Origin of the sequence: Sphingomonas sp. Leaf22, assembly GCF_001421715.1 — a bacterium.
In the GTDB taxonomy this organism is placed as follows: Bacteria; Pseudomonadota; Alphaproteobacteria; order Sphingomonadales; family Sphingomonadaceae; genus Sphingomonas.
On record NZ_LMKP01000006.1, the window covers coordinates 1 to 115343 of the forward strand.

Genomic DNA, 115343 nt, shown 5'->3' on the forward strand with positions numbered 1-115343 from the left:
CGCTTCAACCGCCGAACCAAACGCGCCTCCAAGACCCAACAGATGCTCGAGATCACCCTCGACATCTTCCTCGCCAGAAAACGTCTACAGAGTCCGAAGTGAACATTCCCGCCTTCGCGGGGGTACGGCGAATTCAGGGTTGAGCGGACGGCTCTTGCAGGCATGATCTCGAAAGGAACGGCGGAGCAGTTTCGCCAACGTCCCGACGAACCAACACACGATCCTCCGAACCCACGGGAACCCCCCATGCGCAAACATCTGTTCCTGCCGCTGATCCTCCTCACCAGCGTCGCCGCCGCCCCGGCCGGCAATCCGCAGTTTCAGGGTGCCGATCCGCACGCGATGTTCATCGGCAACGAACTGTGGGTCTTCCCCACCGGCGGCCCCGGCGGAAGCTGGGCCGCCGACCGGTTCGGTGCCTTCTCGACCCACGACCTGAAGAACTGGCGACCGCGCGGCGAACTGATCCGCCGCGACCAGATCGGCTGGATCACGGATGACGGCGCGCCCGAACATTTCCTCTGGGCACCCGGCGTCGCGACGCGAAACGGCAAATATTATCTCTATTTCTCGGTTGGGCCGCAAAACCCCACCCCCAGCCGGATCGGCGTCGCCGTCGCCGACCGGCCGGAGGGACCCTATCGCGACAGCGGCCGCCCGCTGGTGACCGGCGGCAAAGGCTTCGAAGCGATCGACCCGATGGTCTTCAACGATCGGCGGTCGGGAAAGAGCTATCTCTATGCCGGCGGCAGCGCCGGCGCGAAGCTGCGGGTGTGGGAACTGAAACCCGACATGGTGACCATCGCCCGCGAAGTGCCGGTCGCCAACCCGCCGCAATTTACCGAGGGCGCGTTCCTCCACGAACGCGGCGGCACCTATTATCTGTCGTACAGCCATGGCCGGTTCAACGGACCCGACTATTCGGTGCATTACGCGACCGCGCCGTCCCCGGTCGGCCCATGGAAATATCGTGGGCCGATCCTGACCAGCGACGCGACGCACAAGGGGCCGGGCCATCACAGCTTCGTGACCGCCCCGAACGGCCAGTCGCTGATCGTATATCACCGCTGGGAAAACCCGCAGGGCGGCGCGCCCTATCGCGGCGAGCGGCAGGTAGCGGTCGACCGGGTCCAATATGCCCGCGACGGCCGCATCCTGCCGATCAGGATGACCGACGGCGCGGCTGCGCCGACGCTGGCGGGCAAGTAGGGCCGATCGACATTCAGTGATAACCAGGGGACTTCGCCATTCCCGCGCAGGCGGGAATCCATAAACGCCGACGTTTTGGCTGGATTCGCGACATTGGCGCATATGGACTCCCGCCTGCGCGGGAGTGACGACAAGCAGTGGAACGGTATTCCTGCGCCCGTTCAATTGAAGGTCGATTGGTCTTGGGAAGACTGATCCGACCGGCCCAAAGCCGCGGCTTGGGTCCCGCAGAACCTTTACCAAAATCCGGACACCTTGCCCCCGACGGTACCCCCGCCTGCGCGGGGGCCCAAGGGTTCCAAGCGCAAGCCGTTGTTCTGCTTGGCTCTGGACCCCCGCCCGCGCCGGGGTACGGCGAGTCATTGCCGCGTTCGGTTCAAACCCGGCGCACCGCGCCTCCAGCCCCGTCAGTCACGGCTTCGCGGCAGGGGCCGGCTCCGCCGCAACCGGGTTGTTCATCGCCTGAACTTCGGCCGCGGTCTTGAAATCGAGCAGCTCGACCTGAAACACCAGATCGGAATTGGCCGGGATCGGCCCCGATTCCCGCACGCCGTAGCCGAGCGTGGCGGGAATACAGAAACGCACGACCGACGTCCTGGTCATCGTCTGCAACGCTTCCGAAAAGCCCGGAATGACCTGATCGATCGGCAGCGGCGATTGCATGCCCTGATCGAACATCCTGCCGCTGGCCGCCAGATAGCCGATATAGTTGACCAGCGCGATGTCGTTCGCGGTCGGCCGGGTGCCGGTACCGGGCCGCAGGACGGTATAGCCGAGGCCCGACGCCGTTCTGGTCGAACACAGCCGTTGTCCGGCCGGGATGGTCGGGTTGAGCGGTAGCGGGATGATCGCATTGTCGGGCTTCACCACCGCGACGGGCTTTTGCGCGACGGCCGGTACGGTCGATAGCAGCGCCAGCAGGGGCAGGGCGGACAGGCGGGCGGCGCGGAACAATTGGCTCATGCGGCGCGCGTATAGGCCGGACCGCCCCGCCGCGCCATGCGTTTCCGCTGGACATATGCCGCCGCCTGCCTAGCGTCGGTCGACCTGACAAGGCCGGTCGCGACGTCATCGCTATCCGTGCGTCCCATCCAAAGGCCGATTGTGTCCGACCGTCTGAAGATCCTGATTCAACATCTCTTGCCCAAACGGCACCTCACCGGCCTCGCCGGCCGGGTCGCGCGTGCGGAATCCGCGCTGCTCACGCCGCGACTGATCCGGTGGTTCGCGCGGCATTATGGTGTCGACATGCGCGAAGCCGCGAATTCGGACCTTGGCAGCTACAAATCGTTCAACGACTTCTTCACGCGCCCGCTGCGCGACGGCGTCCGGCCGCTCGCCGGTGTCAACTTCGTCTGCCCGGTCGATGGCGCGATCAGCCAGTTCGGCGCGATCGACGACGGCCGGATCTTCCAGGCCAAGGGGCATCGATTCACCGCTACCGAACTGGTCGGCGGCGACGCGACCCTCGCGGAACCGTTCCTGCGTGGCACCTTCGCCAACTTGTATTTGTCGCCCAAGGACTATCATCGCCTGCACATGCCGTGCGACGGCGTATTGTCGCGCATGATCTATGTGCCGGGCGCGCTCTATTCGGTGAACCCGGTTACCGCGCGCGGCGTGCCGAATCTGTTCGCCCGCAACGAACGCGTCGTCTGCGTCTTCGATTCACCGGAACATGGCCGCTTCGTGATGATATTGGTCGGCGCGACGATCGTCGGCAGCATGGCGACCGTCTGGCACGGTGTCGTCAACCCGAAACGGACCGGACAGATCGTCGAATGGTCATACGGCCCAGGCGACGTCGCTCTGAAACAGGGCGAGGAAATGGGACGGTTTCTGCTGGGATCGACCATCGTCATGCTGTTCGAACCCGGCCGGATCGCGTTCAATCCGGACTGGGCACCGGAACGACCGGTCCGGCTGGGCGAGGCGATGGGCGTCGTGCCGGCCTAACGACGGTTCAACGCCGCAGTCTCCGGCACCGGCGTCCGTGCCGGATCGCCATCGAACCACGCGATCAGATTGTCGACGACCAGCTGCCCCATCGCCGCCCGTGTCGCGACCGACGCCGATCCGATATGCGGCAGCAACACTACATTCTCCATGGCCAGCAGGGCATCGGGCACGTTCGGCTCATCCTCGAACACGTCCAGCCCCGCGCCCCCGATCGTGCCGGCCCGCAACGCCTGCACCAGCGCCTGTTCGTCGACCACGCTGCCGCGCGCGACATTGATCAGCACGCCGTCGGGGCCGAGCGCCGCAAGCACCTCCGCATCGATCAGGTGCCGGGTTCCGCTATTGCCGGGGACGATCACGATGACGACGTCCGATGCCGCCGCTAGTGCCGCCGGTGTGTCGAAATAGCGATAGGAAATGCCATCCTGCCGGGACCGCCCGTGATAGGCGATCGGCACGCCGAACGCCTCGATCCGTTTCGCAATCGCCTTGCCGATCGCTCCCAGCCCGACGATGCCGACCCGGCGTCCGCGCAGCGTCGGCGAAAGCGGGAACGTCCCGGACGACCAGCGCCCATCGCGCACGAACCGATCGGCTTGTGGAATGCGCCGCAGCGTCGCCAGCAGCAGCCCGACGGCGAGGTCGGCGACTTCATCGTCAAGGACGCCGGGCGTGTTGGTGACCATCACGCCCCGCGCTGCGGCGGCATCGGCATCGATATTGTCGTAACCGACGCCGAAGCTGGCGATGATCTCCAGCGCGGGCAACCGGTCGAGCCAGCTTGCATCGATCCTTCCGGCAAGCGTGGTCACCGCCATGCCGACGACGTCGGGTCCGACCTCCGCGAGAAAGGCGTCACGGTCGTCCTGTTCCCACAGCCGGTGCAGCGTGAAACGTTCTTCGAGCGCGGCGATGACATCGGGCGTCAGCGCAGCGGGCATCAGGATCTGGGGATGGGTCATCATGCGATGATAACACGCGAACGGCGGTGCCGGTTCGAAAACTGGTGGACGCACTTGGGCTCGAACCAAGGACCCGCTGATTAAGAGTCAGCTGCTCTACCAACTGAGCTATGCGTCCATTCGGACAGGTGGTGGACGCACTTGGGCTCGAACCAAGGACCCGCTGATTAAGAGTCAGCTGCTCTACCAACTGAGCTATGCGTCCGTCGCCTGCGCGATGGGGCGGATCGGTTTGGGGCCGTTCCGCCGTTGGAGCGGGGCCTTTAGCGAACCTTGCCGGCGATGCAAACCCTATTTCTCGCCAGCCTGAAAATTAGCGTCAGAAGCGGACGCGTTCGCGGTTCTCGCGGTCGATCGCCATCAGGATGCCGATACAGCCGAGCACCGTCATCTGCGCCGATCCGCCATAGCTGACCAGTGGCAGGGGGATGCCGACCACGGGTGCCAGCCCCATCACCATCATCAGGTTGATGGCGACATAGAAGAAGATCGTCGTCGCCAGCCCGCCCGCGACCAGCTTCGAAAACCGCCCCTCCGCCCGCACGCCGACGCCGACACCCCATCGGACCAGCAGGATGAACGCCGTGATCAGAAACACACCGCCGACCAGCCCCCATTCCTCCGCCATCGTCGCGAACACGAAATCGGTATGCCCTTCGGGCAGATAGTCGAGATGGCTTTGCGTGCCGTTCAGGAACCCCTTGCCGAAGATGCCGCCCGATCCGATCGCGATCTTCGACTGGCTGATATGATAGCCGGTGCCCAGCGGGTCGCTTTCGGGGTCGAGGAAGATCAGCACGCGATTGCGCTGATATTCATGCAGCAGGAAATGGAAGGCGAGCGGGGCCGCGATCGCCAGCCCCAGCGCACCGCCGACGAACAACCGGATCGGCAGCCCGGCGAGGAACATGACGGTGAGGCCGCCGGCAGTAATCATCAGCGCGGTGCCCAGATCGGGTTGCAGCATCACCAGCACCACCGGGATGCCCAGCATCGCCGCCGCCGGCCACACCGCGCTGAACCGCCGTATCTCGCCCGCCGGCAGCAATTCGTAGAAACGCGCCAGCGCCAGCACGATCGCCGGCTTCATGAATTCGGACGGCTGAACCCGGATGAAGCCGAGATCGAGCCAGCGCTGCGATCCGCCACGCACCGCCCCGGCCAGTTCCACCAGGATCAACATGACCGTGATGACGGCATAGGCCGGCAGCGCGAGGTCGCGCCAGAAGGTCAGGCGGATGCGCGAGATACCGATCGCGAGCAGCAGGAAGATGGCGAAGGCGATCCCCTGTCGCGACGCCCAAGGCTGGACGCTGCCGCCGGCCGCCGAGAACAGCACGACCAGTCCGAAGCCGCCGATCGCCAACAGCAGGAACAGCACCCGCCACGGCAATTGCGCGAGCGGGGCGGGGACGAAGCCCAGCCCGTGCGAAGTCGTTTGGTTGAGGCGTTTCATTCTGTACGTCGGGTTTCGTTCGATTGGGCGACGGCGGGGTCGGGTTCGATCTGGTTGGCGACAGCGGAATCAACGACGTTGGTCGTCGCCCCCTCGACATCCGCCGGCGTCGCAGGGACGCTCAGCACCGGCACGCGTTGTGCGGCTTCGAAACTCCGCCACTGGGTCGCCATGCGGGCGTTGATGTCGCCACCCCATTCGCGTTCGAGCGGTTCGAGGCGGGCCATCGCCTTGTCCCGGTCGAACAGCCACGACAGGATGTCGCTGGCGATCGGCGCGGCGGTATAGACGTGGCCGGAATGTTCGAGCACGACCGACACCGCATAGCGCGGCGCGTTGGCGGGAGCGTAGCCGATAAACAGCGAGTGGTCGCGCATCTTGAACGGCAGGGCACCATCCCCCAGCACGCCGGTGCGCCGTTCGGCCATGGTGATGCGGCGAACCTGCGCCGTGCCGGTCTTTCCCGCCAGTTCGATGCCGGGCAATCCCTGAAACCGCGAACGCCCGCCGGTACCACCGCCGTTGATGACCGCCCATGTCGCCTTGTGCACCGTCTCCAGCATGGCCGGATCGATGTTCATCGACGGTGCGGGCCGGTGCGGGGTGTCGAGCAGCAGGCGGGGCACGACCTGTCGCCCCTGCGCGATGCGGGCGGCCATCACCGCCAGTTGCAGCGGATTGGTCAGCACATAGCCCTGCCCGATCGACGCGTTGACCGAGTCCGCCACGGTCCATTTCTGCTTGTATTTGCGCAACTTCCACGCACTATCCGGCACGGTGCCATAGCGTTGCGACTGAAAGGGCAGATCATATTCCTGCCCCAACCCCATCGCGCGCACGGTCGGCGCGAAATTGTCGTACCCCAGCTCGCGCGCCATCGTGTAGAAATAGATGTCGCAGCTCTGCGCGACCGCGCCGACCATGTCGAGCGGGCCGTGGCCGCCGCGCTTGTGGCAGTGGAATCGACCGGTGCCGACCTGCAACACGCCCGAGCAGTTCACCCGGCGATGCGGATCGATCCCCGCGCGCAGGATCGCCAGCGCGTGCATCGGCTTCACCGTCGACCCCGGCGGATACAGGCCCTGCAACGTCTTGTTCATCAACGGAATATGGTCGTCGCTCGACAGCATCTTCCATTCCAGCCGCCCGATGCCGTCGGAAAAGCTGTTGGGGTCATAGGCCGGCATCGATACCATCGCCAGCACGTCGCCGGTCACCGCGTCCATCACCACCGCCGATCCGGAGTTGGGACCCAGCCGCCGCGCCGCATATTCCTGCAGCCCCAGATCGATGGTCAGCCGGACGTTCTTGCCCTGCTTGTCGGGGCGGGTTTCGAGTTCGCGGACGATCTGGCCGCGCGCCGTGACCTCGACCCGCTTGGCTCCGGCGGCACCGCGCAGGTCGGGTTCGAGCGTCTTTTCAAGGCCATCCTTGCCGAGCTTGAACCCCGGCGTCACCATCAGCGGATCGCGCGTCTGCTTGAATTGTTCGGCGGTCGCGGCACCGACATAGCCGGTCAGATGCGCCACCGCCGCCCCCGGCGGATAGCTGCGCGAAAACCCCCGCGTCGGCTGCACGCCCGGCAGTTCGGGCAGGCGGACGCTGACCGCCGCGAACCGTTCCCAGTCGAGATTCTCGGCGACCTGCACCGGCGTGAAATTGCCGGCGCGCTTCAGGTCGGTCTGGATGCGCGCCATATCCTCGACGGTCAGCGCCAGCAATTGCTGCAACTCGCCGAGCACGCGGTCGCCATCCTCCATCCGGTCGGGGATCAGGTCGACGCGGAAATCGGTGCGGTTGTTGGCGATCGGCGCACCATGTCGGTCGATGATCCAGCCGCGGCGCGGCGGGATCATGGTCAGGTTGACGCGGTTGCTTTCGGCGAGGAGGTTATACCGCTCGTTCTCGGCGACCGACAGCCATGCCATCCGCCCGGCCAGCACGACGCCGACCGCCGCCTGCGCGCCGCCCAGCACCATCGCCCGCCGGGAGAAGCTGAACGCCTGTGCGGCTTCGGTGACGATCCTGCTCATTCATCCTCACGGCCCGCAAGTGCCGTACATAGCCGCGTGGCCAGCGGAAACAACGCCACCGACACCACGATCTGAAATACCAACGCCATATCGACCTGCGCCGAAAGCCGGCTGGCGAAGATCCGCCCCGCCATCAGGCACAGCGCGATCGATCCGCCCGCCAGCAGCCAGTCCTGCCAGAAATCCCGCGTCACCAGCCGTGTATCGACCAGATCGAGCATCAGCGAACATATCTGCCACATCAGCGCGGCGCTGCCCAGCGGCTGTCCGCTGACCAGATCGTCGAACAGGCCAAGCGGTGCCGCTGCCCAGACCGGCAGAGCACCGGGCCGGAACAGTCGCCAGCCAAGGAACATCAACAGCCCGAACGGCGGCAGGAACGGCACCGATGCCACCACCGGGATCAGCGTCATCAACGATCCGGCGAGAATGCTGATGACCGCCTTGCGCGTCAGGACGCGATCGTTGCGATCGTCGTCGGGCCCCAGCAGCTTCATTCGGCGGCGGGCTCGGGACTGGGCGTGGGCGTCGGGGTCGGGCGCGGCACCGGCGGTTGCAGGAACGCCCGCTCGACCAGCGCGAAGTCGAGCGCGTCCGGTTCGGCGAACACCCGCGCCGGGGCGACGTCGCGCTGGCTGCGCGAAATCCGGGCGACGGGAATGCCGGGCGGATAGAGGCCGCCGGTCCCCGAGGTGACGAAGACATCGCCCGCCAGCAACGGCGCATTGACCACGCCGGCGGTGCGAACCTCGACCTGACCATTACCCAGACCGGCGACGATTGCCGACAGCCCGTCGCGGGTCCGGCGGACCGGCACGATGCTTTCGGGGTCGAGGATCAACAGGACGCTGGCGGTGTTCGGGCTGGTTTCGACGATTCGACCGATCAGTCCGTCGGGCCCGCGCACCGGCTGCCCACGCAATACGCCCTGCGACGATCCGGCGTTCAGCGTCGCATAGCGCCGGGTGCTGCCGGCCGAACTGTTGACCAGCCGCGCCGCGATTACCGGCGATGCCGACCGGTCGCGCAGCGCCAGCAACGTCCGCAACCGCGCATTTTCGCGGTTCAGCGACCGTGCCTGCATCAGATAGCGTCGCGTCGCCGCCTCGCGGGCGCGCAACTGCCGGTTTTCATCGACCGCACCGAAATAATCGCCGATCCCGCGCGGCACCGACGACACCCCGTCCCAGACCCAGTCGAGCCCGGCCGAGACCGGCGTCGTCGCTTCGCGTACCGCCCCGCGGAACACGGCAAAGGCGCGCGGATCGATGATCGAAATCAGGAGCAGAATGGCACCGACCAATGCGCCGCTCGCCGCCAGCACATAGCCCGCGAACACGGTATACTGCGCCCGCCGCGAGAACCCCGGACGGTGGTTGCGTGGCGGTGCCATGCTCCCCGACCCCTATATCAAACGGCGAGCAGGACGCCCTTGTAGATCGGATCCTCAAGCGCACGCCCGGTGCCGAGCGCGACGCAGGTCAGCGGGTCCTCGGCGACCGTCACCGGCAGGCCGGTCTCGTCGCGCAGCACCTCGTCGATCCCCTGCAACAACGCGCCACCGCCGGTCAGCACGATGCCCTGATCGACGATATCGGCGGCCAGTTCGGGCGCGGTGTTTTCCAGCGCGATCCGCACGCCTTCGACGATTGCGGCGACCGGTTCGGACAGCGCCTCGGCGATCTGGCCCTGATTGATCTGGATTTCCTTGGGGACCCCGTTCACCAGGTCGCGGCCCTTGATGTAGATCAGCGTACCGATGCCGTCCGCCGGCGGCTTGGCGGTGCCGACTTCCTGCTTGATCCGTTCGGCGGTGGCTTCACCGATCAGCAGATTGTGGTTGCGGCGGACATAGCTGACGATCGCTTCGTCCATCTTGTCGCCGCCGACGCGAACCGACGTGGAATAAGCGAGCCCGCGCAGCGACAGAACGGCGACTTCGGTGGTGCCGCCGCCGATGTCGACGACCATCGACCCGATCGGCTCGGTCACCGGCATGTCGGCACCGATCGCGGCGGCCATCGGCTCCTCGATCAGCCATACCTGCGAAGCGCCTGCGTTCGACGCGGCATCGCGGATCGCGCGGCGTTCGACGCTGGTCGATCCCGACGGCACGCAGATCACGATCTGCGGCCAGCGGATGAAGCGGCGCTGGCCATGCACCTTCTGGATGAAATGCTTGATCATCTGTTCGGCGACGTCGATGTCGGCGATCACGCCGTCGCGCAGCGGACGAATCGCCTCGATCGATCCCGGCGTCTTGCCCATCATCAGCTTGGCGTCGTCGCCGACCGCCTTCACCCGCTTGACGCCGTTCAGCGTTTCGACCGCCACCACCGACGGTTCGTTCAGCACGACCCCGCGACCGCGCAGATATACCACCGTATTGGCGGTACCCAGGTCGATCGCCATGTCGTGCGACATGAACTTGAAGAAACGCGAGAAGAAGGCCATCGATACTTCCGTCTTTGCCCGCGTGTCCCGACGCGGCGGTTCGCAGCTTGTACCTCGACCCGTCCGATCGGCTATCCGATCGGTTGCACGATGGCAGTTCCAGGTCGCGGGATGAGGCCGCTTGGGCTAGAGCGATCTCCATGTCAATACGCCGTCTCCCCGAGCATCTCGTCAACCGCATCGCCGCCGGGGAAGTGGTGGAACGCCCTGCTTCCGCGCTGAAAGAACTGGTCGAGAACGCGATCGACGCGGGAGCGACCCGGATATCGGTTCGCCTGGCCAGTGGCGGCATCGACCTGATCGAGGTTGCCGACGACGGCTGTGGCATGGGACCGGCCGATATGGCGCTGGCGCTCGAACGCCATGCCACCTCGAAACTGCCCGACGACCGGATCGAAGCGGTCACGACCCTCGGGTTTAGGGGGGAGGCGTTGCCGTCGATCGCCAGCGTAGCCCGCCTGTCGATCGAGAGCAGACCGGCGGGGGCGGAGGGCTGGCTGCGCACCGTCGACAATGGCGAGGTGGTCGACGATCGCCCCGCCGCCGTGCCGCCGGGCACCCGCATCCGGGTGGAAGGGCTGTTCGCCCGCGTGCCGGCGCGGCGCAAGTTTCTGCGCTCGGCCCGGTCGGAATTCGCCGCATGCGTCGATCAGGTGCGGCGACTGGCGATGGCACGCCCCGACATCGCCTTCACCCTCGAACATGACGGCCGGCGGGTGCTGGGCGTGCAGGCCGGCGAGTCGCGGCCCGAGCGCGTCGCGGCGCTGACCGACCGGGCGCTCGCCGCCAATTCGGTCGGGCTGGACTGGGCGCGTGAGGGGATGCGGCTGGGCGGCGTCGCCGGGCTGCCGACCTTCCACCGCGGCGTGGCCGATCATCAATATCTGTTCGTCAACGGCCGCCCGGTAAAGGATCGGCTGCTGTCGGGGGCGGTGCGCGGTGCCTATGCCGAGATGCTGGCGCGCGATCGGCATGCGGTGGTGGCGTTGTTCCTCGACGTCGATCCCGATCTGATCGACGTGAACGTCCATCCTGCCAAGACCGAGGTGCGCTTTCGCGACCCGGCGGCCGCGCGCGGCCTGATCGTCGGCGGCCTGCGCCGGGCGCTCGACGAGGCCGGCTTTCGCGCGGCGCAGCGCCCTGCCGAGGAAGCGATGGCGGCATGGACGTCGGAACCGGTCGCACCGGCCATCCCGTCCGCGCTGCCGCTGCCTCCGTTGGCGGAGGCGACCATAAAGTCGGGGTTTGCCTTCAACGAACGTCGCCCGACCTTCTTCGCCCCGCCGCCGCAGGCACGCGCCGAAGTCGCCAGCGAACCGCCGCCCGCCGTTACGCAATTCCCGCTGGGTGCCGCCCGCGGACAGGTTGCGCGGACCTATATCGTTGCCGAGGCCGAGGACGGGCTGGTGCTGGTCGATCAGCATGCCGCGCATGAACGGCTGGTGCTGGAACGGATGCGCGCGGCGTTGGCGACGGGCGGGGTCGCGCGACAGGCGCTGCTGATCCCCGAAGTGGTCGAACTGGACGAAGTCGCCTGCGACGCGCTGGAGGACAAGGCCGACGAGCTGGCGGAATTCGGCTTGGAGCTCGAACGGTTCGGGCCGCGCGCGATGCTGGTGCGTGCCGTCCCGGCGGTGCTGGGGCAGGGCGATGTCATCGGCCTCGTCACCGATCTGGCCGACGAGATCCGCGCGCATGACGCGGCGCTGTCGCTCAAGGAACGCATCGACCATGTCGCGGCGACCATGGCCTGCCATGGATCGGTGCGGGCCGGGCGGGTGTTGTCGGTCGTCGAGATGAACGCGCTGTTGCGCGAAATGGAAGTCACGCCACATTCGGGCCAGTGCAACCATGGTCGCCCGACCTGGATCAAGCTGGCGCATGGCGATATCGAAAAGCTGTTCGGCCGGAAATAGGAAGCAAGCCATGAAGTTCACCCAAGCCGCCGGACCGAACCCGACCGATACCATGCGGGTTCTGGGCCGCCCGACCGACCGGATCGAAGGGCCGCTGAAGGTCACTGGCCGTGCGACTTATGCCGCCGAATTCGCGCCTACCGACATGGCCTATGGCATGATCGTCACGACGACGATCGCCAGCGGACGGATCGTGGCGATCGACGCCGCCGCTGCGCTGTCCGCGCCCGGCGTGCTGGCGGTGGTGACGCACGAGAATGCCGGGCCGCTGGCGCGCGGCGACGATCACAAGGTGCCGATGCTCGCCGGTCCGCAGGTCGATCAGTTCGGGCAGGCGGCGGCGCTGGTCGTGGCCGACAGCTTCGAAACGGCGCGCGCCGCCGCCCGGCTGGTCCGGATCGACTATGCTGCCGACGACGGGGTGTTCGACCTTGCCGGGGCAAAGGACGCCGCCACGCGGCATTCGTCGCACGATCATGGCGATTTCGACCGCGCCTTCGCCGATGCCGCGGTGCAGGTCGATGCGACCTACACCACCCCCGATCACGCCCATGCGATGATGGAGCCGCATGCGACGATCGCGGCGTGGGACGGCGACGAACTGACGCTGTGGACCGCGAACCAGATGGTCGACTGGGCGGCGCGCGACATGGCCAAGGTGCTCGCCATGCCGAAGGAGAAGGTGCGGATCGTCGCCCACCATATCGGCGGCGGGTTCGGCGGCAAGCTGTGGGTCCGCGCCGATGCGGTGCTGGCCGCGGTTGCGGCGCGGCGGGTGGGGCGGCCGGTGAAGGTGGTGCTGACCCGGCCGCAGATGTTCAACAATACCCCGCACCGGTCGGCGACGATCCAGCGTTTGCGGCTGGGTGCGACGCGGGAGGGGCGGCTGACCGCGATCGGGCACGAAAGCTGGTCGGGCGACGTCGCTGGCGGCAGTCCCGAAGGGGCGGGGGCGCAGACCCGGCAGCTCTATGCCGCGCCGAACCGCCGCGTCGACGAATGGCTGGCGACGCTCAACCTGCCCGAATCCAACGCGATGCGCGCGCCCGGCGAAGCGGTGGGCATGATGGCGATCGAAGCGGCGATGGACGAACTGGCGGAAAAGCTCGGCATCGATCCCGTCGAATTGCGCATCCTGAACGATACGCAGGTCGATCCCGAAAATCCCGAACGCCGCTTCTCGCACCGCGACCTGGTCGGGTGTCTGCGCGGAGGGGCCGATCGTTTCGGCTGGAGCGCGCGGGTGGCAACGCCGGGCGCGCGGCGCGATGGCCGCTGGCAAATCGGCATGGGCATGGCGGCGGCCTATCGCGGCAATATCGTGCTGAAATCGGCCGCCCGCGTGGGTATGAATGTTTCCGGACACGTGACCGTCACCACCGACATGACCGACATCGGCACCGGCAGCTACACCATCCTCGCCCAGACCGCCGCCGAGATGCTGGGCGTCGACCTCGAACAGGTGACCGTCCGGCTGGGAGAATCGAGCTTTCCGATCTCCGCCGGATCGGGCGGACAGTTCGGCGCGAACAGCTCGACCGCCGGCGTCTATGCTGCCTGTGTCGGCCTGCGCGACCGGATCGCCGGAGCGGCCGGTTTCGAAGCCGCCACCGCGCGCTTTGCCGATGGCCGGGTGTGGTCGGGCAACAAGTCGGTGGCGCTGGGCGAGGCCGCGGGCGGGCAGGGGATCGAGGTCGAGGACCGGATTGAATTCGGCAGCCTGACCAGGAAGTACGTCCAGGCGACGTTCGGCGCGCATTTCGTCGAAGTCGCGGTCGACGCCGATACCGCCGAGATCCGGGTGCGGCGGATGCTGGGCGTGTTCGGCGCCGGACGCATCCTCAACCCCAAATCGGCGCGCAGCCAGATACTGGGCGCAATGACGATGGGCGTCGGCGCGGCTTTGACCGAGGAACTGGTGGTCGACGCCCGGCTCGGTGGGTTCATCAATCACGATATGGCGGAATATCATTTGCCGACCCATGCCGATATCCCGCATCAGGAAATCATCTTCCTCAACGAAGAGGACCCGCTGTCGTCGCCGATGAAGGCGAAGGGGGTAGGCGAGCTCGGCATCTGCGGCGTCGGCGCGGCGGTGGCAAATGCTGTCTACAATGCGTGCGGCGTCCGGGTGCGCGACTATCCGATCACCATCGACAAGCTGTTGGCCGGAATGTAGATTTTCAGCGACCGGCACTCGGATTTCACGGGCTGCGCCAAAGGTAGTGCGCCGCCGAATGGGGGCCGCCGCTGTTGTCCGTCATCATCTGTCGGCTTGTACGTCGGACCGATCAAGTCGTCGGTATGGCAAAGCGGGCCATTGGTCTGGCGATTTTCCCCGGAACGGTTGCGACGACCACGCTTTGTCGCGGTCTGACCGGGTCGCCCCGAATTTCAAAGACAGGTTTTGCCGATGACCAGACCGCCCAAGCTGTTGATGACCTATCTCGCTATCGCCACGACCGTGGCGATATCGTTGCTGGCATTATTCTTCCAGATCGGACCCCATTGACCGGATAGCCTCGACTGGAAACCGCAGGAAAAAGAATGCTGTCCATCAGCGAAATAGTTAAGAAGATCAACCCCGACGACGTTTACAATGCGATATCGACAACGGTTAATATTTCGCTAACACCCCAGCATATTGTAAAAATATTGTTTTCCTGGAACCGCTTGGCACGAACCGGGTTGTCGGTTTCGCGCATCGTCGCAGCCGGATCGTCGCGTTGACGGACCCGGTCTTCCGCCAGCCGTTCGGGAACCGCGGGGGCATGGCCGGGAGGATTTTTCAAGAGGGGGCATCATGCCAAGCAACAATTCGCTCATCACTACCGCTGCGTCGACCGTTCTGGTCGCGAACGGCACCAATGACGTCGTCTTCGGCCACGAAATCGCGACCGCCTATATCGTGAGCAACGGCGATGTCGGCGACGACACGATCCTGACCTTCCGCAAGAACGACTCGCTCATCAACTATCGGTCGATCGGCGATACGGTCGACGCTGGCGAGAATGGCGTGATTGCGGTCGATGGTGCCGGTGGCGCCGACCAACTGACGCTGGTCGCCGCCGATGGCGGCGCAGTGAACCTGCGCTATCTGGGATCGAAGGACGGCGGCCATGCCTATGCCGACGCCTCGGTCCGGCTGGCGGGGTTCACCGAAGGCAAGGTCACCAACGACAATTTCGACGCGTCGTCGGGCAGCTACAAATTCTTCTACGACAACGCGCTGGGTCTGAACCTCGGTTTCGACACGATCAACGGCTTCGGTGGCGACGATCAGATCGTCACCACCCGGCAGATTTTCGACAATGACGATAACGCCACCATCGGCTTCGGCGGCAACGACGTCCTCGACCTGTCGGGCGAAGGCGGTCCCAAGTCCAGCGACGGCTTCAAGCATCCGGGCGGGCAGATCGACCTGAATGGCGTCGGCCATAATCTGGTCTCGATCGATTTCCTGTATCAGGAGACGATCAACGGCGTGACCTATTTCCACTACGGTATCGACGGCTGATCGAAGGGGCCGGGCAGGGTTCGCCCCGCCCGGCACCGTTCCCGCGCTGATCGGCATTCGGCGGTGAGGTCGGCAACTGCTGGGGGTGGGTCGGCTCGCGAGGGTAATGTCACGCTCGCCAACGGACCAACCCACCCCCGACCCCTCCCTTCCAGGGAGGGGAGAAGTCTGCCTGGTCTTTGAATGGCGATCGGCGCTGAACCGACCCGGCGCCGTGCGTGATGCTCTACGCCTCAGCCCGCTCTACCCGGTCGATCGGCAGGACGATCTCGAACCGGGCACCGGCGATCGCCGTCCCCAAGGTCAGCGTCCCACCATAAGCCTCGACCAGCGACCGCGCGATCGGCAGGCCGAGGCCGGTGCCCCCCGCCTCGCGCTTGGTCGTGAAGAACGCCTCGAAGATGCGGTCGCGATCGGCAGGCGCGATCCCCCGACCATCGTCGGCGACGGCGATCAGGGCGGTGCCGTCCTCAACCGCCGCGGTAACCACCACGACCGATGCCGCCGCCTGTCGGGCATTATCGACCAGCGTGGTCAACACCGCCTCCAGCGTCCGCGCATCGATCGCCAGCCGGGGCAGTTGCTCGGGCAGCATGATCGACACGGTGAACCCGGCGGTCGCCAATCCGTCGGCAACGATCGCCAGTACCGGTGGCAACGCCGCACCGGGTTTCCCGCCCGGCCGGTGCAGATCGGCCTTGGCCAGCTCCATCAATCGCCGCACCAGTCGCGACAGGCGTTCGGCATCGATCGCCATGTTGTGGAGGAATTGCCGCCGATCGGCGGGCGTCATGTCCGCCTCATGATCCTGCAACAGCTCGATCGCGCCGCTGATGCCCGCCAGCGGCGTCTTGAATTCGTGACTGACCGACGATGCGAAGTCGCGGAGATAGCGCGACCGTTTGTCGATGCTGTCGGCCATCACCGCGAAGTCGCGAAACAGGTCGCGGATCTCGACGACCTGTAGCGAGGGCAGGTCGGTCGCCGCCGGCTGGCCCGATGCCAGCGTCCGCGTCGATCGGCTGAGCCGCTCGATCGGCCGCACGATCGCGCGCGACAGGATCGCGGTCAGCACGATCAGCGCACCGAAGATCAGCACGATGCCGAGCACGATCTTGCCGCGATCCTCGTACATCCCCTTGAACAACGGGCGGGGCGAGCGCGATACCAGCAACACGCCACGAACCCGGCCATCGACCATGATCGGCCGCGTATGGTGCAGCCGGAGATTCGACGCGCGACTGAGCCATTCGAACGGATAGCGGGAGACATAGTCGCCATTCTCGCGCAGCACGGTCGCCGGTCGCCCGGCCAACGCCGACCGGATTTCCGGCAATTGCCGCAGCGAACGTCCCGCCTCGCCCCCGTTCAGCAGGATGCCCCTGCCGTCGAGCATCAGGATCGACGACAGCGTGGTGCGGCTGGTCTCCTCGATCGCGGGCAGCAGCCGCCGCGCGGTCGCCAGCGCATCGGGTTGCGGTGCATCGGCTGTCGCGCGCGCAGCGGGGCGGGGCGGCAGGATCGGCGAGGCGCGCAGATCGACTTCGCTCTGCGGATCATAGGGGTTGCGCGATGCGGGGCGGGGCCGCGCCACCGCCGGCCGCGGTCCGGCCCACAGGATCGCCGCGCTCGCCGCCAGCGCCGCACTTTGCGCGATCAGTTCGCCCTCGGTCCGGCGCACCAGGGTGTTCTCATACACTCGCAGGAACAGCGCGCCGAAGCCGGGCAGGGCCGCGACCAGCAACAGCGTGCTGAACAGGATCGTGCGCAGCCGCAGCACCGGCCAATGCCGTGCAACGGCCGCCTTTGCCCACGCGATCATGGCGTCGCGACCGGTTCCTTGCAGTTGCCCAGCCGATAGCCGACCCCGGCCCGCGTCTCGATCAGGTCGGCACAGCCCGCATCGGCGAATTTGCGGCGCAGGTTGCGGACATGGCTGTCGATCGTCCGGTCGGTGATCGCAAAGCCCGGTCCGTGCAGCCGGTCGATGATCTGGTCGCGCGAAAAGATGCGCGACGGCATCGATGCCAGCGTCCGCAGGATCGTGAACTCGGTCACCGTCAGCGCGACCTCTTGCCCCATCCAGTGCGCGGCCCACCCCTCGCCATCGATACTCAGCCCGCCATAGCGAAAGCCCGCAACCGTTTCGGCCCGCGGCGGATGCGCGGCGGTCCGGCGCAGGATCGCCATCGACCGGGCAACCACCTCTCGTGGGGAAAAGGGTTTCACGACATAGTCGTCACCGCCCAGTTCGATGCCGAGCACCCGGTCGATCTCGTCGTCGCGCGACGACAGGAACAGGATCGGGATATCGCCGGCGGCCCGCAGCCGGCGACATACCTCCAGCCCGTCCATGCGCGGCATGTTGATGTCGAGGACGATCAGGTCCGGCGGGTCGCGCGTCGCGCTGGCCAATGCGTCCTCGCCATCGCCGGCCTCGCGGGTGTTCAGCCCCGCCTTGCCAAAGGCGAAGACCAGCAACTGGCGGATGTGCGGATCGTCATCGACGATCAGGATCGAACGCGGCATGGGGCACAGGATCATGGCCGCGCCTCGACTGTCAATGTGGAGATGACCGTGGCGGGCGGGGCAGGGGGCGGCTTGATGCGTCCGTCGCACTGGCGGGTCGCGTCGGGCATCGGCAGCTTTCCGGCAAGTCCGGGCAGGCGCGCCCGTGCCGCTGCCAACCGCCGTTCGTCCTGCCACGTCCAGCCGCCATTGCCGATCCGCCGGTCCATGGCGAACATCACCGCGCTGCGGACGTAGCGGACCCGGTCGCGCAGGGCCGGAGCGAGGTCCGGTCGCGTCTCCAGTTCGATCAGGGCCGGCAGCGCCGATCCGCCGAGCCCGTGGAGGTAACAGAGATCGAGCGCCGCGCCGCGTCCCCCCGTATCCCCGGCATGGCGCGCGTTCCACGATGCGACGATCGCGGCGGTATCGTTCAGCGCGAAACTGCTCAGCACCAGCCCGGCGACGGCAAGATTGGCGTTGATGAGCCAGCCGGCGCTGCGTCCGGTCAGCAACCGCCAGACGATGAACACCAGCCCGCATCCGACCAGCAGCATCCACGCCAGTGCCGCCAGTCGCAGCCCGGTCAGCGAATAGGCTTCGACATAATCGACCGTGCGGACGATCGACGACGCGACCAGGATCAGGTTCTGGACGATCCACAGCACGACCAGCCGGCGGATCGTCGGTACCGCCGCGCTCTGCGATCCCGGCCGCAACGTCACCAGCACGAACAGCGCGGCGAGCAACGCGGTCGCGATCAATGGATAGGCACCGCGATGGGCATAGTCGGCCAGCGTGATCCCGGCCGGCATCGGCGCAAGTCCGCCCAGATAGGCGACATCCATCGCATTCTGGACGAGGAACAGCAGGTTGAATGCGATCAGCGACCGGCGCACCGATGCGATCGTCACGCCGGGCAGCGGCAGGTCGCCGCTACCGTCGAAGGTGCCGAGGAACGGCCGGATCGCGCGGGGGTGCAGCAGGCTCCATGCCCCGATCAGCAGCACGATCCACAGCAGCATGCGCCCGACGTCCGGTTCCCACCGTGCCGGGCCGGTCAGCGCGTCGATCCACTGCATCAGCACCGGATTGGCGCTGGCGAACAGCGACACGATGATCGCGCTGCCGATCGCGGGCAAGGCGATGCTGCGCAGGCCGTCGGCCATCCCGAACCTGCGGTGCGACCGGGCGCGGCACACCCTGCGCCACCGGACGACATCGATTGCCGGAGCGACGATCGATCCCGCCGCATGGGCCGATAGTCGCTGGAACCAGCGCCAGCCATCGTCGAACCGGCCGGTCGTCGGCAGCAGCACCATCATGCCCGCCGCGATCCAGAACAGGCTCCACGCCAGCGGGCCTGGACCTCGCACCATCTGTGCGGCGAACACCGCCGCGGCCCCGCCCGCGACCCAAGCCCGCCGGTCGCGCCAGATCGCCGGACGGCAGGCAATCGCCAGCAGCAGCAGCGCCGCCAGGGCGAACCCGATCTGTCCGCCATAGGCGCCTTGCTGGTAGAACAATATGTCGCCGGCCGTGACCATGATCAGAGCGGCGACGATGCACCAGACGACGCGGCGGCGTTTGCAGGCGGTGGCGATATCCATAGGTGTCTCCGGTTGGTCCGGGACATCGATGCATCTGCCCGCTGCATATTGTGCGGTCGCTGCGGTCCGGAACCCGGCTGGAAACGGTGCAGATTTCGTGCAGGCCGGCGGTTGCCTTTTGGGGCGAGCCTCGGCAACCGGGGCGGATGGACGATGCCGCCGATCTGGAAACGAACCTGCTCGGCCCGGTGCTGTCGCATCGGTCATGTGGCGACTGCACCGCCTGCTGCACGGTGTTGCCGGTCAATTCGCCCGACTTCGCCAAGCCGGCGGGCATCCCCTGTACCCATCTGATCGCGAACGGCTGCGGCATTCATGCGGTGCGGCCGCATATCTGCCGGACGTGGTTCTGTGTCTGGCGGCGCGAGGAGGACCTGCCCGACGCCGCGCGACCCGACCGCTCCGGGCTGCTGATTTCGGTCAATTTCGTCGCCGAACCGCAAAATTGTTTCGAAGGGGTGGCGATCAACGTCCGCCTGCTCCCCGGCAGCGACGCGATCGCAAACGGCATGGCCGCGCGGGTTCTGGACGTTTTGTGCGACCGGCTGATCCCCGTCTGGTTCAGTGACGGCGACAAGAAGATGCTGATGCACCCCGAACCCGACATCGCCGGCCTCGTCCTGTCGGGCGCGCTGGCCCCCGCGGCGCTCCGTGACGAAGTGGCGGCATGGCGCGAGCAATATGGGATGTTCGCGTCGGACGGATGAAAAGGGTTCGGAACCGCGGGCAGCGCATCGGATCGACGCTGCCCATGGTCGCAGAGGTTACCGGCCTGCCAATCCCTCCAGCACTGCCTGTGCTCTGGCGCGCTCCGGTGAGTCATAGCCCCCTTTTGCCACCGGCATCAGCGTGCTGCGCGCCACTGGCAGCACACCGCGCGAGGCCAGTTCGCTGCCGAGCGCCAGCCGGGTTCCCGGCGCATTCGGGACTGCGGTCAGCGCCTTGGTAAGCCCGTCGACGGCGATGGCCGGTGCCGGATCGCCAGCATCCGCGAAACTGCGGTAATAGGCGATCAGCGGGCCGGGCGCTTCGGTATCGGCGCGGTTTGCCTTTCCGATCGTCGCGCGCGCCTGACGCAGCATCTCGGTGCGGGCAGTTCCCGTCAGCGCCGTTGCGGCCTGCGCCATCGCCACGCCGCGCCACGTCAGCGCGGCGCTGCCGGTCGGCGACAAGGCGAGCGCGCGATCGGCCGCCGCCCGGCACTCCGACGCATGGCCGCTGCGGCACTCCGCCTCGGCGAGCAGGACCTGTGCGCCTTCGTCGCCCGGAAACATCGCCGCCTGGTCGCGCAGCCGTCGCAGCCACGCATCGCGTTGCGGTCCCCCGACCTCGACCCGCGACCCCAGTTCCAGCCGCCCTTTCACGAAAGCGGCTTCCCCCAGCGACAACCGGCGGACGATCGGCCCGTCCGCGCGGTCCGCCGGATAGGTCATCCGCTCGAACGGTTTCTTGGCGAAGAAATAGCTGCGCAATTCCCTGGCAAGGACGTCGGGGTCGCCGAACACCGCCGCAGCGTCCGACGCGGGCGTCCCGTTGGCGATCGCTTTGAGATAGCTGCGGAACTGGCCGCTACGGGTCGGCGAAAAGAACAGGAAGTGGGTCAGCATCCACGCATGGACGGGCGTCCAGCGGGTCTTGTCCGGCGATTGGGTCAGATAGGCACCGCTCAACACGTCGGCGAGGCGGAAATTGCCGAACCGGTGCAGCACCGCGGTCGTGCCGGCCGGCGCACGGCCATATTCCATCATCGTGTCGCCGCGGACCACCAGCGTCGAGAATAGCTGGCCGAAGCCGTCGAGATACCAGCGCGGATAGGCGGCGGGGAAGAAGGTCGTCAGGTAATGCTGCGCAAAGCCCGCATAGATCATGCCTTCCGCGGTGAGCGGGACCGATTCCTCGTTGACCGGTCGGATCAGGTCGGCGCTGCTCTGAAGACCGAACAGCCCCGCCTGACCGCCGATCGCACCGGTGCCGGCCGTGCCGGGCGGAGCTCCGGGATCGCCACGCCCGCCAAGCTGGACGCCCTGCAAGGCATCGACGACCGCCACGCCGCGCTGCAGGACGACGCGCTGGTCGATCCGCGTCGTCGCCAATACCGCGCCGTCCTGCCGTGGGTCGTAGTAGCGGCGGATGTCGAACGCGCTGTTGAACGGCCCTTGCTGCCAGCGCAGGTTCCGCAAATCCATCGCCTGGAATTCGGCGGCATCCCCGATCAGCGTCACGCGCAGCTTGACCGTATCATCGGTCTGTGCGGTGCGGTTGAGCAAGACCGACAGCAGGAAGTACAGCCGTTCCAGATTGTGCGCGATCTGCGTCACCTCCTGTTCGCGACCATTGCTCAGCACGATGACGTGCTGCGTCTCCGCCTCGCGCCAATTGCTTGGTCGGGCGCGCTGACCCTGCACTACGATATCATTGTTCGGTGGCGGGGCCGGGGCGGTTTGCGCGGTCGCAATCGCGCTGTTCGCTCCGAGCGCGATCAAGAGCAGTCCACTCACCCAATTCATCCGAACCATCGCGCCGCTCTCCCCTTATGCGGTGCAAAGAACCACGGAAGCGTCGCCGATCAAAGCGGGAAACGCACTGGCCGTCGGTGGTCCAGACCGACGATTGGCGAAAATCGGGAAGCAGAAGAACGCTTCAGGCGGGACACCACAGGATCCTTATCGAAGCGGCATTCCGTAATAATCCGGTGCTCCGTCGAGGCGAACCTCGATCCGATCGAGCAGCAGTCCCGGGGAGGCGGCGAACAGTTCGACCGTGTGGCGACCGGCGGCAAGTTGTGCGAAGGAGAGCGACCGGACCGCCGTGTTGCTGAGCATGTTACGTTTCCATTCGTCGCTGCGTCCGAACGTTGCATAGTCGAGCGTCTGAGGCGCACCGCCATCGATGCGAACGTTCAGGCGCAGGTCGTCGGTGGCGGTCAGGGGATGGGTCGGCAACGATAGGATGCGGATCTCGGCAGCCCCCATGGTGCCGGTGTCGAAGCGATAGGTGAGCGGCGTCGCCGCCGTCTTCCCGGGCGAGAATGTCAGGCGGCTGCGCAGCGCGCCGACGAATCCCGGCACGCTTTCCCAATCGGGGCTGGTCGCACTGGCGGGCCGCAGCGTGATGATCTGGTTGATGACCGGCGGTGCGCCCTTTGCCGGTGTTGCAATGCGTATCGGCAGGGTCAGCGTCCTGCCGCCGCAGGTCAGCTTCACGGCATTCGAACCGCTGCCGTCATGGGTCAGCGCGATCCGGGTGCGATAGCCGTTGCCGGCGTGTAGCCGGCCACTCGTGGCCGACGCCGCGAAGCCCGGCGGCGGCGCGAGCGACCAATCGGCATCGGCTCCGCCCGAATAGAGCGTGAAGCCGCGCGTTACCGCCGCGCCCTCAACATAGGCCAGATCGCTGCCCTCGATCCCGCACGCATCCTGCCGCGGCAAGGCGACCTGCGGGAAGGTCGGGGCAAGGAAGACCGGCAGGGTACGCGGTGCCGCGTTCATCATCCCCCGCCATTTGCCGCCGTTCAGCGCGTTGTACGCCCCGGTATCGTCGACGATGCGTTGCTGTCCGGCGCGCGCCTGTTCGGACAATACGTTCATGTCGGCGCGCACGACGTTGCCGGCGCGATTGATCGCCTCTGACGTGCTGCCCGGAACGACCGGTGCCCGCAGCGCCTTGGCATGTTCCTGCGCGAGATCGAGTTTCAGGACGCGTTCGTTCAGGCTCGCCGCGCCGCGCACCGGATAGAGGACGAGCTGGAAGAACGCGTCGCGCCGGTCGGTGGGCAGCAGTGCGCCGATCGCTTCGGCCTCCGCCACCAGCGCCGCATAGCGATCGAGCCGCCGCTCGGCTTCGTCGCCGCCGGTGCGCAGATAGTCGCTGGTGCGGACCGGGGTGACCGGTTCGACCTGACCGAACCCCATGAATTCGGGGCGTCGTTCGAAGGCGAGGTCGTAATAAGTAAGCATCACCGCGGTGACCCGATCGGCGACGGCCGCGCCGAACTGCCGGGCGGACCAGTCGCGCAGATGGGTGCGCGGCGCGTGTGCAAAGATGCGATGGTCGAAGGCGAGATCGAGGAAATACTGGGTCAGATACTCGCCCGGCTTGATGTCGCCGACATTGACGACCCACAGCTTGCGGGCCTCTAACTGCCATGCGCGGTCCATCTGTTCGCGGATCAGCGCCGGGTGCGTCGTCGCCAGCCACAGATAGTCGTGCGGCCGGCCCCAGTAGGAGAGGTGGTAGTAGATCCCCGACCCGCCGCGGCGCACCTGTTCGGCCGGCGTCGGAAGCTGCGCGATATAGCTGTAATTGTCGTCGGGCCAGACGAGCGTCACATCGTCCGGGACCGGCAATCCGGCGGTATAGGTGTCGAGCACTTCCTTGTAGAGCGTCAGTGCCTGCGGAACCTGCGCGGCGGGCTTGCCCTGCGCCTTCGCCAGCAGGTCGCGTTGTACCGCAATGGCCTGCATCGTCGCGTCGCGCGCCTGTTCGGGGGTGTCCGCGCCTTCCATCGCCGAGTCATGCTTGCCGCGCAGGCCGATCGAATAGACGTGCTCACCATCCTTCACGGCCTCGACGCGTTCGCGCCAATACTCGACCATCGCCCGACGGTTGGTGAAGAAGTTGAAGGGGCCACGCGCCCGCTCATCCCATTCGCGGACATTGTTGCGCAGCATCGGTTCGGCATGCGACGTGCCGACGACGATGTCATGGGCGCGCGCTGCCGCCGCATTGCCCTGCATCTGGTAGAAAGGCGTGGTGCTGTCGTGCATCGCCGGCCAGATCAGATTGGCCTTCAGCCGCCACATCAGTTCGAAGATGCGGGCATAGGTCCTGGGGCCGATATCACCGGCTTCGGGCTCGTAGGTCCTGGCCGCCCACGGCTGTAGCCCCCAATCCTCGTCGTTCAGGAAGATGCCGCGATACTGGACCGATGGCGCTTCCGACAGCCGCCGCGCGCCATCGACCCGCAGCCGATCGACGCGACGCGGGGTCACGTCGGCCCACCACTCCCATGCCGATACGCCCAGTTCGCGCGTCAGGTCGATCACGCCCCAGACGCTTCCCCGGCGGTCCGATCCGGCGATCAGCAGATAGCGCCGCGACGGATCGCGCGTCGAGCGGACCAGAATCCGGCCATAACGCTCCCATGTCCCCCGGATCGCGGAGAAATCGACGCCGGTATCCGCCGCGACCGCGCGAACCAGTGCCGAATCCAGCGTACCGATCACCACGCATAGTCGGGCACAGCCGGACACGTCATCGACCACCACCGCCGCGCGACCGGTCAGTTGCTGAAGGTCGCGGGCGAGTAACCCGCCGGCAAGTTGGGCGGAAGACGAACCGTCATGGACGACCCCCGCCACCTCTCGCCCGTCGAACAGCACCGCGTCCTCGGCAGCGGCAGCCGCCGGCATCGCCAGCGCGGCAGCCGCACTCAGCCAGCGCCACATGCCGTTACCGCGGCCCATGGAAATCGGCCTCGACGATCGCCAGACGCCACCCGGCGGGTACCGCGTCGGCACCGGTGTCGCCCGCCTGCCGTGCGGTCGCGAGTTCGACGATCTTGCCGAACGCGTCGCGATCCTCGGTCGGCGCGACCTGCGTGATCCGCACCACCTGCCCGGTGGTGACGGGCAAGGGGATCGAGGCATAACCCAGCTGCCGCTCGCTTTCGCCGCGCCACACCTCGCGCCCGTCGATGCGGATGGTCAGCGGATAGGCGCGCGATCGCCATCCGACCAGCTTCAGTTCGACCTCGTTCAGCGTCACCGGCCGTGCGAAGCGATATTCGATCCACGCATTTGCCGGCGTCCCGTCGCTCACCCAGCGGGACAGTTCGTTGTCGTCGAAGGTTCTGGCCGCATCACTCTGGTCCGATCCGGCAGTGACGGTGATCGGTGTCTGCGTCGAGCGCGTGATCCTGATCGAATCCCCGGCCGGGGTCGGGCCGCGCGTCAACCGGCCGGGCTGTGCCGCCTCGGCAAAGTCGCGCGAAAGTCCCCCCGAAGCCCCGCTGGCGGCGACGGTCGGGATCGACAGCGTCACTGTCCGCAACCCCGGCGCGGTCGCCGTCAGCCGAACGGTGCCACGCGCCTTGCCAGCCCGCAACAGCACGCGGTTCACGCCGGCTTCGACCGGCAGCGCGCGCGACAGGATATGATTGTCCTCGCCACGCGCGGTGCCGGCGGTGGGGGTGGTGCCGGGCACGACCTCGCCCGGCACGGCCTGCGCGGGGCGCAATTTGCCCGAACTGTCGCCCTGCGCGATGGCGCCGCGCCATTCGGCCGGACCGGTCAGGGCAAAGGCGACCTTGTCGTTCGCGGTCGGTACGCGGCGGCCCTGCGCATCGACGACTTCGACATCGACCAGCGCGATGTCCGCACCGTCCATCACGAACCCGCGCGGTCCGGTCCGCGGGGTGAGCCGAAGCGCGACCGGCGCACCGACCGTCTCGACGACATGCTCCGACCGTTGTCCGTCGCTGCCGGTCGCGACCGCGCGCAGCGTGCCGGGTTGCCACGCCACCGCCGGCCAGGTGAACAGGAAGCCGCTCGACCGCGTGCCGTTGCCCAGCGACCGACCGTTCAGGAACAGCTCGACCGCGTCACCGTTCGACACCACGCTGACCGGCTTGGTCGTACCGGGTGCATAGTTCCAATGGCCGATGATGTGCGTCGCGGGCGTTTCCGGATCGACCCAGCCATTCCACATCACCTTGTGCGCGAAATAGCCTTGCTTGGGCAGGCGGACCGCGTCGACCTCGCCCGAACGGCGGTAGTTGTTGTCGCCGCGATAATGGGTGTTGCTGTCCGACCAGATGATGTTGACCCCGCCCGAACTGACCCTGCGCCCGGTGCCGGGCCGGATGCGGTAGTAATCATACCAGCGACGGACATCCTCGATCGCGTGGCTGTCCTGATTGCGATTATAGTCGGGTGCATCCCTGTGGAACGGCGCGGTATATTCGTCCTGATACAGCCGCGCCCCTTCGTCGCGGCTATATTCCATCGCCCACATCGGGTGTCTGGCGCTCTTGTTCAGATACAGCATCTCTCCGCCATATTCGGCGATCTTGCTGTCGAGCATTTCGCGCGATCCGATCGCCCGGCCGCCATGCGGGTCGTACCGATCGCGAATGGCCTTCATCTCAGCCATGTGCGGCTCGCTGATGCTCTCGTTGCCGCTTTCGTAGAACAGGATCGAGGGATTGTTGCGGTTGTAGACGATCGCGTCGCGCATCAATGCCGTGCGCTGCTCCCAGCGGCGACCCTCGACGTCATGCTCGGCATCGCCCGCCGGCATCGCTTGCGGCAGTCCGACGCGGTCGGCGCTTTCGATGTCCTGTTTCGACGGCGTGATGTGCATCCAACGGACCAGGTTGCCGCCGCTTTCCACCATCAGCGCGTTCGAAAAATCGCTGATCCAGGGCGGGATCGATACCCCGACCGCCGGCCATTCGTTCGACGTCCGCTGCGCATAGCCATGCACCTGCATCACCCGCCCGTTCAGCCGGACCATGCCGTCCCCGAACCGGGTCGAACGGAACCCGGTCAGCGTATCGACCGCGTCGATCACCTTGCCCGCCTCGGTCAGGCTGGTGGTGACGCGGTAGAGATAGCCATATCCCCAGCTCCAGAAGTTCAGGCCGGCGAGGCGCTTGGCCGCGGTCAGCGTCCGGGTATCGCCGGGTGCCAGCGTCGCACTGCCGCCATCGATCCGCGCGACGACGCGTCCGGCGATGTCGCGTATGTCGACCCGGTACCCGAGCGTGCGGGGGCGGCGGTCTTCGTTGCGGACCTGCGTCTCGGCATGGATCGTCGCACTGCGCGCCGCGATATCGAAGGCGTCGGCCCACACATATTGCCCGGTCGTGCCGAGCGCGGAATAGAGCGGCAATGTCTGATAGGTCCGGGGCGTCAGATGCAGCCGGACGTTCTTCGTGATGCCGCCATAGTTCACGTTGAAGTTGCGGTCGTTCCATTGGAAACCGCTGCCGGTCGCGCGTTCCTTGTACCGCCAGTTGCTGTCGACCCGCACGGCGATGACATTCTCACCGGCCTTGAGCGCGGCGGTAATGTCCGCGCCGAACGCCATCGCGCCATGTTCGGACAGGGCGACCGGGGTGCCGTTGATCCAGACTTCGGCAGCCTGTCGAACACCCTCGAATTCGAGAAACGCCTTGCCGGCCTTCGCGCCCCTGGGAAGGGTGATGCGCTTGCGGTACCAGTTGATCCCGGCCGACAGGTCCTTGATGTCACGGGCAAAGGCTTCACGTTCGTTGAACGCATGCGGTAGCGTTGCGGGGTTCCAGTCCCGGTCGTCGAACGTGGACGCCTGTGCGCCGGCCGGGTCGCCGGTGATCGTCCGCCAGTCCGCGTTCAGATTATACGTCGCACGGGACGATCGAACGACGCTGGAAGCATCGTGCGCCCAAGCGGGTGCTGCCAGTGTGGCAACCGCTGATGCGATAAGACCTGAACGCACCACTTACTCCCACATTATGGAATTTAAGTTCATAATGTGTGTAGTCGAAGTGTATATCAAGCGGGTTCAGCGGAATTGGTCAGGCAAATATCGATTGCTGGCGCGGGTGCCGGTTCTGCTCGCCCGCTGGCGAAGATCAATGCAGCCATTGTCGGAGCAAGCCACAAACCTTTCTGTCCGAACGAGGCGATCGACTTCATCGCAGCCAGATCAAGCTGGCGGCGAGACGGACGAAGCTGCAGTGTTGGATGGCCCGCCGGTCCTGGCGAGGGGCACGTCACCGACCTATTCCCGACCATCCGGTCGATCCGGCTGGCATGCCGAAACCGGTCTTTCCATCAACCCGAAGCCGCCCGTTTCTTCATGACGTCGGGTGCTGCCGGTCGTGCGGGGCGGTAACATCCTTGACCGTTTTGCGCGGGGCATTTGGCGGAAGAGGTGGGATTCGAACCCACGGACGGGTTGCCCCGTCGCTGGTTTTCAAGACCAGTTCCTTAAACCACTCGGACACTCTTCCCCGTACCCGCTGCGCCTAATGCGGGTCGGCGTCGTTGTGCAAGCCTTTGTCGCAGGAGGGGGTTCATCCGCCTGACGCGCTGTGCCACAAGATGGCCGTAGCGGGAGGCTGTGTGATGCGTATTGCAAAGGCGGGGTTGGCGGCCCTTCTGACCCTGATGGCCGGCGGGTCGGCGGCGGCGCAGGATGCCGACGGGTTTCAATGCTATCTGGGCGAGGTCGCGGTGCGCGCGCGGGCGCAGGGGGTGCAGCAGCAGACGATCGATTCCGTCCTGCCGACGCTGACCTATAATCCGCGCGTCGTCGAACTTGACCGGCAACAGCCCGGATCGTCGACGACGACCACCGTGTCGCGCTTTGCCCCCTATCGCATCCGCCATGTCGATGCGGCGCGGATCGATCGCGGCCGCACCGCCTATCAGGCGCAGCGCGGGCGGCTGGCGGCGATCGAGCAGCAGACCGGCGTGCCGGAATCGGTCATGGTCGCGATCTGGGGCCATGAGACCAATTACGGCAGCTATACCGGCGACTTCGACCTGCCGCGCAGCCTTGCCACCCTGGCCTATGAAGGGCGTCGCCGCAGCCTTTTCGAACCCGAATTCATCGCGACGCTGAAGATGATCGATCGCGGCGTTCCCCGCGAACGGTTGAAGGGCAGTTGGGCCGGCGCGTTCGGCTATCCGCAGTTCCTGCCGTCGATCTATCTGCGGTTGGCGCGCGACGGCGATGGCGATGGCGTCGCCAATATCTGGTCGAACCCCGCCGATACGCTCGCCTCGATCGCCAATTATTTCGTCGATGCCGGCTGGCGCCCCGGCCAGCCATGGGGATTTGCGGTGCAGGTCCCGCCCGGCTTCGACCGATCGATCCTCACCCCGCGCACGCTGTCGCCCCGCTGCCCGCGTGTCTTCGCCCGGCACAGCCAGTGGCGCTCGCTCGCCGAGTGGCAGGCGCTGGGCGTCGTCGCCAGCGACGGCCGCCGCCTCGACCCGACGATGCAGGCGACGTTGATCGAGCCGGACGGCCCGGGCGAGACTGCCTATCTGCTGACCGGCAATTACCGGGTGATTCTCGACTATAACTGCTCGAATTTCTACGCGCTGTCGGTCGGGCTGCTGGCGGACGCGGTCGCGCAATGAGCCTCGCCGTGCTGCTGCTGATCGCTGGCGGGCAGGTAGCGGCACCGGACGCGCCGCCGGTCGTCCACGAACAGCGCCTCGACGAGGTCGGCCGCGCCGGTCTCTCGAACCGGACGGGGCAGGCCATGACCGTGCAGCACCGCACGCTTCCCGGCGGCAGCTATGCCGAAGTCACCGCGCTCGACAGCGGCCGGACGATCATCGTACTGGTCGAACACGACCCGTCGCTGTCACCCGACACGATCGCGCTGCTGTCGCCTTCCGCAGCGACAGCAATCGGCTTGGGCGACCGGACGGACCTGCAGATCCGCATCCGTCCCGCCGCGCCATCGCCCGCCGAACAGGCCGCGATCCGCGCCGGCAGCGAAGTGCCGCGCCTCGCCGCGCCGCCGTCATTGCTCGCGGCGCTGCGTCGGCGGCTGCCGTCGGCCCAGCCAGTGGCGCTTCAGCCGGTTGCGGTCCCGCGTCCGGTCTTGCCCAAAGTCGCCGCACCACAGGCCGCTGCCCCGAAACCAGCGCCCCGCCCGAACCAGCCCGTCACCGCCATAGCCCAACCCGCCGCCGCCGGCCGCTGGCTGGTACAGGTCGCGGCGCTGTCGGACCCCACCCGCGCCGCCACCCTCGCAAAAACCATCGACGGCGTTGTACGTTCGGCGGGCAGGCTGTACCGGGTACAGGCAGGCCCATTTACCACCCGAGCCGCCGCCGAAACCGCCCGTGCCGCCATCGCGCGTCGTGGCTTCGCCGACGCCCGGATCATCGCCCAGGACTGAACGGAACCAAGTGCCCCATGCGTAAGATCGCCCTTTCGAGCATCGCCGCCATCGCCATCGCCACCCCCGGCATCGCCGCCGCGCCCGCGTTCGATACGCCGGCACCGGTCGCGTTCATGACCGACCTGTCGTCGGGTGCGACGCTCTTTGCCAAGGACGCCGATCGCCGGATGCCGCCGGCATCGATGGCGAAGATGATGACCGCCTATGTCGCGTTCGACCTGATCAAGAAGGGCGATCTGAAGCTTAGCGACACGGCGACCGTGTCGCCCGAAACGTGGAAGAAATGGCACGGGCCGCAGGCGGGCTCGACCATGTTCCTGTCGGTGAACGAGAATGTCAGCGTCGAAAACCTGCTCTACGGGATCATCGTCCTGTCGGGGAACGATGCCTGCGTCGTGCTCGCCGAAAAGATCGCCGGTTCGGAAGAGGCGTTCACCAATCTGATGAACCAGCGGGCCAAGGAACTGGGCCTGACCAACAGCCATTTCGGCACGTCGAACGGCTGGCCCGATGAAGGTCGCACCTATGTCACGGCGCGTGATCTGGCAAAGCTTGCCTCGGCGACGATCCAGAACCATCCGCAACTCTACAAGAAATTCTACTCGAAGACCGATTTCACCTGGGGCAAGACGCTGGGCGAGGGGGCCGCGATCACGCAGGCGAACCGCGACCCGTTGCTGGGCCGGGTGCGCGGTGCCGATGGTCTGAAGACCGGCCATACCGAGGAAGCCGGCTATGGCTTCACCGGGTCGGCCGAACAGGACGGCCGGCGACTGGTGATGGTGCTGGCCGGTCTGACCAGCGCGAACCAGCGTATCGCCGAATCGGTCAAATTCATGAACTGGGGCTTCGGCGCATGGCGCGCACGCCCGATCGTCGCGGCGGGCAAGAAGGTCGAGACGGCCGAGGTCCAGCTGGGCGATTCCTCGACCGTCGGTCTCGTCGCACCGAAGGCGCTGTCCGTCACGATGCCCGCCGGCACCAACAGCCCGATCACGGCAAAGGTCGTCTATACCGGCCCGATCAAGGCACCGATCGCCAAGGGGCAGCATATCGCCGACCTCCTGATCTCGTCCCCCGACACCGGGGAACAGCGTATGCCGCTGGTCGCCGACAAGGATGTGGCCGAGGCCGGCTTCTTCGGTCGGATCTGGGCAAGCCTGACCTCGCTGTTCGCTTGAGCGCCGGGCGGTTCCTGACGCTGGAGGGCGGGGAAGGGGTCGGTAAATCGACCCAGGCCCGCGCGCTGGTTGCCGCGCTGGAGGCGCGCGGCATCCATGCGGTGCTGACCCGCGAGCCGGGCGGCAGCGAAGGGGCCGAGGCGATCCGCGACCTGCTGATGCAGGGCGAAGTGCGCCGCTGGAGCGCGCATAGCGAGGCATTGCTGTTCGCCGCCGCGCGCGCGGATCATGTCGAAAAGCACATCAACCCGCTGGTCGCGGCGGGCAGCTGGGTGATTTGCGACCGGTTCATCGACAGCACCCGCGCCTATCAGGGGGCGCAGGGGATCGACGATGCCGCGATCCTCGCGCTCCACGCCTTCGGATCGCGCGGGCTGCTGCCCGACCGCACGCTGCTGCTGACGCTCCCGGATGGCGAAGGCGACAGCCGTGCCCGCGCGCGCGATGGGGAGGCGGCGGACCGGTTCGCGGCTCGCGGTGACGATTTCCATCGCTCGGTCGCGGCAACGTTCGATCGGATCGCCGCGACCGAAAGCGACCGGGTGCGCCGCATCGATGCCTCGGGCGAGGTATCGGCGGTGACCGCGCGTCTGATCGAAGCGATCGCCGACCTGTTGCCATGACGCCGATCGGCAATGACGCCGCGCGGCAGGCGTTCATCGCCGCTGCCGAAGGGGAATCGCTGCACCATGCGTGGCTGCTGAGCGGACCCGAGGGGGTCGGCAAGGGCAGCTTTGCCCGCGACATGGCGCTGCGCCTGCTCGCGACCGCGATCGACGGGCGCAGCCGGATGCGCGGCGACATCGCCGACGACCACCGCGCCGCCGCACTGATCGCCGCCGGCGCGCATCCCGACTATCGCGAACTGGTCCGGTTGCCGAAGGACCCCGACAAGCCCGATCAGGATATCGCGCGCGGTATCAAGATCGATCAGGTCCGTACGTTGCAACCGCTGTTCGCGACCAAACCTGCGCTGTCGTCGCGCCGCGTGATCGTGATCGATGCGATCGACGATCTCGAACGGCCGGGTGCCAACGCTCTGCTCAAGAACCTCGAAGAACCGCCGGTCGGCACGATCTTCCTGCTGGTCAGCCATTCGCCGGGACGGTTGCTGCCGACGATCAGGTCGCGTTGCCGGCAATTGCGCTTCGATCCCCTGACCGACGCAGAGGTCGCGACGGTGGTCCGCGCGGAATTGCCCGAAACCGAAGCGGCGGAGGTCTCCGCGCTCGTCGCCGCGGCGGACGGATCGCCCGGCCGCGCGCTGGCCTATGCCGGCCTCTCGGTCGCGGCGCTCGACCGCGACCTGTCGGAGATTGCCGAGACCGGCGACCTCGATAACCGCATCCGCTCGCGCCTTGCCAAATCGCTCGCCGGCAAGACCGCCCAGCCACGCTATGCGGTGTTTCTGGACCGGGCCCCGGCCCTGATCGCCGCGACCGCGCGGACGCGGAACGGACCAGCCTTGCGCGACGCGCTCGACGCCTATGACAAGGCGCGGGCGCTGGCATCGATGGCTCCGGCGCTGTCACTGGTGGCGGAGACGACGGTTTTCGAAATGGCGGGGCTGATCGCGCGCCTGGCACCGGCCGTTACACGGTAGCCAAGGTTCAACAGTGCCGAAGGTCACCCCGGACTTGATCGAGACCCCTGCGAAAGCCGCGAGCTTTGCCTAAAACTCGCCGTACCCCCGCGCAGGCGGGGGTCCAGAGCCAAGCAAAACAACGGCTTGCGCCTGGAACCCTGGACCCCCGCCTGCGCGGGGGTACGGCAAGGGGGGCGGGATCACTACTTCCGCAGAGATCTTAATCAATCCGGGCCCCGCTGCTCTCGCGCGTCGCTCGCAATCCCCGACCTTGTTCTGACCCGCTTTGAACCGTAGAGCCTCGGACCATGTCCGATCCTTTCTACATCACCACCGCGATCCATTACCCGAACGGCCGGCCGCATATCGGCCACGCCTATGAAATGATCGCCGCCGACGCCATTGCCCGCTTTCATCGGCAGGCCGGACGCGACGTGTTCTTTCAGACCGGCACCGACGAACACGGCCTGAAAATGGTCAAGACTGCGCGCGAGCGCGGCGTGGAGGTCCGCGCGCTTGCCGATGAAATGTCGGGCTATTTTCATGACATGGCGGGCGAACTGAACATCTCCTGCGATCGGTTCATTCGCACCGTCGAACCGCAGCATTATGCCGCGTCGCAGGCGATCTGGACCGCGATGCGCGATGCCGACGACCTGTATCTCGACCGCTATGAAGGCTGGTATTCGGTCCGCGACGAAGCCTTTTACGAGGAAAAGGAACTGGTCGACGGGGAGGGGGGCGTCCGCCTTTCGCCGCAGGGCACGCCGGTTGAATGGACCGCCGAGGAGACGTGGTTCTTCCGTCTGTCGAAATATCAGCAGCCGCTGCTCGACTTCTACGCCGCCAATCCAGACTTCATCCAGCCCGAAAGCCGCCGCAACGAAGTGCTGCGCTTCGTCGAGGGTGGGCTGACCGACCTGTCGGTGTCGCGCACCAGCTTCGACTGGGGGGTGCCGGTGCCCGACAGTCCCGGCCACGTCATGTATGTCTGGGTCGACGCGCTGACCAATTATCTGACCGGCGCGGGCTATCCCGACGCGCCCAACCGCTACTGGCCGGCCGCACTGCATCTGATCGGCAAGGACATTGTCCGCTTCCACGCGGTCTATTGGCCCGCCTTCCTGATGTCGGCGAAACTGGCGCTGCCGAAAACGGTGTTCGGGCACGGCCATGTGCTGGCCCGCGACGGGACCAAGATGTCGAAATCGGCTGGAAATGTCGCCGATCCGATGGAGCTTGCCCGGCTCTACGGCGTCGACTCGCTGCGCTACTTTCTGATGCGCGATGTCAGCTTCGGTCAGGATGGCAGCTTTTCCGACGAAGCGATCGTGACCCGCGCGAACAGCGACCTCGCCAACAGCTTCGGCAACCTCGCCCAGCGAACCCTTTCGTTTATCGCGAAAAATCTGGAAGGCGCGCTGCCCGAACCGGGCCGCAGCGACCCCGCCGACGCCGATCTGCTCGCCACGATCGCCGAAGCAACCACCACCTTCCGTGGCAACTTCACCAACTTACAACTCAGCCAGGCACTCGAAGCATGGATGCGCGGCGTCTTCGCCTGCAACCAGTATATCGACGTGCAGGCCCCCTGGGCGCTCCGCAAAACCGATCCCGAACGCATGCATGCCGTGCTCGGCACGCTGGTCCGTGCGATCCGCGATCTTGCCGTCACGATCGTGCCGGTCGTGCCGGCCTCGGCCGAAGCACTGCTCAACCAACTGCGACAGGCGGGGCAGGGGCATGACGCGCTGGGCGACGACCGTTGGTACGAAGAAGCACGCGCCGCGGGCTTCCGGATCGCTCCACCGACCCCCATCTTTCCACGACTGACCATTGCGGAGCCGGAGCCGGCATGAAACTGGCCGACAGCCATTGCCATCTGAACTACAAGGGCGTCGCCGAGGTGCAGGCCGACGTCCTGGATCGCGCCCGCGGCACCGGCGTCGTGGCGATGCTGAACATTTCGACCCGCGAAAGCGAATGGGACGCGGTCATCGCCACCGCCGAACGCGAAGCTGACGTCTGGGCAACGGTCGGCATCCATCCGCACGAAGCCGACCAGCACCCGCATGTCGACACGGCGCGACTGGTGGCGGCCGCCATGCATCCGCGGGTCGTCGGCATCGGCGAAAGCGGACTCGATTATTATTACGACCATAGCGATCGCGGTGCGCAGCAGGTCAGTTTTCGGTCGCACCTCGCCGCATGTCGCGAAACCGGCTTGCCGATCGTGGTGCATACCCGCGACGCCGAAGACGATACCGCAACGATCCTGCGCGACGAGTTGGGGAAGGGGCCCTTTCCCGGCGTTCTGCATTGCTTCACCGGCTCAGCGGAACTGGCGCGGATCGCGCTCGATCTCGGTTTCTACATCTCGATTTCCGGCATCGTGACGTTCAAAAGCGCACAGACGTTGCAAGCAGTCGCCAAAGACCTGCCGCAAGATCGGCTGCTCATCGAAACAGATGCACCGTTTCTGGCACCCGTGCCGCATCGTGGCAAACAGGGCGAGCCCGCTTTCGTCGCCGACACTTGCCGCTTCCTCGCGCAGTTGCGCGGCGAGGATCCGGATGCATTGGCCGACACGACGCGAGTGAATTTCCACACGCTGTTCGCGAAGACGCTCGCGTGAAAATCCGCATCCTTGGCTCCGGTACGTCGTCGGGCGTGCCGCGGATCGGTAACGACTGGGGCGTTTGCGACCCAAACGAGCCGCGCAATCGCCGTACCCGCGTGTCTGCGCTCGTCGAGCATGACGGTACGCGCATTCTGATCGACACCGGCCCGGATATGCGCGAGCAACTGCTGGCAGCCGACATCTCGACTGTCGACGCGGTGCTATGGACTCACGATCACGCCGACCATTGTCACGGCATCGACGATCTGCGGCAATTGTTCCACAATCAGGGATCGACGGTTCGTGGCTTTGCCCGATCGGATACGCTGGCCAGCCTGAAGTCGCGGTTCGATTATGTCTTTGCCGGGCGACAGGGTTACCGCGCAACCGTCGCGGCCGATGTCCTGCCGGACCGAATGGCCATCGGTCCGATCGATGTAAGCTGTACCGATCAGCCGCACGGTTCGATTATTTCCGCTGGCTTGCGGTTCGACGCCAATGGTAAATCGATCGGCTATGCGACTGATTTCAGCATGGTAACGCCGGCGATGACTGAACTCTATCACGGCGTCGACATTCTCGTGGTGGATGCGCTGCGGGTTGCGCCGCACCCGACGCATCCGTCCCTCGACGAAGCTCTGGCTTTCGCGAAGACATGCCAGGCTGGGCGCACCGTGTTGATCCATATGGACCATTCGATGGATTATGCCACGTTATGCGCGACACTTCCGCAAGGGGTCGAACCGGGATTTGACGGGTTGGAATTGACGCTGTGAGCGATGATCGCGGCATCTATATCCTGTTGGGACTGCTCGCGCTTACGCTGCCATTGTCGTCGCTGCTGTTGCGGCGTCCGCCGGCCCGAGCGGTAATACGCGCTGTCGTCGGCTGGGCGATCATCGCCGGTGTTTTGTTCTTGGGCTTCAGCAACCGCGCGCGTCTGACGGAAGTCGCAACGGGTCTCGGCGAAAGGCTCGGTCTGGCCGAGCAGATGGTCGAGGGCGATACCGTCCGCATTCGTCAGTCGCCCGACGGGCATTTTTACGCAACGGCGAGGTTGAACGGTATTGAGCGGCGGATGCTGATCGACAGCGGGGCGACGACGACGGCGATTTCCGAAGCAACGGCCAGGGCGATCGGCGTCACGCCGCGACGGGTGCCGCCAGTGGTGATCACGACCGCAAACGGAATGGTCGAGGCGGCGCGCGGCCGGATCGAGACCGTGCGGATCGGATCACTGGAAACCCGCGACCTGCCGATCGTGGTGTCGCCGGCGTTCGGCGATTTCGACGTCATCGGCATGAACTTCCTATCAAGGTTGCGAAGTTGGCGCGTTGAAGGGGGTACGTTGGTCCTAGATACCGGAAACACCGCCTGATTTTACATAATGTTTATTATCGGATTTGCGTTGGAGTGCTGATGGAGGTGGATATGCGACCCCCTGAACTGGAACATGGTACCGGCGTCACCACTCCCGCCAACTGCAACCCGTCCGCTCCGCCGGCAATTGCGGAACAGGATACCGTCGGTCGGATCGTGGCGATCATGGCACGGCTCCGCGATCCGGAACATGGCTGTGAATGGGATTGCGCACAGACGTTTGCGACGATCGCGTCCTATACCATCGAGGAAGCCTATGAGGTCGCCGACGCGATCGAACGTGGCGATATCGGCGATCTGAAAGACGAACTGGGCGACTTGCTGCTGCAAGTCGTGTTCCACAGCCGCATTGCCGAGGAAGCGGGTCATTTCGACTTGCGCGACGTTGTCGACGCCATCAGCGACAAGATGGAACGTCGTCATCCGCATATCTTTGGTGACGCCGAAGTTGGCGGTCATCACCTGTGGGAACAGGTCAAGGCCACCGAACGACGCCAGAAGCCGGGGCAAGATGGCGCGCTGGCGGGCGTCGCATTGGGTCTGCCCGCACTGGCCCGGGCGGAAGAACTGCAGAAACGTGCGGGCCGCGTCGGCTTCGATTGGCCCGACGCCACCGGGCCGCGCAACAAGATCGACGAAGAGCTTGTCGAGATCGCGCAAGCGACGACCGACGCCGAGCGGTTCGACGAAGTCGGCGACCTGTTATTCTCGGTCGTCAACTGGGCGCGGCATCTGGGGGTCGATGCCGAAGCCGCGTTACGCTCGGCGAACGGCAAATTCGAGCGCCGCTTCAGTGCCATGGAGGCTGAAGATGCCACCTTCGCCGACCGGACGCTGATCGAACAGGAAGCAGCGTGGCGGCGGGCAAAGGCGGCCGAGTAACGCTAACGCCAGGTTAACGATACTCGGCTGCAATCAACGCGTCAGGAACCGATCGTAATCGGCCGGCGACATACGGACATCGTACAAGGCGCGCCCTTCGTCGATCCAGTGATCGGTAACCTCGCCATGCGCATGCAGCCACGCAGCACTTGCGCCGTCCTCCGGTGCCAGTGCGATCCGATAGCGGCGATGCCCCTGCGTCAACCGATCCCCGACGGTCCGAACGAGACGTTCGACCCCCTCCCCGGTCAGCGCCGACAGCGCGACGACGTCGTCGCGATGCGCCGCTTCGCCGAGCAGTTCGGTTCGATCTTCCTCGCTCAACAGGTCGAGCTTGTTCCATGCTTCGATTCGTGGAGTCGTTTCATCCACACCGATTTCGGCGAGGACGGCTTCGACGTCGGCGGCCTGTGCTTCGGTATCGGGATGCGCAACATCGCGCACGTGAACCAGCAGGTCGGCCGACACGACCTCTTCCAGGGTCGCCTTGAACGCGGCGACCAATTGCGTCGGCAGGTCGGACACGAACCCCACGGTATCGGACAGGATCGCCTTGTCGACACCCGGCAGCGACACTTGTCGCAGGGTCGGGTCCAGCGTCGCGAACAGCAGGTTTTCGGCCATGACGTCGGCACCGGTCAGCCGGTTGAACAGCGTCGATTTGCCCGCATTGGTATAGCCGACCAAGGCAACCACCGGCCACGGCGCGCGCTGACGCCGGTCGCGATGGAGTGTCCGGGTCCGCGATACGCCCTCCAGCTCACGCCGCAGCCGCGCCATCCGATCGCGGATCAGGCGTCGGTCGGCCTCGATCTGGGTTTCCCCCGGCCCGCCGAGAAACCCGAAACCGCCGCGCTGCCGTTCGAGGTGGGTCCAGCTCCGGACCAGTCGACCGGCCTGATAATCGAGATGGGCCAGTTCGACCTGCAACCGCCCCTCGGCGGTGCGGGCGCGTTCGCCGAAGATTTCGAGGATCAGCCCGGTGCGATCGATCACCTTGCAGGCCAGCGCGGTTTCGAGATTGCGCTGCTGCACCGGCGTCAGCGCGGCATCGAACACCGCCAACTGGATGTCGTCGTCGCGGACGATGGCCGCCAGTTGATCGACCTGCCCGCTGCCGAGCAACGTCGCCGGCTTCGGCGCACGGACGCGGAAAGGTACGCGGTGGCGGACGTCCACGCCGATCGCCAACGCCAGCCCGGCGGTTTCCTCCAACCGGGCATCCGCGTCGCGCGCCGACCCGCCCATATCGGGCAGGACGACCATTGCCGCTGCGCCGCGCGTGAATTCCTGCGCGTCGCGATCGAAACCAGTGCTCAAACTTCGTCCGCTCCCGATGCCTGTTCCTCCGCAAGGTTCAGCGGATTGGCCGGCTGAATCGTCGAAACGGCGTGCTTGTATACCAGTTGCGACATGCCCTCACGCTGCAGCAGCATGCAGAACAGGTCGAACGCTGCGATCTGTCCCTGCAGCATCACGCCGTTCACGAGGAACATGGTGACGTTTTCCTGCGCCTTGCGCACAGCGTTCAGGAAGATTTCCTGTAGCGGCGCATTCTTCGTCGAATGCTCCGCCGCCGCCTCGATCACCGACGACAGGTCGGCCGGCCCGGCGGGCATGATCGTCGAAATGGCATGTTTGTAGATCAGTTGCGATTGTCCGTCGCGACGCAACAACACCGAAAAATTGTCGAACCACGTCACGATACCCTGAAGCTTCACGCCCTTGACCAGGAACATCGTGACCGGTGTCTTCGACCGGCGGAGTGAGTTGAGAAACAGGTCCTGAAGCGACCCGTGCCTATCGGCCATGGTTTGCCCTTGTTTTTGGCGGAGAATTTTCCGCGTGAGTGTCTTTGACCGGCACCCGGTTGCCGTGCCCCAGCGGCACGAATATATAATCTAGGTCGCTTGGCCGATGCCCGCAATGGGACCTTCCGGCTATTCGTCGCCGCGCGTCTCGGTAATCCCCAGCAGCTTGAGTTTGCGATGCAGTGCCGAGCGTTCCATGCCGATGAACGTCGCGGTCCGCGAAATATTGCCCGAAAAACGCCGAATCTGCACGCGCAGATACTCGCGTTCGAACGATTCGCGCGCCTCGCGCAGCGGCGAACCCATGATCGCGCTGGCCGACGCACCCCCTGCCCCATCACCCGCCGACCCCAGCACCTCTGGCGGCAGCAGGTCGATATCGATGCGGGCAATACGATTGCCCGGCGCAAGAATGACCGTACGCTCGACGACGTTGCGCAGCTGCCGGACATTGCCCGGCCATTCATAGCTTTGCAGCGCGATCATCGCATCGGGTGCGACCTCGGGCGTCGATACCCGACGTTCATTGGCGTAATGCGCGACGAAGTGTTCCACCAGCGGCGGGATATCCTCGCGCCGTTCGGCCAGTGACGGGATCTGTACCGGTACGACGTTGAGCCGGTAATACAGGTCCTCGCGGAACGTGCCGTCGACGATCTCCTGCTGAAGATCGCGCGCGGTCGCGGAGACGACGCGAACATCGACCTTCACCACCCGCGTACCGCCGACCCGCGTGAAGCTCTGGTCGGTCAGGACGCGCAGAATGCGGGCCTGCGTCGCGATCGGCATGTCGGCGATTTCGTCGAGGAACAACGTACCGCCATGCGCCTGTTCGAGCAGGCCGGGGCGGACGAGATTGCCGCCCTCCTCCACGCCGAACAGTTCCTCGTCGACCCGTTCCGGGGTCATGCGCGCGGCGCTGACGATCACGAACGGTGCGCGGGCGCGCTGGCTCCAGCCATGCAGCAGGCGGGCGGCGACTTCCTTGCCGACCCCTGCCCCGCCGGTGATGAGCACGCGGCTGCCGGTGCCGGCGACGCGCTTCAGCGTCGCACGGACGCTGTTGATCGCGGTCGAACTGCCGGTGAGATCGTCTTCACGACCGACCGACGCCCGCAGCGACGCCACTTCCCGGCGCAACCGTTCGGTTTCGGTCGCGCGCTGGACCAGAAACAGCAGCCGTTCTGCCTCGAACGGCTTTTCGATGAAGTCGACCGCACCACGGCGGATCGCCGCCACGGCGGTGTCGATATTGCCATGGCCCGAGATGACGAGGACCGGCAGCGACGGATCGCGCGCCTTCAGTTCGTCGAGCAACTCCAGCCCGTCGAGCCGTGATCCCTGTAGCCAGACATCGAGCAGGACCAGCGACGGTCGACGTTGTGCGACCGCCTCCAGCGCGGCATCGCTGTCGGCGGCGCCACGCGTGTCATAACCTTCGTCCTCAAGGACGCCGGCGACCAGTTCGCGGATGTCGGTTTCGTCGTCGACGACGAGAATGTCGAGCTTCATGCGGGCGTTCCGGTCCGGGTAAGCATGGGATGGCGCGTCATAACCTCCTGTGGGGCATCATCTTCCGTCGCTCCGGTACCGGCGAGGGCGGCAAGGACCGACGGGTCGAATATGATCGATACGATCGTCCCTCCTCCGGGACGGTCGGCGAACGATATGGTTCCGAAATGTTCCTCGACGATCTTGCGCACGATGGCGAGGCCGAGGCCGGTGCCGCCCTTGCGCGTCGTCATGTACGGTTCGGCGATACGGTCGCGCTCGACCGGCAAGCCGATACCGTTGTCGCTGGTGTCGATATGCATCCGCCCCTGCGCGTCGTAGCGAACGTCGATTTCGATGCGGCCGCGTTCGGCCGTCTCCGGGCGAGCGGCAACGGCTTCTGTCGCGTTCTTGACGATGTTGGTTAGCGCCTGCCCCAGTTGTCGGCGGTCGCAGACCAGCGGTGCGGGGCCGGCGGCTTCGAGGACGAAATCGATATCGGGGTGGGCGACTTCGTGCAGGAACAGGCTTTGCCGCGCCAGTTCGGCGAGCGATTCGTGACGGAATACCGGTTTCGGCATCCGCGCGAACGACGAGAATTCGTCGACCATACGCCGCAGGTCGCCGACCTGCCGCACGATCGTTTCGGTCAACCGCGCGAAGGTGCCGTCATCCTCGTGCAGCTTGCTGCCATAACGGCGTTGCAGACGCTCGGCGGCGAGTTGAATCGGGGTCAGCGGATTCTTGATTTCATGGGCGATGCGGCGGGCGACGTCGGACCATGCCGCGCGCCGCTGATCCAGCAATTGCTGGGTGATGTCGTCGAAGGTCAGGATGTGCTGGCCATCGTCGCGGGTGATGCGCACCGCCAGCGTCTTGGCCTCGCCGCCGGCGGCCAACTGGATGATCGCGTCCTGGGTATCGCTGCTGAGCAAGGGGTCGAGTTCGGGGGCCACGTCGGCAAGCGGCCGCCCGACGAGCGGGGTCGTGCCGGTCTTGAGCAATGCGGTCGCCGAGCTGTTGGCGAGGCGGATGATCCGATCGGACCCGACCGATACCACGCCCGCGCTGACGCCCGACATCACCGCTTCGATCAGCGCGCGGCGGCTGTCGATCTGGGCGTTCGCGGCGACCAGTTCGCCGGTCTGTTCCTGCAACCGCTCGGTCATGCTGTTGAACGCGCTGGCCAGCGTGCCGATCTCGTCCTTGGTCCGGGTATGGGTCGGTTCGGGAACGCGCGCCGACAGATCGCCATCGGCGATGCGCCGCGCGGCCCCGACGAGCGCGCCGACGGGCCTGACGAGGCGGTCGGCGACGGCGAGCGCCACGAACACCGCGAGGCCGACGATCAGAAGCGAGACGATGAACAGCGCGATGTTCAGGCGGAGCTGTACGCTGCGCGACCGGTTCAAGAGCGCGTTATAGTCGGACAGGATCGCGCGCGTACGGTTCAGTCGTTCGAGATAGGTTTGAAGATTCAGTTCGCGAGCGGAATAAAGATAATAGGGAGTTCCGGGTACCCGCGTCACCGATTGAACCTGCCGATCCCGCACGCTGACATAGCTTGTCTTGCCCGCGCGCAGAGCGGCGATCGATTTCGGGTCGAGACTCCAACGAAGCGGGCCCTCGTAAATCGACGTCGATGCGATCGATTTCGGCCGTCCATCGGGCGGTATCTCGAACAGAACCGAGTCTCCGAGGTTCCTTACGATGATGCTGGACTGATACAGCGTCTGGAACGGGACGCTATCGACCGGGTACCGATTTACCAGAAGCATGCGTTGGATATCGACGGCGACCGCAATATTCTGTCCGTCTACGGCGGTCAGAAATTCGTTGTAAGACGACTGAGCAATCGACTGCGCGTTCTCGAAAATTCCCCGCGCGCGCGGCGAAGACCAGAATTCCACCCCGTACTGGAACAGAAACGACGCCAGGACCGTCACCAGCAGCATCGGCACGCTGGCGAGGATCGAGAACAGCGCAACCAGACGCACGTGCAGCGTGCCCGTGCCACCGATCTCCGACCGTGCCGCGCGACGCTTGGCAATGCGGCGACCCATCAGCACGAGCAGCGCCATGGCCGGGATCAGGTTGGCGACCAGTACCACCGCCATCAGCGACGGCGATGGCAATCGTCCGCGTGCTGCCTGACTGCCGTCGAACAGGAAATAGCTGCCGATGCCGACCGCGATCGCAAGGAGCAGGACCGCGGCCTCGATCGCCGGGAACCACCGCGCGGGGATCGAAGAGGCCCGAGCCGGTTCCGTCAACGCTGCACCCATGTTGCGGTTTTACAACATTCCCGCGGCAACGCACGTCAAATCGCAACCTGGGTGCGAACCGAACCGATCAGCGTTCCTTGTCAGCATGATAGGCCCGCAGCGCCGGATCGATGCCCAGATCGTCGAGCCGTTTGCGCAGCGTGTTGCGGTTCAACCCCATGGCTTTTGCGGCACGCAACTGATTGTTGGCGTGGCGATCGAGCATCGCTTCGATCAGCGGGCGTTCGACGTCGGAGATGAGCCGGTCGTAGAGTGTGCCGTTGTCGAGCGCGGCAGGTTCTTCGCGAGCGATGCGGCGGACCCAGGCGCGCACTGCTTCGTCGAGATCGGTGTCGGGTAGCGCGCTCGGCCGGCCGGTCGCTTCGCCCAGCGCGCCGCGCAGTTCGCTCGCCTCGATCGCGGCGTCGCGGCCGAGCACGGCCATGCGACGCATCAGATTCTCTAGCTCGCGGACGTTGCCGGGCCAGTCATGCCCCTCCAGCAGTGCCAACGCCTCCGCCGTCAGCGATTTGCGCGGCAGGCCCTCGCGGGCAGCCTGATCGAGAAAATGGCGCGCCAGCAGCGGAATGTCCTGCCGCCGTTCACGCAGCGGCGGCAGCGCGATCGGTACGACGTTGAGGCGGTAGAACAGGTCCTCGCGAAACTGGCCCGACTGGACTTGCGCGGCCAGCGTCTTGTTCGTTGCGGCGACGATGCGGACGTTGGCCCGGATCAGGCGGGCACCGCCGACGCTGGTAAATTCCCCCGATTGCAGGACCCGCAGCAGTCGGGTCTGCGCCTCCATGGGCATGTCGCCGATCTCGTCAAGGAACAACGTGCCCCCGGCGGCCTGTTCGAATTTACCCGCCGAACGCTGTGCCGCGCCGGTAAAGGCACCGCGTTCGTGGCCGAACAGTTCGGCCTCGATCAGTTCACGCGGGATCGCCGCCATATTTAGCGCAATGAACGGCGCGCGCTGCCGCCGGCCGAGGTCGTGGAGCGCGCGGGCGACCAGTTCCTTGCCGGTCCCCGATTCGCCGGTGACCAGCACGGTCAGGTCGGTCGCGACGACGCGGGCGATCACGCGGTACACGTCCTGCATCGCCGGCGAGCGACCGATCAGCGGCAGCGACGAATCGAGCGCGTCGACCGGCTGTTCCTCGACCACCCCGGCACGCCGCGCCAGCGCGCCGCGCACCGACAGCGCGAGCGTGTCGAGATCGAACGGCTTGGGCAGATAATCGAACGCCCCCGCCTCCGCTGCCCGGACGGCAGTCGTCAGCGTGTTGCGGGCCGATAGCACGATGATCGGCAGATCGGGATATTCGGTGGCGAGCGACGCCGCCATTTCGAGGCCGTCGCCATCAGGCAGGACGACGTCGGTGACCAGCACGCCCGGCAACCCCCCACGCAGTTCGGCGCGCAACTGGCCGAGGGTCGCGACGCTGTGCACGTCATACCCCTCCCGCCGCAACGCCTGTGCAACGACCGTGCGGATCGCGGCGTCGTCGTCGACCAGGAGGATGCGGGCGGGGCCGGTCATGCGCGCGGCAGGTGCATGCGAAACACGGTCATCGCGGGAAATCCTTCACGGGCATAGCGGACCAGACCGCCCATCTCGCCGACCAGCTTCTCGACCATCGGCAGGCCGAACCCCCGCCCCTCGCGCTTGCCCGAGACGAAGGGTTCGAACAGGTGGCCGGCAATGTCGGCTGGCGCGCCGGGGCCGTTGTCGGTGACGGTCAGCTCGATCGGTACGGCACGTCGGCTGCCGTCATGGATGCCGTGCGACAGCCCGTGGCGATAAGCGGTGCCGAGAATGATGCGGGGTTTCTCCACTTTTTCCAACGCTTCCGCCGCGTTCTTCAGCAGATTTACCATGACCTGAACAAATGCGTCGCGGTCGATGCGGACCGGCGGTAACGACGGATCAAACCGCTCCTCGATCGTAATCCCGCGGGCGAACCCGGCCGACGCGAGTTGCACCGCATGCGCCAGGACCGGATAAATGTTCTGTGCCACCAATTCGCGTGGCCGATCGTCGGTGAAATCCTGCATCCGGTCGATCAGCGCGGCGATGCGATCGACCTCGGCGATGATCAGATCGGTCAGGACGGGGCGATCGTCGACGTCACCCGCCAGCAACTGCGCGGCACCGCGAATGCCCGACAGCGGGTTCTTGATCTCATGCCCCAGCATCGCCGCCGCACCGATCGCGGCCCGCGCGCCGGCGGCCTGCGACATCGTGTGGCCACCGCGCCGGCCGTACAGCATGACGATCCGCCATGCCGAGCCGTGCGCCGCCGGGCTGTCGTGAAAGTCGAGGCGAAGCCGCCCGCCGCGCTTCAACTGCAATTCGCAGTCGTAGCTGGCAAAGGCCCGGCCATCGCGCTGTTCGGCATAGCCCGGTGGCAGCGAGATGATCTGTTCGAGTGACAGGCCGCGCATCGCCCGGTCCGACAGGTTCAGCAGCAGTTCGGCGGCACCATTGGCATGGGCGATACACCCCGCCTCATCGAGCACCAGCGCGGCGACCGGAAGCCCTGCGAACAGGTCGGCAAATGCCGGCATCGCCATAGCGGAGGTCACGCTGCGGCGCGCGAGCACCATGGTGCGTAGAAGTCGTCGAGCATCGCCAGCACCGTCTTGGCGCTCGCTTCCTGATTGACCTTGTTCCGGAAATCGGCGGAGCCGTGCAGCCCCTTGGTGTACCAACCGATATGCTTGCGCATCATGTTGACGCCGGTTTCGGTGCCATAATGGTCGAGCATCATATGATAATGTTCGAGGATCAGGCGATATTGTTCCTCGACCGAGGGATCGTCCCGAACATGCTCGCCCGACAGGGCCTGCATAACCTGCGCCAGCAGCCACGGGCGGCCATAGGCACCACGACCGATCATCACGCCATCGGCACCCGACTGGTCCAGCGCGGTCCGGGCATCGTCGACCGAGCAGATATCGCCGTTGACGATCACCGGCACCTTCACGGCGTCCTTCACCCGGCGGACGAACCCCCAGTCGGCATGGTCGCGGTACATCTGGTTGCGGGTGCGGCCATGGACGGTCACCATCTGTGCCCCCAGATCCTCGGCGATATGCGCCAGTTCGGGAGCGTTGAGGCTGGCATGGTCCCAGCCCATCCGCATCTTCACGGTGACCGGCACGTCCACCGCCTTCACCACCGCCGCGATGAGCTCGGCGGCGAGCGGCAGATCGCGCATCAGCGCCGATCCGGCATCGCCGTTCGTCACCTTGCGCACCGGACAGCCCATGTTGATGTCGACGATCGCTGCGCCCTTGTCCTCGGCCAGCTTCGCGGCTTCGCCCATTTCGATAGGTGTGCAGCCGACCAGCTGCATCGACACCGGTTCCTCGACCGGATCCCACATTGCCTTCTGAATCGACTGACGGGTTTCGCGGATCGCGGCCTGGCTGGCGATCATTTCGGTAACGTTCAGCCCCGATCCGTGCCGCCGCACCATCTTGCGGAACGGCAGGTCGGTGACGCCGGTCATCGGCGCGAGGATTACGGGCGTGTCGATGACGACATCGCCGATACGGATGGGAACTATGGTCATCAATTGTGCCTGAAAATCAGGCACGCCCTAGCGCAACCCGCCGCGCAGGGCAAGGCTGGCGGGCGCACGCGCCTTGCGCTAGGCGGACGGCCATGCAGACCGGACCAACAGTCGTGCTGATCGTCGCCGCCGGTAACGGCACGCGATCGGGCAGCGCCACCCCGAAGCAATTTGCGACCATCGCCGGACGGCCGATGGTCGCGCACGCCTATGCCGCGCTGTCGTCGCATCCCGGCATCGACCGGGTCGTCGTCGTGATCGGGGATGGACAGGCCGACGCCCTGCGCGCTGCCATCGGCGACGTGGAGTATGTCGTCGGCGGCGCGACGCGGCGCGAAAGCGTCGCCGCCGGCCTTGCCCTCGTCGCCGATGCCGCACGCATTTTGATCCATGACGCAGCACGGCCATTCGTCCCGGCCGACACGATCGACCGCTTGCTCGCCGCGCTCGACCACGCCGCGGGCGTGGTGCCCGTACTCCCCGTTGCCGATACGCTCGCGCAAGGGGACGCGGCATTGGGCGATATCGTGCCACGGGCGACGCTGGTGCGGGTGCAGACGCCGCAGGCGTTCGCGCTGGCGGCAATTCGCGATGCCCATGCCGCGTGGGACCCGGATGCCGAGGCGACCGACGATGCGCAGATGCTGCGCGCGATCGGGCTGGACGTGGCGATGGTCGAAGGGGACGCTATGCTCGACAAGATCACCTATCCGACCGATTTCGCGCTGGCCGAGGCGCGCGCCTTGCCCGCGCTCGTGTCGCGCAGCGCCACCGGTTACGACGTCCATCGCCTCGAAACCGGGGAGGAATTGTGGCTGGGCGGGGTGCTGATCCCGCATGACCGCGGTCTGTCGGGACATAGCGATGCCGATGTCGCGCTGCACGCCATTACCGACGCCCTGCTCGGCACGATCGGTGCCGGCGATATCGGAACGCATTTTCCGCCGAGCGATCCGCAATGGCGCGGTGCCGAATCGGGACAGTTTCTGGCGCACGCTGGCAAGCTCGTCCGTGCCGAGGGCGGGGTCATCGATTTTGTCGACCTGACGTTGATCTGCGAAGCGCCCAAGATCGGGCCGCACCGTGCCGCGATGCGCAGCCGGATCGCCGAAATCCTGACGATCGAGGAACGACAGGTCAGCATCAAGGCGACGACCAGCGAGCGACTGGGCTTCACCGGGCGACAGGAAGGGATCGCCGCACAGGCGATCGCGACGATCCGGGTGCCGGCATGAAGCGCTTTGCCGCCTTGCTCGCACTGATCGCCTGCGGTTCGGCATCCGCACAGACCCCGCCGTCATGCGTCACGCCGGCGGAAGCCGAGGCGCTGGTGCTGTTCGTCGCGCCCGAACTGATCCGACAGGCGGGCGCGCGCTGTGCCAATGCCCTGCCCGCCACCGCCTTGCTCCGGCGGACCGGCGGGCCGTTCCTTGCCCGCTACGAAGCCGAGACCGATGCCGCATGGCCGCAGGCAAAGGCGGCCCTCGCGCGGCTGACCGCGCCGCAGGCGATCCAGTTGCTCGATTCGTCCTTCGCCGCGCCGCTGGTCGCATCGCTGATCGCGCCGATGGTCGTCGGCAATATCGATCCCGCCGATTGTCCGCGGATCGAGCGTGCCGCGAACCTGGTGCAGCCATTGCCACCGCGCAACGTCGCCGGTCTGGTCGTGTTGTTCGCACAGATTGATGCCGACCGGCCCCAACCCCAAATGCGTCTGCCGCTCTGCGGACAACGCGCCCGGAATTGATGTGATGGATAGTATCTTGCCCCCCGAATTGATCGCGGCCGCGCGCCGGGTCGTCGAGACGAACCGTGCCGCGGGACGGCGCATCACGCTGGCCGAAAGCTGCACCGGCGGGCTGGTTTCGGCGGCGATCACCGAAATTCCGGGCTGTTCGGAGGTGTTCGGCGCAGGCTTCGTAACCTATTCGAACGATGCCAAGGTCGATCTGGTAAAGGTCAGTTCCGACGTGCTCGAAACGTTCGGTGCGGTATCGATCGCGACCGCGTGGAGCATGGCGCAGGGTGCGCTGGAAGTGACGCAGGCCGATGTCGCGGTTGCGATCACCGGCGTCGCCGGTCCGGGTGGCGGTACCGAAAAGAAGCCGGTCGGCACGGTCGTGTTCGCGCGCGCGGAAAAGGGCGGCGATCCGGCGAAGATCGTTGCCGACCTGCGCCAGTTCGGCGATCTGGGGCGTGGCGGGGTCCGCCTTCAGGCGGCGCTATGTGCGCTCGAACTGCTGCTGCCGCCCGACGTCGCGCCCGAGGAACCGGTGCCCGAATCGCCGTAAAGATCGGCGGCGCGATCCTCGAACGCGCCGATCATCTTGCGGAGCGCCCGGTCGAACACCTGTCCGGCCAGCATCTCGAACATGCGGCTCTTGAACTGAAAATCGACGCCGAAATCGACGTAGCAGCCGCCCTGGCCATCGGGGCGGAAGCGCCAGTCGTTGTTCAGATATTTGAGCGGCCCGTCGAGATAATCGACGCGGATATGGTCGGGGCGTTCCTTCTGCACCTTCGACGTGAAGCTTTCCCGCAGCCCCTTAAAGCCGACGATCATGTCGGCGACCATTTCGGTATCGCTGCTCGACCGGACCCGGATCGCGCTGACCCATGGCAGGAACTCGCCATAGCGCGCGACGTCGCCGACCAGATCGAACATCTGCTCGGGGGAATAGGGCAGATGGCGGGTTTCGCTATGCTTTGGCATCAGCCGCGGACAACGCCCAGCTTGGCATCCCGGTTCGCCCGCATCCGTTCGAAATCGTCACCGGCATGGTAGCTCGACCGGGTGAGCGGCGACGACGCCACCAGCAGGAAGCCCTTGGCCCGCGCGATCGCCGCAAACCCGTCGAACGCCTTGGGGGTCACGAAGTCGATGACTTTCGCATGGCGGGGCGTCGGTTGCAGATACTGGCCCATGGTCAGGAAATCGATGTCGGCCGATCGCATGTCGTCCATCACCTGATGCACTTCCAGCCGTTCTTCGCCCAAGCCGAGCATGATACCCGATTTGGTGAAGATCGACGGGTCGAGCTTCTTGACGCTCTCCAGCAGCCGCAGCGATGCGTAATAGCGCGCACCCGGGCGGATGGTCGGATAGAGACGCGGCACGGTTTCGAGGTTGTGGTTGTAGACGTCCGGCCGCGCCGCGACGATCATCTCGACCGCCGCCTCGTGCTTGTTGCGGAAATCGGGGGTCAGGATTTCGATCGTCGTAGTCGGGTTCGCGGCGCGGATCGCCTCGATCACCTTCACGAACTGCTTGGCACCGCCATCGGGCAGGTCGTCGCGATCGACTGAGGTGATGACGATATGGTTTAGTCCCATCGCCGCCGCCGCTTCGGCGACATGCTGCGGCTCCATCGGATCGACCGCGCGCGGCATGCCGGTCTTCACGTTGCAGAACGCGCAGGCGCGGGTGCAGGTGTCGCCGAGGATCATGACGGTCGCATGCTTCTTCGACCAGCATTCGCCGATGTTCGGACAGGCCGCCTCCTCGCAAACCGTCGTCAGGCTTTTCGAGCGCATCAGCGCGCGGGTTTCCTGCACCACCTTGCCGGTCGGTGCCTTGACCCGAATCCAGTCGGGCTTGCGGATCCGCTCGGGGCGGGGCAGCGGCGTCATCTCGTTCATGCGTGTCAGATAGCGATACACGGCGAAACGAACAACCGCCTGCAACGTTCGCGCGCGCCGTGCGTCTACCGAACGAGGGAAGGTTTATACCTTATGACGGAGAATCATTGATGCACTTCAGCGACCTCAAAGAGGGCTATTATCGCTTCCGCGGCACCGAATGGCAGCAGGAACGCGAACGCTGGAGCGAACTGGCCAGTGGCCAGAGCCCCAAGGTGATGGTGATCGCCTGTTCCGACAGCCGCGTCGATCCGGCGACCATTTTCGGCGCACGTCCGGGCGAAATCTTCGTGGTGCGCAACGTCGCCAATCTCGTGCCGCCGTTCGAGGATGATGGCGGGCGGCACGGCGTGTCGGCGGCGCTGGAATTTGCGGTGACGAAGCTGGAGGTCGAGGAAGTCCTCGTCCTTGGCCATGGTGCGTGCGGCGGCGTCAACGCTTGCCTGACGCAGGCGCTGGCGAATACCAAGCCGGGCGAAGGCGGCTTCGTCGCCCACTGGATCGACCTGCTCGACGGCGCACGCGAAAAGGTCGTGGCCGAGCATGGCACCGGTCCAGAGGGTCAGAAGGCACTTGAGCAGGAAGGCGTGAAAGTCTCACTCAACAACCTGATGACCTTCCCGTTCGTCAAGGAACGGGTCGAGGCCGGCACGCTCAAGCTGCACGGCGCGGTCTTCGCAATCGAGGACGGGCGCCTGCGCGTGCTCGAGGGCGATACGTTCGAAAACGCGTGAATAGGACGCGGGGCGGGAATACTCCCCCGCCCCACAACTCTTCTTACCCTTCCTTCGGACCGTCGACGGTCACGCGGATATTGAGTTCGCGAAGCTGCTTGGGCGTCGCATAGTTCGGCGCACCCATCATCAGATCTTCCGCCTTCTGCGTCATCGGGAATGTGATGACCTCGCGAATATTCGGCTCGTCCGCCAGCAGCATGACGATCCGGTCGACACCCGGTGCCGAGCCCCCGTGCGGCGGTGCGCCGAACTTGAACGCGTTGATCATCCCCGCGAAGTTCGTGTCGACGTCTTCCTGGCTGTAGCCGGCGATTTCGAACGCCTTGTACATGATTTCGGGACGATGGTTCCGGATCGCGCCCGACGACAGCTCCACGCCGTTGCAGACGATGTCGTACTGATAGGCGAGGATGTCGAGCGGGTTCATCGTCTCCAGCGCTTCCATCTCGCCCTGCGGCATCGAGAAGGGGTTGTGGCTGAAATCGACCTTCTTCGCGTCCTCGTCATATTCGAACATCGGGAAATCGACGATCCAGCAGAATTCGAACCGCTTGTCGTCGATCAGGCCGAGCGTTTCGGCAACGCGGGTTCGCGCGAGGCCGGCGAGCTTGGCGGCCTGCGCTTCCTTGCCGGCGGCGAAGAACACGCCGTCGTCGGGACCGAGGCCAAGGGCTTCGGCGATTTTGGCCATGCCTTCCTCGCCATGGTTCTTGGCGATCGGGCCGCCCCATTCGCCGCCCTTGCGCGTGGCATAGCCGAGGCCGGCAAACCCTTCCGACTGCGCCCACGCGTTCATGTCGTCGAAGAATTTGCGGCTCTTGTCGGCGGTCTTGGGGGCCGGCACGGCGCGAACCACGTCGCCTGCCTCGACGATCGAGGCGAAACGGCCGAAGCCCGAACCGACGAACAGTTCGGACACGTCGGTGATGATCAGCGGGTTGCGCAGGTCGGGCTTGTCGTTGCCGTATTTCAGCATCGATTCGCGGTAGGGGATGCGCTGGAACGGCAGCGGGCTGACCGTGCGGCCCTTGCCCTGCCAGTTTGCATATTCCTCGAACACGCCGTGCAGTACGGGTTCGATCGCAGCGAACACGTCTTCCTGCGTGACGAAGCTCATCTCGAAATCGAGCTGGTAGAATTCGCCCGGGCTACGGTCGGCGCGCGCGTCTTCGTCGCGGAAGCATGGCGCGATCTGAAAATACCGGTCGAAACCGGCGACCATCAGCAGCTGCTTGAACATCTGCGGCGCCTGCGGCAACGCATAGAATTTGCCTGGATGGACCCGGCTGGGGACCAGATAATCGCGTGCCCCTTCCGGCGACGATGCGGTAAGGATCGGGGTCTGGAATTCGGTGAAGCCCTGATCGATCATCCGGCGGCGCAGCGACGCGATGACGTTCGAGCGCAGCAGGATGTTCGCGTGCAGCCGTTCACGACGCAGGTCGAGGAAGCGATAGCGCAGACGGATGTCTTCGGGATATTCGGCTTCGCCCGCGACCGGCATCGGCAGTTCCTGCGCCGCCGACTGGAGCGTCGCGGCGCGCGCGTAGATTTCGATCGCGCCGGTGGCGAGGTTGGGGTTCTTCGTCGCCTCGCTGCGCAGCTTTACGTTGCCGTCGATCGTCAGGACCGACTCGGTCCGCGCCGATTCGAGCAGCGCGAGCGCCGGCGAATCGCTGTCCGCGACGATCTGGGTAATGCCGTAATGGTCGCGAAGGTCGATGAACAACACGCCGCCATGGTCGCGCTTGCGATGCACCCAGCCCGACAGGCGGACGGTCTCGCCATCGTTCGCGTCGGTCAACTGGCCGCAGTTATGAGTGCGATAGGCGTGCATCGGTAAGACCTTTGGCGGTGTTTCACTAAAATAGTGATTTCTGAACGTGGGGCGCTTCTCTCTCCCACCCCCTTTTGTCAAGGCGCGCGGCCCTTGCTATGCGGACGCGATGCATATCCATCCGTTGATCGCGGACAGCGCGACGCTCGCTGCCCTCTGTACCCGCCTCGCCACGTCCGACTTCGTTGCCGTCGACACCGAATTCATGCGCGAGAACAGCTATTGGCCCGAACTGTGCCTGATCCAGATCGCCAATACCGAGGAAGCCGCCGCGATCGACCCGATGGCACCGGGGATCGACCTGACCCCCCTGCTCAACCTGTTGACCGATAATGACGACGTGCTGAAGGTCTTCCATGCCGGTGGGCAGGATATCGAGATCGTCTATAACCTGACCGGCAAGACCCCCTTCCCCATGTTCGACACGCAGGTGGCGGCGATGGCGCTGGGTCAGGGGGAGCAGGTCGGCTATTCCAATCTGGTCGATGCCTATCTGGGGATCACGGTCGACAAGGGGGCGCGCTTCACCGACTGGTCGCGGCGGCCGCTTGACGATCGGCAGATCGATTATGCGATCGCCGACGTGACGCATCTGTCGGTCATTTTTCCCAAGATGCTGGGCAAGCTGCGCAAGACCGGGCGCGGATTATGGCTGGATGAAGAAATGGAGCGGATCGGCGATCCGTCCAATTATTTCAACGATCCGGAAACGGTGTGGCAGCGCGTTCGCGTCAACAGCCGCAAGCCCGACGTGCTGGGGCGGTTGAAGGCGCTGGGCAAATGGCGCGAGCTGGAGGCGCAGGGCAAGGATTTGCCGCGCGGGCGGATCGTCAAGGACGAGACGATCGCCGATCTGGCGGGCAATCCGCCGCGCAAACAGGCCGATCTCGCCAAGGTGCGCGGGTTGTCGGCGGCATGGGCGCACAACGATATCGGCGCGCGGATGATGACCGCGCTGGCCGAAGCCAAGCCGCTGCCCGCCGACGAGATGCCGGGCCGCGACGAACGCAAGCCGGCATTGGGCAAGGAAGGGGCGCTGGTCGCCGACCTGTTGAAACTGCTGCTGAAAATCCGGGCCAACGAGATCAAGGTCGCGTCGCGCCTGCTGGCGCGGTCGGACGATCTGGAGGCATTGGCGGCCGGGCAGCGCGAGGGGCTGTCGATCCTGACCGGCTGGCGGTTCGAACAGTTCGGTCGCGACGCCCTGGCGCTGGTCGAGGGTCAGCTTGGGTTCACCGTATTGGGTGGACGATTGAAGATGACGCGGGCGGAGGTAGTGGAATGAAGCAGTTGGCGCTGATGGCGATGGCGGTGGCCGGGTGTACCGAACCGCAACCCCGGACTCCGCCGCCGGGGGCGACGACGCCGCCCGCGATGGGCGGGCGTCCGGCCGGAACCGGGATGGTCGGACAGATCGAGGATTGCGGGATCGGTTCGATCGACGATCTGGTCGGCAAGGCGGTGACGGCAACGATGGAAGACGATGCCCGCAAGCGGTCCGGCGCGCGGGCGGTCCGGGTGATCCGGCCGGGGGCAATGGTCACGATGGACTTCCGGCCCGACCGGCTGAACATTCATGTCGACGACAAGGGCGTCGTGACGCGGCTGCGCTGCGGATAAGGTTGCGGAAGTTGACGAAGGTTACGGTACGTTCGTTGATGAAACTTACCAAAGTCTCACTATTTCAATCAGTTAATTGCCGTGGGGGACGCGGAAGTTGACACAGTGTGTTCTGGCTTCCGCGCCGAGCGACTGGTGCAGGCGGGTTCGTGATTCGGGCGGTCGAAAGAGCGGCCGGAGGTCGCAAATCGGGAGCGTGTAGGAAAGCGCTTCAGGTCGTGACCAGCGCGGCCTCCATACCGAGCGCGGTCGCCAGCGCCTTGTGCCGCTTCTGCACGGCTTCCCCATAGAGCGCGGTGTCGCGGGCGGGCACGACCAGTTCGACCTGACCCCGGCCGCGCCGCAGGTCGGTGCGCTGGAGCGGCGCGGCGACGCCACCGCTCAGGCGTTGACCGAGACGCATGGCGAGTCCCCAGCGATGGGCGGCGGACAGTGCTGCGGCCGGGGCAAGCCGGGGCAGCGGGTCGGGTGCGGCATCCCCGCCGCCGCCAAGGCAGCTGTACAGCGCCTGCGCAACGATCGCGCGGCCGGCGGCGTCGATCGCGACCCAATTGCCGTGCAAGGCGATTTCGACACCGCGCTCGGCGCGAAATTCGGGATTCGCATGCCAGCCCACATCGGCGAGCAGGCAGGCGGCATGGCGCAGCCGGACCATCGCCGGATCGTCCTGCGGAAACAGCGGCGCGATCCATTTGTGCAGCAGGTCGCCATGTTCGGCGAAGCGGCCCTGCCGGGCACCCTCGTCATGCGCGGCGATCAGCAACGGGTCCTGCGCGCGGACGTCGGCGGGCAAGGCGGCGTAGAGCAACCCCTCGCGCAAGCCATAGGCGGACACCATCGTCGTCGCCGATCCGAGATGCTTCGTCATCGCGGCAAGAACCGAGGTGGCATTGTCGAGCGTCGGCACACGCCCCCCCGACAGGTTCGGCACCGCCTTCAGATCGGTACGAGGAACTTCGGCAAGAATCTTCCGCAACACATTGATACGGGCTAATGAAATCGAATAGCCGTGCGCGATCGGCAGCGGATAGCCGGTATGATGCATGTCGAGCCGGGCGAGCGCGCGCCAGGACCCGCCGACCATGTAGAAGGGCAACCCCTGCCCCCGCCCGGTCCACCCGGCGTCGCGCACCATCCGCTGCACCGTGCGATCGAGTTCGCCCGCGCGACGTTCGCGGATCGCGCCGATGCGCAACACGCCCAGCGGAAACGACACCCGGTCGCCGAGCTTGCCGCCCTTCACCCGAACCAGTTCGAGACTGCCGCCGCCAAGGTCGCCGACGATGCCGTCGGCATCGGGGATCGCGGACAATACGCCGTGACCGGCGGCCTGCGCCTCTTCCTCGCCCGACAGGGTCTCGACGGTCAGACCGTATCGTTCAGCCAGCGCGATCAGGTCGGGGCCGTTGCTGGCGTCGCGGACGGCAGCAGTCGCGACGGTGCGGACGACATCGACCTGCATCTCGCGGGCCAGCCATGCGAAGCGGGCGAGTGCCGCCCCGGCGACGCGAAACGCATCGGCGTCGATCGTCCCCGTTTCGGCGAGCGACCGGCCGAGACCGGCCAGCACCTTTTCATTGAACAGCGTTGCCGGAATGCGGTCCGGCCCGCCATAGACGACCAGGCGGATCGAGTTCGACCCGATGTCGATGATCGCACTGTGCGCGATGGTGGCGGGGCGGCTCCACGGCAATCGGATCACGTCGTTCCTTCCCGGGCCGCCCGCCATGCACGCAGCGACAGTTTTTGCGGTACGGTGGCAGCACCGCTCTCGATCGCCGCGCCGCGCCCGGACAGCGACGGATTGGTCATGAAATAACGGTGCAAATTGAACGGCTTGTCGCCCTTCGCCATCCGGCGATAGCTGCCATCGGGGCCAAGGTCCCAGCTCTGTTCGGTATCGAGCAGATTGGCGACCATGACCTGATCGAGAACCTGATCGTGGACGGTCGGGTTGGTGATCGGCAGCAGATATTCGACGCGGCGGTCGAAGTTGCGCGGCATCCAGTCGGCGGACGACACATAGATCAGCGCGTCGTCGTTCGGCAGCGCCTGCCCATTGCCGAAGCAATAGATGCGACTGTGTTCAAGGAACCGGCCAACGACCGATTTGACGCGGATGTTGTCCGACATGCCCGGCACGCCTGGCCGCAGGCAGCAGATGCCGCGGACGATCAGGTCGATCTGCACGCCTGCCGCCGATGCCTCGTACAGCTTGTCGATCAGTGCCGGGTCGACCAGCGAGTTCATCTTCAGCCAGATCGAACCGTCGCCACCGGCGCGGGCGGTCTGTATCTCGCCCTCGATCAGCGCCTCCAGCCGGTCGCGAAGGTCGCGTGGGGAAATGGCAAGCTGTTGCAGCGCCTGCGGTTCGACATAGCCGGTGATGTAGTTGAACACCTGCGCCGCATCGCGCCCGATCACCGGATCGGCGGTGAAGAAGCTGAGGTCGGTGTAGATGCGCGCGGTGATCGGATGATAATTGCCGGTGCCGAAGTGGCAATAGGTGCGATAGCCCTGTTCCTCGCGCCGGACGACCATCGAGATCTTGGCGTGGGTCTTCCACTCGATGAAGCCATAGACGACCTGCACGCCGGCGCGTTCGAGGACCGAGGCGAGGTTGAGATTCTGTTCCTCGTCGAACCGGGCCTTGAGTTCGACGACGGCGGTCACCGACTTGCCGGCCTCGGCGGCGGCGACCAACGCCGCGACGACGGCGGATTGCTTGCCCGCGCGGTACAGCGTCTGCTTGATCGCGACGACATCGGGGTCCGCGGCGGCTTGCTTGAGGAAGGCGAGTACCACGTCGAAGGTTTCATACGGGTGGTGGACGACGATGTCTTTCGCGCGGATCGCCGCGAAACAATCGCCGCCATATTCGCGGATGCGTTCGGGGAAGCGCGGGCTGAACGGCGGAAATTTCAGGTCGGGCCGATCTTCGGCGACCAGCATCGCGAGGTCGCCGATGCCAAGGAACCCGCCGGTTTCGGTGATGAGCGCATCGCTGCCGCCCATTTCGTCCCGCAGCAGCTGGACCAGTTCGTCGGAAATACCGGATTCGATTTCCAACCGGATGATCCGGCCGCGACGACGGCGTTTGATCGCGGTGCGGAAATAGAGGACCAGATCCTCGGCCTCTTCCTCGAGTTCGATATCGCTGTCGCGGATGACGCGGAAGGCGGCGGATGCGCGCACCGTGTAACCGGGGAAGAACAGGCCCGAGAAATGGCGCAGCACGGTTTCGATCGCGACATAGCGCGCGGTCTTGCCCGGCAGGCGGACGAAGCGTGGCATCGCCGGGGGCAGCAGCACGACCTCGCGCACCTCGACATCGTCCGACCGGCGGATCAGGTCGAACAGCATCGCCGAACCGAGGTTCGGGATGAACGGGAACGGGTGTGCCGGATCGAGCGCCTGCGGGGTCAGCACCGGAAACACCTGTTCCCGGAAATAGCGGGCGAGCCATTCCTCGGTCTCGCCATGGATTTCGTCGGCACCGAGCACGAGGATGTCGGCATCGGCCAATCGTGCGGCGATATCGCGCCAGATGCGCTGCTGGCTGTCGACCAGCCCGGCGGCGTCGACGGTGATCGCCGCCAGTTGCTGCGACGGGGTCAGGCCGTCGACCGATTCGTGGCCGACCTCCTGCATCTGCTGCCCTTTCAGACCCGCAACGCGGACCATGAAGAATTCATCGATATTGGTCGCCGAAATCGACAGGAAGCGCAGCCGTTCGAGCAGCGGGTGATCGGGATTGCACGCTTCGTCCAGCACGCGGCGGTTGAACGCCAGCCACGACAGTTCGCGGTTGAAATAGCGGGCCTCGGGCGCGGCGGCGACGGTGGTGCGGGCGGAGGGGACGGGATCGTTCACAGCAGTCGGTCCAGCAGCAGCGGGTTACCGGTCAGCGCGACGCGCGCGGCGGGAACGGTCAGACGGCGCGTCGAGCGCAACATGGCATCTTCCTCCAAAGCCTCGACGATGCGAAGCACCGCAAGGTGGCTTCGTTCGACGCGGCGGGCAAGCCAGCGCACCAGATCGGGCGCGGCGACGAGTTCCTTCCTGTCGAAGAGATATTGCAGCAGTGTTTCGATCAGCACATCGTCGGGTGCTTCGAGCCGCAGTACCGGCGTCGCATTGATCCGCGAGCGCAGGTCGGGCAGGCCGATCCGCCAGATCGGCGGCGCGGCGTCGGCGACGATCAGCAGCGGGCGCGCCTCGCCCTGCGCCCGGTTCCATGCGTGGAACAGATCGGCCTCGCTCCATCGGTCGGCATCGTCGGCGATCGTGCCGCCGCTCTTGGCTGCGAACAGCCGCGCCAGCAGCGTGCGTCCCGATTTGCGCGGGCCGACCAGCAGTGCGGCATGGACCGGCCAGGTCGCGAAATGGTCGAGATGATGGACGGCGGCTTCGTTCGACGGCCCGACGAGGAACAGGTCCTGCCGGGCACCGACTGGCAGTTCCAATGGCAGGGTAAGCTGAACCGTACCGCGAGACAGCGTCGTCATCCCTGCGGCGCACTCGGCAGAGTGGGCGCGGTGGCGGCGGCGCGGCGGCGGATGCGCAGTGCCCCCTCCCCCTGCTGGACCTGCCAGCCGCGCGATTCGAGCGCGGCGGTGAGGATGGCGACATCGCCGTCGAAGGTCACGCGCAGCACCGATACGCCGCCGAGCGCGAGGCTGGAGGTTGCTGCCGAGCGGACGCCGGGGACCGATCGCAGCGCGGCTTCGGTCGATTCGACGGCGGCGACGGTCGGGGTATCCGCCTGGATCGACAGGGTGACGCTCTCACCGGTCGGCAGCGGCGTCGGACCGATGCCGGGTTCGGTGATCGTCGGATCGATCAGGTCGACTTCGTCGGGCAAGACCATGCTGCCCGGCGGCGGTGCCGCCAGCACCAGATCGGGGCGCAGCATCCCGCTGCGCAGACCCTGTTGATACAGCGCGTCGAGCCGGCGGACCCCTTCGTCCAGCAAGGCCGGCACCGCATCCCCCTGATTGACGCGCAGCGAGAAGCTGCCGAGCAGGCGGTTGTCGGGGCCAAAGCCGGCGGTGAAGGTGCCGATCACCGGGCCGCCGGGCCATTGGCGATAGAGGCGCACCTGCGGGATCAGCACGTCGGACGCGCCATATTGGTTGAGCACGGTGCGCCACCAGCCGCGCCCGCGGCGCGTGACCTGTCCGGCGTTGAGCAGCAGGCCATCGGCACCGGTGCCGCTGGGGCGGACATAGTCCATGACGCTGCCGCCGGTGCGGAAGCGCGCCCATGCCGCCTGCCACGGCGTCGCCCGTTCGAATACGGTACCGGTGCCGCCGTCCCACATCAGCGGCACGACCAGCATCGCCGGGCTGCGTTCGGACACGCCGGCGATGCCGAGGATCGATGCGGCGCGGCCGCGATTGAACAGCACGCCCAGCCGGGCGATGTAGCGGTTCGGACCGATCTGTTCGCTTTCGACGACGATGCTGGTGACGAGCGAATCGAGCGTGCCGTCGGGCAGCGAGCGCGCCTGTCCGGTCAGCCGCTGCGACAGCATCTGCCAGCCCTTGCGCTGGGCCAGCCGCCAGCCGGCGGTGCGCGCGGCGTCTGCCGAGGTACCGGCGACGTCGACGCGGACGCCGTTCACCTCGAAACTGCCCGATCCGTCGACCGCCGCGACGCCGCCCTGCTGCGCCACGACCGCCCCGGTCGCGACCACGCCCAATGCGAGGGCGGCAAGGATGCGGCGGGGCTGAACCAAAGTCATGCGCGCCTTTTGACGAAGCAGGCGTGGAAATCCAAGCGCGATGTGGCTAACCGGGCGTCATGAGCAACGAAGCGGACCGCGGCGGCGGCTATACCTACGCACAGGCAGGCGTCTCGATCGCGGCGGGCAATGCCCTGGTGCGCGCCATCGGGCCGCTGGCGAAGTCGACGCGGCGGCCGGGGGCCGATGCCGAACTGGGCGGCTTCGGCGGGGTGTTCGACCCCAAGGCAGCCGGGTTCAAGGACCCGCTGCTGGTCGCGGCCAATGACGGCGTGGGGACCAAGCTGAAGCTGGCGATCGAACACGACGCGCATGACGGGGTCGGCATCGATCTGGTCGCGATGTGCGCCAACGACCTGATCGTACAGGGTGCCGAGCCGCTGTTCTTCCTCGATTATTACGCTTGCGCCAAGCTGGTCGCCGATACCGCCGAGCGGGTCGTCGCGTCGATCGCGGAAGGGTGCCGGCAGGCGGGGTGCGCGCTGATCGGGGGCGAGACGGCGGAAATGCCGGGCATGTATGCCGATGGCGATTACGATCTGGCGGGCTTCTGCGTCGGTGCGGTCGAGCGTGAGCAGTTGCTGACCGGCGACAAGGTCGCGGTCGGCGACGTCATTCTCGGGCTGGCATCGTCGGGCGTGCATTCGAACGGTTTTTCGCTGGTCCGGCGGCTGGCGGCGGACAAGGGGTGGAAGCTCGACCGCCCTGCCCTGTTCGATCAGGACGTGCTGCTGATCGACGCGCTGATGGCACCGACCAGGATTTACGTGCAGTCGCTGCTGCCGCTGCTGCGCGCGGGGCGCATCCATGGGCTGGCGCATATTACCGGCGGCGGGTTGCTGGAGAATATTCCGCGCGTGCTGCCCGAGGGCGCGCACGCGACGGTCGATGCCGATGCGTGGGAACAGTCGCGGCTGATGGCGTTCCTGCAAGCGCAGGGCAATATCGAGCCGGGCGAGATGGCGCGGACGTTCAACTGCGGGATTGGCATGGCGGTGCTGGTGTCGGCCGAGGACGCCGATGCGGTTGCGGCGGCGCTGGCGGATGCGGGCGAGACGGTCGTGCGGATCGGTACGGTCGATGCGGGTGACCAAGGTTGCACCGTCAAGGGTAGCGCGGGGACGTGGAGCGCCCGTGCCGACTGGAGCGCGACGCACCTTGGCTAAACACCGCGTCGGCGTCCTGATTTCGGGGCGGGGATCGAATATGGCGGCGCTGATCGCGGCGGCACGCGCGGAGGACTGTCCGTACGAAATCGTTCTTGTGGCGTCGGACAAGCCCGATGCCGCCGGCCTGACCCACGCCGCCGAACAGGGTATCGCGACCTTCGCCCATTCGCCGCGCGGCATCCCCAAGGCGGACTATGAAGCGGCGATCGACGGCGCGCTGCGGGCGGCGGGGGTCGAGACCATCGCGCTGGCGGGCTATATGCGGCTGTTGTCGGGCGCGTTCGTTGCGGCGTGGCGCGACCGGATCGTCAATATCCATCCGTCGTTGCTGCCCGCGTACAAGGGGCTCGACACCCATGCGCGTGCGATCGCGGCCGGCGAGACACACGCGGGATGTTCGGTCCATGTCGTGAACGAAGAGCTGGATGCCGGGAGCGTATTGGCGCAGGCGCGCGTTCCCATCCTGCCCGACGATACGCCCGATACCCTTGCGGCGCGGGTGCTGGTGGAGGAACACCGCCTCTACCCATCAACCTTGGCGGAGTTTGTGACGCGATGACCGAGATGCTCGACCGTATCCGTGAAGCCGTGAAGGTGTTGCCCGCCACCGAAGAGCGCGACGCGGGTGAGGCGACGGTCTTCTCGGTCGAAGGCAATGATTTCGTGCGGATCGTGGGCGACAGCACGACCGTGCGCGGCGACGATGGCTGGACGGAGATCGACGCCGATAGCGATCCAGTCGCGGTCGAGGATGCCGTTGCCCATGCGTGGGAACTGGCAGCACCGCGTGGATTGCTGGAAGCGGGCGGGCGGTGAGCGACGCCGAAGAAGCGCGAGCCGAACGGAGGCGCTGGATCACGCTTGCCGAGGGTGTAGCAGTGGCTGGCGTGGTCATCGGCGGACTGACGCTGTGGAACAATGTATCGGAGCGCCGCTCGGCCGAGGCGGAGCGGACAGCCGAACGGGCGTCGTCGGTGAAGGCGCGGGCTGCCCTCGCCCTGACTGCGACACCGGAGAATGACGGCGAACGACTTGCCCTGAGCGCGGCAGACCGACGGATCGAGAGGATAGAGGTGCGCTTTCCGCCGGCGCTGAAGGTGGCACCGAAGTCGGCGGTCGGCGACGTGGCGATTGCGGCAGACTGGGTGCGCGCGCCGCTGCTGGCAATCACCGACGGCGGCACCGACGCGCTGGAGGGCCGGTTGCCCGTCGCGGTAACGGCGGTCTGGTGGGACGGCGATACGCAGCACCGTTCGAGTGCGATCTATGACCTGGTGTTCGCCACGCACGGACGGGTAGTTGGTGGCCGGTCGCTGAAGCTGGTAGCCCTCGCACGGTTGGAAGGCGCTACCGCGGGGGTTGGCCGGCGGCTGGATACGCTGTGGGCGCAGGAATTGGGGCGGTTGGCGGTTTAGGCTGTTCAGCCCCTTTATTCCTCCACTCCCGTTCGCTTCGAGCCTGCCGAGAACCGTAGTCGAGAAGGCGGTGCCCCAAGCAAGCCGTTCTCGACGGACGCTTCTCGACAAGCTCGAAGCTGCTCGAACCGAACGGGATGGGAGAATGGGGCGGTTTTGTCCCCATCCGTTCGTGCTGGGCAGGTATTGCAGCCGCGCCTTAGCGACAAAAAAAGGCCCGCCTCCTCATCGGAAGCGGGCCTTTCCCGTCAATCAGCCGATCAATCAGCCGACGATCTCTTCGGGCTTGAAGAAGAAGTCGATTTCGATCTTCGCATTCTCTTCGGAATCCGACCCATGGACCGAATTGGCTTCGATCGATTCGGCCAGTTCCTTGCGGATCGTGCCGGCGTCGGCGTTCGCCGGGTTGGTCGCGCCCATGATGTCGCGGTTCTTCTGGACGGCGTTTTCGCCTTCGAGAACCTGCACGACGACCGGACCCGAAATCATGAACGACACCAGGTCGTTGAAGAACGGACGCTCGCGGTGCACGCCGTAAAAGCCTTCGGCCTGTTCACGGGTCATCTGGATGCGCTTCGAAGCGACGACGCGCAGGCCGGCTTCCTCCAGCATCTTGGTGACGGCACCGGTCAGGTTGCGGCGGGTCGCATCGGGCTTGATGATCGAAAAGGTACGGGTGGCGGCCATGGTGGTCGCAGCTCCTGCGTTGCTGGTTGGAAGTTGACGGTCCCCCTAGTCGGGCACCGCGCGGCAGGCAAGCGTTACGCCGCCTGCTCCCAACCATTGTCGCCTTGCCGCCAGTACCGGCGTTCGACGCCATCGCGCTCGGCCAAGGCTTTCCATGCGCTGCGGGCAGAAGCGATATGGTCTTCGCCGAAGAAGTGAAACGCGCGGTCGAAGGTCAGCGCCGCGTCGCGCCACTGCCCGTCGACGATCGCGATGTTGCGCGCGGCGTTGGCGGGGGTGACGTCGGCGGCGATCAGGACCGCTTGCCGGCTGTCGTCCCCTGCCCCGGCCTGCGCGTGCGGCAGGAAGCTGTCGGGCGCATAGGTCCATAGCAGCATGTCGAGATCGCGGCGCTGGTTGGCATCGTCGGACACCAGCAGCAGCCGCTCGCCGTCACCGTGGAGCCGGGCGGCGATGCGCGGGAGCACGCGATCGAGCGGGCTGCGGGTCAGGTGGTAGAAGTCGACTTTCATGTCCGCGTCCACGCGTCGTTCCCGCGCAGGCGGGAACCCATATTCGCTGACGATTACGATAGAGCCGCAACCTCAGCGTGTATGGATTCCCGCCTCCGCGGGAATGACGTTACTGTTCGAAGTGATCCGTAACGAACCGGTCGAGCAGGCGCACGCCGAAGCCGGTCGCGCCCTTGTCGTGGTGGTTGCCGGGCTTGTCCGCCCATACCATCCCGGCGATATCGAGATGCGCCCAGCGCACGCCGTCGTCGATATACCGCTTCAGGAACTGCGCGGCGGTGATCGACCCGGCACCGCGCGGCCCGATATTCTTCATGTCGGCGATCGGGCTGTCGATCAGCTTGTCATAGGCAGGCGACAGCGGGAAGCGCCACAACAGGTCGCCCGATTCGCGCGATGCGGCCAGCAGCTGGTCGGCCAGCGAATCGTCATTGGCGAACATTCCGCCATGTTCGCTGCCGAGCGAGACGATCATCGCGCCGGTCAGCGTGGCGAGATCGACGATCGTCTTTGGCGAATGCGTCTTCTGGACCCAGGTCAGCACGTCGCACAGAACGAGGCGTCCTTCGGCATCGGTGTTGAGTACCTCGATCGTCTGGCCCGACATGCTGGTGATGACGTCGCCGGGGCGCATTGCCTTGCCATCGGGCATGTTCTCGACCAGCCCGACGACGCCGACGACATTGGCCTTTGCCTTGCGCGTGGCCAGCACCTTCATCGTTCCGGCGACGGCACCCGCGCCGCCCATATCCCACTTCATGTCCTCCATGCCGGGTCCGGGCTTGAGCGAGATACCGCCGGTGTCGAAGGTCACACCCTTGCCGACCAGCGCGAGGTCGACATCGCCCTCACCCTTTCCGTTCCAGCGCATCGCCAGCAGGCGTGCTTCCTTTTCCGAGCCAAGGCTGACACCGAGCAGCGCGCCCATGCCGAGTTCGGCCATCTGCCGTTCGTCGAGGATGGTCAGTTCGATGCCCAGTTCGGCCAGTTCGCGGCATTTTTCGACGAAGCTGACGGGGTAGAGGATATTCGGCGGATCGGTGACCAGCGTGCGGGTCAAGTCCATCCCCTGCGTGATCGCATCGGCGGCGACGAACGCATCGTCGATCCCCTCGGGCGCGTTGGCGATGGTGATCGTCGTCAGCGTCGGCTTCGATTTTTCGGGTTGCCTGGTGCGATAGCCGTCCTGCCGCCAGCCGCGCTGGGCAGCCGTCGCCGCGAAGCGCGCGACCGATGCCACTGATGCTTCGGTACCCGCGAAATCGACGGTCAGGTCGGTCAGCCCCGACAGCAGGAACCGCCCGGTCAGCGCGCCGCCCGCCTTTTCCAGCGCCGCGCCGTCACCGGCACCGATGCCGAGCAGGATGACGCGGTTGGCGCTGTCGCCTTCGCCGGGGACGAAGATTTCGGCCATCGAACCGGCTTCCCCCTCGAACCGGCCGGCACGGGCGGCACCGGCGACCAAGGTGGCGGTCGCATCGTCCAACCCGGCCACGGCTATCCGGTCGAGCCCTCCCGTAGCGACGGGCAGGACGAGGGCGGCGGCGGTTCCCCGGTCGGGGGCGAACTGGATCGAGATCGACATGCACTTCCTTCTACGCTGGCGCATCGGCGCTGATCGCTTCTAGGCCGCGGGGCGTGGGCAGGTAAAGCGGGTGGACGGCGATTGCGGTTCCGGCTGCACGATGCGATAGGCACGGGCGACAGGCTCGCCATGGGGCGGCGACGGTGCTGGGGAAGCGGGACTAGTGGTGCGTTCGATCGGGTCACTTGCCCTTGGGTTGACGTTGGCGTTCGGAGGGCCGGCCTTTGCGCAGGACCTGCAGGATCGGGCCGCGCCGCCGCCCGCGCCCGAACAGGCGCTGCCGACCCCGCCGACCAGCGACCAGATCGATTTCTCGTCGGACCTGCTGGAATATGACAGCAACGCCGATATCGTCACCGCCAGCGGCGAGGTTCGCCTGCTGCGCGACGGCAACCGGCTGCGTGCCGACCGCGTGACGTGGAACCGCAAGTCCGGCCAGGTCGTGGCGGACGGCAATATCGCGGTGACCAACCCGCAGGGCGACATCGCCTATGGCGACCGGATCGAACTGACCGACACGCTGAAGGACGGCGTGGTCGACAATATGCTGGTCGTGCTCGACGAAGGCGGGCGGATCGCTGCGAAACGCGGCACCCGGTCCGAAAACGGCGTCGTGACGGTCGAGAGTGCGGCCTACACCCCGTGTTCGGTGACCAATTCGGCGGGCTGTCCGAAGGAACCGTCGTGGAAGATCACCGCGATCCGGGTCCGCTACGATCCGGAGCGCAAGCGCATCCGCTATACCGGCGCAGGGCTGACGATCTTCGGCCTGCCGACCATTCCCTTGCCGTCCTTTTCGCATTCGATCGGCGAGGGCAGTGATTCGGGGCTGCTGGCACCGTCGATCCGGCTCGACCGAGTCAACGGGGTCGAGGTCGCGGTCCCCTATTATTTCAACCTCGCGCCCAATCGCGACCTGACGATCACGCCGCACGTCTACACCGCGGTCCTGCCGATGGTGCAGGGCGAGTATCGCGCGCTGACGACGAACGGCGCGTATCGGGTACAGGGCTATGCCACGGTCAGCCGGCGGAGCGACGATCTGGTCCTCGGCATCGTGCCGACCGGCAGCGAACAGTCGTTTCGCGGCTATCTCGACGCGGTCGGGCGGTTCCAGCTCGATCCGAACTGGGCGGTGTCGGGATCGCTGCGCTATACCACCGACCAGACGTTCCTGCGCCGCTACGACATATCGCGCGACGATCGCCTGCGCAACAACGTGACGGTCGAGCGGATCGATCGCGATTCGATGCTGACGATCAGCGGTTGGGCGGTGCAGACGCTGCGGGTCGGCGACGATCAGGGGATGCAGCCGGTCGCATTGCCCGAACTCGATTACCGCCGCCGGTTCAACGGCCTGCTGGGCGGGGTCGCGCAGGTGCAGCTCAACACGCTGGCGATCGGCCGCAGCGAAGGGCAGGATACGCAGCGCGCCTTTGCCGCCGCGCGCTGGGACCTGACGCGCTACACGCCGCTGGGGCAGGAAGTGACGTTTACCGCCTATGCGCGCGGCGACGTGTATAATGCGCATGATACGATCGATACCGCGGTGCTGAGCTATCGCGGCGACGAGGGCCTCACCCCGCGTGGTATCGCGGCGGCGGCGATCGATATTCGCTGGCCGTTCGTCGGGCCGCTCGGGTCGGGTACGCAGCGGATCAGCCCGCGCGTGCAGCTGGTGGCTTCGCCGAAGATCGCGAATCTGGCGGTCCCGAACGAGGATGCCCGCGCCGTCGACCTCGAGGATTCGAACCTGTTCGCGCTGAATCGCTTTGCCGGATATGACCGGTTCGAGGATTCGTCGCGCATCACCTACGGCCTCGACTATGCGCTCGACTTGCCCGGCGTGACGGTGGCGGCGACGGTCGGCCAGAGCTACCGCGCGAGCGAGCGTGCCAGCATCCTGCCGAGCGGCACCGGGCTGGACGATCGCTGGTCCGATATCGTCGGGCGGACCGATATCCGGTTCCGCGAACTGGTCAGCTTCACCCATCGCTACCGGCTCGACAAGGACGGGTTGAAGATTCGCCGCAACGAACTGGACGCGACGGTCGGCAGCCGTCGGACGTACCTTCAGGTCGGCTATCTCCGGCTCAATCGCGATATCGACGAACTCGAAGATTTGCAGGACCGCGAGGAAATCCGCTTTGCGGGTCGCGTCGCGTACGGCCCATTCTGGTCGGCGTTCGGATCGGCGACGGTCGACCTGACCGACAAATCGGAGGATTCGCTATCGCTGTCCGATGGTTATGATCCGATCCGTCACCGGCTGGGCGTCCAGTATGAGGACGACTGTCTGCGGCTGGGGCTGACGTGGAAGCGCGATTACCAGCGGATCGGCGACGCGCGCAGCGGTAGCAGCTATCTGGTAACGCTGGCATTGAAGAACCTTGGGCGATAAGGCCCTGTTCAGGCGCGGCGGGTCATGAATTTGCCCGAATGGTGCGGCACCGCCCTGATTTCGCGCGCATGGGATATGACGACCAAGTGACCAACAACATCGTGAATGTCGGCCGCATCGGCCGTTCGATCGCCGGATTCGTCGCGATCGCCGCCGCCGCCACGCTGGCGGCACAGACCGTCAGCGACGGACAGGAGGTGCCCGGGGCCAACCTGAACCTGCCGGGCAACCCGATCATCTTCGGGAAACTCGACCCGAATATCCGCAAGCCGACCGCGATCGTGAACGATACGGTGCTGACCGGCACCGATGTCGACCAGCGGATGGCGCTGATCGTCGCGCTGAACGATTTCAAGCTCAGCGACGCGGACCGCGAGGTGCTGCGCCAGCAGGTCGTGCGCCAGTTGATCGACGAAACGCTGCAGATCCAGCAGGCGAAGGCGAAGGACATCACCGTCACGCCGGCCGAGCTGGAACAGAGCTTCAACCGGCTGGCCAAGCAGCGCTTCAACCAGACGCCCGAGCAATTGCGCGCCTATCTGCGGACCGTCGGGTCGTCGGATCGTTCGCTCCGGCGGCAGATCGAGGGCGAGCTGGCGTGGAGCCGGTTGCTGCGGCGGCAGGTCGAGCCGTTCGTGAATGTCGGCGAGGAGGAAGTCGCCGCCGTCATCAAGCGCATGGAGGAATCCAAAGGCGCGGAAGAATACAGCCTGCGCGAAATCTATATGAGCGCCACGCCCGACCGCGCCGCCGAGGTGCAGGCGGGCATGACGAAGATGATCGAGCAGATCCGGCAGGGCGCGCCGTTCGAATATTTCGCGCGCAATTTCTCCGAAGCGTCGACCCGTGCGGTCGGTGGCGATCTGGGCTTCGTGCGGCTGAACATGCTGCCCGACCCGTTGCAGCGGGCCGCGCAACAGATGCAGGTCGGGCAGATCGCCGGGCCGATCGAGGTACCGGGCGGCTATTCGATCCTGTATCTGACCGACAAGCGGCAGGTGCTGACCGCCGATCCGCGCGATGCCAAGCTGGCGCTGCGGCAGTTGTTCCTGCCCTTCCCCGCCGGCACGACCGAGGCGCAGGCGAGCGCCAAGGTCGCGGCCTTCACCGAAGCGACCCAGACGATCCGCGGGTGCGGCGACGCGACCAAGATCGCGCAGGCGCAAAAGGCGGAAATCGTCGACAACGACGCGGTGACCGTCCGCAGCCTGCCGCCGGCGCTGCAGGAAATCATCCTGAAGCTGAACGTCGGACAGGCGACCCCGCCCTTCGGTTCGCCCAAGGACGGCGTGCGCGTGCTGGTGCTGTGCGGTCGCGAAGACGCGCGCAACGGCGCCTTGCCGAGTGCGGCGCAGATCCAGCAGGGACTGGAGCAGGAACGCGTCAACCTGCGGGCGCAGCGGATGATGCGCGATCTGCGGCGGGACGCGGTGATCGAGTATCGCTGAGGGAACGGGCGCGATGCGGGGAATTGCTCCTCTGGCGGTATCGATGGGCGATCCCGCCGGGATCGGTCCGGAGGTGATCGCCAAGGCATGGGACCGGCGGGAGGGCGAGACGCTGCCCTGTTTCTTCGCGGTCGGTGACGTCCGCGCGGTATCGGCAGTGTGGAACGGGCCGGTCGCGCGGATCGACGACCCGCGCGATGCCGCCGACGTGTTTCGCCGTGCGCTGCCGGTGATATCGGTGGTCGACGACGACGCGATCGTGCCCGGACGGCCCGATATCGGTGGTGCGCGTTGCGCATTGCAGTCGCTCGAATTGGCGGCGGGGCTGGCGCGATCGGATGCGGCGTCGGCGCTGGTGACGGCCCCGGTGTCCAAGGCCGATCTGTACCGGGTCGGTTTCGATTATCCGGGGCAGACCGAATTTGTCGCCGAACGCTGCGGCGTGGCGCGTGAGAATGCTGTGATGATGCTCGCCGGACCGACCCTGCGCGTGGTGCCGGTGACGATCCACGAACCACTGGCGGCCGTGCCGCAGGTGCTGACAGTGGAGCTGTTGCTCGCGCGGGCGCGGGTCACGGCACGCGGCCTGATCCGCGATTTCGGGATCGAGGCACCACGGCTTGCGCTGGCCGGGCTCAATCCGCATGCCGGCGAAGGCGGCGCGATCGGACGCGAGGAAATCGACGTCATGATGCCCGCGGTGGAGCAGTTGCAGGCCGAAGGAATCGATATCGTCGGCCCGCTGGCCGCCGACACCATGTTCCATCCCCGCGCGCGGGCGCGATATGACGCGGCGCTGTGCGCCTATCATGATCAGGCTTTGATCCCAATCAAGACGTTGCATTTCGACGACGGCGTCAACATCACGCTGGGCCTGCCGATCGTGCGGACCTCGCCCGACCATGGCACCGCCTTCGACATTGCCGGGCGCGACATGGCGGAGCCGGGCGCGATGATCGCCGCGATTCGCATGGCGGGCGAAGCCGCCGCCCGCCGGGCCGCCGCGTGAGCATCGCCCCGGTCGGCGACTTGCCGCCGCTGCGCGAGGTCATCAAGCGGCACGATCTGTCGGCGAACAAGGCACTGGGGCAGAATTTCCTGTTCGATCAGCAATTGCTCGACCGGATCGCGCGCGTGCCCGGCGACCTGCACGATCGGGAAGTGCTGGAGGTCGGACCCGGGCCGGGCGGTCTGACCCGCGGGCTGTTGCTGGCCGGGGCGAAGGTGACCGCGATCGAGCGCGACCGTCGCTGCATTCCGGCGCTCGAGGAACTTGGTACAGCGTTTCCCGGACGCCTGCGCGTGATCGAGGGCGACGCCCTAGAAATCGATGCGCCGTCGTTGTTCGAAGGGCGGCCGCATATCGCGTCCAACCTGCCCTATAATGTCGGAACCGCGCTGTTCGTCGGCTGGCTGTCGGCGGCGTGGGAACCGTGGTGGCAGAGCCTGACGCTGATGTTCCAGCGCGAGGTGGCGGACCGGATCGTCGCCAGTGCCAATGACGACGCGTTCGGGCGGCTGGCCGTCCTGGCGCAGTGGCGCAGTGCGGCGCGAATCGCGATGCCGGTGCATCGCAGCGCCTTCACCCCGCCACCCAAGGTCATGTCGGCAGTGGTGCATGTCGTCCCGACCGAGGCACCCGAAGGCGTTTCGCTCAAGACGCTCGAACGCCTGACCGCTGCGGCATTCGGACAGCGACGCAAGATGTTGCGGCAGAGTTTGAAGGCGGTGCCGGGCGCGATCGACGCGGCCGAAGCGATCGGCATCGATCCGACGCGTCGCGCGGAAACGGTCAGCGTTGCCGAATTCGTGGCGATGGCGCGGGTACTGGACGCGGGCTGAACCGGGTAGCCCGCGATCCTTACTGCCGGATCGCGTACCGGGCATTCACCCGGGCCTGCGTCTCGATCGCCTTGGGAGCGACGGCAATTTCAACCCGGGGACGCGCATTGCCAAGGCTCATCGACCCGATATCGTCCGCCGACATCGCCATATCCATCTGCGCGTTCGGATCGTGCAACGCCAGCAATTCGCCCAGCCGAACGCCTGCACCGGCGGCCATCGCCTCCGCCTTCGCGCGGGCGGCGGCGATCGCGGCGGCAGTTGCGCGGCGTTGTGCTTCCGTCGGATCGCGTAACGAGAACCCCTGTATCCGCGCATCCCGCGCGCCCAGTCGGGCGACGGCACCGACGGCGGTCCCGGCCCGATCGACCGCGCCCGTCCGCGCGGTGCCCTGCAAGGTCGCGATGTACCCGGTCACGGCGCAGTCCCCCTCGCTCAGACGGGGGCGGCTGTTATAGCCCGTGAAATTCTCGCATTTGTCGGATCGGGCTTCGATCACGCTCACCTCACCCGACGACAATCGCGCGCCACGTCCGAGCAGCGCCGTCAACTCGGCGACGATCGCTCGCTGCTTCGTTGCCAAGGCCGCGCTGGCATCATCGGCGGTCCTGCCTTCACCGATGACGGAATAGGAGATGGTCGCCACGTCGGGCGGCGTCGATACGGTGCCGACACCCATCACCTGAATGAGCGGTACCCGTTCGTCGGCAGATTGGGCCATTACCGGAGTCGCGATCAGGCCAAGGAGCAGTATCATCGCCCGTCGCATCGCATCTCTCCCCCGCCTGTTTTGCGATGCTAGGGGTCGCAAACGACCGGGTAAAGGCGGTTACTGCTTCATCGGAGCGACGGTGCCCGGCACCGGTACTGCCGGCGGCGTCTGGAGCGCAGTCGCCGTCACCGGCGGTCCCTTGGCGATGGACGCTGCCAGTTCGTCGCTCGCCGGGCAGGTCGCACCGCAGACGGTCTTCAGCTTCGCCAGCGTTTCGCGCGCTCTGGTGACCGCACCCTTTTGGACCAATGCCTCGCCCTCACCCTTCAGCGCGACGACGTCATTGGGTTCGAGGCTCAGCGCCTCGCGGTACAAGCGGATCGATTTGCCGGGCAATCCTTGCCCACGCGCAATGTCTGCCAAGGCGATGTAGGCAGGACGATTGCGCGGATCGACGACTAGGGCGCTTTCGATAAACCCGACCGCACCCTCGATATTGCCCGATGCCTGTGCGGCGCGGCCCTGTTGCAGCAATGCGGTCGAACGCGGGTCGATCTGGTTATCGGGACGCTGCCCGCTGAGCGAGGTCGACGCGCATACCAGCGCGAGCGCGGCCGCGACCGAAACCGAGGTGAACCGCATCAACTTCTCCGACCGCGACACTGCCTTATCCCCGGCCTAGCCGTGCGACGAAGAAGCCGTCGGTTGAATCGGATGCCGGGGTCAGGCGCATTCCCGGACCGTGGACGCGCCCGCGCGGCAATGCAAGCGGCAGCGCGCGCCATTCGGGATGCCGGGTCAGAAACGCATCGACCTGCCCCGCCCCTTCGGCATCGAGCAGCGAACACACGACATAGGTGATGGTGCCGGTCGGCGCGGTCAGGCCGGCTGCGATGTCGAGCAGCCGCTGCTGTGTCGCGACCACCCGGTCGAGCCGATCGGGGGTCAGCCGCCAGCGCGCCTCCGGGTTGCGCCGCCAGGTGCCGGTACCCGAACACGGCGCATCGACCATCACCCAATCGGCCTGCCCGGCGACATCCGCCAACATCGCCGCTTCCTTGCCCGGATCGAGCAGCCGGGGTTCGGCGACCGACACCCCGGCGCGTGCGGCGCGGGGGGCGAGCCGCGACAGACGCGGGCGATCGGTATCGGTGGCGAGGATGCGCCCCTCCCCCGCCATCTGCGCGGCGATCGCCAGCGTCTTGCCGCCGCCACCGGCGCACAGGTCGATGGCGAAGCCGCCCGGTTCGGCGCAGGCGGCGAGCGCGACGATCTGGCTGCCGAAATCCTGCACCTCGGCACGACCGTCGCGCAGCGCCTCGCTATCCGGCAGCGTGTCGGCGGGCAGCCGGATCGCGTCGGGCAGATCGGCCGCCGGTTCGCCGCCCAGTTCGCCGAGCAGCGCATCGCGATCGGTCCGCAGGCGGTTGACGCGGATATCGAGCGGTGCGCGCTCCAGCAGCGCGGCAAGGTCGGCATCGTCCAGCCCCGAGTGCCGCAACGCATCGACCAGCCATTCCGGCGCGAAACCCGGCTCGGCGCGGGGTTCGCCGGCAGCGATCGGCGCGGGGCCATAGGACGAACCGTCGAACGTCGCGGCGAGATCCTGATCGCTTTCGGCCAGCGCCACGATCGCGGCGCGGGCATTGACCGGTACCGCGCCGAACCGGCGGACCGCATCATAAGCGAGGGTGCGGATCGCGCGGCGATCCTTCGACCCGGCATAGCGGCGGGCGGCGAAAAACCGTTTGGCGACCTGATCGCCCGCCGCCCCACCGGTGCGTGCGGCGTCGAGGATCGCATCGACCAGATCGATCGCCGCCTGGGTACGTGCCGCCGGAGTCATACGCTATTGTCCAGAAAAACCATGCCCGACGCTACCAACATAACCTGGATCAATCCAGTGTCCGAAGCCACACGCGCGGTGCCGTACCGTCGAACGCGCGGTAGCGGGAAAGAGCACGGACGCGTCGAAAAGGCTGCGTGCCGCCGGCGACACGCAGCCGCCGATCGTCAGCGTGTCGGGTAGTTCGGCGCTTCGCGAGTGATCGTCACGTCATGGACGTGACTCTCGCGCAACCCAGCATTTGTGATGCGGACGAAGCGGGCACGCTCCTGCAGATCGGTGATGGTGTTCGATCCGGTATAGCCCATCGCCGCCTTCACCCCGCCGACCAGCTGGTGGATGACGTCCTTGGCCGGCCCCTTGAACGCGACCTGCCCCTCGATCCCCTCGGGTACCAGCTTCAGCTGATCCTTGATATCCTGCTGGAAATAACGGTCGGCCGAACCCTTGGCCATCGCACCGACCGAGCCCATGCCGCGATAGCTCTTATAGGCGCGGCCCTGATACAGGAAGGTTTCGCCGGGTGCCTCTTCGGTACCGGCGAGCAGCGATCCGATCATCACCGCCGATGCGCCGGCGGCCAGCGCCTTGGCGACGTCGCCCGAGGTGCGGATGCCGCCATCGGCGATGACCGGAACGCCGGTTCCCGCCGCTGCCTTTGCCGCGTCCATGACGGCGGTCAGCTGCGGCACGCCGACGCCGGCGACGACGCGGGTCGTGCAGATCGAACCCGGACCGATGCCGACCTTGATCCCGTCCGCACCCGCATCGATCAGCGCGCGGGTCGCTTCGCCGGTGGCGACGTTGCCGGCGATGACCTGCACATGCGGTGCGATCGCCTTTACGCGCTTCACCGCCTCGGCAACCTGCCGGTTGTGGCCGTGCGCAGTGTCGATGACGATCAGGTCGCATTCGGCCGCGATCAGCGCCTCGGTCCGCTCGTAACCCTTGTCGCCGACCGTGGTCGCGGCGGCGACGCGCAGACGGCCGGTCCCGTCCTTGGTCGCGTTGGGATAGGTGACCGCCTTCTCGATATCCTTGACGGTGATGAGGCCGACACAGGCATAGTCGTCGTCGACGACCAGCAGCTTTTCGATACGACGATGGTGCAGCTGGCGACGCGCCTCTTCCTGCGAAACGCCGATGCGGACCGTGGCGAGGTTTTCGTGCGTCATCAGCTCGGCGACGGGCTGGTTCGGATTTTCGGCGAAGCGGACGTCGCGGTTGGTCAGGATGCCGACCAGCTTGCCCGAACCCTCGACGACCGGAATGCCGCTGATCCGGTGCCGTTCCATCAGCGCGCGCGCGGCCGAGAGCGGGGCGTCGGCGGTGATGGTGATCGGGTTGACGACCATGCCGCTTTCGAACCGCTTGACCGCGCGCACCGCCGCGACCTGTTCCTCGACGGTCAGGTTGCGGTGGAGCACGCCGATCCCGCCCAGCTGCGCCATGACGATCGCCATGTCGGCTTCGGTCACCGTGTCCATCGCGGAGGACAGGAACGGGATGTTAAGCGCCAGATCGCGCGCGACGCGGGTGCGCGGGTCGGCCTGGCTGGGCAGTACGTCCGATTCCTGCGGAACCAGCAGTACGTCGTCGAAGGTCAGGCCGAGGGTGATATCCATAACAGGCGTCGTCTCGTCTTCAGTTGGCGGGGTAGCGGATCGGGTCGGCAAGCGCGCGGGCGAGCGCGATATGCAGGTCGGCATCCTCGGCGGCACCCGACATGTCGATATGCGCGAGGTCGTCGTTCGGTTTGTGATAGGGGCCGTCGAGATAGGCGAACAACCGCTTCATGTCGCTGACCGAACCGGTCGCCATGACGGCGGGGATGCCGCGTTTGCCGAACGCCCAGCCGTCCTGCCGCTGCACCATGATGTTCGCTTCGGTATCGGTATCGACCTTACGGCCGATCGCGCGGGCGGTGGCGTCGACGATCGCGTCGATTTTGGGATAATTGCCGCGCCCGACCATCGCCACCGGCATGCCGGTCGGCACGATCGCGGCGGTATCGATATTGAGGTTCGCGACAATCTTCAGCGGGGTTTCGGCGACGGCGACGGCATAGGCGTCGGCACCGATCAGACCCTTCTCCTCCGCCGTCGTCGCGACGAAATAGATGCTGCGTTCGGGACGCGGGCGCTTGGTCAGGACCTTGGCCACTTCGATCAGAATCGCAGTGCCGCTGGCGTTGTCGGCCGCGCCGTTGCAGATGCGGTCGGGTGCGCCTTCGGGACGGCAAATGCCGATATGATCCCAATGCGCCGACAGTAGAACCGCTTCGTTCGGACGCGTCGCGCCGGGGATCATGCCGACGATATTGGCGGTGGTGTAGCGATGGACGCTGCCGGTCGCGGCAATATCGATCGTCGTCGCGGCACGGACCGGACGGAAGTCCGCGGCGATGGCGGCCTTTCGCAGATCGGCGGCCGATCGGCCCAGCAGCGTTTCGGCCAGCGACGCCGGCACGACGCCGCTGAAATCGGGACGCTTTGCGGTGCCGGTGACGGTCGCGCTGGTGAAGCTGTGGGCGACATCGGTCCATGGCGCCTGCGGCGGCGCGATCAGCAGCACGCCGATCGCACCGGCCGCCAGCAACGCCGAGTTACGGTCGGCGGTCGGGACGGGCGGCGCATCGGGCGCGGTACCGCCGATGACGACCGCGATCGCACCGTTCAGCGGCGTACCGCGCATTTGCGCCGGATCGCCGCGACCGACGAAGACGAGCGGCGCGCGCTGGATATCGGTCTTGGCGGACAGACCGAGCCCTGCGATCTGATCGGCGGTCAGTGGCGTGGAACGATCGCCCTGCCGAACGACGGCGGTGATCGTTCCCGCGCGATATTCGGCCAGCGCCACTTCCTGCCGCCAGCGGCCATCGGGCGCGCCGGGCTTCAGGCCGGCGGCGGCGAAGGCCTGCAACACATAGGCTTCGGCCCGGTCACCGCCGGGCGTGCCGGGTTCGCGGCCTTCATAGGCATCGCTGGCCAGCACCGCGACATGGTCGCGCAGCATTTGTGGCGTGATCTGCTGGGCGAGGGCCGACGAGCCGCTGCACAGCAGGGCGGCGAGTCCGAGGATCGGGCGGAGCGACATGCGCCCCACTATCGATCCGAAACGTGACGGGCAAGCGTCAACGCGCGCGTTCGATCAGCCTTCGCGCGGTTTCGACGTGCATATCCTCGATCATCCGGTCGCGAAACCGTTCCGCCCCGCCGGTCGCGGCGGCAATCAGCGCCCGTGCCTCGTCCAGTTCGGCGGGACTGGGCGAGAAGGCGGCATTGGCAGCCGCGATCTGGCCGGGGTGGATCACCGATTTTCCGTCGAAGCCGAGCGCGCGACCCTCCGCACATTCGCGCGCCAGCCCGTCGGCATCGGCGAGCGCGTTGAACACGCCGTCGATCGCCCAGCCGCCCGCCGCCCGCGCCGCGAGCACCACATGCTGCAACGCCAGCGTCATCGCCCCCCGCCCCGCATCCGGTGGCAGGCGCAAGGCGGCGGCAAGATCGTTGGTGCCGATCATCAGCCCGACCACGCCGGGCGATGCGGCGATCTCCGCCGCGGCCAGTACACCGCGCGGCGTTTCGATCATCGCCAGCACCGCGCGCCCGGCAAGCGGGGCGAGTTCCGCGCCGCATTCGACCTTCGGCACTACGATCAGCGGACCGGCAATGTCCCGGATCGCTGCCAGATCGGCGGCGAAATGTGCGCTGTCGGGGGCGTTGACCCGAATGGCGGCACGCGGTCCGAGGCGGTCGATCGCCGCTGGCAACGCCGTGCGCGCCGCCGCCTTTTCATCCGCACGGACCGCATCTTCGAGGTCGAGGACGATCAGGTCGGCGGGCAGGCCGGCAGCCTTTTCGATCATGCCAGAGCGCGCCGCGGGGACGAACAAAAGACTGCGCGGCGCAAGGGGGATGGTGGGTTCCATCCGGGCGCTATGCTAGACCCGTCCCTGTCGAGGCAAGCGGGGATGAACGATGATAGTGGGCGTGATCGCGGCACTGGTCCTGGTGGTGCTGCTCTACCTGTTCGCGAGCGTGAAGATCGTCACGCAAGGGCATCAATACACGATCGAACATTTCGGTCGCTTCACCGCGGTCGCCCGGCCCGGGTTCAACTTCTACCCTGCCTTTTTCTATCGTGTCGGCCGGAAGGTGAACATGATGGAGCAGGTGATCGATATACCGGGACAGGAAATCATTACCCGCGACAATGCGATGGTGTCGACCGACGGAGTCGTGTTCTTCCAGGTGCTTGACCCGGCCAAGGCGGCCTATGAGGTGTCGGACCTGTATGTCGCGCTCCAGCAGATCACGACCACCAATTTGCGCACGGTGATGGGGTCGATGGATCTGGACGAGACGCTGTCGAAGCGCGACGAGATCAACGCCCGGTTGCTGGGGGTCGTCGACCACGCCACCAATCCATGGGGCGTGAAGATCACCCGGGTCGAGATCAAGGACATCCGCCCGCCCGCCGACATCGTCAACGCGATGGGCCGACAGATGAAGGCCGAGCGCGAGAAGCGCGCCAATATTCTGGAAGCGGAAGGCACGCGTGCGTCCGAAATCCTGCGTGCCGAGGGACAGAAACAGGCCCGCATCCTCGAAGCCGAAGGCCGGCGCGAGTCGGCGTATCGCGACTCCGAAGCGCGCGAACGTGCCGCCGAAGCCGAGGCGAAGGCGACGCAGGTGGTGAGCGACGCGATCAAGTCGGGCGGTACGCAGGCGATCAATTATTTCATCGCCCAGAAATATGTCGAGGCGGTCGGCAAGTTCGCGACCAGCCCCAATGCCAAGACGATCCTGTTCCCGGTCGAGGCGACGCAGTTGATCGGGACGCTGGGCGGGATCGGCCAGCTGGCGAAGGAAGCGCTGAGCGAAACCACGGACGGAACGCCGGCACCCGCGCTGCGCGATCGGCCGGTCGGTCCGTTCGAACCGCCCGCGCGATGATCGACAGCGGCTATGGCTGGCTGTTGCTGGCGGCGGCGCTCGGTGCCGCCGAACTGGCGGTGCCGGGCGTATTCGTCGTGTTCGTGGCGATCGCGGCGGCGATCACCGGTCTGCTGGCGCTGTTGTTTCCGGCGCTGACATTGCCGGCCGAACTGGCGGTGTTCGGTGCGTGGAGCGTGGTGACGGTGCTGATCGGACGGCGCTGGTACGCCGAATATCCGGTCGACAGCGACGATCCGTTGCTGAACGATCGCGCGGCGCGGCTGATCGGGCAGCAGGTCGTGGTGGTCGAGGCGATGGTCGGCGGCTGCGGCCGCGTGCGGGTCGGCGACAGCGAATGGATCGCGCGCGGACCCGATCTGCCGGTCGGCCACCGCGTCCGGATCGTCGGGGTCAGCGGATCGACCCTGACGGTCGTGGCGGACGATTGACGCGCAGCGCCGGGGACGGGACAAGGCACCGACACTTCGTTCACCCGATGCTTCGTTTACAAGGGATTGCCGATGGACCTGACCCGCCGCGACTGGATCGCCGGAGCCGCCGCGACGACGCTCGCCACCGCCCTGCCCGCCCGCGCGCAGAACGCGCCGGTGGCCGCCAGCGCCGCGGACACGACAGCCGAGGCGACGCTGTCGCGGATCGCCGAGGCGATGCTGGTCGATTCGCCCGAGTCCGCCAGCGGTCTGGGCATCGATACCGGCGCGCGTGCCGCGCTGAAGGCGCAGCTGGGCGATCGGTCGGCAGCCGGACAGCGCGCCGTTGCCGATCATCTGCGCGCGCATGTCGCGACGCTGAAGACGATCGATGCGGCCAAAGTCTCGGCGGCGACGCGCACCGATATCGATGTCGTGCGGACCGCGTTCGAAACCGCGCTCGACGGGTTTGCCCTGCCGTACGGTGACGTCGCCGTCGGCGGGTGGCGCAACACGCCCTATGTCGTGATCCAGAATGTCGGGGCCTATCTCGACGTGCCGCGCTTCCTCGACAGCGATCACAGCATTGCGACGAAGGCCGATGCCGATGCGTATCTGGCGCGGCTGGAAAGCTATGCGACGCAGCTGGGCGGGGAGACGGCACGGGTGCGCGCCGCGTCGGCACGTGGCGTGGTGCCGCCCGACTTCCTGCTGGACAAGACGCTGAAGCAGATGACGCAGGCGCTGGCGGGCGATCCGGCCGGCTGGGACGTGGTGACGTCGCTCACCCGGCGTACCAAAGACATTCCCGGCGACTGGGGCAATCAGGCGGCCGCCATCACCCGTGACAAGGTCAAGCCGGCGCTGGAACGGCAGCTGGCGGCGATGCAGGACGACCGGAAGAAGGCGACGTCGGATGCCGGCATGTGGGCGCGGCCCGATGGCGATGCGTGGTATCGCTGGGGGCTGCGCGCATCGACGACGACCAATATGACGCCCGACGAGGTCCATGCGATGGGCCGCGACGAACTGGCCCGGTTGCAGTCGCAGATGGACGTGATCCTGAAGGGGCTGGGCTATAGCAAGGGCAGCGTCGGCGCGCGGATGACGGCGCTGGGCAAGGACCCGCGCTTCGTCTTTCCCGAAGGGGATGCCGGACGCGCGCAGATCATGGAACTGGTGCAGAACCGGCTGCGCGATATCCGCGCCCGGATGCCGCGCGCGTTCAACACGCTGGCACCGGGCAATGTCGAGGTCCGCCGCATCCCGCCGGTCGAGGAAGCGGGTGCGCCGGGTGCGTATGGCGGGGCCGGTTCGATCGACGGCAAGGTGCCGGGCAAGATGTGGATCAACCTGCGCACCACCGGCATCTGGACCCGCTATTCGTTGCCCACGCTGGTCTATCACGAAGCGATTCCCGGCCATGTCTGGCAGGGCGAATACAGCTTCCGCCTGCCGCTGATCCGCTCGCTGCTGCAATTCAACGCCTTTTCGGAAGGATGGGCGCTCTATGCCGAGCAGCTGGGCGACGAACTGGGCGCATATGAGGGCGATCCGGTCGGGCGGCTCGGCTATCTCCAGTCGATCGCGTTCCGCGCATGCCGGATGGTGGTCGATACCGGGCTGCACGCGAAACGCTGGACGCGGCAACAGGCGATCGACTGGTTCGCCAGCACCAATGGGTCGAGCGTCGATGAGGTGACCGGCGAGGTCGATCGCTATTGTTCGTGGCCGGGGCAGGCCTGCGGCTACAAGGTCGGCCATTCGGAGATCAACCGGCTGCGTGATCGGGCGAAGGCCGCGCTTGGCGGACGCTACGACTTCAAGGCGTTCAACGATGCGGTCGTGCAGGGCGGCGGGGTGCCGATGACGGTGCTCGGGCGCAATGTCGATGCGTTCGTGGCTGGGCGGAGAAAGTAGGGTTTTCGCTTCCAGCCGCACACGTCACCCCAGCGTAGGCTGGGGTATCTCCCGGCTCCTGTCAGTCCCTACCCGCAGGAGACCCCAGCCTGCGCTGGGGTGACCTTGGTGGAAACGAGTTGCTCCCCTCCCCCATCAACCGCCACCCGCCGGCGCGGCAACGCTTCGGGCATCTCGTCGCGGATATAGGCCAGCATCCCCTCGCGCAGCGAACAGCGCAGGTCGAAGGCGCGGGCGGCGTCGGAGGCGGTGGCGAGGATGCGAACCTCGATCGCGTCGGGCTTGGTATCGGTCACCTGCAACACATAGGCCCGCCCGTCCCAGAGCGGATCGCTCTTCACCAGTTCCTCGAACCGCGCGCGCAGGCGCGGGATGTTGGTCGTGGGGTCGAGCCAGAAGAACGCCGATCCCAGCAGGCCGCTGGTCGTGCGCGTCCAGTTCTGGAAACTCGATTCGAGGAATTTCGATACCGGTACCACCAGTCGACGTTCGTCCCACAGGCGGACGACGACATAGGTCAGGCGGATTTCCTCGATCCGGCCCCATTCATTCTCGATGATGACGACGTCGTCGATGCGGATCGGTTCGGTGAACGCCATCTGCACGCCGGCGATGATGTTCTTGAGCGCGGGCTGCGCGGCGGCACCGACCGCGAGACCGGCAAGGCCCGCCGATGCCATCAGCGTGACCCCGATCGAGCGGATGCTGGGGATCGACAGCAGCATCAGGCAGACGGTGATGAAGCCGATGGCGATGATCGCGATCCGCCCCAATATGGCACTGCGTGTCCGCCGACGCCGGGCGCGCAGATTGTCGGCGACGGTGATGTCGGTCGCGACCTCCACCGCCTTTACCGACGCGCGGATCATCGCGATCGCGAACCATCCCATCAGCAGCGGCACGATCAGCCCCGCCATCTGCGTCCACAGATCGTCCCAGCGATCGGGCAGGCGCAGCGGCTTGCGGACGCTGGCCAGTCCCATCGCCACCAATATCCAGCGCATCGGCCGAAACGCATGGTCGACATAGACGTCGTCGACCGATCCCGGCGTACGTTCGGCAAAACGCAGCAACAGGCGAAAGGCGACGGCGTGCAGCAGCAGCGCCGCCAGCACCGACGCGGCGACCGTGGCGAGATCGGCGGCGGCCGGGGGCAGTGTGTTCAGATACCGTTGTACATCGCGCATGGGCGGGCAACCTTTTGCGCCGCAGCATGTTCCGGGCACCCGCCGAACGAAGCCGCGACGCTTGGCTTTCGCGACCCGACCGGCTAGGTTGTCGCCCAACCGAAACATTCCCCGAAAGCATCGAACTTTGACAGACGCGACGCTGATCGCCGACCCATCCGATATCGCCCCCATCTCGATCGTGGACGAGATGCGGTCGAGCTATCTCGACTATGCGATGAGCGTCATCGTATCGCGCGCGCTACCCGACGTGCGCGACGGGTTGAAGCCGGTCCATCGCCGCATCCTGTTCTCGGCACAGGAAAGCGGCTTCGTTCCCGGCAAGCCGTATCGCAAATCGGCGCGTATCGTCGGTGACGTGATGGGTAAATATCACCCGCACGGCGACACCGCGATCTATGACGCCCTCGCGCGCATGGCACAGCCTTGGTCGATGCGGCTGCCGCTGATCGATGGTCAGGGCAATTTCGGTTCGATGGATCCCGATCCGCCCGCCGCGATGCGCTATACCGAGGCGCGGCTTGCCAAGTCGGCGATGGCGCTGCTCGACGATCTCGACAAGGATACGGTCGATTTCGTGCCGAACTATGACGGGTCGGAGCGTGAGCCTGCTGTCCTGCCGGCGCGCTTTCCGAACCTGCTGGTCAACGGCGCGGGCGGGATCGCGGTCGGCATGGCGACCAACGTCCCGCCGCACAATCTGGGCGAGGTGGTCGACGCCTGCCTCGCCACGATCGACCGCCGGGTCGAGGGCGGCGAGCCGCTGACGCACGAGGAACTGTGCGAGATCGTGCCGGGACCGGATTTCCCGACCGGCGCGCTGATGCTCGGCCGGGCCGGTGCGCGCGCGGCCTATGCCGGCGGGCGCGGGTCGATCATCCTGCGGTCGCGCCACACCGTCGAGGCGCGGGGCGAGCGGCGGTCGATCGTCCTGACCGAAATCCCGTTCCAGGTCGGCAAGTCGGGGCTGGTCGAAAAGATCGCCGAGGCGGCCAAGGACAAAAGGATCGAGGGCGTCAGCGATATTCGCGACGAGTCGAACCGCGAAGGCGTGCGCATCGTCATCGACCTGAAGCGCGATGCGACGCCCGACGTGGTGCTCAACCAGTTGTGGCGGCACACGCCGGCGCAGTCGAGCTTCGCTGCGAACATGCTGGCGATCCGTGGCGGCCGACCCGAACTGCTCAACCTGTCGCAGATCATCGACGCGTTCGTCGGCTTCCGAGAGGAGGTCATCACCCGGCGGTCGAAATACGAGCTGGCCAAGGCGCGCGAGCGGGCGCACCTGTTGCTCGGCCTCGTCATCGCAGTCACCAATCTCGACCAGGTGGTGCGGATCATCCGCGGGTCGGACAGCCCCGCCGCCGCCCGCGCCGCATTGCTGGCACGCGAATGGCCGGTCGCCGAGATCGCGCCCTATCTGAAGCTGGTCGAGGCGGTCGAGGCCGACCTGACCGACGACGTGTACCGGCTGTCCGACCTGCAGGTCCGTGCGATCCTCGATCTGCGCTTGCATCGCCTGACGGCACTCGGCCGCGACGAGATCGGCGATGAACTCAAGACGCTGGCAGCGTCGATCAGCCACCTGCTCGAAATCCTCGGCAACCGGGGCATGCTCTATGCGGTGATGCGGCAGGAACTGGTCGAGATCCGCGCCGAATTCGCGACGCCGCGCCGGACCGAGATCGCCGGTGCCGCCGACGGGATCGACGACGAGGACCTGATCGAGCGCGAGGAGATGGTCGTTACCGTCACGGTGCAGGGCTATATCAAGCGCACGCCGCTCGACGCGTTCCGTGCGCAGAAGCGCGGCGGCAAGGGCCGCGCGGGCATGACGACGAAGGACGAGGATGCGATCACGAACCTGTTTGTGACCAGCACCCACACCCCGGTGCTGTTCTTCTCGACCGCCGGCAAGGTGTATCGCATGAAGGTGTGGCGGCTGCCCGAAGGTGGGCCGGCGACGCGTGGACGGCCGATGGTGAACCTGCTGCCGCTGGCGGCGGGAGAGACGATCTCGACCGTGCTGCCATTGCCCGAGGACGAGGAACGCTGGGCCGACCTGCACGTGATGTTCGCGACCGCGAACGGCACGGTGCGGCGCAATTCGATGGACGCGTTCGCCAACGTGCCCACCGCGGGCAAGATCGCGATGCGCTTCGATGATGACAGCGACGATCGCCTGATCGGCGTGGCGCTGCTGACCGAGACCGACGACGTGCTGCTTGCGACCAAGGCGGGCAAGGCGATCCGTTTCAGCGCGACCGACGTGCGCGAGTTCCAGAGCCGCACCTCGACCGGGGTGCGCGGGATTGCGCTGGGCAAGGACGACGAGGTCATCTCGCTGTCGATCCTCGGCGGGTTCGAGGCGAGCGCCGACGAGCGCGAGGCGTATCTGAAGGCGGCACCATGGAAGGAAGGCGACCGCGAGGTCACGCTGTCGGCCGAACGCATGGCCGAGTTCGAGGCGGCGGAGGAGTTCATCCTCACCGTTACCGCCAACGGCTTTGGCAAGCGTACCTCGGCCTATGAATATCGCCGGACCAATCGCGGTGGTCAGGGGATCACCAACATCGTCACCTCCGACCGCAACGGCCCGGTCGTGGCGAGCTTCCCGGCGCATAATGGCGAGCAGCTGATGCTCGTGACCGATCAGGCCAAGCTGATCCGCACCACCGTCGGCGATATCCGCGTCGCGGGCCGCAATACGCAGGGGATCACCATCTTCCGTGTCGGCATGGGCGAACAGGTCGTGTCGGCGGCGAAGATCGACGAGGACGAGAACCCCGAGAACGAAGCCGAAGCGATCGTCGCCGAGGAACGCGCCACGATGCCGCCGGCCGAAGGCGATATCGTCCTCGACGACGGCACCGGCCCCGCGACGATCAGCGAGAAGGATATCGAGGAATGACCGCCACGACCGCCTTCAAGGTGCTGACCGCCGCGCAGATGGCGGCGCTGGAGACGGGCAGCTTCGACGGCGCGCCGGTCGATCTGGCCGATGGCTATATCCACCTGTCGACCTTCGAACAGTTGACGGAAACGGTCGACAAGCATTTCGCCGGGCAGGACGATCTGCATGTAGCCGAGGTCGATCTGGAAGCATTGGGCGAGGCGGTGAAGTGGGAGCCGTCGCGCGGCGGGCAGTTGTTCCCGCATGTGTACGGCCCGCTTCCGCTGGAGGTGGTGGTGGCGTACGGGCCGCTGCATCGGGATGATGCGGGGCGGGTTCAGCGGCCGGTAGCGGGCTAACTCCTTCCCGGCACGAGGAGGGAGACCAGCTGCAGGCTGGTTGAGGGGCGTCGCCGCAAACGGTGTCGCTTGGGGCATTGCCCCTCCACCGCCGCTACGCGGCGGTCCCCCTCCCCATCTGTGATGGGGAGGATTTAGGCGTACAACTCCACTACCTCCGCCCCCTGCCCGACCGCTTCTAGCAACAAGGTCCGGTGGCAGTGCGCCGGCTCGCGCTCGAAACAGAGCAACGCCGATGGCATTTCGGCGGCCAGCCCCAGCATGATCGCCGCCTGCGCCTGTGCTTCGGGCAGTTCGAGCTGTTCGTCATACACCGCACGCAGCGTGGCGACGTCGCCCTGCTTCGCTGCGTCGCGCCCGCGCTTGGGCGTGCCGAGCGCCTTCAGATGCACATAGTCGATCGCGTGCGTCGAAAGTTCGGCGGCGAGCGAGGATTTCGAAAAGCCCGGCCGCCGCGACAGGGGCAGCGCGCGCACGTCGATGACCCGCCGCACCCCTGCCGCCTGCAACGCCGCCACGAATTCGGCCATCGTCACCGCCTCATAGCCGATGGTGTAGATTTTCATGCGCCCTCCCTTCGTCGTACGCCACCAACGCGCAACCCGATAAATCGACGGTCCGTTTCGTACGTTCATTGCCGGTTGGGCTTGTCGGGCCTAGACGCCCAGACATGAAATATGACGTTCACATCATCGGCGGCGGCCTCGCCGGGTCCGAGGCTGCGTGGCAACTGGCAGAGGCCGGGGCGAAGGTCCGCCTGTCCGAAATGCGGGGTGGTGGCGACAGCACGCCCGCCCATCAGGGCGACGATCTGGCCGAACTGGTCTGTTCGAACAGCTTCCGGTCCGACGATGCCGAATCGAATGCGGTCGGGCTGCTGCATGCCGAAATGCGGGCGCTCGGCTCGCTCATCATGACCAAGGGCGACGAACACAAGGTGCCGGCCGGGTCCGCGCTGGCGGTCGATCGCGACGGTTTTTCGGCGGGCGTCACGGCTGCGCTGATGGCGCACCCCAACATCACCATCGTCCGCGAACGGATCGATACCCTGCCCGACAGCGGCATGACGATCGTCGCGACCGGTCCGCTGACCGCCGCCGGTCTGGCCGGCGATATCGGGAGCGCGACCGGCGCGGAGGCGCTCGCCTTTTTCGACGCCATCGCGCCGATCGTGCACCGTGATTCGATCGACCTCGATCAGGCATGGTTCCAGAGCCGCTGGAACAAGGGCGACGGCAAGGACTACATCAACTGCGCGATGAACCGCGAGCAGTATGAAGCCTTTCACGCCGGGTTGATGGCGGCGGAAAAAGCCGAGTTCCGCGAATGGGAGAACGTCCCCTATTTCGAAGGCTGCATGCCGATCGAGGTGATGGCCGAACGCGGCTTGGACACGCTGCGCTTCGGGCCGATGAAGCCGGTCGGGCTGGACGATCCGCGCACCGGGCGCTGGCCGCATGCGGTGGTGCAACTGCGGCAGGACAATGCGTCGGGCACGTTGTGGAACATCGTCGGGTTCCAGACCAAGCTGAAACATGGCGAACAGGTCCGGTTGTTCCGCACCATTCCCGGCCTCGAGAATGCCGAGTTCGCCCGGTTGGGCGGGCTGCATCGCAACACGTTCATTCGCTCGCCCGAGCTGCTCGACGAAACGCTGCGACTGAAGGCGCGTCCGCATCTGCGCTTCGCCGGGCAGATGACGGGATGCGAGGGCTATGTCGAAAGCGCCGCGGTCGGGCTGTTGGCCGGGCGCTTCGCCGCCGCCGAGCTGGCCGGGCGCAGCGTCGCGCCGCCGCCGATCGAAACGGCGATGGGCGCGTTGTTGCACCACATCACCGGCGCGGCGGTGGCCGAGACCTATCAGCCGATGAACGTCAATTTCGGACTGATGCCGCCGATCCCCGGCCGCACCAAGAAGGCCGATCGCAAGAAGATGTACACGGCGCGCGCCCGCGACGCGTTCGAACCATGGGCGAGCGCGCTTACGGTCGGGTGAGGTTGAGCGCGAGGAAACTCGCGCCCGCCCCCAGCATCAGCAGGCCGGTCCCGCCGATCGCGCCATAGACCGGCCCCCATGTCGCGAAGGCCGCGACAAAGGTCGCGACGACCAGCGCCCAGCCGCCACGTCGTCGCCAACGCCGGTCGATGCCCTGCCAGCGGTTGCGATGCCGTTCGCTGGCGAGCGCCAGCAGCGCGAAGGCGGCGAGCGCGCTGAACAATGCGATCAGGATCATTCGGCGGGCGCCCAGCTTACGGTGTCGATCGATGGTGTCGTGCGGACGGCCCGCCGCCGCATCGTCGGACGGAAACGGTGTACGCGCCACGCTGCGGAGCCGAAGCCCGCCCCCAGCGCCAGCAAGGTAACATCGGCCCCGGCCAGCACCCAGTCACCGCGCGCGATCGTCGCGGGAAGTCCGGTCGGCAGCGCGATGATGTTGTACAGCGGCAGGGCGAACAGCAGTGCCGCCTGCAACGTCAGCAGTTCGACCCAGGCGCGTGCCGGTTTCCGTGCCAGCACATAGACGAACAGCGCGGCCCAGCCGGCGAACATGACGTTGACCTCGGCATCGGCGCGACCCATCGAACCGACCGGCAGCAACCGGTTGGCCCAAAGATACAGCGTCATCGCGATCGGGAAGCCGGCGACGAACCCGACATTCAGCCGCTCGACCAGCCGGAAGCCGAAATGCGGGCGGGCGGGATCGGGCAGCCGCTCGCGCCGCTTGACGGTCCACAGTACCAGCCCGCTTGCGACCATCAGCGACCCGGTGATTCCGCACAGGAAATACAGCCAGCGCATCGGATAGTCGCCGAACCGTCCGGCATGCAGCCCGACCATCACCCCCTGCGTCTCGACCGCGCCGCCCGCCGGCGGTCCCTGCCACACCAGTCGACCGGTGACGCCGTCATAGGCGATGGCCGGTGTCCGCGCCGACAACATCGACGTGCCCGACCGGGTCAGCGTGATCCGCGCGGCGGCATCGCCGGGATTGAAGACGGTGATATAGCCGATCTCGCCGCCGACCCGCCGCTCGGCATCGCGCAGCACCGTGCCAAGATCGATCAGCGGTGCGGGACGTTCGGTCCGTTCGGCTGCCGCCGCTTCGGGGAAGACGGCGGCATAGAGCTTGGCGGGATCGTCGTAATTGGCGACGATCGCCCATGGCATCAGCATCGCGATCAGCGTGACCAGCCCGGTATAGGTGATCATCAGGTGGAACGGCAGCGCCAGCACCGCGCTGGCGTTATGGCCATCGAGCCACGACCGCTGCCCCTTGCCCCGCCGCAGCGTGAAGAAATCGCGGAAAATCTTCTTGTGGGTGACGATGCCGGTGAAGATCGCGACCAGCATAAACATCGCGGCGATGCCGACCAGCCAGCGCGCCCACAGCACCGGCACATAGTGCAGATCGAAGTGGAACCGGTAGAAGAAGTCGCCGCCACGCGTCTCGCGCGCGGTCCCCTCCTGCCCGTCGCTGCCGATGAAGGCGCGGGTGTCGCGGCGTCCGCGGCGGCGTTCCTCGCCGGGTTTGGCCTGTGGTACCCAGAACACGTCGCCGCCAGCGCTCTGGGCGCTGGGGACGGTAATGAACCAGCTTTGCGCATCGGGCGCGCGGCGGGTCAGAAACGTCACCGCCCCCTCGACCACCCGTTCGCGGCTGGCGATCGGGGCCAGTTCGGGCCGCGCCCAGCGGTTCAGCGCCTCCCGCCAATAGGCCGAGGTACCGGCGACGAAGATCGCGAACAACAACCAGCCGAGCAGCAGGCCGGACCAGGTATGCAGCGTCGATTGCGACTGGCGAAACCCCTTGCTCATACCCGCCCCCACACCGCGATCGATCCCCAGGTGATCGCCCCCGCGATGCCACCCGCCACGACCAGCGTCCACAGCGCCCGCCAGCCACTGCGCGCGGCATAGGCCCACATCGCCGCCAGCGCGCAGAGCAGCAGCGCGATCAGCGCCGCCGCCATCGTCGTCTGTACCGGATCGCCCGGCAGCACCCGGGCAAGCGCCATCGCCCACAGGCTGGCGACGGCATAGCCGACCGGCATCGCCGCGATCAGCCGCAGCGCATTGTCGCCCAGCCGCCGCCAGAGGACATGGCGTGCCTGCCCGGTCGCGGTCATGGCATCGTCACCCGCAGGCTGGCGAACACCGTGCGCGGGCTGCCATAATAATTGCCGCGCCCGGTCGAGGAAATGCGGGCGTAATAGGTACGGTCGAACAGGTTGTTGACGTTCAGTGCCAGTGACAGCTTCTCGTTGATGCGATAGCCCGCGCGCACATCGGCGACCGCATAGCTGCCCTGTCGCACAATCGTCGACGCCGTGCGCAGCGTACCGTTGGCGTTGAAGGCGGGCGGATTGCCGCTCCACGTACTGTCGAACCACGTGACGCCCGCGCCGACGCTGGCACCGGCCAGCGGACCTTCGCCCGCGTCATAGTTGGTGAACAGCTTGACCATATGCTCGGGGATGACCGGCAACAGGCTCAACCCCTCCAGCACCGGGTTGGCATCTTCCAGATATTGGGTCCGGGTGAAGCTATAGCCGCCATTGACACGCCAGCCGGGCAGGATCTCGCCGCTCGCCTCCGCCTCGATCCCGCGCGCGCGAACCCTGCCGATCTGATAGGTCAGCGTCGGTTCGTCGGGATCGTTGAACAGGCGGTTGCGCTGCGTGATCTGATAGACCGCCGCCGACAGCAACAGGCGCTGGTTCATCAGCGACAGCTTCGTCCCCGCCTCATATTGATCGCCGATCAGCGGCTGGATCGCCCCGCCGCCGGGCAGGCTGCGGCCGACCGGCGGTGCTTGCGGCGTGAAGCTGTCGGCATAGCTGGCATAGAGGTTGAGGTCGTCGGTGACGTCCCACACCACCCCGGCATAGGGGGTGAAGCGTTCGTCGAAGCTGTAGCGGGTCGGTAGCGGGATCGCACCGGTCGCGACGCGCGTCGTGGTAATGGTCGTATCCCACCATGTCATGCGCCCGCCGCCGACCAGCGTCAGTCCCTTGGCCGGGCTCAGCCGCATCTGCCCATATAGGCCATATTGCTCGACCTCGGTCGCCGACCCGCCATAGACCTGCGTGACCAGGCCGTTCGGCCCCGAAAATGCCGGCAACGGACCATAGGGGTCGAGCGGCGGTTCGGCGGGCGATACCGGATCGAAGACGTTGATCCGCGCATAGTTGGACAGGCGGGTAAAGTCCGACGTCGCCGAGCTCGCCTGATAATCGGCCCCCACGATCAACGTCTGATCGCGGCCGAACGCGGAAAAGCTGCCGACGCCGTTGAAGTCGAACGATCGCGTCTGCATCGCACTGTCGCCGCGATAGGCGATGTGGTTGGTGGTGCCGCCATTGGCCGGCGTCACCGGCTGGTTGCCGATATAGCTGTAGATATCGATGCGATCGACATCGGTCAGCATCCCCGTCGCGCGCAATGTCCAGCGGTCGCTGATCCGGTGCGCGATTTCGACGAAACCCGACCAGCTTTCCGACCGGAACCGGTTCCAGTCGGCTCCGAGATATGTCGAGCGATCGACGTCGAGCAACCGGCCGTCGCTACCGTCCGCGCCGCCGACCAATCCCGGCAACCCCGACTGGATCGCTGGCTTGAACAGGTCGTAATTGCCGCCGACGGTCAGCGTCGTATCCTCACCGATCTCGGTATCCGCAACCCCGAATGCCGCAAAGCGGTAGCGATGGGCAATGTCGAAGAACTGGTCCTGATCCTGCGCCATCACGCCCAGCCGCAGGCCGGAGCGATCGTCGAGCGGTGTCGACACGTCGACCTCACCCCGGAAATTCTGGAAGCTGCCATAGCCCGCCATCGCGCTGACCGCGAACTGGTCGAGCGGTCGCTTGCGGACCAGATTGATGCTGCCCGCCGGATTGCCCGCGCCACTGAACAGCCCTGCCGGCCCGCGCAACACCTCGACCCGGTCGTACAGGAACAGGTCGGGCACGACCGCGGGAAATGCGAAGGAAAAGGTCGGCACGCCGTCGACCAGATAGTTGCTGATGATGAAGCCGCGCGACAGATAGGACGGGTCCTCGCTGCCGATCCCGGTCACGGTCACGCCGTTGGTGACGGTCAGTGCGTCCTCCAGCGTGAACAGGTTGCGCTGTTGCAACTGCACCTGATCGATCACGGTCACCGTGTTCGGCACGTCCTTCAGCGGCGTGACGGTCTTGCCGACCGCCTGGCCATAGCTTTTGCCGACCACCAGAATGTCATCGCCGCGTTGCGCGTCCTCGTCCGCCGGCAGCACCGGTTCGGCCAGTGCGGGAGCCGTCATCACCAGCGCCAACAGCCCTGCCAACGTCATCGTGCGTACCGGACGCGCCATCATTTCCCCTTTGCGAGTCATTTGCAATATGTGGCGCTCTAAACCCAAGAAACCGACAATGCAACGCTATTGCGACCCACTCTCATTATATCTATGAGGTAGATGGCTGGTGCAGACCGCCAGCGACCGGAGAAAAAGTTATGCGATTGCTGACCCTTGTTCTCGCACTGGCGCTGCCCTCGCTGGCGGGGGCGCATGAAGTGTGGGTCGAACGCGACGGCAGCGGCCCGGCGCGCATCTATCTCGGCGAACCTGGCGAGGCCCTGCCGCCGGGCGGCGATCCGGAGTTCAAACGGCTGGTCACGCCGAAGATCGTCGGACAGGCCAATGCCAGTCTCCAGCGCAAGGCCGGCTTTCTCGAAGCGAAGCTGCCCGCAGGCGATGTCCGCGTGATCGACAATTCGGTGTTCGCGCCATGGGGCGAGGACGGTGCGAAGGAGGGCGTCGCCTATTACGCGCGCGCCGGTCGCACCGATACCAAAACCCGGATGCCCTATGAGATCGCGCCGCTGACTGCCGGTGGCAACCGCTTCGCGCTGATGCAGGGCGGCAAGCCGATCCCCGCCGCCAAGGTCACCGTCATCACGCCGGAGCGCAAGAGCGTCGAACTGACCGCCGACGCCGCCGGCGCGTTCGTGGTACCGGTCGCGGGCAAGGGCCGTTATCTGCTGACCGCTGCGCAGGCCGAAACCGGCAAGCTGCGCGTTGCGGCCGGCCCGGTCGACAAGCTGCATCACATCGCGACGACCAGCTTCGTCGTCGAATGATCGGGCGGGCGGCGGGGCACATCCCCGCCGCCCCGCGCGTATCAGCGCACCGGCAGTTCGAACGGTGCGGCCGGCAGGTCGGCTCCGTCGAACAGGTTGACGAACGGCGCATCGGCCCAGGCGTAGCGGACCGCCGTCACCTCCGGCCGGCCCGCACCGGGCAGTATCACCGTATCGCCCTGTACGCGCCCGTCGACATAGGTGCAGCTCGCGCCGGCGCATTGTTCGAACCCGATCGCCCCTGCCCCGCCATAGCGTTGCAATCCACCGGTCACGTTGCGGAAGCGGACGACGATATCGCTCCCCTGCCGCACCGCGTCGGCCGCTTCGGGGCCGCTGCGCAAGCCCGGCTGGCCATAGGCGACGACCCGCGCCAGCCGTGCCAGCCGTTCGCCAATCACCGTCTTTTGCGCCGGATGAATGTCGAACCGGTCGCCGACATCGATCGTCACGGCGAGGCCGGCATGGCCATCGGCGGCAACCGCCTGCGCCTGCGACTGGCGCAGTGCCGCCCAACCGGACTCACGCGGGGCGGTCGCCGGGGTGCCATAGCCGGTGAGCTGGACGACGAAGAACGGCAGCTGGGGCGATGCGAATGCCCGCCGCCAATCGGCCATCAATGTCGTCATCAATCCGCGATAGGCCGCCGGCTGTCCGGTGTTCGACTCCCCCTGATACCATGCCGCCAGCTTCAGGCCGTAGGGCGCGATCGGGGCGATCATGCCGTTGTACAGCGTGGTGAGACTGTTCGGGACGTCCCATGGCGCCGGGCCGACCGAACCGTCCTTCAGCGCGGTGCCGAGGCGGTACCGCCACGGTCCCGACAGCGGCACCGCACCGCCATCGGCCAGCCCGATCGTGCGGATGCTCATGTCGGTGAACCGCCCGTCCTTCTTCGCGCCGACCGCACGGATGGCGATGACGTTGCGGCCGGGGCGCAGCAATCCGGCGGGTACGCCATAGCTGCGCCATGCCCAATCGACGCTCCCACCGCCGACGAAACGGCCGTTGAGATAGGTTTCGTCATACCGCGCGATCGGCCCCAGCCGCAGCGTCTGCGCCGCCGCAACCTGTGCCGGGGTCAGATCGACGGTCGTGCGCAGCCATACCACCCCGTCCAACCGGTCGCGATCGGCGGCGGGCAACTGTTCATATTGCGCCGGCACCGTGGCCCAGCGGCGATCGTCATACATCGCTGCCTGAAACGCGCGCTCGGTCCTCGCGGCGGGGTCCAGTGCTTCCCACGCCTTTTCACGCCGCACGCCGTCCGCCGCCGTTGCCGCGGCCGGATCGCGATCGAACGTCGCGATGGCGTTCAGTCCGTCGGTAAAGCCCGGCTGCGTCGCCAGCGCCGGGGCGCTGATCCAGCTTTCGATCCGCGTGCCGCCCCATTCGGAGGCGATGAACCCCATCGGCACCTTTTCGGTCCCGCGCAGCGAGCGCGCCATGAAATAACAGACCGCCGATGCGTCGCCGATGGTTTCAGGCGTGACACTGCGCCAGTCGACCCGCTTGGCAAGGTCGCCGACAGGCGCGGTCTTGCTGCTGTCGGGGATCGTCGTGAACCGCAGCGATGCGTCGTTGGCCGACGGGATCACGTCCAGTCCGGTCGCGTGCTTGACCTGAAATTCCATGTTCGACTGTCCGCCGCACAGGAACACGTCGCCGATCATGATGTCGGACAGCCGCTGCGCCGCCGCGTTCCCGCCGCTGACCTCCAGCACATAGGGGCCACCGGCCTTCATCGCCGGCAAGGTCGCCCGCCACTTGCCGTCGCCGCCGGCCTGCGCGGTGACGCTCCGGTCGTTCAGCCTGACCGTGACCGATGCGCCGGGCGCGGCACTGCCCCAGATCGCGATCGGACGGTCACGCTGCAGGACCGCATGATCGGCAAAGATGTTGGCGAGTGTCGGCGACGTCGATTGGGCATGGGCCAATCCGCCCCATGCCAGCGACGCGACCACCGCGCAGATCGCCGAAGTCCGAACCGAACGCATAACCCCTCCCCGAATCATCGTGAACGCTACCATGCCGCAGTGGACAGCGACGCGCTACTGCGGCGTGCCGACGAGGCGCGCGCGCGATTGTACGACTGGGCCTTGCATCACATCGCGGTGCGGGTGTCCTCCAGCGCGAGCGATACCAGCAGGGTCATCGCATCTTCGGCGGCCCTCGCATCGCCGGCGACCACCGCATCGAACACGCGGGAGTGATCGGGTACCGGGTCGCGGGGCAAGGCGCGTTGGCGCTGCTTGAACTGGGTCGTCCAGTTGACCGCCGCGCCGATGCTGGCGCTGAGCGCGACGAACGTCTCGTTATGCGTGGCGTAGATCAGCGCGTCGTGGAAATCGCGATCGGCGGCGCGCCCGGCTTCGGTGGCAAGCGTATGCCGCCGCATACCCCCCAGCGCCGCGCGCAACGCCTTGATATCGTCCTTGTCGCGCCGTTCCGCCGCCAGCCGCGCGACCGCCGGCTCGACGACCGCGCGCAGTTCGAACAGCCCGCGGATGAACGACATGTTCGGTTCGCCCTCGAACGCCCAGGCCAGGACCATCGGGTCGAGGAAGTTCCAGCGCCGACGCGGCAGCACGCGCGTACCGATTTTCGGGCGACTTTCGACCAGTCCCTTGGCGGTCAGGACCTGTACCGCCTCGCGATAGGCGCTGCGCGATACGTCGAGCGCCTCGGCATTGGCGACCTCGCCGGTCAGCAACTCGCCCGGCGCGATCCGGCCGGAGACGATCGCCGTGCCGAGATAATGGGCGACGGCACCGCGCAGCCGCCGGCCCGATCCCTTTCGGGCGGGCACCGCGGGTTCGTCCAACGGCGTTTCGTCCGCGTTCTCGTCGATATCGGCGATGTCGATATCGTGTCCCGGTTCCATGCTCACCGTACTTCCCTCGCCATCGGCGTCGACGTGGCGGCCGCCAGCGCGATGTATAGGTAATGGGCCGCGGATCGATGCCGGATAAGATTTACCGACGATGCTACGGACCCGGACACCCGCCGTCAAATCGCGGCTGAAACCGGCCGCTCCGGCATGCGGCAACCCATATCGCCGAATACGCCAGCAGCGACGTTAACGCTACCACCAACGGCATTGACGCGTCGCCGGCAACTGAATACCCAGACAAAAACGGCCGTAAGTCGCCGGAATGGGAGAGCGATTTTGGCGATCAGATCGATCCGGATGATGATGCTCGCCATCACCGCCATTCTGGGCGGCACCGCGTCCGCACAGGTGTGGCGCGCCGATCAGGGCGATGGCAGCTATCGCAATCCCATTTTCTACGCCGATTATCCCGATCCCGATATCATCCGCGTCGGCAGCGATTACTACTTCGTCACGACCACCTTCGCCAATGCGCCCGGCCTGACCCTGCTCCATTCGAAGGACCTGCTGAACTGGCAGATTATCAGCCATGTCGTACCGCGCCTCGACGATCGACCCGAATATACGCTGACCGACGGCAGGAACGCGTATCGACGCGGACTGTTCGCCGCCAGCCTGCGTCATCATGCCGGCATCTTCTACATCGCCGTGACCCCGGTCGGACAGAATACCCGCATCTATCGCACCCGCGATCCGCGCGGAACGTGGACGATGAACGAACTCGACCGGGCGGCCTTCGACCCGGGAATGTTCATCGAGCCCGACGGCACCGGCTATATCGCTACCGCGATCGGATCGGACGGCACTACCCGCCTGCTCAAGCTGGACCGCGACTTCCGGAGCGTGGTCGACGATCGCAAGATCCATTACAATGCCGGTGCCGAAGGATCGAAGATCATCCGGCGCGGCGAATATTATTACCTGTTCAATGCGATTCCCCGCCAGCTCGGCCTGACGGTCTCCCGCGCGCGCAGCCTGTATGGACCATGGGAAACCCGCCCGCAGATCGACGACAAGAGCGGCGGGCATCAGGGGGCGCTGGTCGATACGCCGGACGGGAACTGGGTCGGCTTCGTGATGATCGATTCCGGATCGATCGGTCGGATGACGAACCTCAGCCCCGTCTTCTGGCGCGAAGACTGGCCTGTATGGGGAACGCCGGAAGCGCCCGACCGCGTACCCGATCGCGCCGAAAAGCCGATCAAGGGCTTCCCCTTCGTCGAGCCCGCCACCTCGGACGATTTCGGCACGTCGAAGCTGGGCTTGCAATGGCAGTGGAACCACAATCCGATCGACGATCGCTGGTCGCTGACCGAGCGCCCCGGCTATCTGCGGCTGCGCCCGACCAAGGCGGATGGGTTCTGGACGGCGCGCAACACGCTGGTGCAAAAGGCACAGGGACCGCGCAGCCGGGCCGAGGTGAAGCTGGATATCGCCAACATCCGTCCCGGTGACCGCTGCGGGTTCGGCACCTTCGGCCAATATAGCGCGACGCTGTCGGTGACACGGGCCGCCAACGGCGCGCCGTCGCTGGCGATGGACGTGCTCGAAAGCACCGAGGCCGGTCCCAAAACCGATAGGCGCGTGGCGGCGCAGTCGATCAGCGGGCGGGCTTTGTGGATGGCGATGGACCTCGACTTCGCCACCGATCGCGGCCGGCTTTCGTTCAGCAGCGACGGCAAACGCTGGCAGCCGATCGGCGGCGACTTCCCGCTGGCGTTCGCATGGCGGACCGGCACGTTTCAGGGGGAGCAGATGGCGATCTCCTGCTACAATCCGACACCGGGCGCCGGCTTCCTCGATGTCGACAGCTTCACGCTGAAGGCTTCGAAATGAAGCGTCGGCTGTTGGGTGCGCTGCCGGTCGCCGCCTGCCCGTGACCTTCCCGGACGGCTGCTCGACAAATGATGACAACAGGCAAGGGGAACGGGGCATGACCATCGACGGGATCACACGGCGCGGACTGATCGGGGCGGCAGGCGCGGTCCCGATCGTCGCCGGCGCGGCACGGGCGACGGCGGCCCCTCGCGGCAGGCCGAGGCTGGCGCAGACCCCGCCGATGGGCTGGAACAGCTGGAACAGCTTCGCCACGACGATCACCGAGGCGCAGGCGATCGAAACCGCGCGCATCATGCGCGAGAAGCTGCTGCCGGTCGGCTATTCGATCTTCACCATCGACATCCAGTGGTACGAACCGGGCGCGACCGGCTATGCCTATCGCGCCGATGCGGTGCCGGTGCTCGACGCCTATGGCCGCTTGCAGCCCGATCCGAAGCGGTTTCCCTCCGCCGCCAACGGCCGGGGTTTTCGCGCCATCGCCGATCAGGTCCATGCGATGGGGCTGCAATTCGGCATCCACCTGATGCGCGGCATCCCGCGCGAAGCGGTGCGCCGCAACCTGCCCGTGCTGGGCACCCGATACCGCGCGCAGGACATCGCCGACACGTCGAGCATTTGTTCGTGGAACAGCGACATGTACGGCGTGGACATGCGGCGTCCCGGTGCGCAGGCCTATTACGACAGCGTGTTCGCGCAATATGCCGATTGGGGCGTCGATCTGGTCAAGATGGACGATATGAGCCGCCCCTATGACGCCCACGCGCCGGAGATCGAGGCGACGAGCGCGGCGATCGCGCGGTCGGGTCGCCCGATCCTCCTTAGCCTGTCGCCCGGCGAGACGCCGGTGGCGAACGGCGATCATGTCCGCGCGCATGCGCAGATGTGGCGGATCAGCGACGATTTCTGGGACGAATGGTCGCTGCTCGACGCGCAGTTCGTCCGGCTGGAAAACTGGCAGCGTTTCGCCGGCCCCGGCGGCTGGCCTGATGCCGACATGCTGCCGCTCGGCCGGCTGGCGCTGGGCCAGCGCGACACCAAATTCACCCCCGCCGAACAGCGTACGCTGATGACTTTATGGTCGATCGCCCGATCGCCGTTGATCATGGGTGGCGACCTCCGCCACCTCGATGCGCCGACGCTGGCGCTGCTCACTAACCCGGAAGTCATTGCCGTCAATCAGGCCAGCACCGCCAACCGCCCGTTGCAGGTACGGGATGGCATGCGCGCATGGACCGCAAAGGCAATGAATGGCGCGACCTATCTCGCCTTGTTCAATCCGGGTGAGAAGCCGCTCCAGCCGGGCGTCGATCTGCGCTGGTTGAACCTGAAAGGCCCTGTCCGGGTACGCGACCTGTGGGCGCGGCGCGATCTCGGCACGGCGGCGACCCGGGTCGAGGCCGACCTGCCGCCGCATGGTGCCGGCCTCTATCGCCTCGACGCCTGACTTTCCCCCTTTCCGACAGGACGAACCGATGCTCCGAACGTTGATGACCGGGTTGGCGCTGGCCGCAAGCACCAGCGCCCTTGCCGAACCGGCGCGCTTCAGCCGCTTTATCTATGAAGGGCGCAGTGTCGAGCGGGCAACGCCCGGCCCCGACCAGTATCGCAACCCGATCCTGTCGGGCTATTATCCCGACCCGTCGATCACCCGCGTCGGCGACGACTATTATCTCGCGCTGTCGTCCTTCGCCCATTATCCGGGGCTGCCGATCTTTCATTCGAAGGATCTGGTCCACTGGACACAGATCGCCAACGCCATCAGCCGGCCCGAACAGCTGGATTTCACCGGTCGCCGCGTGTCGGAGGCCGTGTTCGCGCCCGACATTTCGTATCACGACGGCACCTTCTACATCGTCAACACCTGTGTCGCGTGCAAAGGCAATTTCGTCATCACCGCGAAAGACCCGAAAGGGCCATGGTCGAACCCGATCTGGCTGCCGTTCGAAGGGATCGACCCTTCCATCTATTGGGAAGGCGACCGCGCCTATATCGTCAACAACCGCACCCCGAATGAACCGCCGCGGTACGAGGGGCACCGCGCGATCTGGGTACAGGAATATGACTGGCGCGCCGGCAAGATGATCGGTGAATCGACGCAACTCATCAACGGCGGCGTCGACCTCACCAAGAAACCGGTATGGATCGAAGGGCCGCATATCTTCCGGAAAGACGGCTGGTATTATCTGACCGCGGCAGAGGGCGGCACCAGCGTCAACCATTCGCAGGTGGCGTTCCGCTCGAGAAACCTGCGTGGACCGTTCACCCCATGGAGCGGCAATCCGATCCTGACCCAGCGCGACCTGCCTGCCGACCGCAGCGATCCAGTATCGGCGGCGGGCCATGCCAAGCTGGTGCAGACCCGCGCCGGCGACTGGTGGGCGACGTTCCTCGCCGTGCGTCCCTATGGCGACGATTACTACAATATCGGGCGCGAGACGTTCCTGCTGCCGGTGACATGGAAGGATGGCTGGCCCACGATCCTCCCGCCCGGCCAGCGTGTCCCGTTCGTCGCCACCCGCCCGACGCTGCCGCGCCAGCCAGTGCCCAAACTGCCGACCAGCGGGGATTTCGGCTATGTCGACGAATTCGACGGCAAGGCGCTCGGCCTGCAATGGATCGGTGTCCGCACGCCCAAGACACCGGTGTATCGGCTGGCCGGCGGCGAGCTGCTGATCGACGGCGGCGCGCCGATCGGCGACCTGAACGGGGTGCCGGGCTTCGTCGGGCGGCGTCAGCAGCATCATATCGCGACGATCGCCACGACGGTCGCGTTCACGCCCCGGCAGGACGGCGACCGCGCCGGTCTGGCCGCGATCCAGAATGACGACTATTACCTGTTCTTCGGGCTTACCCGTCTGGCCGGCAAGCGCGTCGTCGCCCTCTACACCCGGGCGAAGGGTGCGGAGCAACTGGTCGCGTCGACACCGGTCGAAGGGACCGCGCCGGTCATGCTGACCATCCGTGCGGACCGGGGCACGATGGCGTTCGATGTCGCGGCGGGGGGCAGGAAACAGACGTTGAAGCGCGATGTCGACGTCCGGTTCCTCAGCACGAAGGTGGCCGGCGGCTTCGTCGGCACGGTCGTCGGCCCCTATGTCTGGCAGGCCAGATAACAGCGAATGGTGACCGGAGCGTCGGTTCGGCGCGCCGGTTTTCGAAGGACCGGTCCGGTATGGCGCACAAAGAAAACCCCGCCGGACCGTTGGTCTGGCGGGGCTTTCCATGGTGCACCCGGAGCGATTCGAACGCCCGGCCCTCAGATTCGTAGTCTGATGCTCTATCCAGCTGAGCTACGGGTGCCCGGTGGAGGCAGCCTGTTAGACGTNTGCACCCGGAGCGATTCGAACGCCCGGCCCTCAGATTCGTAGTCTGATGCTCTATCCAGCTGAGCTACGGGTGCCCGGTGGAGGCAGCCTGTTAGACGCGACGTTTCGGTCTGGCAAGCCCTAGCCCCGTCAAATAACCGTGTCGACGTTTTCGGATATGATCAAACATTCTCGCAGCCGAAACCGAACTTCGGCAACACAGACAAAGAAAACCCCGCCGGACCGTTGGTCTGGCGGGGCTTTCCATGGTGCACCCGGAGCGATTCGAACGCCCGGCCCTCAGATTCGTAGTCTGATGCTCTATCCAGCTGAGCTACGGGTGCCCGGTGGAGGCAGCCTGTTAGACGTGGCTTTTTGGTCTGGCAAGCCTGTCGCGCGATTTTTTTTGGATGCATAGCTGGGGACATGAAAGCCGCTCCGATCCCGCTCGTCCTGTTCGCCGCCCTGCTGTCGGCCTGCGCCGCGCCGCGTGGAGAGTATCCGTCGCTGCTGCCCCGCCCGATCGAAAAGATCAGTCTGGCCGAACCGTCACGCCCGGTGCCGGTCGCAACGCCCGACGCCGGGCTCGATCGAAGGATCGCGACGCTGACCGGTAGCGTCGACAGCGCGACGTCCGCGTTCGACGCGGCGGTAAGCCGCGCCCGACCGCTGGTCCGTGCCGCCGCCGGGACGGCACAGGGCAGCGAACGCTGGCTGGGCGCGCAGGTGGCGTTGGCGGAACTGGACGTCGCCCGCACCGCGATCGATACGCCCCTCGCCGATCTCGAACGGCTGGCGATCGACCGCGCCGCGGCTGGATCGCCACCCTATCCCGCGCTGGACACTGCGCTGGCAAAGGCGACCGAGGCGGCGAAGGCCCAGCGTGCAACCATCGCGACGCTGGGCGCGAGCCTGCGCTAAACCACGGCCGACCGGTGCTCGGACGCCGGACGGACGGCAGCGAAATCCGTTATTGCAATGCCCGCAGCACCGGCAGGATCGACGCATAATCGTCGGTCCACGGCGCGGTATCGGTCACCGGCAGCGGTTCCCACGCACCGCCGCGCGCCAACAACTCGCCCAGCACGCTGGGATCGCGGGTCAAGGCGATCCAGACCGACCCGCTGTCGCCCGCCCCGCCGCCGACTGGTTGATAGGCCAGCTGCGCCGCCATCCATCCCGATGCCGTCCGCGCCACGACCGGGGCCAGATCGAGATAGCGGTTCGACACATGGACCAGCAGCAAGCCGCGCCGCCCCAGCACCCGGCCATAGGTATCGAACGCCTCCCGCGTCATCAGGTGCATCGGCACCGCATCCGACGAGAAGGCGTCGAGCGCCAGCAGGTCGAGGCTCCCCGCCGAAGCCTGCGATATGCTCAAGCGCGCATCGCCCAGCACGATCTGCGCGTCGGGTGCACAGCGGCGCAGGAAGGTGAAGGCTCCCGAATCGCGCGCGATCCGCACCACGACCGGATCGATCTCGTAGAACCGCCATTGCTGGCCCGGCTGCGCATAGCAGGCGAGCGTCCCGGTTCCGAGGCCGACGATGCCGATCCGGGCGTCGCGGCCATATAGCGCGGGGACGGCGCGCAAAGCCTCGCCCACCCCCGAATTGGGCACGTAATAGGTGGTCGGGGTTCGCTCGCGCGCGGGACTGCCGGTCAACTGGATACCGTGCAGGGTGGTGCCGTGCTGCAACTCGTTCACCCCCTCGCCGCGGGTGATCGTATAGACGCCGAAATAGCTCCGCGTCCGTGCCCCCGGTTCCAGCGACAGCTGGATCGCACGATAGCCGCCGAACAGGAACAGCGCGCCGGCCAGCGCAAAGACATAGGGCAGGCGCGATCCGATCGCGAACACCCCGACGATCGTGATCGCCAGGAACGCGATCGGCTCTGGCCTCGGCCCCAATAGCTCACCCGGATTGGCAAGGCCCAGCAGGATGAAGCCGGTAATCGCCACCAGCACACCGATCGTCAGTCGCCTGCCGCCCGCTGCCCATATCCGCTGCGTGACCGGCAGCAGGAACGGCAGCGGTGCCAGCGCCCCCGCGGCGAGGATCAGCAGCGGATATTCGTAACTCCAGTCGAACAGTACCGGTGCGATCAGCCCGGAAAACACCCCGCCCAGCGCTCCGCCGACCGACATCGCCAGATAGAATCCGGTCAGCCGCGCCGGTGCAGGGCGAAGCGCATACATCCGGGTATGCAGCGCCACCGACACCGCGAACAACAGAATCAGCGCCGCCAGCGCGCTCAACAGCGGATAGTCGTGATGCCCGCCGATCATCATCCCGCCAAAGACGAGGATGGTGATCGGCGCATAGCGGGTGATGGCTTCCGCCAGCCCGCGTCGATCCGCAAAGGCGACCGTGAAGCTCAACAGATACAGCCCCAGCGGCAATACCCAGAGCAGCGGCACCGCAACGATATCGGTCGTCAGAAAGGTCGAGGTCGCCAGCATCAACCCCGACGGCACCAGCGCGAGCACGATCCAGTGCAGCACGCGGCGCTTGTCCGGCGCATCGCCCGGATCGAGCGCCGCCACCTGTTCGCGCCGCTGCGGCAACAGCCATCCGCATGCCACGACCAGCAACGTCACCAGCGCATAGCCCGCGCTCCACCCCCAGCTTTGCGACCGGAGCGGCAGCAATGGCTCGACCAGCAGGGGATAGGCGATCAGCCCGGCGAAACTGCCGACATTCGACGCGGCATACAGCGCATAGGGATCACGCCCCGGACAGATGAACGCGAACCAGCGTTGCAGCAACGGTGCCTGTGCCGACACCGCAAAGAATAACGGCCCGATCGACGCCGCCAGCAGCCACGGTGCCCACAGCGCCGGCTCGATCCCGGAGGGCACCTGCGTCGCACTGACCCCGATCGGCAACCACACCGCCGCACACAGCAGCACCATCAGATGCACCGCCGCCTGCGCCTTCGGCATCAGCTTGCCGAGCAGATGGGCATAGGCATAGCCGCCCAGCAGCAGCGCCTGATAGACGAGCATCGCCGAGTTCCACACCGCCGGTGCGCCGCCCAGTTGCGGCAACGCCATCCGCGCGACCATCGGCTGGACGAGGAACAGCAGGAACGACCCGGTCAGGATCGTCGCAACGAAGATCCAGCGGATCGGCCATCCGGTAATACGCTCCGATACGATCACGGGCGGTTCTTCCAATAGGTGACGTGCCGCTTCAGCGGGCTGTCGTCGGACACGGTCGGGTGATCGAAATCCTGATCGACCGCGCGGAGCATGCCCAGTCGCTCCATCAACCCCCAGCTGCGGGTATTGGCGAGGACGGTGATCGCCCCGATCCGCTCGACGGGCAGGTTGGCGAACCCCCAGTCGAGGCTCGCCAACGCCGCTTCGCGCGCGAACCCCCTGCCCCAATGTTCCTTGCCGAAGCGCCAGCCGATCTCGACCTCGCCCTCCAGCGGCGTGCCCTCGGCACCAGGCTTCAATCCGCAAAAGCCCAGCATCTGCCCGCTGGCGCGTTCCTCGACCACCCAGAAGCAATAGCCATGCAGGTCGGCGAACCCATCCTGTCGCGCGATCGACGCATCGACTTCTTCGCAGGTCATCAATGTCGGGAAATAACGCATGACCTCCGGGTCGGAACAATGCGCGTAAAAGGTCGCGCGATCACGCTCCTGCCAGCGCCGCAGCACCAGCCGTTCGGTGTCGATCATGCCCCCAGCAACCGCGCCGCATGCGCCGCATGATAGGTCAGCACGCCCGAACATCCCGCCCGCTTGAACGCGAGCAGCGTTTCCAGCACCAGGGCATCGCGATCCGCCACCCCCGCCGCGACCCCCGCCTCGATCAGCGCATATTCGCCCGACACCTGATAGGCGAAGACCGGCACTTCGAACGCCGCCTTCACCCGCGTGATGATGTCGAGATAGGGCAGACCCGGCTTCACCATCACGCTGTCGGCACCCTCGGCGACGTCGAGCGCGACCTCGCGCAACGCTTCCTCGCTGTTCGCCGGGTCCATCTGATAGGTCTTCTTGTCCCCCTTCAGCAGCCCGCGCGATCCGACCGCGTCGCGGAACGGCCCATAAAAGGCGCTCGCATATTTGGCGGCATAGGCCATGATCTGGACGTTGACGTGCCCCGCCCCCTCCAGCGCGTCGCGGATCGCGCCGACCCGGCCGTCCATCATGTCCGACGGCGCGACGATATCGCTGCCCGCCTCCGCCTGTACGATCGCCTGTCGCACCAGTATGTCGGCGGTCGCGTCGTTCAGCACATAGCCGTTCACGTCGACGATCCCGTCATGGCCGTGCGCGGTATAGGGATCGAGCGCGACATCGGTCAGCACGCCGATATCGGGCACCGCATCCTTGATCGCCCGGATTGCACGACACATCAGATTGTCGGGATTGAGCGCTTCCGCTCCGTCCTCGCTGCGCAACGCCGGCGGCGTGTTCGGGAACAGCGCGACCACCGGTATGCCGAGGTCCCGCGCTTCCCGCGCCCGATCGACGATACCGTTCAGGTTCCAGCGCGATACCCCCGGCAACGCCGCTATCGGCTCGCCCTCTCCCTCGGTCACGAACAGCGGCCAGATCAGGTCGGCGGGGGTCAGGACCGTCTCGGCATGAAGGCGGCGGCTCCAGCCGGAGGCGCGGGTGCGGCGCAGGCGCAGTGCGGGATAAGCAGCGGACATGGCGCGACTTGTGGGCCAACCCTGCCAGTCGATCAACCCAAAGTCGCGTGGGTCCATTTTCGTTACGGAGCGTTACCGACCGCATGACGCAGATCCGCTCCGCCGCCATGATCGTCAATGCCCGGTCACGCAGCGGGCAGGACCAGTTCGCGCAGGCGTGCAGCGCGATGCAGGGCATGCCGTTCGAGGTCGACGCCCATGCGGTCGAAAACCCGGACGACCTCGTGCCGACGCTGGAGCGAGCGCTGGAACGCAAACCCGATCTGGTGATCTTGGGCGGCGGCGACGGTACGATCAGCAGTCTGGTCGACCATCTGCTCGGCCATGACGTTATCTTGGGGGTGCTCCCGTTCGGCACCGCCAACAGTTTTTGCCGCACGCTCGGCATTCCGCTGGACATTCCAGGCGCGGTCGAGGTGCTCAAGACCGGCCGCCCGCGCCGCATCGACCTTGGCATGGTCGACGGCGATTATTTCGCGAATTGTGCCGCGATCGGCCTGTCGCCGCAGATCGCGCAAACCGTCCCGCACGGCGTCAAGAAGCTGTTCGGCCGCGTAGGATATCTGGCGTGGGCGACGCTGCAATTCGTCAAGTTCCAGCCATTCCAGTTGATCGTCGGCGAGGGACCGAACGCCAAGCGGATGACCGCGACCGAGGTCCGCATTTCCAACGGCCGCTTCCATGGCGGCACCGAACTGGTCGAGGAAGCGCGGCTCGACAGCGGCGAGATCATCGTTCAGGTCGTGTGCGGCAAGGGCAAGCGCAGCCTCGTGCGCAACTGGGCCGCCGGCTTCTTCCGCCTCGATTCCCGCCGCGTCGATACGGTGACCTTTCACGGCCAGTCGCTGCGCATCGAAACCGTGCCGCCGCTGCCGATCTCGATCGACGGAGAGGTGCTGGCCAAGACGCCGGTCATGGCCAAGGTCGCGGCGGGGATCATTGAGGTAATGGCGCCGATCGAACCATAACGTCGTTCCCGCGCTGGCGGCGACCCATAAACGCTGACGCCCGCGACATACCCGAAGCGTTGCGTCTATGAATTCCCACCTTCGCAGGAATGACGAAACAGTACCTTAGAAAAACGTCGTCATTCCGGCGAAGGCCGGAATCCATTGTGTCGGGTGCTCACGACAAAAACGGCGCCGTTACCCCATCTATGGATTCCGACCTGCATCGGAAGAACGAAGCGTTACCCCAGCCGCCCCAGCGCCGCATGCAACCGCGCCGCCTCGGCCATCTTGTCATTATGGTCCGCCCGCGCCTTCTCGACCGCTTCGGGCTTGGCGCGCTCGACGAAGCTCGCATTGCCCAGCCGACCGGCCAGCGCATCGCGCTCCTTCTCCGCCGCCGCGATCGCCTTGGTCAGGCGCGCGCGTTCGGCGTCCAGATCGATGACATCGCCCAGCGGCAGGACGAAGGTCGCTTCGTCCACCACGATCTGCAACGCCCCGCCCGCCGGCGCATCGCCGGCCACGGCATCGACCCGCGCCAGCCGCGCCAGCACCGCGCCCTGTCGCGCCAGCCGCTCGACCGTCTCGCCCGACGCATCGCGAACATGCAGCGGCAGCCGCGCCCCCGGCGGCACGTTCAGCTCGGTCCGCGCCGCCCGGATTTCACTGACCAGCCGGATCAGCCAGTCGATCTCCGCCCGCGCCGCCGGATCGATCGCCCGCGCGTCGGCCATCGGCCAGTGCGCGACGATCAGGTCGCTCGAACGCTCGCCGAGCGCATGCCACAGTTCCTCGGTGATGAACGGCATGAACGGGTGCAGCATCACCAAAATCTGGTCGAGCACCCAGCCCGCGACCGCCCGCGTTTCCTCGCCCCCCTCGGCCCCACCCTGCAGCACCGGCTTGATGAGTTCGAGATACCAGTCGCAAAACCGGCTCCACGTGAACTGATAGATGGTGTTCGCCGCCCCGTCGAAGCGCAGATCGGCCAGCGCAAGGTCGAGCGCCTGGACCGTCTCGATCGTCTCGGCGATGATCCAGCGATTGACCGCCAGCTCGGCCTTGGGTGGCTCGATCGTTGCCGACGCCCCGATGCCGTTGGCCTGCGCAAAGCGGGTGGCGTTCCACAGCTTCGTCGCGAAGTTGCGATACCCCTCGACCCGCTTCTCATCCATCTTGATGTCGCGACCCTGGCTCTCCATCGCCGCCATGAAGAAGCGCAACGCATCGGCGCCATAGCGATCGATCAGCCCCAGCGGATCGACCGTATTGCCCTTCGACTTCGACATCTTCGCGCCATCGGCGGCGCGGACGAGGCCATGGAGGTACAGCGTCTTGAACGGCACCTCTTTCATGAAGTGGATGCCCTGCATCAACATCCGCGCGTCCCAGAAGAACAGGATGTCGAAGCCCGAGATCAGCACGTCGTTGCTGTAGCGACCACCCAGCGTCGGATCGCTATTCTCCGGCCAGCCGAGCGTCGCGAAAGGCCACAGCGCCGAGGAGAACCACGTGTCGAGCACGTCGGGGTCCTGCCAAAGTACCGGTTGCGCGGGACGGTCTTCGCTCGGAGCAAGCAAAATTTCGTCGAAAGCATCTTCGGGCGAAGCTCCGATCCGTGCTTCGACTCCGTAATATTCGGCAGCAGCTGCCAGTGCGGCAGCTTCGGATTCCTCTACGAAAACCTTGTAATCGGCTTGAAGATTGGTCGCACCGTTACCCTTGATCTCGACGCCGATACGCCCGTTTTCATGTCGCTTGGGCCCAAACCACGCCGGGATACGATGCCCCCACCACAACTGGCGCGACACGCACCATGGCTGGATATTCTCCATCCAGTTGAAATAGGTCTTTTCCCAAGACTTCGGCACGATCTTGACCGCGCCAGACCGGACCGCCTCGATCGCGGGCTGCGCCAGCGTCTTGGCATCGACATACCATTGGTCGGTCAGCCACGGTTCGATCACCACGCCCGAACGGTCGCCGAACGGCGTCTGGATGGTGCGCGGTTCGGCATCGTGCTCGACACCGTCCTTGTCGACGTGCGGGATCAGGACGCCTTCGTCCTTCAGCCGCGCGACGACCGCCTTGCGGGCATCGGCGCTAGACAGGCCGAGGAAAGCGTCGGGGATCAGCCTGTCGGCGGTTTGCACGATATTCGCCCTGGCATCGAGCATGTTGAGCATGTCGCGCGCCTCGATCCCGGCGCGACGGCCGACCTCGAAATCGTTGAAGTCGTGGCCGGGCGTGATCTTCACCGCGCCCGATCCGAGTTCGGGGTCGGCATGTTCGTCGGCCACGATCGGGATGAGACGCCCGGTAATCGGCAGGCGTACCTGCTTGCCGATCAGCGCGGTATAGCGTGCGTCGTCGGGATGCACCGCGACGGCCATGTCGGCCAGCATCGTTTCGGGCCGCGTCGTCGCCACCTCGATAAAACCCGATCCGTCCGCCAACGGGTAGCGCAAGCGCCAGAAATTGCCCCTGACTTCGCGCGTCTCGACCTCGAGATCGCTGATCGCGGTGCCGAGACCCGGGTCCCAGTTCACCAACCGCTTGTCGCGGTACAGCAGCCCCTCGCGATGCAGCTGCACGAACACCTTCAGGACGGCGGCCGAAAAGCCTTCGTCCATGGTGAAGCGTTCATTGGCCCAGTCCATCGAACAGCCGAGCCGCCGCAACTGCCCGGTGATCTGCCCGCCGCTCTCGGCCTTCCATTCCCAGACCTTGGCGACGAAATCGTCACGCGAAAAATCGGTGCGCTTCTGCTGTTGCTGCGCCATCTGGCGTTCGACGACCATCTGCGTCGCGATGCCGGCATGGTCGGTGCCGACGACCCAGCGGGCATCCTTGCCCTGCAACCGGGCATGGCGGACCAGAATGTCCTGCAATGTGTTGTCGAGCGCGTGGCCGATATGCAGGCTGCCGGTGACGTTGGGCGGCGGATTGACGATCGTCCACGGCGTCGCGTTCGGCCGATCGGGCCGGAACAGGCCGTCCTGTTCCCAGTGGGCATACCAGCGCGCTTCGATGGCGGCGGGATCGAAAGTCTTGGGCAGTTCGCTCATCGCCGTCGCATGGCGCGGATGCGACGGCGTTGCAAGAGAGCGGCGCTATTCGCGTCCGCTGATCCGGGCGATCTCCCGCGCCACCATCGCCTCGACGATGCCGGGCAGCTTTGCGTCCAGCCATTCGCGCAGCATCGGGCGCAGCATCTCGCGCACCATCCCTTCGAGCGAATCGGCACCCGGCGTTTCGGGCTTCACCAACATCCGCGACAACTGGTCAAGCGCGCCGCGACTCGCCTCGGCGGCGCGGTCGGATACGATCGATGCGTCGATCTTGCCGGGTGCGGGCGCTGCTGGCATCGGTTCGGGCTCGGCTTCCATGCGAGGTTCGGGGGCGCGCGGCCGTTCGGCGCGCGGTGCGTCGACACGGGGCTGTTCGACCCGTGCCTGTTCCATGCGCGGCGGCGGTGGCGGCGCTGCAACGCTCTGATTCAGTTCGAGAATTTCGTCGCCGTCGTCGAGGTCGCGTGCCTGCGCCGTGCGGATCGACTTGCGACCGCGCAACGCCTGGGCCGATCCTTCGCCCTCTTCGGCGATGATCCGCTTGATCGAGGACAGGATGTCCTCCATCGACGTTTCGTTGCTGATATCGCCCATCGCAACCCTCATTCGTTCCGCCCCTTGAACGCCTAGCCTTCGGGGTTGATCCGCGGCGTGTCAACGCCTTGCGTTCCCCGAGCGGCTCCCCCCTGCCGATTAGGGGCATCGATGCCCTGCGTCGGCGTATAGGGATTGGGCGTCCGCTGCAATGCGGGATCGAGTTCGCGGGTCACCACCGGCGTCTGTGCCGGGGTGTTGACCGTGCTGGGCGCGATCGGCACCGGCGCGGGATCGTCGCTCCAGTCCCAGATGCGGTTGCGCACCCGGTCGTAATTCGCGACCGGATCGTACAGCGCCCCGCCGTCGAGGCCCAGATCGCGTGCCTCCGCCCGACCCATCGCCGCCAGCAATGCGAAGCCGGCGACATAGGCGTCCCGCCGCGCCGAAACCAACTGCACCTGTGAATTGAGCAATTCCTGCTCGGCATTCAGGATGTCGAGGATCGTCCGGGTGCCGACGCTGTTCTCGGCGCGGACACCCTCCAGCGACAGGCGGTTGGCCTGTACCTGCACTTCCGACGATTCGATCACCCGCAGCGCCGATTGCCATGCGGCGAACGCCGATCGCGCATCGGACACGACCGACCGTTCGACCTGCGTCACCTGCTCGATCGCGGCGCCTTCCAACGCCTGCGCGCGACGGATTTGCGCGCTTGGCCGTCCGCTCTGGAACAGCGGCAGGCTGAACTGCACGCCGGCCTGCGCCTGTCCGCCATCCTGTTGCAGGACGATGCCATCCACCGCCTGCGCCGACCCGAGGAAGCTGGTATAGCTCCCCCCGGCAATCGCGCTCACCGTCGGCAGCCGGTTGGCGCGGGCGACGCGCACGTCGAACCCGGCGGCATCGCTGCTGCGCCGTGCCGCGATCAGCGCCGGATTGTTCGATACCGCCACCCCGACCGCACCGTTGGGATCGGCGGGCAGATTGGGCAGCGCGGGCGGCGCGTCGAGCGTTCCCGCCGGCGTGCCGGTGGTCGCGACATAGTTTTCGCGGCTCTGGATCAGCGACGCTTCGGCATTGCGCAGCTGCGCCTGCGCCGATGCCAGCCGCGCCTCGGACTGGGCGACGTCGGTGCGGGTCAGGTCGCCGACCTGGAACCGGTCCTGCGACGCCTGGAGGTTGACTTCGAGCACGCGGACATTCTGCTGGTTCAGCCGGACGATCGCCTCGTCGCGGATCACGTCGTTATACGCGGCGACGACCAGCGTGAAGACATTGGCCTCGGTGCTGCGCAGGTTGGCGCGACCCGCCTCGACCCGGGCATCGGCCGCCCGCACCCCGTTGCGGATCGATCCGCCCGCGTAGAGCGACTGGCTGACGTTCAGCTGGACGTTGCCGGTGCGCGGTGCCTGCGTGAACCCGCGGCTCGCGGGGTTCAGGATATTTTCGATGACCTGACCCTGCGTGACGACCTGCGGCAGCCCCTGCGAACGGGTGATCGGCACCGTTTCGTCGGTCGCCCGCTGGTTGGCGCGCGCCTGCGTCAGCTGCGGATTGGTTGCATAGGCGCGTACCAACGCCTCCCGCAACGTCTCCCCACTCGCAGGGGACGCCAGCAATGCCAGCACCGCAACCCCGCCGATGAACTTCCCCCCCCGCATCTTTTTCCTACCTTGCGAATTGAAACGTCTTGGGCCGAGCGAAGCCCGGCAGCTCGACGCAGTCGAGATCGGCGAAGTCGACAAGCCCGAACCCGCCTTCGCTGCGCCGGCCGAGCGCCAGCCGCGTCACGCCACGATCGACCAGTCCGGTCGTCAGCCGTCCGCCGGGGGCAAGCTGATCGGCGATCGCATCGGGCACCGCATCGACCGCACCGTCGATGATGATGACGTCATAGGGCGCAGCCTCGACCCAGCCGGCATTCAGCGGCCCCTCGACCAGCGTGACCTTCGCATCGGCAATCGCATCGCGGGCCGAACCGGCCAGCCGGGCATCTTCCTCCAGCGCGACGACCGACGCCGCCAGCCGCGCCAGCACCGCCGCCGCATAGCCCATCGCCGCGCCGATCAGCAGCACGTGATCGGTCGGACGGATGTCGGCCGCGACCAGCAACCGGCCGGTAATCAGCGGCGGATTGATCGCGCGGCCGCCCCCCAGCGGCAATGGCGCGTCGCGATAGGCAAGCGCCGCCTGCGAAGCGGGCACGAAGGCTTCGCGCGGCACCTCGCCCATCGCGTCGACGACGCGTGGATCGCTGACGGCGCTGGTGCGAAGCTGGCTGACGACCATCGCATGGCGCATCGCTTCGAAATCGGGGCGGGTCTGGTTCGAATCGGTCATGGTGCAATCCTGTCGCACAACTGTTTTAGCCACGCAATACACATCGCATCGCGACCGCTGTCTATCGCGACGCGGTGCCCTCGCCAAGGACGGGGTGGCGTATAATTTCGGCGCATCCGACTTCTCGCACGGCGAATATAACGCTGCGAACGGAGCCTGTTTCGCCGAACGGTACCAATCAGAACCGCCTGATAGGGTCAGCTGCTTCGTGAGCGGTGCTCAGACAACGTACGCGCGGCGCGTGGCCGGCAACGGTCCTACTTTGGGAGGAGCGAGCAAAAATTTTATGTTATATCTTATGCGGGTAAGATACTGGCCACCGATCGAAGCGGGGGCTTAATGATTAAATATCGTCCGGATATTGATGGACTGCGAACGATTGCCGTTGGCGGCGTCGTGCTGTTTCACGCATTTCCGTGGTTGCTGTCCGGAGGATTCGTCGGTGTCGACGTGTTCTTCGTACTGTCGGGCTACCTGATCACTTCGATCATTTTCGGCGAGGCGCAGCGTGGCGATTTCTCCATCGCGCGCTTTTATGAGCGGCGGTTCCGGCGAATCCTGCCGGCGCTCGTTCTGGTGGCGTTGGCGACCACGGTCGCGGCGATCGTCATTCTTTCTCCTTCCGAACTCGACGATTATGGAAAAAGCCTGTTCGGAGTTGCCACCTTCACCGCCAATTTTGTCTTTTGGTGGGACACGGGATATTTCGCATCCGAGGCATTGGACAGACCGCTCCTACACACGTGGTCGTTGGCGGTCGAAGAACAATTCTATATCTTGTGGCCGCTGATCGTACCGATGCTGGCACGCCGGAAAAGCGCGCGCCCGCTGCGGGCGTTCGTGGTCGCAACCGTCATCGTATCGCTGCTACTGTCTATCGTCGGATTACAACTCTATCCCGAAGCGACCTTCTACATGCTGCCTACCCGCGCATGGGAACTCGGCCTTGGTGCGATGCTCGCGGTGCGCGCGATACCAGCAATTCGGACCGCGATGGTGCGTGAAACGGCCGCAATACTGGGTTTATTGCTGATCCTGGTACCGATGGTGATGTACAGCGAAGCGATGCCGTTCCCGGGGCTTGCTGCATTGCCACCGTGTTTGGGTGCCGTCCTGATCATCCACGCTGGCGATAAATCCTCTACGCTGGCCGGACGAGCATTATCGGTTGGGCCGGTGCTGTACGTCGGACTGATCTCCTACAGCCTATACCTGTGGCACTGGCCGTGGCTTGTACTGCCCCGCATCGCCTTGGGGCGTCCGTTAACGGCGATCGAGACGATCGCCGCAGTCGGCATGGCCTTCGTTCTTGCAATTCTGTCTACGAAGTTCGTCGAAGCACGGTTTCGTGGTCGCGGGGCTTGGCCCGTCAGTCGCGCTAAGGTTCTGGGAGCTAGCGCGGGGATAGCAGGCGTCCTGGCCGTAGCAGGAATGACGCTTGTGAAGACCGATGGCCTGCGGGCAATCAGCGGTCCCGCTGTTCAGGTCGCAGATCGCGCGAATGATGCTTTCAATCCGCGCCGTCCGAACTGCCATATGGAAAGAACGCCGGCTTCGAACGGAACATTGGGCCATGCTGACAAGTGTATCGCGGGCAGACCGGACGCGGTCACCGGGTATGATGTTCTACTCTGGGGAGATTCGCACGCCGATCATTTGATGCCCGGCCTCGCCAGCATGGCGAAGGAAGGCAATTTTGAAATCAGGCAGACCACTGCTTCGGGTTGCAGCCCGATACTGCGGTTTATCGCCTATATTCCAAAGTTGGCCCCTTGCACTGCGTCTTACCAAAACGCGTTGGAAGAAGCTGCCCGCCAGGCTGACATTGATACGGTGGTAGTAAGTTCGAGCTGGTCGGCGGTCCTAGCATCCTTAACCGCGACGACCGCCAACAATGATCCCGAGCTTGCGGAACGGCAGTTCGCAGACGGGTTGCGGTATATTGTACGATGGATTCACAGCGAGATACCGAAAGCGCGGATCGTTTTCGTAGGATCGACGCCCGATTACGACCTTTCGTTGCCGAAATGCTTCGCCCGGGCTGCCAAAGTCGGATTCGGTGACAGCGCGTGTGCGGCGCGCGAACCGAACGACCATATCTGGGGTCCAAAGGCGGACAAGATACTCGCAACTATGCGGGACAACGGCGTCACGGTCGTTCTGCCGCGGTCGGCGTTTTGTAAGGGTGATATTTGCAAGACCCGACAGGATGGCCATATCCTGTATTATGACGATGATCATCTTTCGATAGATGGGTCGAAGATCGTTGCGCGACCTATCATGGCGGCGATACGATCCTAGCTCCGCCACGGTTGCGATGCGACGCTACGATTGGTCCAGAAGCAAAATTACGCG

Annotated in this window: 96 protein-coding genes and 6 tRNA genes; 43 read left to right on the top strand and 59 right to left on the bottom strand. The window is 66.2% G+C overall.

From position 1 onward, the window contains the following. Positions 1-246 precede the first annotated feature (246 nt). Entirely contained in the window at positions 247-1209 is a 963-nt protein-coding gene (locus ASE70_RS04160; RefSeq protein WP_056501716.1) for a family 43 glycosylhydrolase, read from the top strand. Positions 1210-1620: 411 nt separating this feature from the next. Here ASE70_RS04160 and ASE70_RS04165 read toward each other — a convergent pair whose 3' ends face one another. Next, complete coding sequence (locus tag ASE70_RS04165; protein WP_056501719.1) at positions 1621-2172, bottom strand: FKBP-type peptidyl-prolyl cis-trans isomerase; 552 nt, start codon at positions 2170-2172, stop codon at positions 1621-1623. Between the two features lie 141 nt (positions 2173-2313). On the opposite strand from ASE70_RS04165, the gene asd reads away from it, so the two are divergent. Then, complete coding sequence (asd, locus tag ASE70_RS04170; RefSeq protein WP_056501721.1) at positions 2314-3165, top strand: archaetidylserine decarboxylase; 852 nt, start codon at positions 2314-2316, stop codon at positions 3163-3165. Here asd and ASE70_RS04175 read toward each other — a convergent pair. From ASE70_RS04175 to ASE70_RS04210, 8 genes are all read right to left on the bottom strand, one after another. Beyond that, positions 3162-4133, bottom strand: coding sequence for a 2-hydroxyacid dehydrogenase (locus tag ASE70_RS04175; protein WP_056501937.1), 972 nt, complete (start codon positions 4131-4133; stop codon positions 3162-3164). The genes asd and ASE70_RS04175 overlap by 4 nt on opposite strands. A gap of 39 nt (positions 4134-4172) precedes the next feature. Beyond that, a tRNA-Lys gene (locus tag ASE70_RS04180) sits at positions 4173-4248 on the bottom strand. Positions 4249-4259: 11 nt separating this feature from the next. Further along, positions 4260-4335: transfer RNA gene (locus tag ASE70_RS04185), tRNA-Lys, on the bottom strand. Positions 4336-4449: 114 nt separating this feature from the next. Further along, positions 4450-5586: a rod shape-determining protein RodA gene (gene rodA, locus ASE70_RS04190; RefSeq protein ID WP_056400354.1), complete on the bottom strand. Its 1137-nt coding sequence runs from the start codon at positions 5584-5586 to the stop codon at positions 4450-4452. Beyond that, positions 5583-7619 (bottom strand): penicillin-binding protein 2, encoded by a 2037-nt coding sequence (mrdA, locus tag ASE70_RS04195; RefSeq protein ID WP_056501723.1) that lies wholly within the window; start codon positions 7617-7619, stop codon positions 5583-5585. Before mrdA ends, rodA begins: the two co-directional genes overlap by 4 nt. After that, complete coding sequence (gene mreD, locus ASE70_RS04200) at positions 7616-8116, bottom strand: rod shape-determining protein MreD (RefSeq protein ID WP_056400351.1); 501 nt, start codon at positions 8114-8116, stop codon at positions 7616-7618. The genes mrdA and mreD overlap by 4 nt, the downstream gene beginning before the upstream one ends. After that, a complete protein-coding gene (gene mreC / locus ASE70_RS04205) occupies positions 8113-9012 on the bottom strand; it encodes a rod shape-determining protein MreC (protein WP_056501725.1) in 900 nt (299 codons plus the stop codon). Before mreC ends, mreD begins: the two co-directional genes overlap by 4 nt. A 17-nt stretch (positions 9013-9029) precedes the next feature. Continuing rightward, positions 9030-10073: a rod shape-determining protein gene (locus tag ASE70_RS04210; RefSeq protein ID WP_055756311.1), complete on the bottom strand. Its 1044-nt coding sequence runs from the start codon at positions 10071-10073 to the stop codon at positions 9030-9032. 140 nt (positions 10074-10213) lie between these two features. On the opposite strand from ASE70_RS04210, the gene mutL reads away from it, so the two are divergent. The 3 genes from mutL to ASE70_RS04225 all read left to right on the top strand — a co-directional run bounded on the left by mutL (position 10214) and on the right by ASE70_RS04225 (position 15506). Then, a complete protein-coding gene (gene mutL / locus ASE70_RS04215) occupies positions 10214-11989 on the top strand; it encodes a DNA mismatch repair endonuclease MutL (RefSeq protein ID WP_056501728.1) in 1776 nt (591 codons plus the stop codon). Between the two features lie 10 nt (positions 11990-11999). Further along, the gene (locus tag ASE70_RS04220; protein WP_056501731.1) at positions 12000-14168 is read left to right on the top strand and encodes a xanthine dehydrogenase family protein molybdopterin-binding subunit; all 2169 of its coding nucleotides are present in this window, start codon (positions 12000-12002) and stop codon (positions 14166-14168) included. A 624-nt stretch (positions 14169-14792) separates the two neighbouring features. Beyond that, positions 14793-15506, top strand: a complete 714-nt coding sequence (locus tag ASE70_RS04225) for a hypothetical protein (RefSeq protein ID WP_056501734.1) — start codon at positions 14793-14795, stop codon at positions 15504-15506. 226 nt (positions 15507-15732) lie between these two features. Here ASE70_RS04225 and ASE70_RS04230 read toward each other — a convergent pair whose 3' ends face one another. The 3 genes from ASE70_RS04230 to ASE70_RS04240 are packed head-to-tail and all read right to left on the bottom strand — an operon-like array spanning position 15733 to position 19624. Next, entirely contained in the window at positions 15733-17328 is a 1596-nt protein-coding gene (locus ASE70_RS04230; RefSeq protein WP_056501739.1) for a sensor histidine kinase, read from the bottom strand. Then, on the bottom strand, positions 17325-18035 hold the full coding sequence (locus ASE70_RS04235) for a response regulator transcription factor (protein ID WP_056501743.1): 711 nt from the start codon (positions 18033-18035) through the stop codon (positions 17325-17327). The genes ASE70_RS04230 and ASE70_RS04235 overlap by 4 nt, the downstream gene beginning before the upstream one ends. A gap of 11 nt (positions 18036-18046) precedes the next feature. After that, on the bottom strand, positions 18047-19624 hold the full coding sequence (locus ASE70_RS04240) for a DUF4153 domain-containing protein (RefSeq protein WP_056501745.1): 1578 nt from the start codon (positions 19622-19624) through the stop codon (positions 18047-18049). Positions 19625-19770: 146 nt separating this feature from the next. Here ASE70_RS04240 and ASE70_RS04245 point away from each other — a divergent pair, with 146 nt between their 5' ends. Continuing rightward, entirely contained in the window at positions 19771-20331 is a 561-nt protein-coding gene (locus tag ASE70_RS04245; RefSeq protein WP_056501747.1) for a YkgJ family cysteine cluster protein, read from the top strand. 57 nt (positions 20332-20388) lie between these two features. On the opposite strand, the gene ASE70_RS04250 is transcribed toward ASE70_RS04245, so the two are convergent. The 5 genes from ASE70_RS04250 to ASE70_RS04265 form a co-directional block, all read right to left on the bottom strand. After that, on the bottom strand, positions 20389-22122 hold the full coding sequence (locus ASE70_RS04250) for a hypothetical protein (RefSeq protein WP_156355969.1): 1734 nt from the start codon (positions 22120-22122) through the stop codon (positions 20389-20391). A 165-nt stretch (positions 22123-22287) separates the two neighbouring features. Continuing rightward, positions 22288-25089 carry a glycosyl hydrolase 115 family protein gene (locus ASE70_RS04255; protein WP_235519585.1) on the bottom strand — a complete coding sequence of 934 codons (2802 nt, stop codon included), beginning with the start codon at positions 25087-25089 and terminating at the stop codon, positions 22288-22290. Then, positions 25076-28105 carry a glycoside hydrolase family 2 protein gene (locus ASE70_RS04260; RefSeq protein ID WP_235519588.1) on the bottom strand — a complete coding sequence of 1010 codons (3030 nt, stop codon included), beginning with the start codon at positions 28103-28105 and terminating at the stop codon, positions 25076-25078. The genes ASE70_RS04255 and ASE70_RS04260 overlap by 14 nt, the downstream gene beginning before the upstream one ends. Positions 28106-28161: 56 nt before the next feature. Then, positions 28162-28305: a hypothetical protein gene (locus ASE70_RS19480; protein WP_156347426.1), complete on the bottom strand. Its 144-nt coding sequence runs from the start codon at positions 28303-28305 to the stop codon at positions 28162-28164. Positions 28306-28532: 227 nt separating this feature from the next. Then, positions 28533-28622 (bottom strand) — tRNA-Ser (locus tag ASE70_RS04265). A gap of 115 nt (positions 28623-28737) precedes the next feature. On the opposite strand from ASE70_RS04265, the gene ASE70_RS04270 reads away from it, so the two are divergent. The 10 genes from ASE70_RS04270 to mazG all read left to right on the top strand — a co-directional run bounded on the left by ASE70_RS04270 (position 28738) and on the right by mazG (position 38184). Then, positions 28738-29760, top strand: a complete 1023-nt coding sequence (locus ASE70_RS04270; protein ID WP_056501754.1) for a lytic murein transglycosylase — start codon at positions 28738-28740, stop codon at positions 29758-29760. Beyond that, complete coding sequence (locus ASE70_RS04275) at positions 29757-30533, top strand: SPOR domain-containing protein (RefSeq protein ID WP_056501758.1); 777 nt, start codon at positions 29757-29759, stop codon at positions 30531-30533. Before ASE70_RS04270 ends, ASE70_RS04275 begins: the two co-directional genes overlap by 4 nt. 17 nt (positions 30534-30550) lie before the next feature. Next, positions 30551-31717, top strand: a complete 1167-nt coding sequence (locus tag ASE70_RS04280; protein WP_056501761.1) for a D-alanyl-D-alanine carboxypeptidase family protein — start codon at positions 30551-30553, stop codon at positions 31715-31717. After that, positions 31714-32340, top strand: a complete 627-nt coding sequence (gene tmk / locus ASE70_RS04285; protein WP_056501765.1) for a dTMP kinase — start codon at positions 31714-31716, stop codon at positions 32338-32340. Before ASE70_RS04280 ends, tmk begins: the two co-directional genes overlap by 4 nt. Further along, on the top strand, positions 32337-33320 hold the full coding sequence (locus ASE70_RS04290) for an AAA family ATPase (RefSeq protein WP_056501769.1): 984 nt from the start codon (positions 32337-32339) through the stop codon (positions 33318-33320). The genes tmk and ASE70_RS04290 overlap by 4 nt, the downstream gene beginning before the upstream one ends. 290 nt (positions 33321-33610) lie before the next feature. Then, positions 33611-35161, top strand: a complete 1551-nt coding sequence (gene metG / locus ASE70_RS04295) for a methionine--tRNA ligase (protein ID WP_056400304.1) — start codon at positions 33611-33613, stop codon at positions 35159-35161. Beyond that, the gene (locus ASE70_RS04300) at positions 35158-35937 is read left to right on the top strand and encodes a TatD family hydrolase (protein ID WP_056501772.1); all 780 of its coding nucleotides are present in this window, start codon (positions 35158-35160) and stop codon (positions 35935-35937) included. Before metG ends, ASE70_RS04300 begins: the two co-directional genes overlap by 4 nt. After that, positions 35934-36698 (top strand): MBL fold metallo-hydrolase, encoded by a 765-nt coding sequence (locus ASE70_RS04305; protein WP_056501776.1) that lies wholly within the window; start codon positions 35934-35936, stop codon positions 36696-36698. The genes ASE70_RS04300 and ASE70_RS04305 overlap by 4 nt, the downstream gene beginning before the upstream one ends. Next, positions 36695-37300, top strand: coding sequence for a retropepsin-like aspartic protease family protein (locus tag ASE70_RS20305; RefSeq protein WP_056501777.1), 606 nt, complete (start codon positions 36695-36697; stop codon positions 37298-37300). The genes ASE70_RS04305 and ASE70_RS20305 overlap by 4 nt, the downstream gene beginning before the upstream one ends. Before the next feature lie 53 nt (positions 37301-37353). Further along, the gene (mazG, locus tag ASE70_RS04315; protein ID WP_082450663.1) at positions 37354-38184 is read left to right on the top strand and encodes a nucleoside triphosphate pyrophosphohydrolase; all 831 of its coding nucleotides are present in this window, start codon (positions 37354-37356) and stop codon (positions 38182-38184) included. Positions 38185-38217: 33 nt separating this feature from the next. Here mazG and hflX read toward each other — a convergent pair whose 3' ends face one another. The 7 genes from hflX to dusB all read right to left on the bottom strand — a co-directional run bounded on the left by hflX (position 38218) and on the right by dusB (position 47331). After that, the gene (gene hflX, locus ASE70_RS04320) at positions 38218-39504 is read right to left on the bottom strand and encodes a GTPase HflX (RefSeq protein ID WP_056501780.1); all 1287 of its coding nucleotides are present in this window, start codon (positions 39502-39504) and stop codon (positions 38218-38220) included. Beyond that, complete coding sequence (hfq, locus tag ASE70_RS04325) at positions 39501-40022, bottom strand: RNA chaperone Hfq (protein ID WP_268795538.1); 522 nt, start codon at positions 40020-40022, stop codon at positions 39501-39503. The genes hflX and hfq overlap by 4 nt, the downstream gene beginning before the upstream one ends. Positions 40023-40124: 102 nt before the next feature. Beyond that, on the bottom strand, positions 40125-41507 hold the full coding sequence (gene ntrX, locus ASE70_RS04330; protein ID WP_056400281.1) for a nitrogen assimilation response regulator NtrX: 1383 nt from the start codon (positions 41505-41507) through the stop codon (positions 40125-40127). Next, the gene (locus tag ASE70_RS04335) at positions 41504-43759 is read right to left on the bottom strand and encodes a sensor histidine kinase NtrY-like (RefSeq protein WP_162235921.1); all 2256 of its coding nucleotides are present in this window, start codon (positions 43757-43759) and stop codon (positions 41504-41506) included. The genes ntrX and ASE70_RS04335 overlap by 4 nt, the downstream gene beginning before the upstream one ends. 79 nt (positions 43760-43838) lie before the next feature. After that, the gene (ntrC, locus tag ASE70_RS04340; RefSeq protein WP_056501785.1) at positions 43839-45293 is read right to left on the bottom strand and encodes a nitrogen regulation protein NR(I); all 1455 of its coding nucleotides are present in this window, start codon (positions 45291-45293) and stop codon (positions 43839-43841) included. Next, positions 45290-46360, bottom strand: a complete 1071-nt coding sequence (locus ASE70_RS04345; protein WP_056400272.1) for a two-component system sensor histidine kinase NtrB — start codon at positions 46358-46360, stop codon at positions 45290-45292. The genes ntrC and ASE70_RS04345 overlap by 4 nt, the downstream gene beginning before the upstream one ends. Continuing rightward, positions 46336-47331, bottom strand: a complete 996-nt coding sequence (gene dusB / locus ASE70_RS04350) for a tRNA dihydrouridine synthase DusB (RefSeq protein WP_056400270.1) — start codon at positions 47329-47331, stop codon at positions 46336-46338. Before dusB ends, ASE70_RS04345 begins: the two co-directional genes overlap by 25 nt. Before the next feature lie 92 nt (positions 47332-47423). On the opposite strand from dusB, the gene ASE70_RS04355 reads away from it, so the two are divergent. The 3 genes from ASE70_RS04355 to ASE70_RS04365 are packed head-to-tail and all read left to right on the top strand — an operon-like array spanning position 47424 to position 49622. After that, the gene (locus ASE70_RS04355; protein ID WP_056501788.1) at positions 47424-48566 is read left to right on the top strand and encodes a bifunctional 2-C-methyl-D-erythritol 4-phosphate cytidylyltransferase/2-C-methyl-D-erythritol 2,4-cyclodiphosphate synthase; all 1143 of its coding nucleotides are present in this window, start codon (positions 47424-47426) and stop codon (positions 48564-48566) included. Next, the gene (locus tag ASE70_RS04360) at positions 48563-49078 is read left to right on the top strand and encodes a hypothetical protein (protein ID WP_056501791.1); all 516 of its coding nucleotides are present in this window, start codon (positions 48563-48565) and stop codon (positions 49076-49078) included. The genes ASE70_RS04355 and ASE70_RS04360 overlap by 4 nt, the downstream gene beginning before the upstream one ends. 4 nt (positions 49079-49082) lie before the next feature. Continuing rightward, positions 49083-49622: a CinA family protein gene (locus ASE70_RS04365; protein WP_056400263.1), complete on the top strand. Its 540-nt coding sequence runs from the start codon at positions 49083-49085 to the stop codon at positions 49620-49622. Here the strand turns inward: ASE70_RS04365 and ASE70_RS04370 are convergent. Together ASE70_RS04370 and lipA are read right to left on the bottom strand one after the other, a co-directional pair. Beyond that, the gene (locus tag ASE70_RS04370) at positions 49544-50044 is read right to left on the bottom strand and encodes a type II toxin-antitoxin system RatA family toxin (protein ID WP_056400254.1); all 501 of its coding nucleotides are present in this window, start codon (positions 50042-50044) and stop codon (positions 49544-49546) included. The two genes, ASE70_RS04365 and ASE70_RS04370, sit on opposite strands and share 79 nt — an antisense overlap. Then, positions 50044-50970, bottom strand: coding sequence for a lipoyl synthase (gene lipA, locus ASE70_RS04375; RefSeq protein WP_056004170.1), 927 nt, complete (start codon positions 50968-50970; stop codon positions 50044-50046). Before lipA ends, ASE70_RS04370 begins: the two co-directional genes overlap by 1 nt. A gap of 107 nt (positions 50971-51077) precedes the next feature. Here lipA and ASE70_RS04380 point away from each other — a divergent pair, with 107 nt between their 5' ends. After that, the gene (locus ASE70_RS04380; RefSeq protein ID WP_156347424.1) at positions 51078-51704 is read left to right on the top strand and encodes a carbonic anhydrase; all 627 of its coding nucleotides are present in this window, start codon (positions 51078-51080) and stop codon (positions 51702-51704) included. Positions 51705-51747: 43 nt separating this feature from the next. Here the strand turns inward: ASE70_RS04380 and aspS are convergent, their stop codons facing one another. Continuing rightward, on the bottom strand, positions 51748-53544 hold the full coding sequence (gene aspS / locus ASE70_RS04385) for an aspartate--tRNA ligase (protein WP_056400248.1): 1797 nt from the start codon (positions 53542-53544) through the stop codon (positions 51748-51750). Positions 53545-53653: 109 nt separating this feature from the next. On the opposite strand from aspS, the gene rnd reads away from it, so the two are divergent. Beyond that, positions 53654-54829: a ribonuclease D gene (rnd, locus tag ASE70_RS04390; RefSeq protein WP_056400242.1), complete on the top strand. Its 1176-nt coding sequence runs from the start codon at positions 53654-53656 to the stop codon at positions 54827-54829. Next, a complete protein-coding gene (locus ASE70_RS04395) occupies positions 54826-55164 on the top strand; it encodes an I78 family peptidase inhibitor (protein WP_056501794.1) in 339 nt (112 codons plus the stop codon). The genes rnd and ASE70_RS04395 overlap by 4 nt, the downstream gene beginning before the upstream one ends. A gap of 211 nt (positions 55165-55375) precedes the next feature. On the opposite strand, the gene ASE70_RS04400 is transcribed toward ASE70_RS04395, so the two are convergent. Genes ASE70_RS04400 through ASE70_RS04415 form a run of 4 tightly spaced genes read right to left on the bottom strand, consistent with a single transcriptional unit; the run spans position 55376 to position 60910 of the window. Next, positions 55376-56893, bottom strand: coding sequence for a Ppx/GppA phosphatase family protein (locus tag ASE70_RS04400; RefSeq protein ID WP_082438969.1), 1518 nt, complete (start codon positions 56891-56893; stop codon positions 55376-55378). Then, complete coding sequence (locus tag ASE70_RS04405) at positions 56863-59037, bottom strand: RNA degradosome polyphosphate kinase (RefSeq protein ID WP_056399918.1); 2175 nt, start codon at positions 59035-59037, stop codon at positions 56863-56865. The genes ASE70_RS04400 and ASE70_RS04405 overlap by 31 nt, the downstream gene beginning before the upstream one ends. Then, complete coding sequence (locus tag ASE70_RS04410; protein ID WP_056501797.1) at positions 59034-59672, bottom strand: hypothetical protein; 639 nt, start codon at positions 59670-59672, stop codon at positions 59034-59036. Before ASE70_RS04410 ends, ASE70_RS04405 begins: the two co-directional genes overlap by 4 nt. Next, entirely contained in the window at positions 59669-60910 is a 1242-nt protein-coding gene (locus ASE70_RS04415) for a hypothetical protein (RefSeq protein WP_056501799.1), read from the bottom strand. The genes ASE70_RS04410 and ASE70_RS04415 overlap by 4 nt, the downstream gene beginning before the upstream one ends. Before the next feature lie 59 nt (positions 60911-60969). Between ASE70_RS04415 and purM the strand changes: the two genes are divergently transcribed. From purM to ASE70_RS04435, 4 genes are read left to right on the top strand one after another with little or no spacing between them, the layout of a single operon-like run. Beyond that, the gene (purM, locus tag ASE70_RS04420; protein ID WP_056501804.1) at positions 60970-62076 is read left to right on the top strand and encodes a phosphoribosylformylglycinamidine cyclo-ligase; all 1107 of its coding nucleotides are present in this window, start codon (positions 60970-60972) and stop codon (positions 62074-62076) included. Positions 62077-62116: 40 nt separating this feature from the next. Further along, complete coding sequence (purN, locus tag ASE70_RS04425; RefSeq protein WP_056501807.1) at positions 62117-62638, top strand: phosphoribosylglycinamide formyltransferase; 522 nt, start codon at positions 62117-62119, stop codon at positions 62636-62638. Next, entirely contained in the window at positions 62635-62895 is a 261-nt protein-coding gene (locus ASE70_RS04430; protein WP_056501808.1) for a hypothetical protein, read from the top strand. Before purN ends, ASE70_RS04430 begins: the two co-directional genes overlap by 4 nt. After that, positions 62892-63494, top strand: coding sequence for a hypothetical protein (locus ASE70_RS04435; protein WP_156347539.1), 603 nt, complete (start codon positions 62892-62894; stop codon positions 63492-63494). Before ASE70_RS04430 ends, ASE70_RS04435 begins: the two co-directional genes overlap by 4 nt. A 264-nt stretch (positions 63495-63758) precedes the next feature. On the opposite strand, the gene ndk is transcribed toward ASE70_RS04435, so the two are convergent. From ndk to ASE70_RS04450, 3 genes are all read right to left on the bottom strand, one after another. Further along, positions 63759-64181, bottom strand: a complete 423-nt coding sequence (gene ndk / locus ASE70_RS04440) for a nucleoside-diphosphate kinase (RefSeq protein ID WP_056501810.1) — start codon at positions 64179-64181, stop codon at positions 63759-63761. A 74-nt stretch (positions 64182-64255) separates the two neighbouring features. Then, a complete protein-coding gene (locus ASE70_RS04445; protein ID WP_056501813.1) occupies positions 64256-64693 on the bottom strand; it encodes a DNA polymerase III subunit chi in 438 nt (145 codons plus the stop codon). 109 nt (positions 64694-64802) lie between these two features. Further along, positions 64803-66272, bottom strand: coding sequence for a leucyl aminopeptidase (locus tag ASE70_RS04450; RefSeq protein ID WP_056501945.1), 1470 nt, complete (start codon positions 66270-66272; stop codon positions 64803-64805). Between the two features lie 208 nt (positions 66273-66480). Here ASE70_RS04450 and ASE70_RS04455 point away from each other — a divergent pair, with 208 nt between their 5' ends. The 4 genes from ASE70_RS04455 to rsmA all read left to right on the top strand — a co-directional run bounded on the left by ASE70_RS04455 (position 66481) and on the right by rsmA (position 71969). Further along, positions 66481-68679, top strand: coding sequence for an LPS-assembly protein LptD (locus ASE70_RS04455; protein WP_235519595.1), 2199 nt, complete (start codon positions 66481-66483; stop codon positions 68677-68679). An 86-nt stretch (positions 68680-68765) separates the two neighbouring features. After that, a complete protein-coding gene (locus ASE70_RS04460) occupies positions 68766-70127 on the top strand; it encodes a peptidylprolyl isomerase (RefSeq protein WP_235519597.1) in 1362 nt (453 codons plus the stop codon). 13 nt (positions 70128-70140) lie between these two features. Continuing rightward, a complete protein-coding gene (pdxA, locus tag ASE70_RS04465) occupies positions 70141-71136 on the top strand; it encodes a 4-hydroxythreonine-4-phosphate dehydrogenase PdxA (protein WP_082438967.1) in 996 nt (331 codons plus the stop codon). Then, positions 71133-71969: a 16S rRNA (adenine(1518)-N(6)/adenine(1519)-N(6))-dimethyltransferase RsmA gene (rsmA, locus tag ASE70_RS04470; RefSeq protein ID WP_443024830.1), complete on the top strand. Its 837-nt coding sequence runs from the start codon at positions 71133-71135 to the stop codon at positions 71967-71969. The genes pdxA and rsmA overlap by 4 nt, the downstream gene beginning before the upstream one ends. A gap of 19 nt (positions 71970-71988) precedes the next feature. Here the strand turns inward: rsmA and ASE70_RS04475 are convergent, their stop codons facing one another. The 6 genes from ASE70_RS04475 to ASE70_RS04500 all read right to left on the bottom strand — a co-directional run bounded on the left by ASE70_RS04475 (position 71989) and on the right by ASE70_RS04500 (position 78458). Beyond that, on the bottom strand, positions 71989-72726 hold the full coding sequence (locus tag ASE70_RS04475; protein ID WP_235519601.1) for an SIMPL domain-containing protein: 738 nt from the start codon (positions 72724-72726) through the stop codon (positions 71989-71991). Positions 72727-72798: 72 nt separating this feature from the next. Beyond that, the gene (locus ASE70_RS04480; protein ID WP_056501825.1) at positions 72799-73323 is read right to left on the bottom strand and encodes a tetratricopeptide repeat protein; all 525 of its coding nucleotides are present in this window, start codon (positions 73321-73323) and stop codon (positions 72799-72801) included. Positions 73324-73348: 25 nt separating this feature from the next. After that, positions 73349-74527 carry an RsmB/NOP family class I SAM-dependent RNA methyltransferase gene (locus tag ASE70_RS04485; protein ID WP_056399875.1) on the bottom strand — a complete coding sequence of 393 codons (1179 nt, stop codon included), beginning with the start codon at positions 74525-74527 and terminating at the stop codon, positions 73349-73351. A 167-nt stretch (positions 74528-74694) separates the two neighbouring features. Continuing rightward, positions 74695-76152 carry an IMP dehydrogenase gene (gene guaB / locus ASE70_RS04490; RefSeq protein ID WP_056399872.1) on the bottom strand — a complete coding sequence of 486 codons (1458 nt, stop codon included), beginning with the start codon at positions 76150-76152 and terminating at the stop codon, positions 74695-74697. Positions 76153-76171: 19 nt separating this feature from the next. Further along, positions 76172-77623, bottom strand: coding sequence for a M28 family peptidase (locus ASE70_RS04495; protein ID WP_056501827.1), 1452 nt, complete (start codon positions 77621-77623; stop codon positions 76172-76174). A gap of 37 nt (positions 77624-77660) precedes the next feature. Then, positions 77661-78458: an HpcH/HpaI aldolase/citrate lyase family protein gene (locus tag ASE70_RS04500; protein WP_056501830.1), complete on the bottom strand. Its 798-nt coding sequence runs from the start codon at positions 78456-78458 to the stop codon at positions 77661-77663. A 49-nt stretch (positions 78459-78507) separates the two neighbouring features. On the opposite strand from ASE70_RS04500, the gene ASE70_RS04505 reads away from it, so the two are divergent. The 3 genes from ASE70_RS04505 to ASE70_RS04515 all read left to right on the top strand — a co-directional run bounded on the left by ASE70_RS04505 (position 78508) and on the right by ASE70_RS04515 (position 81818). Further along, positions 78508-79485, top strand: a complete 978-nt coding sequence (locus ASE70_RS04505; RefSeq protein WP_056501831.1) for an SPFH domain-containing protein — start codon at positions 78508-78510, stop codon at positions 79483-79485. After that, positions 79482-79916, top strand: coding sequence for an NfeD family protein (locus ASE70_RS04510; protein ID WP_056501835.1), 435 nt, complete (start codon positions 79482-79484; stop codon positions 79914-79916). Before ASE70_RS04505 ends, ASE70_RS04510 begins: the two co-directional genes overlap by 4 nt. Positions 79917-79988: 72 nt before the next feature. Continuing rightward, the gene (locus ASE70_RS04515; RefSeq protein WP_056501836.1) at positions 79989-81818 is read left to right on the top strand and encodes a DUF885 domain-containing protein; all 1830 of its coding nucleotides are present in this window, start codon (positions 79989-79991) and stop codon (positions 81816-81818) included. A gap of 68 nt (positions 81819-81886) precedes the next feature. Here ASE70_RS04515 and ASE70_RS04520 read toward each other — a convergent pair whose 3' ends face one another. Beyond that, a complete protein-coding gene (locus ASE70_RS04520; RefSeq protein ID WP_056501840.1) occupies positions 81887-83005 on the bottom strand; it encodes a mechanosensitive ion channel family protein in 1119 nt (372 codons plus the stop codon). A 127-nt stretch (positions 83006-83132) separates the two neighbouring features. Here ASE70_RS04520 and gyrA point away from each other — a divergent pair, with 127 nt between their 5' ends. Both gyrA and ASE70_RS04530 read left to right on the top strand, forming a co-directional pair. Continuing rightward, complete coding sequence (gene gyrA / locus ASE70_RS04525) at positions 83133-85916, top strand: DNA gyrase subunit A (RefSeq protein ID WP_056501842.1); 2784 nt, start codon at positions 83133-83135, stop codon at positions 85914-85916. Further along, the gene (locus ASE70_RS04530) at positions 85913-86257 is read left to right on the top strand and encodes a DUF952 domain-containing protein (RefSeq protein ID WP_056399846.1); all 345 of its coding nucleotides are present in this window, start codon (positions 85913-85915) and stop codon (positions 86255-86257) included. The genes gyrA and ASE70_RS04530 overlap by 4 nt, the downstream gene beginning before the upstream one ends. Positions 86258-86391: 134 nt before the next feature. Here ASE70_RS04530 and ASE70_RS04535 read toward each other — a convergent pair whose 3' ends face one another. Continuing rightward, positions 86392-86823 carry a DUF488 domain-containing protein gene (locus ASE70_RS04535; RefSeq protein ID WP_056501845.1) on the bottom strand — a complete coding sequence of 144 codons (432 nt, stop codon included), beginning with the start codon at positions 86821-86823 and terminating at the stop codon, positions 86392-86394. A gap of 104 nt (positions 86824-86927) precedes the next feature. On the opposite strand from ASE70_RS04535, the gene trmFO reads away from it, so the two are divergent. Further along, positions 86928-88253 carry a methylenetetrahydrofolate--tRNA-(uracil(54)-C(5))-methyltransferase (FADH(2)-oxidizing) TrmFO gene (gene trmFO, locus ASE70_RS04540; RefSeq protein WP_056501846.1) on the top strand — a complete coding sequence of 442 codons (1326 nt, stop codon included), beginning with the start codon at positions 86928-86930 and terminating at the stop codon, positions 88251-88253. On the opposite strand, the gene ASE70_RS04545 is transcribed toward trmFO, so the two are convergent. Genes ASE70_RS04545 through ASE70_RS04560 form a run of 4 tightly spaced genes read right to left on the bottom strand, consistent with a single transcriptional unit; the run spans position 88240 to position 92631 of the window. Beyond that, a complete protein-coding gene (locus ASE70_RS04545) occupies positions 88240-88491 on the bottom strand; it encodes a DUF3325 family protein (RefSeq protein ID WP_056399838.1) in 252 nt (83 codons plus the stop codon). The two genes, trmFO and ASE70_RS04545, sit on opposite strands and share 14 nt — an antisense overlap. Then, positions 88488-90074, bottom strand: a complete 1587-nt coding sequence (locus tag ASE70_RS04550) for a PepSY-associated TM helix domain-containing protein (RefSeq protein WP_056501849.1) — start codon at positions 90072-90074, stop codon at positions 88488-88490. Before ASE70_RS04550 ends, ASE70_RS04545 begins: the two co-directional genes overlap by 4 nt. Further along, positions 90071-90385 (bottom strand): hypothetical protein, encoded by a 315-nt coding sequence (locus ASE70_RS04555; protein WP_056501852.1) that lies wholly within the window; start codon positions 90383-90385, stop codon positions 90071-90073. The genes ASE70_RS04550 and ASE70_RS04555 overlap by 4 nt, the downstream gene beginning before the upstream one ends. Next, complete coding sequence (locus tag ASE70_RS04560; RefSeq protein ID WP_235519605.1) at positions 90382-92631, bottom strand: TonB-dependent siderophore receptor; 2250 nt, start codon at positions 92629-92631, stop codon at positions 90382-90384. The genes ASE70_RS04555 and ASE70_RS04560 overlap by 4 nt, the downstream gene beginning before the upstream one ends. 119 nt (positions 92632-92750) lie before the next feature. Here ASE70_RS04560 and ASE70_RS04565 point away from each other — a divergent pair, with 119 nt between their 5' ends. Further along, positions 92751-93377: a nickel uptake transporter family protein gene (locus ASE70_RS04565; protein WP_056501854.1), complete on the top strand. Its 627-nt coding sequence runs from the start codon at positions 92751-92753 to the stop codon at positions 93375-93377. Between the two features lie 41 nt (positions 93378-93418). Here the strand turns inward: ASE70_RS04565 and ASE70_RS04570 are convergent, their stop codons facing one another. The 3 genes from ASE70_RS04570 to ASE70_RS20545 form a co-directional block, all read right to left on the bottom strand. Beyond that, entirely contained in the window at positions 93419-95374 is a 1956-nt protein-coding gene (locus ASE70_RS04570) for a sialate O-acetylesterase (RefSeq protein WP_200925597.1), read from the bottom strand. 107 nt (positions 95375-95481) lie between these two features. Further along, a complete protein-coding gene (locus ASE70_RS04575) occupies positions 95482-96261 on the bottom strand; it encodes a FadR/GntR family transcriptional regulator (RefSeq protein WP_056501861.1) in 780 nt (259 codons plus the stop codon). Between the two features lie 125 nt (positions 96262-96386). Beyond that, on the bottom strand, positions 96387-96584 hold the full coding sequence (locus ASE70_RS20545; protein WP_156355977.1) for a hypothetical protein: 198 nt from the start codon (positions 96582-96584) through the stop codon (positions 96387-96389). Between ASE70_RS20545 and ASE70_RS04580 the strand changes: the two genes are divergently transcribed. The 3 genes from ASE70_RS04580 to ASE70_RS04590 all read left to right on the top strand — a co-directional run bounded on the left by ASE70_RS04580 (position 96568) and on the right by ASE70_RS04590 (position 101222). Next, positions 96568-98106, top strand: a complete 1539-nt coding sequence (locus ASE70_RS04580) for a glycoside hydrolase family 43 protein (RefSeq protein ID WP_056501865.1) — start codon at positions 96568-96570, stop codon at positions 98104-98106. The genes ASE70_RS20545 and ASE70_RS04580 overlap by 17 nt on opposite strands. 97 nt (positions 98107-98203) lie before the next feature. Next, positions 98204-99553, top strand: a complete 1350-nt coding sequence (locus ASE70_RS04585) for a glycoside hydrolase family 27 protein (RefSeq protein WP_056501868.1) — start codon at positions 98204-98206, stop codon at positions 99551-99553. A gap of 28 nt (positions 99554-99581) precedes the next feature. Then, positions 99582-101222 (top strand): glycoside hydrolase family 43 protein, encoded by a 1641-nt coding sequence (locus ASE70_RS04590; RefSeq protein ID WP_056501871.1) that lies wholly within the window; start codon positions 99582-99584, stop codon positions 101220-101222. Between the two features lie 110 nt (positions 101223-101332). Here ASE70_RS04590 and ASE70_RS04595 read toward each other — a convergent pair. The 3 genes from ASE70_RS04595 to ASE70_RS04605 form a co-directional block, all read right to left on the bottom strand. After that, positions 101333-101409, bottom strand: a tRNA-Arg gene (locus ASE70_RS04595). A 26-nt stretch (positions 101410-101435) separates the two neighbouring features. Next, a tRNA-Arg gene (locus ASE70_RS04600) sits at positions 101436-101509 on the bottom strand. A gap of 172 nt (positions 101510-101681) precedes the next feature. Next, positions 101682-101758: transfer RNA gene (locus ASE70_RS04605), tRNA-Arg, on the bottom strand. Positions 101759-101840: 82 nt separating this feature from the next. Between ASE70_RS04605 and ASE70_RS04610 the strand changes: the two genes are divergently transcribed. Beyond that, the gene (locus ASE70_RS04610) at positions 101841-102335 is read left to right on the top strand and encodes a hypothetical protein (protein WP_056501874.1); all 495 of its coding nucleotides are present in this window, start codon (positions 101841-101843) and stop codon (positions 102333-102335) included. Positions 102336-102384: 49 nt separating this feature from the next. Here the strand turns inward: ASE70_RS04610 and ASE70_RS04615 are convergent, their stop codons facing one another. From ASE70_RS04615 to hemB, 3 genes are read right to left on the bottom strand one after another with little or no spacing between them, the layout of a single operon-like run. Beyond that, on the bottom strand, positions 102385-104580 hold the full coding sequence (locus ASE70_RS04615) for a spermidine synthase (protein ID WP_235519607.1): 2196 nt from the start codon (positions 104578-104580) through the stop codon (positions 102385-102387). Then, on the bottom strand, positions 104577-105107 hold the full coding sequence (locus ASE70_RS04620) for a GNAT family N-acetyltransferase (RefSeq protein WP_056501878.1): 531 nt from the start codon (positions 105105-105107) through the stop codon (positions 104577-104579). Before ASE70_RS04620 ends, ASE70_RS04615 begins: the two co-directional genes overlap by 4 nt. Beyond that, entirely contained in the window at positions 105104-106090 is a 987-nt protein-coding gene (hemB, locus tag ASE70_RS04625; RefSeq protein WP_056501955.1) for a porphobilinogen synthase, read from the bottom strand. The genes ASE70_RS04620 and hemB overlap by 4 nt, the downstream gene beginning before the upstream one ends. 83 nt (positions 106091-106173) lie before the next feature. Between hemB and ASE70_RS04630 the strand changes: the two genes are divergently transcribed. Then, complete coding sequence (locus ASE70_RS04630; RefSeq protein WP_056501880.1) at positions 106174-107058, top strand: diacylglycerol/lipid kinase family protein; 885 nt, start codon at positions 106174-106176, stop codon at positions 107056-107058. A 221-nt stretch (positions 107059-107279) separates the two neighbouring features. Here ASE70_RS04630 and ASE70_RS04635 read toward each other — a convergent pair whose 3' ends face one another. The 4 genes from ASE70_RS04635 to ASE70_RS04650 are packed head-to-tail and all read right to left on the bottom strand — an operon-like array spanning position 107280 to position 112988. Then, positions 107280-110108, bottom strand: a complete 2829-nt coding sequence (locus ASE70_RS04635; RefSeq protein ID WP_056501882.1) for a valine--tRNA ligase — start codon at positions 110106-110108, stop codon at positions 107280-107282. Between the two features lie 45 nt (positions 110109-110153). Further along, entirely contained in the window at positions 110154-110705 is a 552-nt protein-coding gene (locus ASE70_RS04640) for a DUF2497 domain-containing protein (RefSeq protein ID WP_056501885.1), read from the bottom strand. A 32-nt stretch (positions 110706-110737) separates the two neighbouring features. Continuing rightward, positions 110738-112309, bottom strand: a complete 1572-nt coding sequence (locus tag ASE70_RS04645) for a TolC family outer membrane protein (RefSeq protein ID WP_056501888.1) — start codon at positions 112307-112309, stop codon at positions 110738-110740. Between the two features lie 7 nt (positions 112310-112316). After that, positions 112317-112988 (bottom strand): protein-L-isoaspartate O-methyltransferase family protein, encoded by a 672-nt coding sequence (locus ASE70_RS04650; protein ID WP_056501891.1) that lies wholly within the window; start codon positions 112986-112988, stop codon positions 112317-112319. 339 nt (positions 112989-113327) lie between these two features. On the opposite strand from ASE70_RS04650, the gene ASE70_RS04655 reads away from it, so the two are divergent. After that, positions 113328-115289, top strand: a complete 1962-nt coding sequence (locus ASE70_RS04655) for an acyltransferase family protein (protein ID WP_056399775.1) — start codon at positions 113328-113330, stop codon at positions 115287-115289. Positions 115290-115343 lie beyond the last annotated feature (54 nt).

Excerpts from the sequence above, each read along its gene's own strand:
- ASE70_RS04485 (WP_056399875.1), bottom strand. The coding sequence starts at position 74,527 with ATGACTCCGGCGGCACGTACCCAGGCGGCGATCGATCTGGTCGATGCG.
- ASE70_RS04220 (WP_056501731.1), top strand. The coding sequence starts at position 12,000 with ATGAAGTTCACCCAAGCCGCCGGACCGAACCCGACCGATACCATGCGG.
- ASE70_RS04585 (WP_056501868.1), top strand. The coding sequence starts at position 98,204 with ATGACCATCGACGGGATCACACGGCGCGGACTGATCGGGGCGGCAGGC.
- ASE70_RS04225 (WP_056501734.1), top strand. The coding sequence starts at position 14,793 with ATGCCAAGCAACAATTCGCTCATCACTACCGCTGCGTCGACCGTTCTG.
- ASE70_RS04565 (WP_056501854.1), top strand. The coding sequence starts at position 92,751 with ATGCGATTGCTGACCCTTGTTCTCGCACTGGCGCTGCCCTCGCTGGCG.
- ASE70_RS04610 (WP_056501874.1), top strand. The coding sequence starts at position 101,841 with ATGAAAGCCGCTCCGATCCCGCTCGTCCTGTTCGCCGCCCTGCTGTCG.
- ASE70_RS04210 (WP_055756311.1), bottom strand. The coding sequence starts at position 10,073 with ATGGCCTTCTTCTCGCGTTTCTTCAAGTTCATGTCGCACGACATGGCG.
- ASE70_RS04530 (WP_056399846.1), top strand. The coding sequence starts at position 85,913 with ATGACCGCCACGACCGCCTTCAAGGTGCTGACCGCCGCGCAGATGGCG.
- ASE70_RS04650 (WP_056501891.1), bottom strand. The coding sequence starts at position 112,988 with ATGACCGATTCGAACCAGACCCGCCCCGATTTCGAAGCGATGCGCCAT.
- ASE70_RS04645 (WP_056501888.1), bottom strand. The coding sequence starts at position 112,309 with ATGCGGGGGGGGAAGTTCATCGGCGGGGTTGCGGTGCTGGCATTGCTG.
- ASE70_RS04505 (WP_056501831.1), top strand. The coding sequence starts at position 78,508 with ATGATAGTGGGCGTGATCGCGGCACTGGTCCTGGTGGTGCTGCTCTAC.
- ntrC (WP_056501785.1), bottom strand. The coding sequence starts at position 45,293 with ATGACCGGCCCCGCCCGCATCCTCCTGGTCGACGACGACGCCGCGATC.
- ASE70_RS04545 (WP_056399838.1), bottom strand. The coding sequence starts at position 88,491 with ATGATCCTGATCGCATTGTTCAGCGCGCTCGCCGCCTTCGCGCTGCTG.
- ASE70_RS20545 (WP_156355977.1), bottom strand. The coding sequence starts at position 96,584 with ATGGCGAGCATCATCATCCGGATCGATCTGATCGCCAAAATCGCTCTC.
- ASE70_RS04560 (WP_235519605.1), bottom strand. The coding sequence starts at position 92,631 with ATGACTCGCAAAGGGGAAATGATGGCGCGTCCGGTACGCACGATGACG.
- mreD (WP_056400351.1), bottom strand. The coding sequence starts at position 8,116 with ATGAAGCTGCTGGGGCCCGACGACGATCGCAACGATCGCGTCCTGACG.
- rnd (WP_056400242.1), top strand. The coding sequence starts at position 53,654 with ATGCATATCCATCCGTTGATCGCGGACAGCGCGACGCTCGCTGCCCTC.
- ASE70_RS04360 (WP_056501791.1), top strand. The coding sequence starts at position 48,563 with ATGAAGCGCTTTGCCGCCTTGCTCGCACTGATCGCCTGCGGTTCGGCA.
- ASE70_RS04475 (WP_235519601.1), bottom strand. The coding sequence starts at position 72,726 with ATGATACTGCTCCTTGGCCTGATCGCGACTCCGGTAATGGCCCAATCT.
- ASE70_RS04400 (WP_082438969.1), bottom strand. The coding sequence starts at position 56,893 with ATGGCGGGCGGCCCGGGAAGGAACGACGTGATCCGATTGCCGTGGAGC.
- rodA (WP_056400354.1), bottom strand. The coding sequence starts at position 5,586 with ATGAAACGCCTCAACCAAACGACTTCGCACGGGCTGGGCTTCGTCCCC.
- ASE70_RS04245 (WP_056501747.1), top strand. The coding sequence starts at position 19,771 with ATGGACGATGCCGCCGATCTGGAAACGAACCTGCTCGGCCCGGTGCTG.
- mrdA (WP_056501723.1), bottom strand. The coding sequence starts at position 7,619 with ATGAGCAGGATCGTCACCGAAGCCGCACAGGCGTTCAGCTTCTCCCGG.
- ASE70_RS04290 (WP_056501769.1), top strand. The coding sequence starts at position 32,337 with ATGACGCCGATCGGCAATGACGCCGCGCGGCAGGCGTTCATCGCCGCT.
- ASE70_RS04410 (WP_056501797.1), bottom strand. The coding sequence starts at position 59,672 with ATGACGACGCTGTCTCGCGGTACGGTTCAGCTTACCCTGCCATTGGAA.
- ASE70_RS04500 (WP_056501830.1), bottom strand. The coding sequence starts at position 78,458 with ATGGAACCCACCATCCCCCTTGCGCCGCGCAGTCTTTTGTTCGTCCCC.
- purM (WP_056501804.1), top strand. The coding sequence starts at position 60,970 with ATGAGCAACGAAGCGGACCGCGGCGGCGGCTATACCTACGCACAGGCA.
- ASE70_RS04430 (WP_056501808.1), top strand. The coding sequence starts at position 62,635 with ATGACCGAGATGCTCGACCGTATCCGTGAAGCCGTGAAGGTGTTGCCC.
- ASE70_RS04520 (WP_056501840.1), bottom strand. The coding sequence starts at position 83,005 with ATGCGCGATGTACAACGGTATCTGAACACACTGCCCCCGGCCGCCGCC.
- ASE70_RS04270 (WP_056501754.1), top strand. The coding sequence starts at position 28,738 with ATGCGTATTGCAAAGGCGGGGTTGGCGGCCCTTCTGACCCTGATGGCC.
- ASE70_RS04280 (WP_056501761.1), top strand. The coding sequence starts at position 30,551 with ATGCGTAAGATCGCCCTTTCGAGCATCGCCGCCATCGCCATCGCCACC.
- ASE70_RS04235 (WP_056501743.1), bottom strand. The coding sequence starts at position 18,035 with ATGCCGCGTTCGATCCTGATCGTCGATGACGATCCGCACATCCGCCAG.
- ASE70_RS04415 (WP_056501799.1), bottom strand. The coding sequence starts at position 60,910 with ATGACTTTGGTTCAGCCCCGCCGCATCCTTGCCGCCCTCGCATTGGGC.
- ASE70_RS04655 (WP_056399775.1), top strand. The coding sequence starts at position 113,328 with ATGATTAAATATCGTCCGGATATTGATGGACTGCGAACGATTGCCGTT.
- ASE70_RS04355 (WP_056501788.1), top strand. The coding sequence starts at position 47,424 with ATGCAGACCGGACCAACAGTCGTGCTGATCGTCGCCGCCGGTAACGGC.
- aspS (WP_056400248.1), bottom strand. The coding sequence starts at position 53,544 with ATGCACGCCTATCGCACTCATAACTGCGGCCAGTTGACCGACGCGAAC.
- hemB (WP_056501955.1), bottom strand. The coding sequence starts at position 106,090 with ATGTCCGCTGCTTATCCCGCACTGCGCCTGCGCCGCACCCGCGCCTCC.
- mazG (WP_082450663.1), top strand. The coding sequence starts at position 37,354 with ATGCGACCCCCTGAACTGGAACATGGTACCGGCGTCACCACTCCCGCC.
- purN (WP_056501807.1), top strand. The coding sequence starts at position 62,117 with ATGGCGGCGCTGATCGCGGCGGCACGCGCGGAGGACTGTCCGTACGAA.
- ndk (WP_056501810.1), bottom strand. The coding sequence starts at position 64,181 with ATGGCCGCCACCCGTACCTTTTCGATCATCAAGCCCGATGCGACCCGC.
- ASE70_RS04300 (WP_056501772.1), top strand. The coding sequence starts at position 35,158 with ATGAAACTGGCCGACAGCCATTGCCATCTGAACTACAAGGGCGTCGCC.
- ASE70_RS04480 (WP_056501825.1), bottom strand. The coding sequence starts at position 73,323 with ATGCGGTTCACCTCGGTTTCGGTCGCGGCCGCGCTCGCGCTGGTATGC.
- trmFO (WP_056501846.1), top strand. The coding sequence starts at position 86,928 with ATGAAATATGACGTTCACATCATCGGCGGCGGCCTCGCCGGGTCCGAG.
- ASE70_RS04160 (WP_056501716.1), top strand. The coding sequence starts at position 247 with ATGCGCAAACATCTGTTCCTGCCGCTGATCCTCCTCACCAGCGTCGCC.
- ASE70_RS04550 (WP_056501849.1), bottom strand. The coding sequence starts at position 90,074 with ATGAGCAAGGGGTTTCGCCAGTCGCAATCGACGCTGCATACCTGGTCC.
- ASE70_RS04510 (WP_056501835.1), top strand. The coding sequence starts at position 79,482 with ATGATCGACAGCGGCTATGGCTGGCTGTTGCTGGCGGCGGCGCTCGGT.
- ASE70_RS04165 (WP_056501719.1), bottom strand. The coding sequence starts at position 2,172 with ATGAGCCAATTGTTCCGCGCCGCCCGCCTGTCCGCCCTGCCCCTGCTG.
- ASE70_RS04230 (WP_056501739.1), bottom strand. The coding sequence starts at position 17,328 with ATGATCGCGTGGGCAAAGGCGGCCGTTGCACGGCATTGGCCGGTGCTG.
- ASE70_RS04175 (WP_056501937.1), bottom strand. The coding sequence starts at position 4,133 with ATGATGACCCATCCCCAGATCCTGATGCCCGCTGCGCTGACGCCCGAT.
- ASE70_RS04370 (WP_056400254.1), bottom strand. The coding sequence starts at position 50,044 with ATGCCAAAGCATAGCGAAACCCGCCATCTGCCCTATTCCCCCGAGCAG.
- ASE70_RS04635 (WP_056501882.1), bottom strand. The coding sequence starts at position 110,108 with ATGAGCGAACTGCCCAAGACTTTCGATCCCGCCGCCATCGAAGCGCGC.
- ASE70_RS04575 (WP_056501861.1), bottom strand. The coding sequence starts at position 96,261 with ATGGAACCGGGACACGATATCGACATCGCCGATATCGACGAGAACGCG.
- ASE70_RS04630 (WP_056501880.1), top strand. The coding sequence starts at position 106,174 with ATGACGCAGATCCGCTCCGCCGCCATGATCGTCAATGCCCGGTCACGC.
- ASE70_RS04445 (WP_056501813.1), bottom strand. The coding sequence starts at position 64,693 with ATGAAAGTCGACTTCTACCACCTGACCCGCAGCCCGCTCGATCGCGTG.
- ASE70_RS04570 (WP_200925597.1), bottom strand. The coding sequence starts at position 95,374 with ATGCGTTCGGTTCGGACTTCGGCGATCTGCGCGGTGGTCGCGTCGCTG.
- ASE70_RS04555 (WP_056501852.1), bottom strand. The coding sequence starts at position 90,385 with ATGACCGCGACCGGGCAGGCACGCCATGTCCTCTGGCGGCGGCTGGGC.
- ASE70_RS04365 (WP_056400263.1), top strand. The coding sequence starts at position 49,083 with ATGGATAGTATCTTGCCCCCCGAATTGATCGCGGCCGCGCGCCGGGTC.
- metG (WP_056400304.1), top strand. The coding sequence starts at position 33,611 with ATGTCCGATCCTTTCTACATCACCACCGCGATCCATTACCCGAACGGC.
- dusB (WP_056400270.1), bottom strand. The coding sequence starts at position 47,331 with ATGACCATAGTTCCCATCCGTATCGGCGATGTCGTCATCGACACGCCC.
- mutL (WP_056501728.1), top strand. The coding sequence starts at position 10,214 with ATGTCAATACGCCGTCTCCCCGAGCATCTCGTCAACCGCATCGCCGCC.
- ASE70_RS04395 (WP_056501794.1), top strand. The coding sequence starts at position 54,826 with ATGAAGCAGTTGGCGCTGATGGCGATGGCGGTGGCCGGGTGTACCGAA.
- ASE70_RS04345 (WP_056400272.1), bottom strand. The coding sequence starts at position 46,360 with ATGGTGCTCGCGCGCCGCAGCGTGACCTCCGCTATGGCGATGCCGGCA.
- pdxA (WP_082438967.1), top strand. The coding sequence starts at position 70,141 with ATGCGGGGAATTGCTCCTCTGGCGGTATCGATGGGCGATCCCGCCGGG.
- ASE70_RS04620 (WP_056501878.1), bottom strand. The coding sequence starts at position 105,107 with ATGATCGACACCGAACGGCTGGTGCTGCGGCGCTGGCAGGAGCGTGAT.
- ntrX (WP_056400281.1), bottom strand. The coding sequence starts at position 41,507 with ATGAAGCTCGACATTCTCGTCGTCGACGACGAAACCGACATCCGCGAA.
- ASE70_RS04255 (WP_235519585.1), bottom strand. The coding sequence starts at position 25,089 with ATGGGCCGCGGTAACGGCATGTGGCGCTGGCTGAGTGCGGCTGCCGCG.
- ASE70_RS04515 (WP_056501836.1), top strand. The coding sequence starts at position 79,989 with ATGGACCTGACCCGCCGCGACTGGATCGCCGGAGCCGCCGCGACGACG.
- ASE70_RS04495 (WP_056501827.1), bottom strand. The coding sequence starts at position 77,623 with ATGTCGCTCCGCCCGATCCTCGGACTCGCCGCCCTGCTGTGCAGCGGC.
- mreC (WP_056501725.1), bottom strand. The coding sequence starts at position 9,012 with ATGGCACCGCCACGCAACCACCGTCCGGGGTTCTCGCGGCGGGCGCAG.
- ASE70_RS04580 (WP_056501865.1), top strand. The coding sequence starts at position 96,568 with ATGATGATGCTCGCCATCACCGCCATTCTGGGCGGCACCGCGTCCGCA.
- ASE70_RS04590 (WP_056501871.1), top strand. The coding sequence starts at position 99,582 with ATGCTCCGAACGTTGATGACCGGGTTGGCGCTGGCCGCAAGCACCAGC.
- ASE70_RS04275 (WP_056501758.1), top strand. The coding sequence starts at position 29,757 with ATGAGCCTCGCCGTGCTGCTGCTGATCGCTGGCGGGCAGGTAGCGGCA.
- ASE70_RS04640 (WP_056501885.1), bottom strand. The coding sequence starts at position 110,705 with ATGGGCGATATCAGCAACGAAACGTCGATGGAGGACATCCTGTCCTCG.
- ASE70_RS04240 (WP_056501745.1), bottom strand. The coding sequence starts at position 19,624 with ATGGATATCGCCACCGCCTGCAAACGCCGCCGCGTCGTCTGGTGCATC.
- ASE70_RS19480 (WP_156347426.1), bottom strand. The coding sequence starts at position 28,305 with ATGAAGTCGATCGCCTCGTTCGGACAGAAAGGTTTGTGGCTTGCTCCG.
- ASE70_RS04535 (WP_056501845.1), bottom strand. The coding sequence starts at position 86,823 with ATGAAAATCTACACCATCGGCTATGAGGCGGTGACGATGGCCGAATTC.
- guaB (WP_056399872.1), bottom strand. The coding sequence starts at position 76,152 with ATGGATATCACCCTCGGCCTGACCTTCGACGACGTACTGCTGGTTCCG.
- lipA (WP_056004170.1), bottom strand. The coding sequence starts at position 50,970 with ATGAACGAGATGACGCCGCTGCCCCGCCCCGAGCGGATCCGCAAGCCC.